This window comes from Fibrella musci (assembly GCF_041321105.1).
Lineage (GTDB): Bacteria > Bacteroidota > Bacteroidia > Cytophagales > Spirosomataceae > Fibrella > Fibrella musci.
Genome location: NZ_JBGGWD010000001.1, coordinates 980,417 through 1,066,275 on the forward strand (window position 1 = coordinate 980,417; position 85,859 = coordinate 1,066,275).

Here is an 85,859-nt window from a genome sequence, read left to right on the forward strand (position 1 = left end):
TGTCGGGCGGCGAACAACAGCGCGTATCGCTGGCCCGAGCGTTCTCCAACCGGCCGGCCATTCTGTTTGCCGATGAACCAACCGGCAACCTCGACGAAGACACGAGCGCCACTGTCGAGAACCTGCTCTTCGAGCTAAACCGCGAAGCCGGCACGACCCTCGTGGTGGTTACGCACGACCTCGAATTAGCCGCCAAAACCGGCCGAATGATCCGCATTCGCGGCGGGCACGTGGTCGAGGATACGGTACTTAATTAATAGTCATCGGCCCGGGGCGCGTAGCCTTTGGCAAATGACTACCAACTTCGTTTTTCTATGTCATTTATTCTAAACATGGCCTGGCGCGATAGTCGGCGGAGTCGGCAACGGCTGTTGCTGTTTATCTCGGCTATTGTGCTGGGGATCGCGGCGTTGGTGGCCATCAACTCGTTTGGCGATAACCTCGCCCGCAGTATCGACGAGCAGGCGCAGGAGTTGCTCGGGGCCGACCTCACGGTTACGGCCAATCAGCGACCCACACAAAAAACGCTAAATCTTTTGCAGGGCATTGGTGCCGAACGCAGCAGCGAAACCGCCTTTGCCTCGATGGTGCTGTTTCCGCGTTCGGGCGGGGTACGGCTGGCGCAGGTGAAAGCCCTCGAAGGCCGCTTCCCCTACTACGGCACTTGGGAGGTCGAACCCGCCGCCGCTGTCACGCAGTTTCGGCAGAAGAACACGCCACGCGTAGCGCTGGTCGATGATGCCCTGCTGGTGCAGTTTGGCGCCAATGTGGGTGATTCGGTCCGGGTGGGTGAGGTGTCGTTTCTGGTGGCGGGTCGTATGCTGAAAACGCCCGGTGCAACCGCCGCCACCGCCGCCGTAGCCCCTACCGTATTCGTGCCGGCAACGTACCTGAACCAGACCAACCTATTGCAGAAAGGCAGCCGGGTCAACTACAAGTTCTACTACAAATTTGCCAAAGGCACCGACGTACCTGCGCTCGTCAAGCGGCTGGAACCCACCCTCGACAAAGCGGGCCTGAACACCGACACCGTTGCCGAACGCAAACGGCAAACGGGCCGGGCCTTCACCGACCTCAACCGCTTCCTGAATCTAGTGGCCTTCATTGCCCTGCTGCTGGGCTGCGTGGGCGTTGCCAGCGCGGTGCAACTTTACGTACGGGAAAAAATTACGTCGGTGGCCGTGTTGCGCACACTCGGCGCGAGTGGTTGGCAGTCGTTTCTCATTTTCCTGACCCAAACGGCGCTGATGGGCTTATTCGGGGCTATACTAGGGGCGGCCGTCGGTTCTGTGGTGCAGTGGCTGCTACCTATGGTCTTCGGCTCGTTTCTGCCCGTCGCGGTTACCACCACTCTGTCGTGGCCAGCTATTGGGCAGGGCGTAGCCACCGGCTTGCTGATTGCGCTGCTCTTCGCTGCGCTGCCGCTACTACTGATTCGCAACGTGTCGCCACTACGTACCCTGCGCTCGTCGTACGACGCCGACATCAGCGGGCGCGATCCATTGCAGGCCGTCGTGGTAGTGTTGATCGGTCTGTTCGTAACGGGTTTTGCCTGGTGGCAAACCAACGACTGGAAACTGGCGCTTGGCTTCGCGGGTGGCATTGCCCTCAGTTTTGGCATTCTGGCGGGAATGGGTCGCCTGCTGATGGCGGTGGTGCGGCGCTTCTTCCCGACGGGCTGGAGCTTTGTCTGGCGGCAGAGTCTGGCTAACCTGTATCGGCCCCAGAACCAAACGCTGATCCTGCTCATTTCTATTGGGCTGGGTGCATTTCTGATCACGACCCTCTACCTCACCCAAACGCTGTTGCTCGGTCGGGTGCAGTTTTCGGCCAGTGGCGGGCAGGGTGGCGCGCCCCGGCCCAACATGGTGCTGTTCGATATTCAGCGCGAACAAACGGCGGGTGTCCGCAAGCTGGTGCAACAGTCGGGCCTGCCGGTAGTGCAACAGGTGCCCATCGTGACCATGCGGCTGGAAAGCATCAATGGCCGCGGGTTGGCGCAAATCCGGAAAGACACGGCCCTGCACATCCCCGAATGGGCGCTGAACCGCGAATACCGCGTTACCTACCGCGACTCGCTCATCGAGTCGGAAAAACTGAGTTCGGGCAAACCGCAGGCGATGGTGAACGGCGTCCCGGCCGTAACCTTCGAGGATGATTTCCTGAAGCGGCTGCACCTGAAACTGGGCGATAAACTGGTGTTCAACGTGCAGGGCGCACCGGTCGAAACGATCGTGGCCGGCACCCGCACCGTTGACTGGAACCGGGTACAAACCAATTTTCTGGTCGTGTTTCCCAACGGCGTGCTGGAACAGGCCCCGCAGTTCAGCGTGCTCATGACCCGCGTACCCGATACGCAAACGTCGGCGCGGTTTCAGCGGGCGTTGGTGAGTCAGTTTCCCAACGTATCGGCCATCGACCTCGGGTTGATCCTGAAAACGCTGGACGACATTCTGGACAAAATATCGTTCGTTATCCAGTTCATGGCTCTTTTCAGCATCATCACCGGCTTGGTAGTATTGGGCAGCTCGGTGGTGATCAGCAAATACCAGCGGATGCAGGAGAGTGTGCTCCTGCGAACATTGGGCGCCAACCGGCAACAGATACTTTATATCACGCTGATCGAATACGGACTACTGGGCGGGCTGGCGTCGCTGTCGGGCATCACGCTTTCGGTGCTGGGTACGTGGGGGCTGGCCAGGTACGTGTTCGAGATGCCTTACGTACCTAGCGGCTGGCCCCTGTTGATCGTAGTCGTGGTGGTCACTACCCTGACCATGCTGATCGGTCTGCTCAACAGCCGCGACGTGCTGACCCGCCCGCCACTGGAAGTGCTGCGCGCCGAGTAACGTACCTGAACAGGTCGACGAATTTCCCAACGAGGCTGTCTGGCAATATGCTGGGCAGCCTTTCGCCATTTATAGGGCCAAACGTCTACCGCTACATAACTTACTTTAATGCCAGTATTGCTTTTTCCTAAAACTATGTAACATTTAGGCCTAAAAAAAGCACAAACACATGAAGCAATTCACGCTAACCCTCCTACTTACATGTTGCCTATTCTGCCAGGTATTCGCGCAGAACGATAAAAATGAACTGGCCGAAACCATTGCCGCCAAGCACTCCTGGCTACCCAGCGTATTGGTGCAAACCTTTGTCACGACCAACCTCTCCGGCGAGTTTTGGGACAAAATGATGAAGGAAACCGACCGGCCGATGGGTATCAAAACGCTCAACCGCACGGGCATGGCCATTTCTGAATACCTGGATAACACCGCCGGTACGACGCTCAACAAGCAGTGTGGTTTCAGCGTTAACGGCACTACACTCAACAGCAATAAACCGCTCTGTGAAGACCAGATTCGGGAGAACAAAAACAAGATCAGCATCACGCTCAACTCAGGTAAAACCAGGGTCACCGAAGACAGCTACAAGCTGCTGTTTGTCATGCTGACCACCGTCAACGAGTTTCTCAACGGGTCTAAATACATGCAGAGCACCGGTAAAGGATGGAAACCAAAAGCCAAAACCCTGGCCATTACCATCAACTCAGGCACCAAAGAAGCCGACCTGGGTGCCCGGTGGAATACCGATTTCAGCGCCGTGACCATCACTACCTCGCCTTATGTGGAAGTACCCGGCTGGAGCGACAAAATCACCCGAGTGCTGCTTCAGGGTGTCACGCAATAGCTTTCCCGCAACGGCGAAAACCATACCGAGGCAACCTCATGGCGAATATTTATGATTGTGCGTTTAGCATCAGCGGTCCCCAGCCGACCATTGCTCATCTCCACGTACTGCTCGATGCCCTCAAGCCTAAAGAGGGCGTTTTCCAGGCGCTGGTGGGCGACCCGCCGCCCGCCAGCAACACAATGGCTTTTTACGGCACGCCAAAAGAGGTTACCAAACGAGCCTGCGAATACAGCCTACACTCGCCGACCGAACTGATTGGCAATTTCCAAACGCCCAAAGCACTGCCCGAAGGGTTCTTCCTGACGCTCTCGGCGCAACATGGCGTTCGGGTCGACGTGGAGTATGACTGCGAAAACGACGACGCCTGCGGAAGACTCGTTATTGACGAAGGGCGCCTCATCAGCCAGGAAGATTATACGTACCTGCACGGCAAATATGCGCTCGATACTGACCCGGAAAAGGACAACTTTTGGTACGAGCTGAGCATTCGAACCGAAGATGTCCTGCTTGACGAGTATGACAGCGACACCGCTATTATCGAACATGAGTTAGCCTTCCTGAACGACGCGGAACGAAGCCGGTTTTCGGCCCTTTACAACGACCTGACCAATGGATAAGTACACGCTCACCGCCCTCTTTTATATCATTGCTACGGTCATAACCGTAGTTGGCATGAAATTGGGACCATCGGAGAAGGATGGTGGCCCCGGCATTGGGGCGCTCATCTTGCTAGCCTTCATGTTTGTCATTCTTGTGCTGGCCGTGCTCAACCTGGTCTGGGGTTTCAGCCGCGATAACTCGTACTTCATTCTGGCGGCGGTCCATTTTTTGGTTTTCGCCATAGTACTCTACAAACTTTTCTTATGAATGGTGGCCGTGAGTAGCGCGCGGAGTAAATAGTTACCACCCGATTACAGGATAAACAGGATTTATTTAGTTTGTTCGGGGCTTGAATCCCGTTCATCCTGTAATCTGGTCACCAATGCCTTCCTATTCGTTTACCAACAAGCGGACAAACCTGTACATTTTTCTGAGTGCGGTCTTTCTGGTCAATGCCATCATTGCCGAAATCATCGGCGTCAAAATCTTTTCGGGCGAAACCACGCTGGGCCTCAAACCCGCCCAGATTCACCTGTTTGGCGACTTCATTCTTGACTTTAACCTGACTGCCGGAGCGGTTATCTGGCCATTCGTGTTCATCACGTCCGACATTATCAACGAATATTTCGGGAAAGCGGGCGTTCGGCGCATCTCTTTCCTGACGGCGGGCTTCGTGGCCTATAGCTTTCTGATCATCTACGCCGTTACGACGCTGCCGCCCGCTCAGTTCTGGCTCGACGTAAACGCCAAAGACGGTGCGGGCAATCCCATCAACATCAACAATGCCTTCCAGATGATTTTCCGGCAGGGGCTGGGCATCATCATTGGGTCGCTCACGGCGTTCCTGATCGGGCAGATTCTGGATGCTTCGGTGTTTCAATACCTGCGCCGCATTACGGGTAGCCGCAAAATCTGGTTGCGGGCGACGGGCTCAACGCTCGTGTCTCAGCTGATCGACTCGTTTGTGGTGCTGGGCATTGCCTTTTACGTGTTTGGCAACTGGTCGCTGGGGCAGGTGATTGCCGTCGGAATCATCAACTACCTCTATAAGGCCACCACCGCCATTTTATTGACGCCCCTCCTCTACCTCGCCCACACCCTGATCGACCGGTACCTGGGGAAGGAACACGCCGAAGAACTGGCCAACGAATCGGCCATGAGTTCATTCATGTAACAGCAATCCGCCGCGGCCTATGACGGAGTTAAACAACGTCGCCTACCTGAAAGAAGCCAGAAAAGCACTTCGTAACGGGGCTACAAAAGCCGAGCAGCGGTTTTGGCAGTATACCAAAGGCAGTCAGCTCGCAGGCCGGAAGTTCCGCAGACAACACAGCGTTGGGCACTTCATTCTCGATTTCTACTGCCCATCCGAACGCCTCGCCATCGAACTGGACGGCGGCATCCATTTACAGCCTGCCGTTCGGGACTACGACCTTGAGCGGCAGGATGCCATCGAAGCCCTGGGCATTCGTGTGTTACGCTTTTCCAACGACGACGTTCTGCATAACTGGCTGACCGTGCGCGCCACGATTCTGGCGCATTTTCAACCACCCCCCGGCCCCCTCCTTCAACAGGAGGGGGAGCAATAGATATGCAATCATAGATTGCACTAATCGATTTATACGGGTGGCTACACCCCCTCCTTCAAAAGGAGGGGGCTGGGGGTGGTTGAACCCGCCGCAGGTTATCCAGAATTACGGCTGTGGCAATACCTACATTAAGCGACTCGGCAGCGCCGTAGCGCGGAATCGTGATGCGCTGCGTCACGAGGGATTCAAGTTCAGGGCTGATGCCGTTGGCTTCGTTGCCCATAACCACGTACCCAGCCGATAGCTGGCTGGCTGCGAGCGCGTGCACATCATCGCCATCCAGAAAAGCACCCAATATGGGCAGACCAGTTTGCGCCAGCGTAGCCTCTTTCAGTACCGTAGCCACGTCGCCATACCACCAACGAATCCGCGTGAAAGACCCCTTGCTGGCCGAAATCACTTTAGGATTGTAAACGTCGGCAGTCGTTTCAGAGCACAAAATGGTGTCGATACCATACCAGTCGGCGATGCGGAGGATGGTGCCCAAGTTACCAGGGTCGCGTACATCGTCGAGCACAAGGATCCAGTTTGGAGGATCGGTACGCTTATTCGGGCTGGGTACGTTCGGTCGCATACGCACAACGGCGATAGCGGCGTTATTGCTTTCAAGCGTTCCCACGCGGGTCAGTTCGTCGGCAGTCGCCATTTCGACGCGGCAACGTTGGCGGTCTGCCCCCCCGGCGTTTTCTTTGTAGAAGGCCTCTGTACAAAGCAGCAGGTCGACCCGAAAATCAGAAGCCAGTACTTCCTGCACACTCTTCCCATTTTCGACTAGAAATAATTGCTCCTGCTGACGGTATTTTTTCTGATGCAGGGAACGAACCAACTGGGCGAGTGATTTGGAGAGCATAATTGACTTACGAATGTACGATGTTCGATGTACGACGGACCGATGGGTTCGGCGGGTTACCCGTCAGGGGGGCAAAGTTCACCATTTACGTCGGCGATTCATCCATCTTGTCGGGTTCATTGTGTGCTGCACCCTGCTGACGAGCTGCCTCTCGTCGCGCCGATTGCCCGACAACCAGTATCTGCTCTACACGCAGACAGTCAAAGGCAACGAAGCCATCGAAGACGACGAACTGCTAGCGCTGATTCCGCAACGACCCAACAAACGGTTTCTCCAAAGCCCCTTCACCATCAGCCTCTGGATCTATCAGGCCTTTTCGGGTAACTACCGCCCCGACTCGGCCCGGCGCGAGCTGGAGGTGCGTACGACCCGCTTCGAGCAGGAAAGCCAGAATCTGATCAACAACCCCAAGGCGTTGCGGAAGCTGAACCGGCGCTTCAGTCGGCAGGCCCGCCACCTCCAACGCTACATCGAAGGTGGTAACTGGGTAATGCGGAACTTTGGCGAGCCCCCCGTGTATTACGCCGCCGCCGATGCACAGAGCAACACGCTGAAAATGCAGCGCTATTTGCAGAGTAAAGGCTTTTTTAGGGCTAAAACCAGCTTCAGCGTCGATACATTGCTCGACCGGCGGGTGCGGGTCAATTACCTGATTTCGGAAGACATCCCGTACACCTATGCGACCGTCCGCTACCAGATTCCAGACCGCCGCATCGACTCGCTAGTGGGTTTCTCGCTGGGTAGTTCACTCTTGAAGGTGGGGGCGCGCTATGACGCCGACAAGCTCGACAACGAACGAATCCGGATCGAAGAGCTCCTTCGTAACAACGGGTATTACGGGTTCAGCCGCCAGTATATTCGCTACGAAGTAGCCCGCGATTCGGCCCTAATCGACTCGGCCTTCGTCGGCACGCAGCCCATCGATCTCACGGTGCAACTGGCCAACCCGCCGGGCCAGACTGCCCACCCGATTTACCGCATCGGCGACGTGCAGATGACCGTAGCCCGCGATCCGAAGCAGCCCCTCGATACGGTAGCCTACAACGGGATCACGTACCTGCTGGAGCGGGGCTTGTACCGCCCCCGGCTGCTCGATACGAAGATCTCACTTCGGCCCGGTAACCTGTACCAGCAAAACGCCTATAACTCCACCCAGCGGCAGCTCTTTCTGCTCAACCAGTTCCGGTTCTCCAACGTCAATTTCACCGATACCACCAACCGGCGGCTGCGCACGGTGATTACGGCCACGCCCCTCGACAAATACGATGTCACGGTAGAGGGGGGCGCCACGGGCCTCTACCAGACCCAGAGTCTGTACCCCGGCGGGTTTGGTAACCTGACACTCCGGGTACGTAACCTGTTTGGCGGGCTGGAGACCTTTGAAACATCGGTACGGTATGGTATCGAGGCACAAACGGCCTTTATTCAGATCGATAGTGTATACAGCTCCCGCGAGTTTGGCATCACCAACTCGCTTACGTTCCCGCAGATTCTGTTTCCGGGGCGGCTCCGGTTTCGGTTTAATGAACTGAATCCACGTACCCAAGTGTCGCTGGGCTACACCAGCACCGTCCGGCCCGACTACTCAAGGCAGAACCTGCGGTTGGCCATGACGTATCTGTGGCAGAAAAATCAGGCACAACAGTTCACGTTCAGCCTTGCCGATATCAACTACCTACGTGCCAGTCGGCTCGATTCGACGTTCGAGGAGTTCCTGAATCAGGAAGAAAGGAATGGCAACCCCATCCGTACCAGCTTTCGGAACGCCTTCTTCTCCAGCATTAACGCGGGTTATACCTACAATACCAACATTGTCGGGCAGAACCGACGGGCCAATTTCTTCCGCATTACGGGCGAGTCGGGAGGAACGACCCTGAATCTGCTTAGCAGTCAGGCCATTGATAAGCTCGCCACCCAGACCGGCCTCCAGTATTTCAAATACCTGCGCACCAATGTGGATTACCGTCATTATCTGCCGGTCGGCATCAATTCGGTACTGGCTTTTCGGGCCAACGGAGGTATTGTGGTGGGCTACGGCCCCGACCGAACGGCTCCGTACGAAAAACGCTTTTTTGCGGGTGGGGCCAACAGCGTGCGGGCGTGGTTGCCCCGGCGGTTGGGTTGGGGAGCCGCGTACCCACAGCTAGGTACGCAGGAAACGCCGCTCTTCCGCGACGTAGAAGGTGGCGCGTTTGACTACCGGTTTGAGCGGCCCGGCGACGTATTGCTCGAAGGGTCGGCTGAATTGCGCGGTCGCCTCCTCAAGTTTGGTAGCGCTCTAAACCTCGACGGAGCCGCGTTTGTCGACGTGGGTAACGTCTGGCTTCTACGCCGTCAGTCCAGCGGCAGCGCCAATACGAACCTCGATAAGGGTGTTTTCCAGCCAGGTACGTTCCTCGAACAGCTCGCTGTGGGCACAGGCGTGGGTATCCGGTTCGATTTTAGTTTCGTGATCCTGCGCCTAGATGCCGCCGTCAAAGTGTATGACCCGGCGCGCCGTTACATAGCCTCAGACGGGCGACTGGTGGATGAGCGGTTTATCCTGCCTCAATTCTCGTTTGGCAATCTGGCCTCGGGGCCCAACCCGGTGGTGCTCAACTTCGGCATCGGCTACCCGTTTTAATGGACAATGTATAATGTACAATGAAGGCGCTGTGGCGAGAAGGTAAAGGTCGGCTGCTGTTCTGACTAAAAGGCGTTATCCGCTTACTCTTTCTGAGGTAGAGGGATAATGAGCTTTTCGCCCCGGGCGGCGAAGTCTTTCGTTTTGTGATTGGCTTTCATAATCGCCTCTTTGCTGACGCCGTATTTCTCGGCCACCACGCGCAGCACGTCGCCCGGCCCAACCGTATGGATAGCCTTCACACGCACTTTCAGTTTCGTGACACCCGATTTGATATCGTTCTCCGACACGCCCGGATTCATCGCTTTCAGCGTCGCCACTTTCATGTTCATCCGGCTGGCCACCCCATAGAATGTCTCACCATCGCCCACCGTGTAGTTCGACGTCGGCCCTTTGGGTTTGGCTGGTTCTTCGGGCTTCTTTTCGGGTTTGGGCTCGTCGGTAGGGGCATCGCCTTCGTCGTTGTCAGGTACGTTATTGGTCGAACGGTCGGCGACGGTGCTGTCAACGGGTGCCGGTGCCTGCGACAGATCCACGGGGGCCGGGGTGTTGCTGGTGTCTGGTAGCAGGTCTTCGGGGTTATCGGTTTGACCGGCCAAGGCCACATCCGTCGTATCCAGCGGTACGTTGGTTAGTTCTTTGGCATTACCGGTATCATCGGCCAGGCTATCGTAGCCAATGTAAAGCAACGCGCCAATCAGCCCCACCAGTACCAGCAGCGTAATGAGGGGCAGCGACGTATTGGCCGTTGGGCGGGGGTTTTTCGTAGAATCCTCCATTAGGGTATTAACGCACAAGTAGGGTGTTCAATGAATGTGGGGTTGTTCGTGCCTATGCATGAACCGGGCCAATTTTTCGGGGCCTCTATTGGTGGCCTTTTTTGAGTTCGTTGCTCATAACCACCACTTTCTCTTTCAACGACTCTTTGTAGGCGTCCAGCCGGTCGGCCAGCGCGGTGTCGGCGGTGGCGGCAATCTGTGCGGCCAGGATACCCGCATTCTTGGCACCGTTCAGCGCCACCGTAGCCACGGGAACACCAGCGGGCATTTGCAGAATCGACAGGACCGAATCCCAGCCATCGATGGAGTTGCTTGATTTGACGGGGACGCCAATCACGGGCAGACTCGTCAGCGACGCCACCATACCGGGTAAGTGGGCCGCGCCGCCAGCCCCGGCAACGATGGCGCAGAGCCCCCGGCTACGGGCGGCTTTGGCGTACTCAACCATTTTTTCGGGCGTGCGGTGCGCCGACACTACATCCATCTCCCACTCGACGCCCAGTTCGGTCAGTGCGTCGGCGGCCTCCTGCATGACGGGTCGGTCAGAGAGGCTTCCCATGATAATTCCTACTTTCATTATACGCGAAATAACAGCAAAGAACGCTGAATTTAGCATGTGTAACTACGAAATAGCCCGCTGTTCGCCTAAACGGCACTTTTAGCACTACCTCCTTGGTTCACGCCCATTTGGTTAGCAACCCATTGGTCACCTTTTATTACTTTTCAACCTTCCGCCCAGTAAGCGAGTTACATGCACTATGACAACCACGGAATGGGGCTGGCTACTCTACTGCCTGCTCATCACCACCATCTCCTTCATTCACCTGCTGCGCATCGACTACTGGTGGGTACGTATCTGGGATTTCCCGCACACACAGCTCGCCGCACTGGCCGCCATCGGGCTGGGGGGCTGGCTCTTTTTCGTGCATGACTACACCTGGCCACACTGGCTGGCTCCAGCAGGGGTAACGGCGGCGATGCTCTACCAGGCGTGGTTGTTCTGGCCGTATACTCCCTTTCATCCGCGGCAGGTTGTCCGGCAGCGCTATCCCAAAGGCAGCAAGGCACCATCGGATGACCTGAACTCTTTCACGCTGATGACGGCCAATGTGCTGATGACCAACACCCATTGCCCCAAGGTGTTGGCGCTGGCCCGCAAGCACAAACCGGACCTAATTATGCTGCTGGAAACCAACGAGAACTGGAAGCGTCAGCTGGAGCCACTGGAAGCCGATTATCCCTATCGCATTCTGTGCCCGCAGGAAAACACCTACGGCATGCTGTTCTATTCCAAACTACCCTTTAAAGACCATGAATTGCGGTTTCTGGTTGAAGACGACATCCCATCGATTCGGGTCGATCTGGAAATGCGATCGGGGCAGATTCTCCATTTTTATGGCGTTCACCCGCAGCCGCCCAGCCCGACCGAGCATTACCGATCGACCGAGCGTGACGCCGAATTGGTGCTGGTGGGTCGGGAAGCCCGCAAGCAAACGGGGCCCGTACTGGTAGCGGGCGATCTGAACGACGTGGCCTGGTCACACACGACACGCCTGTTTCAGCGCATCAGTGGCCTGCTCGATCCGCGGGTGGGTCGGGGCTTATACAGTACGTTCCACGCCGACTATTTCTTCTTGCGCTGGCCCCTCGACCACGTCTTCGTATCACACCATTTTCGGCTGCGCACCCTCCGCCGTCTGCCCGCCTGTGGCTCCGACCATTTCCCCATTCTGTTAGGTCTGACGTATAACCCCGATCCTAAACGGGCCGACGATATTCCTGAACCCGAAAAAGACGATCTGGAAGAAGCCCATGAGATTGTCGAAAAAAGCCGCGAAGGGTATTGACAGTGAACAGTATACAGTTAACAGTATACAGTTCCAGTAAGCAATTGACTGATACATAGTATTCTCTGCATACTGTATACTGTCCACTGTGTACTGTTCACTGTATACTGTTCAGCGCGGCGCGGGCTTTATTGTCGACGCTGTTTTTGTATTCGTGGCGTTTGTAGCTGAGCGCCAGTTCGAACGCCTGCCGGGCATTGGGTACGTTATGCAACTGCTGGTAGACGTACCCAAGTTGCAACGCCGCCGTAGCGCCAAACGATAGCTGATCGGGCTGGCTAAGCGCAATAGCCCGTTCGAAAGCAGCAATGGCAGCGGGCAGATTGTTCTGTTTCTGGACGATGCGCCCCAGTCGGTACTGGTATTCGGCCCGTTCGGTGACGGTCTGAAAACTGGCTTCTGTATACGGTTTTAACACAGCAAGGGCCTGCTCCAGAAAACCACCGTCCGACGCCAGTCGGGCCTGCATCAGCGCACGTTGTCGGGCGTTTGGGTACGTCTTCAGGTACGTTTCGGCCATTTTTTGGGCTGCCTTATCGGCCTCTACGGTGGTGCGTCCAGTCGAGAGCACCCGCGGAAGCTCAGTTCGGGCCAGCGCATCATCACCCGATAGCCAATGACACAGAAAGCGCTTGTAGTGGGTGTCTTTGACAAAATTCTGGCCGTGATAAGCCGTTAGAAAGCGTTGGTAGTGGGTCAGCGCAGCCGGGTACTGGCCTTTTTGCAGGTAGATATCGCCCAGCAGATTTTCAATCACCGGCAGTGATACATAAGCCCCGCCGACCGGGCGCGTACTCAGCCAGATAAGCGCCTGTTCAGACTGGGCGTTTTTCATGGCCGTGGTGGCCGCAAAAAATCGCACCAGCAGGTTATCAGGCGACTCGTCCACGAAGCGGCGCAGGGCGGTTTCGTCGGCTGCTGTAAACCGTAACACATACGCCCGAATCAGCAACTCGGCCAGCCGGGCTTCGGTGCGAAACGTGGGATCCTGCTGGGCGCGCTGCAGGTCGGCCATCCCCTGTTGGATATCGCCCCGCAAGCCCAGCAGCCGCGCCACCCAGGTGTAGCTGTCGGGGACCGAGCCAATCATCACACGCAGTAAGCCCAACGATTTGTAGGTCGGCAGGAAAGCGGGAAAGCGGCGCTGATTCTCGGCCAGCAGCTTGTAGGCTTTGATCACCTGCCAGCTCGCCGCCACTTCCTTCCCGAATTTGAGCTTCACAAACGCCCAGTGCAGCCGCACTTCGGCCAGGAGCATCCGCTGATAGGGCGAACCATCGTCGAGTTCGTCGAGCTGATCAAGGCGGGTCGCTTCGTGGGGAGCCAGTTGGGCAAACAGCCGGTCGTCGTCGGAGGCAAGCAGAGTCACCATGTCGGCGTAGTCTTCCAGAAAAATGCGGATGCCGTTGGGGCGTTCGGGCTCGGCCGCCAGCAATTGCCGGGCCGGTTGGACTCGCCCTCTGGTTAGCTCCGAAAAGGCCTGTTGCAGGTTAGGCGTCCACACAAAATCCTGCGCCTGCACCGTGAACGACAGCAGGAACAACCCCGCCAGAGCACCCCATCTTGCCGTTCGGACGCACCAGCCTGACCTGGTCTGTCTATATGGGTTGCCTGTTCTGGTCATGCGATGGCAAGAAGCAATAACGGGTTGTGAATGGATTGCCGCACTGGTCTCTACTTGCGTTCGTAGGTCATGCCCAGCGTGAGGCGGGTATCGTTGTTGACGCGGCCCGGCACCACGATACTCTCGTAGGAATTGGCGAAGGTAGCCCGGAAGCTGAGGTTGGCGCTGAACTTGTATTGCACGCTGGCGCTGCCATTCCACCGAACGTTGCGGGGCGCGCCGTCGGGCTGAAAGATAGCGGGTTGATAGAAGACCGTGTGCGCGATGCTCCAGCGGTCTTTGCCAAAAGTGTATTCGCCGAACAGCCGGGCCGAGTTTCGCCAGATATTGATATCGGCCAGTTCGGCGTAGTCGGTAAACTCGCGCAGTACCACATTGGTCAGCGAGATATAGGCCCGTTTTTGATTCAGCAGCTTATACCCAAGCCCCGCTGCCGCCGTGTAGCGATTCAGAATCTGCCGCAGGTTACTCCGTTCGTAGGAACCAAAGCCGAGGTAATACAGGCGCTCTTCGTAGAACATCGTCAGGCGGGTATCGGCAAAATATTCGCGTTCGTTGAGCAGGCTATTCTGCCGCCCGTAGACAAACGACGGATTGGTCGACAGCTTGGCCAATTTACTCACGCTCACGTCGAAGGCACCGGCCATCTGCAACAACGACCGATTCACGTTCCCCGTCGTGAAGGTCCCGTCGACGGTCAGGCGGTAGCGTACTTCCGGCTTGAAATCGAATCGGCGGCGACGGGCTGTAGCCGATCCTGCCGCAGTGGAGTCGATCGTTCGTTTGGTACTGTCGGCGGCTATCTGCGCACTGTCGGGCACCGAGGGGCGTAAGGGATCTGTTTGTTCCGTAGTTTGGCTCAGTGCCGGTAACGTACCCAGCAGCAGAACCGCGAAAAGAAAGCGTTTCATGCCCAAATTTCGGCATCATTTGCGAAAACCGAGGGTAACCAGCACACCCGCGTGCAGCGTTGGCAGCGCAATGGCACCCTGTTCCAGTTGATAATCAACCGGTTTACCCCCAACGACGCCCTGTCGACTTTCGTACCAATACGTTTTGACCCGGAAGCCAACACCCAGATACGGCGAATAGGTTGCGGGTCTTGTACCAACCGACCGGCCAAACACGCCTAATACGCCCAGTAACACCTTGGCCCCGTATACGTTGATGCGCTCCGTCCGGTAAGCATCGAAACTGTAGGCAACTCGGTCGCTGTTCACGACGATACGCGTATTATCGAGCCACCAGTGCCGGAAAAAGTACTCCGCCTGAAGATACATACTTCGCTTATCGTTCAGGTAAATAACCGGCCCGGCGGCCAGCTTGATCGCCTGATGGTGCGGATTAAGCATGTACGACGATTCGTAGCTGACAGTGGCGCCCGTCCCGAGCGCCATTTCCGGGCTGGCCCGAGGGTTTCGATACCGATAGCCTACCGCTACCTGAAGGCCCATACGCTTGCCGACTGGCCATTCATACGACAAAACGGCCTCCCGTAGCAGCAGTTGCAGGGGCTGAATCCCCAGCTTTCGACTTGGTAAAGCCACTGGTTGGTTCTGCGCATTGGCAGGCAGGCAGACGATAATTGATAACAGGTACAGGTATCGCATAACAACATAGATAGGCAGACAATAATATGTTGCAAACGTCGCCATACGTCACCATAATTCAACTTTTGTATCGCTCCCTCTTCGTTCGATTTCTTTCCGCAAAACTCTGTGGCTTCCGTGACTCTGTGTTGACAAACCTTACGTTCTTTGCGAAAATCGAAACCTACAGTGAATACGACACCCCCAACCCGCTGGGCGATTCTCGGCTGTGGCCGGATTGCCCACAAATTTGCCCAGGATCTACGCACCCTTCCCAACGCCCACCTCGTCGCAGTCGCCTCGACCGACCAAACCCGCGCCGACGACTTTGCGGCCGACTACCCGCATACCGACGGTTCACTGCCCAAAGCGCTGGGTACGTATGAGGCCCTGATCGATATGGCTGATCAGATCGACGTGGTGTATATCGCCACCCGGCACGTGTACCACCGCGCCAACACGCTGCTGTGCCTGAACGGCGGGCTGGCGGTACTCTGCGAAAAACCGTTCGGGATGGACATTGGCGAGGTAAACCAGATGCTCGACGTAGCCGAAGCGCGGCAGACGTTTCTGATGGAAGCGCTGTGGAGCCGGTTTATGCCCACCGTTCGGCAGGCCAAAGCGTGGGTCGATGAAGGGGCTATCGGGCAGGTGCTCACTATCCGGGCTGACTTTGGTTTCAAAGCCGATTATGATCCCGGCAACCGGCTGTTTAATAAAGCCCTCGGCGGCGGCTCCCTGCTCGACATTGGCATTTATCCCCTGTTTATCAGCTACCTGATCAACGGCGTTCCGGCCACCGTGCAGGCGACGGCCACCCTCGCCCCTACCGGTGCCGACGAGCAGTGCGGCATGGTGCTGACGTACACCAATGGGGCTATGGCGGTTCTGAACAGCACGCTGCTGGCCGCTACCGAAAACCTGGCGCTGATCTACGGCACCGAAGGCACCATCCGCATCCATAGCCGGTTCCACGAGTCAACGGCGATTACGCTCGAAAAGGCCGGTCAGGAGCCGCAAACGATTACCTTCGACCGGCAAACGCATGGGTATGACTACGAGGCGCAGCATGTGATGGACTGCCTCAATGAGGGCCTTACCGAAAGCCCGCTCTGGAGCCACGCCGACAGCCGTAACCTGATGACCCTGCTCGACGACGTGCGCCGGGCGGCCGGTATCGTCTACGAATAACGATTTTCCTACGGTGATTGGCGAGGCACAGGGCAACCCTTGTTTGCGGGTTCAGTGTTAACTTTCTCAACGAACGGTTCTATGTCCATGCTTCGCCACTGCCTTTTGCTTAGCTGCCTGCTTATGCTGCCCGTGGGGGCTGTGGCGCAGGCCTGGGCACCGTATACGGCCCTGCCCGATCTCTATCCGTCGATGGCACTGGCTATGACTCACTTCGTCAATGACCCCGCCGAGGATCATTCGCACGACCTGGGCGACCTGAACGGCCTGCTGGGCATTTCCATACAGGTGCCCCGCCGCAACACCCGCGTGCAACTAACGCTTACCTGCACCGGTGGCCTGCCCCTGTTTGATTCCGTGACCATCGAGGTCACCGTCCCACGGGCCAAAGAAGAGTACATCATCACCCCCACCATCCCCTTCGATCAGACCCGGCTGGCCAGTATCCGGCAGGTACAGACGGTATTTATCACCTACGCCGTTACCATCGACGGCAAGGCGCAGCCGCCCCGCACCGAGCCATTGCGCGTGCAGTCCGTCAACGTTTGCCCGTTTGGCGTGCGCGACGATGATGGGCAGTACACCTCGTTCGCTTTTCTGTTTGCCGCCTACGTGAACGAAGATCACCCGCAACTCGACCGGATTTTACAGGAAGCGCTTCAGAAAAAATACGTCGATGCCTTTGTGGGCTACCAGGGCGACCCCGCCGACGTATACCGGCAGGTGCTGGCCATCTGGCGGGTGTTGCAGGACCGCGGGTTTCGCTACAGCAACAGCACCACTACGGTGGCCGATCATGAGCAGGTAGCCAGCCAGCACGTGCGGCTCGTTGGCGAAAGCCTTACTCACACGCAGGCCAACTGTACCGACGGCTCGGTCCTGCTGGCATCAGTGCTGCGCAAGATTGGTATTGAACCCATTCTGGTAACGATACCGGGGCATATGTTTGTGGGTTTCGACCTCGACGACGAAAGCAGCGAACAGACGTACCTGGAAACAACGCTGCTCAACGCCCCAGCCAGTTCGGCCACCGCTGCTCCCGATGAGCTAACCCAACTCCTACTCCCCAACGTACCCAGCCCCGCCGACCACGCGGCCGTTGACCGGTTTGTGGCGGCCGTCCAGACCGGCAACCAGCTTTTTGTCGATAACCGACTGGCTATTGAGTCGGGCAAGGCCGATTATTCAGCTACTCCTATCGTCGAAGCACGCATGGCCGGCGTGATGCCTATCCCCTCTATCGACAGGCTCCCCTCAGCGAAATAAGGGTCCGTTGAATAAGTCGCATTAAAAAGGAAACTAGCCAAGAGATTTGCTTAGCGCATTGGTAAACAACAAGTTACACATATATAACTATTCCTATAAATTTTATAGATTTTAATATCTTGGCTGCCAGCCAATTGAACCATACAAACGCCATGTAGTTTAGTTAAGCAAACCAATTTTGCTGGTTGATAACTAAGTATTAATAAACAGTCGACTATTATGAAAAAAGGGATGATGGTAGCCTTCGGGCTCATGCTGATGCTTTCGCAAGGCGCCTTTTCGCAGGCGATACAGGAAGGGAAAGCGGCCAAAAAAGAGATGAAGGCCGAGAAGAAAATGGCTAAAGCCAAGGAGAAACGCATGGAAGCCCGTACGGGTAAAGGCCTCGAGATTGCCGGTGTGTCGGACCCTAAAACGCGGATGAAAGATGCCGAACGTAAGGAGGACAAGGCCGTAAAGAAGGAACGCAAGGCGGTGGCCAAAACCATGAAAGCCAACGCCAAAGAAGTAACAAAGAAAGCGGCCAAAGTCGACTAGCTTTCCGTCGTATATCACCACCATTCACGCGCACACAGCCCTGAAAGCCCATTCGTCGTCAAGATCGAGTGGGCTTTTGGCTTATTCCCTACTTTGGTTGCCTCCTTGCAGCCCTGCGCCCTATCTTTGCGGGCATGACCGACCGTTATGCGCAACGGGGCGTTTCTGCCGATAAAGAAGACGTCCACAACGCCATTGCCCGACTCGACAAAGGGCTCTTTCCGAAAGCGTTCTGCAAAATTGTCCCCGATATACTGGCCAACGACCCCGCCTATTGCACTATCATGCATGCCGATGGGGCCGGTACCAAATCGTCGCTGGCTTACCTTTACTGGCGCGAAACCGGTGACCTGAGCGTCTGGAAAGGCATTGCACAGGACGCCGTCGTGATGAATACCGACGATCTGCTCTGCGTGGGGGCGCTGGGGCCTATGCTGCTCTCGAGCACCATAGGGCGCAACAAAAACCTCATTCCGGGTGAGGTGATCGCCGCCATCATCAACGGTACCGAAGAGGTGCTGCAACTACTGCGCGACCACGGCATCGACATCTACAGCACCGGCGGCGAAACGGCCGACGTGGGCGATCTGGTCCGCACGATTATCGTTGATAGCACCGTCATTGCCCGCATGCCCCGAGCCGATGTGATCAGCAATGATCAGATTCGGCCCGGCGACGTGATTGTAGGGTTGGCCTCCTTCGGGCGGGCTACCTACGAGACGGAGTACAACGGCGGCATGGGCAGCAACGGCCTGACCTCGGCTCGCCACGACGTGCTGTCGCATACCCTCGCCGACCGTTACCCCGAGAGCTTCGACCCCGCCGTCGACCGGACGCTGGTTTATAGCGGCAGCAAACAACTGACGGATTTGGTGGATGTCGGCAATGGCGAGCAAGTACCGGCCGGGAAGCTGATTCTGTCGCCGACACGTACCTACGCGCCCGTGGTGAAAACGCTGATTGATCAACTACGCGGCCAGATTCACGGCATGGTGCACTGCTCAGGCGGTGCGCAAACCAAGGTGTTGCATTTCATCGACAACCTGCACGTGGTAAAAGACAACCTCTTCCCTGCCCCGCCGCTGTTCCGGCTGATTCAGCAGGAAAGCCAAACGCCCTGGCAGGAGATGTACAAAGTCTTCAACATGGGGCACCGGCTGGAGGTCTACCTCGCCCCCGAACACGCGCAAACCGTTATCGACGTTAGCCGTTCGTTTGGTATTGACGCCCAGATAATTGGCCACGTCGAAGCCGCTGACACAAAACAAGTCACGGTAACAAGCGAATTCGGCACATTTACCTACTAAGGTATTTGATAAATAGTTAAAAGGTAGTAGTTTGGTGACACGTAAATCCACCGTCACACCATGAAACTACTGCTTTTTTGTGCCCTGTTGGTCGCAATGACCAATGGCGTGTTTGGTCAGTCGGTCCTGTTCCAACAGGATTTCAACGCAGGGGGCACCCCTGCCAACTACGTCAGCAGCACACCCAACACCCACCAGTTCAACGGTATCAATGGCCCCAACGGAGCGGTCTCTATCGTAAACGGAGCCCTCCAGTTTGATCGGCTGGTCAGCGGCACGACCGGGCATTTTTCGCGCACCACCGATTTTTCACCCGCACCGACTTCGCTTTATATCCAGTTCGATTTTGAGGTAGTCTCAACAACCACCGTAGCCGGTAATAGCGCGCTCTTATTCTACCTGGGAACGGCATTCAGCAACGGCGTAGGAAACCCTTCTAATGCCGAAACGTATGCCCGCTTTGGCATCAGCTTCACCGGGGCGGGTCAGGCCTTTGCCGTGCGGAACATTCCCAGCGGGGGCGGCGGGGGTAACTCGGCAACCTTTACAGGCAAACAACAGATTACGTTTGTACTGAACAATACCGGTTTTCCCATTACGTACCTGCAACCGGGCGGCGGTAGCAAACAACTGCTCAACGACCAGTACGACCTTTGGGTTGGCGGGAACCGCGTATTCAGCGATCAACCTGTGTTGACGCCAACACAGACAATGACCGACTTCAAGCTGCGCATCGACGATGATGTTTACGCCGCTGTTTTCCAGTTCGATAACTTCCTGATCCGCGACATCAGCGGCTCATTACCACTCTCGCTCACCCAGTTTTGGGGCGAAGCTCAGCACGACAAGATCCAATTGATCTGGCAAACGGCCAGCGCAGCGAATGGCAGTTTGTTTGCTGTCGAGCGCCGCACCGAATCGGGCGAGTTTGCGGAGTTGGGTACGTTGCCAGCCACCGACGTACCCAGCCAGCAACGTACCTACTCGTTCACCGACGCCCACCCCCGGCCCGGCCTCAACTATTACCGCCTGCGCCAGATCGGACCAGACAACACCGTTACTTGGAGCCGACCGATCGAGGTGCGGTACGAGCCGAATCAGCCTATGCTCACGCTGCTGGGCAATCCCACCAGTTCCGAGCGCATTCAGGTACGTACCCAGGGACTGGATGACCCCATGTACCGGCTAACTAACCTCGCGGGCCAACGAATCGACTGCCAGCAACAGCAAACGCCCGACGGCGAGGTGACGCTGTTACCGCAACATCCTCTGCCATCGGGCGTTTATCTGCTCACCGCCAGCAGCGCTACGCACTACCTCACGCGGCGACTGGTTATTCGCTAACTACCGGATCGGTTTGGTGATGAACATGTTGTTCGCACCGGGTTTGAAATCATCCGACGACCCTACCGTCAGGTCGGGGCTCGCGGCCTGCCGACCGCCCGTAAGACCGTTCATATGGTTGATTGCCGTAGCCAGCAGCGGGTCGCGGAGGTCGCCCAGCGGCACCAGTGCACCATACGGTTCGTTCACAGCTACCGTAGGCGTAAAGCCCGTCCAATAATCCGATTCATTATTCTTGTTGAACGAACGGAATATGATAGGCTGCATTCCCCATTTGTTCTCAGTATTCGTTTTATCACTGATCGTGATCGAGCCCACATTTTTGCCGTAGGATGTCGACCCAATGGTATTGACCGTCATGTAGGGGCGTAGTCCATTGATAATCAACTCGCTGGCTGAAGCGGTGCGGCGCGTGGTAATCACATACACCCGGTTGAGTTGACTGCCAATGTTATTGGCCTGAGGGGTGAAGTACTGGTTAAGCGATTCCAGTCCATTGCCCTCTTTCTTAAGTTGCGCTGTCAGTGTCGGGTTCACTTCCTGGCGGTAGTACAGCGCATTGGATTGTCCGTTAATGCCTTTTGCAATCAGGCTGGCCAACTCGATGGATGAGCTAACGTACCCACCGCCGTTGTAGCGCAAGTCGAGAATCAATTCGTTCACCCCCTGCGTCTTGAATTTGCCGAATACCGCTTTGAACTGATTGTCGTAAGTAGCTATCGATGAGCCATTAGGGCCTGGCACAAACTGATTATAGAGCAGATAGCCGATCTTACGATTCCCGACGGTATAGACCGAATCCTTGAGTATTGGATTCTCCTGAAACACAATCGGCGTCACAGTTTTGGTGGTAGTCGTGCGCGTGACGGCGCCGTTCTGTATGGCCGCAAATCCGTATGTCTGAGGCACACTCTCGTCGGCAAAAGCCTTGTTCAACGTAGCCTGATCGGTCGTCAGCACGACACCGTTGACCGAATAAAACAGGTCATTACGCTTGATACCCGCCAAATCGGCCGGTGAGCCGGGCAGCACATAGGTTACCACGCCCACCACGTCGGTCGATCCTTGCGCGGTCAGAATCAGCGTAAAATCCATGCCCGTTGTTTTGGATTCACCATTCAGCGAAGCCGTCAGCTCGGCAGCACTTTCCTGAATCCAGGAAAACCGGTCACCCTGCGGGTTCGTTGTAGCGTTGTACGTATTGAGGAGCGACGCAAAGAAGTCAGCGGGTGCTAACGTCAGGTTGGGGCTTGCCGGAATCTTGTCGTTCCAGTAATACGCATCCCGCATGTTGGTCAGAATCCAGTTATTGATATAACTGGTGCTGGCGGTACTGGTCGTCCCGGTCGGGTTAACCTCGACTGGGTCTTTTTTGCATGAACTTAGGAGAGCCGTAGTAGCCAATGCCACCACAGCTAGCGCGTGACTTGAACGCGTTTTACAGAGCATAAGTGTTTGTTGTATAGAGGTATTAGTAAAACGCAAAAAGCCCGCTCAACGTGGCAACGAGCGGGCTAAAAATAAATTAAAAGATGGTAGCTTACTAAAACCTATAAGGTTTGAAACGGGGACGCCTAGTCCTTATAGGTTTTCTGGTTTTACTCTTTTTTCCTGAACTGCCAGGCGAAGCCCAGGTACGTATAAAAAATGCCCGACTTGAAATTGGCCGCAGCCGAAGGAGAGATTTCAAACGCAACGCGCAGATTAGGCAGGCTTTCGACCGGAGCGGCCCGTACCCCCACGTGCAGCGAGTAATTTTCCAGCACCTTATCGCCATTGACGGCATTCAACGCGTTGATCCGGATACCGGGGCCTACGTAATAATTGACCCGTTCGGTGCGCTTCACATTGACCATCGGGCAAAACGTCGTGCTGAGCTGCTCAAAAATAGAGTTGGTTTGCAGGCGGGCGTCGAGCCAAACGAGGTTGTTGGGGTTGGTACTTACTGTAAACAGGCCGAAGCTGTTGAACGGATAATAAGCTACCGAAGCCTGAGCAAACACCGTGACCGGCAGGGCAAGCAAGGCAAACAGGAAGAGTTGTTTCATGTAGTATAGAAGGTGGAAGAGGTAGATGACAACTGATGGCGCTGTTGATGCGCCATCAGTTGTCATACATTCCCTTTATTTCATCATTTTCGCCAGCTTGCCCGACGCCTGCATCTGGTTCATTTTCTTCATCATCTTACGCATCTCGTCGAATTGCTTCAACAGGTTGGTTACCTGCTGCTCCGACGTACCTGAGCCCAGCGCGATACGGCGTTTTCGGCTCTTGTCAATAATGTCGGGGCGTTCGCGCTCCTTCGGCGTCATCGAGCTGATGATGGCTTCGATGGGGGCAAACGAAGCATTGTCCAGATCGAGGTCTTTCACCATCTTGCCCATGCCGGGGATCATACCGAGCAGGTCTTTGATGTTCCCCATCTTCTTGATCTGCTGCAACTGGCTCAGGAAGTCGTTGAAATCGAACTGGTTCTTGCGCATCTTGGCGTTGATGCGGCGGGCTTCGTCGTCGTCAAACGCCTGCTGTGCCCGTTCAACCAGGGAGATCACGTCGCCCATGCCCAGAATCCGGCTGGCCATCCGATCGGGGTAGAACACGTCGAGGGCTTCCATTTTCTCGCCCGTGCTCATAAACTTGATCGGCTTGCTCACCACCGCCCGGATCGAGAGCGCCGCCCCACCGCGGGCATCCCCGTCGAGCTTGGTCAGTACCACGCCATCGAAATCGAGGCGGTCGTTGAAGGTCTTGGCCGTGTTGACGGCGTCTTGCCCTGTCATCGAGTCAACGACGAACAGCGTTTCCGAGGGGTTGATGGCTTTTTTGACCTGCTCAATTTCCTGCATCATCGCCTCGTCGACAGCCAAACGACCAGCCGTATCGACGATCACAATTTTCTTGTTGGTCTTTTTTGCGTGGCTAATGGCGTTCTGCGCGATCTGCACGGCATTTTTGTTGTCTGGCTCGCTGTAGACTTCAACGCCCACCTGCTCACCCAGCACTTTCAGCTGATCGATGGCCGCCGGACGGTAAATGTCGCAGGCTACCAGCAGCACGTTACGGCCCTGTTTCTTGATGTAACTGGCCAACTTACCCGAGAATGTGGTCTTACCCGAGCCCTGTAGGCCAGCAATCAGCACCACCGCCGGATCGCCCTTGAGGTTGATTGGCTGGGCTTCGCCGCCCATCAGGTCGGTCAGTTCTTCCTGCACAATCTTGACAAACAGTTGCCCCGGTTCTACGGCAATCAGGACCTTGCGATCGAGGGCTTTTTCCTTCACCCGATCCGTCACGTCTTTGGCTACTTTATAGTTAACGTCGGCGTCGGTGAGGGCGCGGCGCACCTCTTTCACGGTAGCGGCCACGTTGATTTCGGTAATACGCCCCTGCCCTTTCAGGGTTTTAAAGGCTTTATCTAATTTACTCTGTAGGTTCTCGAACATGATGTTGTAAACGAATGGGGCAAAGATAACAGATTCACAGGGCCTAACGGATATACTGAGCTACACCGATTCGGCTGAAGAAAGGCTATCTACTCGGTAGACAAAATAATATTTTAAATTTTCCACAATTTAGATGCAAAAGCATCGTGTAATAATTATATCTTGCTCAAATGTTCGTAAGAACGCCTGACCAACTACCTTGTGACTCTGTATCCTTCTATGAGAATTTTCTGGATTTCGACGGCAACCACGGCCAGCCTCTTCGTGGTAACGCTCACAACGACGCCGACCTTAGCCGCTGCCAATCAATCGGTTGATCGAGGTGTAGCCACCAGTACTAAGCCCGCGTCGGCAACAAAAGCCAAACCTGCCGATTCGAAGCCCAGCTCAACGAAACCCGTCTCAACAACAGGAGTCACGACCACAACGGCGTCAGCAAAGAAAGATCGTCCCGGCAAACGTTTCTGGGGTCGCATCATGGATCACTTCCGGGACATTCATTCAGCCGAGAAAAAGCCGAAGCAATGAATAGTGTATAGTGTAAAATGAATAATGGGCTGGCGCAGGAAAAAGACGCGCCAGCCCATTATTCATTTTACACTATACACTATTCATTATTTCTTCGACACGCCGTTTGAGCCGAACTCTAGTTGGCGAGCCCGATCGAAGAGGGTCAACGCCTTCACATAGGTGTTATCGCTTTGGTTGGCGATGCGGTAGAACTCGTTGTTCTGTCCGCCTTTGTTGTTTCGCTGATACACGTAGCGGGCAATCAGGGCTTTCACCTGTGTGCGGATGTAATCTTTCGACCGGTTGAACTCCGCCGCGTTGAACTTCACGCCTTCGGCGCTTGCGTCGGCAGTGAGCTGTTCCAGTTGCGCGTCGGTCAGGTTAACAGCTTTGTCGAACTCGGCAAACGGCAGCTTTTCCAGTTGTTTGCGGTTGGCATTTGCGTAGGTCAGCGCGTATTCACGGATGATGTTCTTGGCGTATAATTGACCCAGGTAAGCCGTCTGCCAGCTCGAGTCGCGGGGAACGAAGTAGTCGGGCGTGATGCCACCACCACCGTATACCGTCCGTCCCTTATCGGTTTTAAACACCTTTTTGGGGTCGTTTTTGATGCTGTCGGCGATGTAATATTCACCCCGTTTTGAGCGCAGGTCGAGTTCTTTTTCGTAGTCACCCTCCTGCCCAGGTACGTAGGGTTTCTGGATGCTGCGGCCCGTAGGCGTATAATAGCGCGAGATCGTCAGCCGAAGTTCGGACCCATCGGAAAGCTGCACGGGCATCTGCACCAGCCCTTTCCCAAACGACCGCCGCCCCACAATGTAGCCCCGGTCGTGGTCCTGCAATGCGCCCGCCACAATTTCCGAAGCCGACGCGCTGCCTTCGTCGATCAGCACAATCAGGGCGCCATCTTCAAATTGTCCAGGCAGTTTGGCGTGGTATTTCCGGTCGTAGCGGTCTTCTTTCCCGTCGGTATACACCAGCAGTTTGTTGCCTTCGATAAACTCGTCGGCCATGTTGGTCGCGCGGTCGAGGTAGCCACCGGGGTTGTTGCGTAGGTCGAGCACCAATTGCTTCATGCCCTGCTGTTTCAGGCTGGCAAGGGCATTTTTGAACTCTTCGTAGGCTGAATCCGAAAACCGGTTGACTTTCAGATAACCCGTCTTCGCGTCGACCATATAAGCCGCGTCGACGGCGTAGGTTGGAATCCGATCGCGGGTGAGCGTGACCACGCGGGGCTGCTGCCCTTTCGACAGGATCGTCAACCTCACTTCGGTGCCGCGTTTGCCGCGCATGGCTTTAAACACCGCCGTGTTGTCGATGGCCTTGCCCGTCAGTTTCGTCTCGTCGACTTGCAGAATTTTATCGCCACTCTGGATACCCGCCGTTTCGGAAGGGCCACCGGCCAGCGGCGTCACCACATAGACGGTATCTTTATATATATTGAATTCAACACCGATCCCATCAAAGCCGCCTTCCAGCTGCGACCGGGCCGCTACGGCATCGGTAGGGTTCAGGTAGGCCGTATGGGGGTCCAGTTTTTCAAGCATTTTACTAATCGAAAAATCAACCAGATCGTCGGTATTCACCGAGTCAACGTAGTTGTTTTCAATCAGTTGCAAAATTTCTTTGTATTTAGAATACCCCTTACCGATGTTGTTCAGGTTTTTGGTACCGCCAAAAAACGATGCCCCGATTAGCACGCCCCCCGCCAGCGTCAGGCCGAGCAGCATGGGTAGTCGAACGATCGTGCGGTCGTTTTGTATGGGCTTCTTATCGGGCATGTGCTCCGGTCCGCCGTGGCTAGATGGGTCTTCGTTTCTCATCGTTGAGGTAATCAGATTGCTGTCTTACCTGCGTAACACTAAAATGACTGAATAATGTTTTCTATATCAAGCGAAAAGCCAATCAATTCGCAGGGATGACTGGTCTGGCCGGCAAGTATCACCGCGCCTACAGTTGACGTGCCAGTGCCTTTCCCAAGACGCCCTTGTTTGGGCGGTGTATTGGCAGATAGGAAACTGACCAATATACACCCCAAACAAGGGCGTCAACACAAGCCGTTTCGTTGCATGAAAGCTACTACGAGACCTGATAGGTCTGTCCTTCAAAGGCCGTAAGCGCGCCGGGGTTCCGCATGGTGTCGGGGCTGGCAACACGGTCGGCCTGCTGCCCCATCAGAATTTTCTTCACGGGCGTTTCCATTTTCTTACCGCTGATGGTGTACGGAATGTCGGCCACCTGATAAATGCTGTCAGGTACGTGCCGGGGGCTATACTGGGTACGTAGCGCCTGCCGAATCCGCTGCCGCAACTCGTCAGTGAGGGTATAGCCGTCACGTAGCACCACAAACAGCGGCATCTGGTAGTGGCCGCCCTCCCGTTCAATACCGACCACGAGGCTGTCGGCGATTTCGGGCAGGTTTTCGACGGCACTGTAAATTTCGGCGGTACCGATGCGCACGCCATCGCGGTTGAGCGTGGCGTCGGAGCGTCCGTAGATAATGACGCTGCCCCGGTCGGTGATTTTGATAAAGTCGCCATGCCGCCAGATGTCGGGATTTTGCTCGAAATAACTGGCCTGATAGCGTTCATGGCCGGGGTCGTTCCAGAAATAAATCGGCATGGAGGGCATCGGTTCGAGAATCATCATCTCGCCGAGGGCTTCGCGCACGGGTTCGCCCTGCTCGTCGAACGCTTCTACTTTGCAGCCCAGCAGCCGACACTGAATTTCGCCCGCTACCACGGGCAGCAGGGGATTACCGCCCACAAAACCGCTGCACACGTCGGTGCCCCCACTGAACGAGATGAGCCAGACATCGGGGCGAACGGCTTCGTAGATCCAGCGGAAGCCTTCAGGTGGCAAGGGCGAGCCGGTCGAGCCGATGCTGCGCAATGACCGCAGGCCAACCGATCGTCCGTTTTGCACACCACCCGGTTTGAGACCCGCCCGCATGCAAGCGAGGTAAAAGGCCGCGCCACCGCCAAAGTGATTGATCTGCGCCTGCTCGGCGAGTTGCCAGAGCCGATGGAGATCGGGGTAGCCGGGCGAGCCTTCGTAGATTACCAACGTGGCTCCCAGCAGCAGCGACGCCAATGAGAAATTCCACATCATCCAGCCGGTGGTCGAATACCAGAAATACCGCTCGCCCAGGTGCACATCCTGGTGCAGGGCCAGCGTTTTGAGGTGTTCGAGCAGGCAGCCGCCTACGCTGTGCGTGATGGCTTTGGGCTTCCCCGTAGTTCCCGACGAAAATAGCACCCACATGGGCGCATCGAACGGCACGGGCGTGAAGGTTAGCTCGGGATGAGGCGTATCGAGCACGTCGGCCCAGACCGTTGTGCCAGTAGGAGCCGGGGCGCCGGGGTTCAGGAAAGGCACCCAGGCGATGCTTTTCAGCGTGGGCAGGCCCTGTTGCATCAGCGCCAGCTCAGGCGTTTTGTCGATGGGTTTACCGTTGTAGGTATAGCCGTCGGCCATCAGCAAGACGGTCGGTTCGATCTGTCGGAAGCGATCGAGTACGCTGGCCGTGCCGAAATCAGGCGAGCAACTAGCCCAGACGGCCCCCAGCGACTGCGTCGCCAGAAAGCCCACGACGGCCTCAGGTACGTTGGGGAGCAGCGCCACCACACGGTCGCCGATGCCCACCCCCTGCCGACGCAACCATTCGGCCAGCGCGGCCACCTGCTGCGTCAGTTCGGGCCACGACAGCCCGCGCAGGCGATGTTGTTCGGATGCATACAGCAACGCCGGGTGCTGGTTGTTGGCGTTGCGAAAAATGTGTTCGGCGTAACTGACGGTAGCGCCGGGGAACCATTGCGTGCCAATCATGCCGTGCCGGGGCCGGTCGATCACCTCGCGGTAGGGCGTGTGAAATTGCACATCGAAATACTCAACGATGGTTTCCCAGAAATCGTCGATGTTGGTTACCGACCAGTTCCAGAGGTCGTCGTAATGGCGGAGGTAGAGGCCCTGCTTAACAAAGAGGTAGTCGATGAAGTGTTTCAACCGCGATTGGTTCTGAAACCGACCATCGGGTGTCCAGAGCGGTTGGGCGGGTTGGGTCATACTAAACTGGTTTGACGTTTGGCGTCTATCGTTTGAGGTTGTTCTGGTTCGACCAACTACATCAAACAGCAGACATCAAACGTCAAACGGTGTATCCCCCCCTGTTCGCGTACCCTTTTTTTTATTTGGTCTCGTCGGGCAGCAGGCCTTTGCGTTTCAGCAGCATCTCCACAAACCGCTGATCGCTCTCGCTGTTGAAGATCGAGAACGGCAGATACAGGAACTGCGCCCGCCCCATCTGGTTGGCTACGTACTTCATTAGCGGGTTCAGTTGCCCTATGGCAGCGGGGTCGCCGCCCGTACCGAGTTGCAGCACATAGGCTTCCTTATCTTTCACCGCCGCTTTGATCATATCCCACTTGATCATACCGCCTTCTTTGGCGTTCAGCTTCATCAGAATGTGGCGGCTGTCGATTTCATACATGTATTTGTCGAACATCGGCTTGAACTGCTCCGACTGCGATACGCCCGTAAACTGCACCGCCCAAAACAGCACATACAGCACGGTGAGTAAAATCACGACGACATAAATCCAGAAATTCGGGTAGATGCCCGTCAAGTTTAGGATGGCATTGATGAGGATGAGGGCCAGCGGTATTCCGCTCCACAGCCAGTTGTCGCGAATCCAGCGACGGAACGCCAGGCTGATGTATGTCTTTTGGTCTAAGGCGTACTTTTTAGTTTTAATGGTCATACCCGTAAAAAATGAAAAGGCAAAGATAGGGTTTGTAACTTAGGGAATGAGCGATTCTACCAGAACGCTTCATAGGTCCGTTTCAAGTCCTATCTTTACAGGTAAGCCTACGTCTTGTTCCTCTCCGTTCCTCTTCATGACAACCTCAACGTCTTCGTCGATTTCTGACGACGCACGGCAACTCCTCGATAAAGCGATTACGGCCATTGCTGCCCTGGAAGCTGTCCGTGACGAATCAGGTCAGATCATCGATTTTCGGTACACGATCGTCAACCAACAAGTTGAACTCTGGTCGGGCCTCAGCGCCAGCCAGATCGAAGGCCAACGGCTACTGACACTCTTCCCCGGCACTAAACGAAGCGGTGTGTTTGACCGTTGGGTGCGGGTGGTGGAAACTGGCGAACCCATGCGGTTTCAGGAACACTATCAGGACGGAGACACCGATGTCTGGTACGACACACAGGCCGTTCGGCAGGGCGATGGCCTGATCGAATCCTTCAGCGACATTACTTCACTGAAAACGGCCGAGCTGTCTCAGCAGCGGTATACCGAGCAACTCCAGCAGTTGATAGACACCCTACCGTCTATGCTGGCCATTTCGGAGGCCGTGCGCGACAACGAGGGTCAGGTGGTTGATTTTCGGGTGCTGAGCGCCAATCAGGCAGCGTTGGCCCTGTTCAACCGGACGCCCGATGAGGTTATCAATAAACTTGTCTCGGACGTATTTCCCTACGATAAGCACAATGGGGTATTTGCAGGTTATGTACATACGGTAACCACCGGCGAACCTCAGCAACTGGAAGTGCCGATCAATACGCCGAAAGGCCGTGAGTGGTTCGACATTCGTATCAAACTGCTGTCGCCCGAACGCCTGTCGGTATCGGCTTTAAACATCACCCAGCTTAAAGAAGCGCAGTTGGTCAACCAACATCAGGCCGACACGCTCTGGCAGGTGATGAACACGGCCCCTACGGCTATTGTGCAGCACGATGCCATCCGCGACGAGCAGGGCAACATCATCGATTTCAGGATGTCGATGATCAACCAACTCGCCGCCGACTGGCTGGGAGGTAGCCCCGACACCTACAAAAATACACCGTTATCGGCCCGGTTTCCGGGTGTGCAACAGACGAGCGTATTCAGTCGTTATTGCCAGGTTATCGAAACGGGCAAGCCTACCCGCTTCGAACGGCTGATCGACGGCATCTGGTACGATTTCTCGGTGGCTAAGTCAGGCGATGGGTGTCTGGTTGTCGTATTCGATGTCACGCAGAATCATCAGCAACGGCAGGAGCTAGCCGCGGCTAACACGGAGCTGATCCGTTCCAACGATAACCTGGCGCAGTTTGCCTACGTAGCCTCCCACGATTTGCAGGAACCCCTGCGCAAAATCCAGTCGTTTGGCGATGTCCTGAACACGCAATTTGGCCATCAGCTCAGTCATGACGGCCTCGACCTGCTCCTGCGAATGCAGGCCGCTGCCAATCGCATGTCGCTTCTGATCAGAGACTTGCTTGATTATTCGCGCATTTCGACGCACAAGGATTCGTTTGATCAGCTGTCGCTGGATAAACTTCTTCAGGAAGCCCTCGATGATCTCTATGTCGTCATTCAGGAAACCAGGGCAACCGTAGAAGCCCATCCGCTGCCAACCGTAACGGGCGATCATCGGCAACTTAAACAGTTGTTGCAGAACCTGCTCTCCAACGCGATCAAGTTCCATAAACCCGATCAGCCCCCGCATATCGTGATCAAAGCGCGGCGGGTTCCGCGCGCCAAACTACCCCACAACGCGACAGTCACCTCACAGGCAACTCATTTTCAGCAGATCACGATTCAGGATAATGGCATTGGCTTCGACAGCAAATTTGCCGACCGCATTTTTCAGGTGTTTCAGCGTCTGCACGGGCGGAGTCAGTACCCCGGCACGGGCGTTGGGCTGGCCATCTGCCGGAAAGTAGCTGAAAACCACGGCGGAACCATCGCTGTTGATAGCGAACTAAATAAAGGAAGCACGTTCCGACTATACCTGCCGGAGTCAACGGCGGCCTGATCGGTTCTACGGGTGGCGAGTCAACGAGATCGACGCCTGTGGCGCGGGCGGCAGGATGTCGAGCAGAATATCGGCGATGTAATCGCGCTTGTTCACCACAATATCGTGGCGGCTTTCGGGCAGAATAAATTCTTTGAAGCGGGCGTTGCGCAGTTGCTTTTTGGCAAAGGCGACGTTGGTTGGGTACACCAGATTGTCGCGTAGCCCGTGCAACATGGTGATACCCGCCGTAATGCGCGGCCAATCGGGCAGAATAGCTTCCAGCGCCTTGCGATGGGCCAGTTTTTCGTCGTTGGCCAGGCGTAGCAGGGGTGGCGTCAGTGACTTGATCGGCTCTTTGTCGACCAGGTAACTGATGTCGTAGGTACGTTCGAGGCCCGGCCCCAGCGCCGACGACACAAACACGACCTGATCGATCACGCCGGGGTTGTTCATGGCCAGCCGCGCCGACACCGATCCGCCATAAGACGATCCCACGATAATCAGATACGACGACGATTTATAGCGGTCGATGAGCGGTTGCAGCAATTCGGCCTGCCGCACCACCGACGGCTCGACCCGCCCAAAATCCGAATAGCCGTAGCCGGGCCGGTCAACGGCCACTAGCTGTGCCCGGTCGAGCAGGGTCGTATCTTTGAAAAATTCGTTGAAAAACGAGAGCGAGCTGGGCGCGCCGTGCACAAACACCACCGTGGGTTTACCCGGCAGGTGAGGCGTTTCCATATACCGGATGGTGCGGTCGGCAATCTGGTAATGATGGACTGTGGGTTGAATGCGTTGTCCGGCAAATTCGGCACGCAGTTCTTCATCGGTCTGGCGGAAGTCGAACACCCAGGCCAGTGCGACCAGCACCAGCGCCAGCGCGACAACTCCGGTTACACTCCAGCCAAGAATTCGGGTAACTCGTTTCATAAAGCAATTACGGGTGGTACCTCCTTTATAAACTAAAATCGAGCCAGTAGCGATTGGTGATCGCCGCGCTAGGCACCGTTTGCTTAGCCAACGGGCCAACCAGCAGGCTCGACTTATCAAACCAAGCCGTTGCGAGGTAGTTTAGTTCGTGATAAACAATCGGAATAAACCCGTACACAACGCACATGGAGAATCAACCCAACGAGGCCAGCCAAGAGCTACCCAACCTATCGAAACTAGCCAACCCCGACGAATCGGCTCTGGGTATGGACGAAAACCCGGAGGAAGAAAAGCCCGCCGGTGCCGCCGAGCTGATGACACCCGACAACGCCCCCGGCCCCGACGACAACTAGATGCCACCCCGTTTTATCAACCAGTTCGACGTCCTGCTCTTCGATCTGATGGACACGCTGATGTTTGGCGGAAATCGCTTTTCAGCCGACGAAGACTATGCGCAAACCTACCGACAACTCGGCGGTACGTACCTGAGCGATCGGGTGGTGCAACAGGTCATTCACGACACCTGGTGCCGCATGAGCGACCACTATGGCGACCCGGCTTATTACGACAATTTTCGGCCCGCCGACCAGTACATTGCCGAAACGCTGACGGCGATGAGCCTGCCACAAACCGAACTGACGCGGCTGCACGATGTGTTTGCCCGGCATGAATTGGGGCACGTACCCGATAGCCATTGCCAGGCGCTGCGCCAGCTTGCCCAGACGCACCGGCTGGGACTGGTGAGCAACCTGTGGTCGGGAAAGGCGCTGTTCGTGGAGGCTTTCGCGCAGTGCGGTATTCACGATTTGTTTGAGTACCTCGTCTTTTCGTCGGACCACAGCAGCATCAAACCCGCCCCTACACTCTTCCAGCTCATGCTGGGTACGTTGGGGGTAGCCCCGCATCAGGCGTTGTTCATCGGCGACAGCGTCGAGCGCGATATGGTTGGTGCGGCGGGTCTGGGCATGCAGGCCGTGCTGGTGGGCCCACCAAACCCGGCGTACTCAGGCCTACAGGTACGTGACGTGAGTCGGTTGGTAGCGTAGCGGTATGCTAACTGCCTCCCCTTATCAGTCAAGCAAAAAGCGTCTATTCCTACGTCGGAATAGACGCTTTTTGCTTGATTATCAACAATGTAAAACCGGCAAACGATCAGGCGGGTTGCGCCAGGGTGTCGTTCACGACCGCGCGCCAGCTTTCCAGCTCAGGTTTACCCGGTTTACGCTCGCCGAAAACCAGCGCCAGATTTTGGCCGTCTTTGTCGAAGAGCTCAAGCGCCGTGACGACGCCATCGGCCGTGGGCTTTTTCGTAAGCCAAACCTGATCAACCAGGGTTTCGTTGAGGTGCAGGTTGAACGTCGGGTCGAGCACATTGTACCACGGCCCCATCTGAACCAGCTTCATCACCGGACCGGTGTGAATCTGAATACAACCGGGATTCGACACAAATACCATGATGGGTACCGCCCGCCCGGCGGCCGTAGCAAACACCTGTTTCAGCACATCCATGGATAGTAATTGTGCGTGGCCTTCGGGAGCGAGCCGTAGCCCCTGTAGCCGCCCGACGCCGTATTGACGCAGCAGCCCAAAAAATTCGTGCGTGTCCTGCATGGCCAGCCAGCTTGCCTGAAAACCAGTCACGTCGATGTCGGCATCGGGCTGATCGACCGTTTTTTCGGCCGGTGCTTCCACAAGCAGACTATCCGACTGATCGTCGGCCCGAAATGCAGCAACGAGGGTTTCGTAGGCCTGTAGATCGGACTGTTCGGTGAGGTAAATTTTATGGATCGCCCCGCCCTGTGCGTTGAAGAATTGCAGGCACCGCCGCTCATTTTCGTTGACGGCAAAGCCCCATCGCCAGCCTTGCATGAACAGCCGGAGGTCGATGTCGGGGCCCAGCACCAGCCCTACGTGGTTGGTAAACGATACCTTTTCGTAGACGCCTTTGCGTTCGTGTACCAGCGCGTCGTTGCGGGTCAGCGCCATCACGTACCCCAGCGTGGTAACCTGTTTGAGCAGCTCGCGAAAGTCGCCCGAGAGCCGGACTACGGTTTCGCCTACGCCCGTAACGAGCAGTTCGGCTTCAGATACACCGAGTTGGTTGGCGGCATCGCGGATGCGTGTCTTTGGGTTTTGCTGGCGAAAATCAGCCCAGCGGTCTTTAAGCGAAAGTGTGTCGGTCGTCATTATGTCGGAAGCAGATTAATGGCTAAAAGTTGACTGAAAGTTGGGAATAGGAACAATCAGTGGGCACTGATGGCAGGGATTGTCGAGCAGTTGAACCGGCAGGCCAAATACCCGCTCGATCAGGGGTTCGGTGAGTACTTCACGCGGCGTACCGTAGGCCTCCCGCCGGCCTGCTTTGAGCATGAGGAGCTGATCGGCATACTGGGCGGCGATGTTCAGGTCGTGCAGCACCGCGATTACCGCGTAGCCCCGGCGGGCCATTTGCCGGGCCACGTCGAGCAGTTGATGCTGATGCAGCAGGTCGAGCCCGGTGGTGGGTTCGTCGAGCAACAACAGGCCGTTGGGTACGTCCCAGACCTGCGCCAGCACCCGCGCCAGTTGCACGCGCTGCTGCTCGCCCCCCGAGAGCGTAGGCACAATGCGGTGGCTGAACGCCCGCATCCCCACGATGTCGAGCGCGGCCTCGGCAATGGCGTGATCGGCGGCGGTGGGGTGCGCGCCATAGTGTGGCGAGCGCCCCATCAACACCAGTTCACCCACCTGAAACGGAAACGTCAGCGGATTTTGCTGGTGCAACATTCCCCGAAACCGGGCCAGCTGGGCGCTGGTGTAGGTTCGTAACGACGTACCCAGCACATCGATGGTGCCAGCATCCGGGTTCATTTCGCGGGCGCAGAGCTTGAGCAGCGTCGATTTACCCGCACCGTTTGGCCCGACGATCGCCAGTAATTCGCCCGACCGAACGCCAAACGACACATCGTTCACGAGCAGTCGGGGACCAATTTTGTAGGACAGGTGGTTGGCTTGTAGCATGGCTTAGGTTGTTGACCGTTCGTTGATGAGCATCCAGAGAAAAACGGGCGTACCCAGCAGGGCCGTCAGAATACCGATGGGCAATTCGGCGGGGGCCACGATGGTCCGGGCGAGCGCATCGGCAGCCGTCAGCACCAGGGCGCCGCCCAGCGCCGAGCCAGTCAGCACGCGTCGATGATCAGACCCGGCCACCAGCCGGATCAGGTGCGGAATGACCAGCCCGATGAACCCGATGATGCCCGCCACCGCCACCGACGTACCTACGGCCAGCGTTGCCAGCACGATAACCCGGCGTTTCAGGCCAGTGATGTGTACGCCCAACATCGCCGCCTGACTTTCGCCCAGGGCCAACAGGTTGAGTGACTTAGCCAGTCGGGGCAGGCCCAGCAGCACGACGATCGTGAATGGCAGGATGGTCAGTACGGTAGTCCAGGTGGCACCACCCAGGCTACCCAGCGCCCAGAATGTGATGGTACGTAGCTGCTCGTCGGTGGCCAGGTACGTTAGCAGGCCCGTCAGGGCGCCGGCCAGCGCGTTGATAGCAATACCCGCCAGCAGCATGGTCGTTACCACCGACCGCCCCGCCACCCGCGCCAGCCGATATACCAGCAGGGTGGTCCCGCAGGCACCGCCAAACGCCACCAGCGACAGCGCGTAGAAACCCAGCAGGCCACTCAGCTTCTGAAACAGCGTCACCTTCAGCACGATCATCCCAACCGCCGCCAACGATGCGCCCGACGAAATCCCGATCAGGCCGGGATCAGCCAGGGGGTTACGAAACAGCCCCTGCATGGCGGCGCCCGCCACGGCCAGCCCGGCCCCGATGAGCAGCCCCAGGCACACGCGCGGCAACCGGATACCAGTGAGAATCACCGTTTTCGTTTCATCGACGGCGTCCGTCAGCCCCAGCGCATGCCCGAGGATGGCCAGCACCTCGGCGGGCGAAATGGCAACGGCACCCACCCCAACCGATAGCAGGCAGGTCAGGCACAGCCCAACGGCCAGCGCGGGCATCAGCCAGGGCCGGTGGAGCGTCACCACGGGGTCAGCCGGGCGGCTTCGCGGCGGGGCGGCGAGCGTGTTTACGTCCATACCTACAGGGTGCCGCCGGGAGCGATTTTGCGGGCCAGTTCGCCAATCGCTTTGCCCAGCCGGGGCGTAAAGCCGGTTAGCAAATGGCCGTCCATCGTCACGAAGCGTTTATTTTTACCCGCGTCGGTTTGCGCAATGCCAGGTACGTTCAGCAGGCCGGCGGGTCCACCCAGGCTTTCCAGCCCACTATCGAACAACAAAATCACGTCGGGGTTAGCCCCCACCAACGCTTCAGCCGTCAGGGGTTTGAAATCGTCGAACTGGTTGGTAGCGTTCTGGCCACCCGCCAACTCGATCATCTTCTCGACGGGTGTGCCACGCCCCGCCACGAACATCGTACCGGCACCACGGGCATAGATAAACAGCACCTTTGGCCGACCAGGCGCTTTCTTCACACCGGCGACCTCGGTGTCTACCTGCCGGACCAGGCTCCGCGCCTTGCTGGGTACGCGGCAGGTCGTGGCGATGTCGGTGATCAGTTTTTTGGTACCCTCGACCGTAAATTCCTGTTTGAAGCTGACGACTTCCACGCCCGCCGAACGCAGTTGGTCGAGCATGTCGGCTTTCGTACCTGCCCTTTCGGTGGTCAGCACGAGCGTGGGTTTCTGCGCCAGCACACCTTCGGCAGAAATGGTGCGGTTGTGGCCTACTCTGGGCAGTTTTTGCAGGCTTTCCGGGTACGTGCTCGTCACGTCGACGCCTACCAGCCGGGCCTGTAAGCCCAGATCGCAGAGAATTTCGCTCACGGTTCCGTCGAGCGAAACGATGCGGGGTGGCGTTTGCGCGTGGGCAATCCCGGTGAGGGTCAGCAGGCCGAGCAGGCAGTTCAGCACGCCGAACATTCGTTTACGCAAGTAATGCATGATACAGTGTCAGGGAGTTGTGGTATTAATTCGAAGCCAATCGGCCGCGAGTCAGTAAATCCAGATCGAGGCGCAGGCACGCCAGATGCAGACCGCGCAGGAGTTGATCGCGCTCGCCTTCAGTCAGGTGCAGGCCAATCGCCTGAAAGCCCGCCCGCACCATCGTGTCGCGCACGTCGAGCAGCCCAACGAGGTAGCGTTTGGCCGTCGACAAACTATCGAGCCGACGAATCAGCGCGTACAGGTCGGTAAGGTTCAGGGCCATCGAGAACGTTTTGAAATACAACTCGATTTCGCCACAGCAGCGGCATTGGGCCAAGAGCAAACCGGGTTCGTCGACAAGGACGCGGTGCGATGCGGGCGGGTCAGTTTTCATACCAATGGGTTAGTTCAGACGTTGGCTTAGGCTCAGGATTCGCTCGGCTTCCAGCACGGGCGCGGCTTCACTCAGCAGAGCGCACAGGTTCCGCAGGTCTTCGTCGGAAAACAGCAGGAAGTAATTGGGCATGGGCGTGGCCAGCATCAACGATTTACCGTGGGTGGTGCTGACGGGACGCATAGCCAGCCGGTTGTGCATCATCACGGCAAACGCCTCGAACTGATCGAGCGTGAGGCAGAACAACGAGTTCTGAAACGCGACGTTGATGACCCGGCACCCGGCACACAGACCGACGTACCCGAATTCGGTTTCGGCAAACGTTCTAAACGTATGATTATGCTGCATCATAAGCGTGGTTAGGCGGCGGCCCGGTTCGTTGGAAAAGAGTTGGTTAAACGATTTGTGCCTGAGCGGGCGACCAGACCAGCAAACAGCCGGTCGCCACGCCAGGACTTGGGTCAACACCCCGATGGTCGGTTAGTTGAGTTTCGTAGAGCCGTCGGGCTGATAGGCGTATCGGAACGTGTAAAAGCGAGCCCGACTGGTCGATGTGGGGGCCGCGGGGGCGTTTTCGTAATAACTCAGTACCTCCAGTTTGGCGTATTTGCCGTCGCCCGTCCGGATCACCAGCACCCGGCCCGGAATGGGCGTGATGACATTCGTGGCTGAATTGTAATTGTACCAGCCGTTGCCCGATACGGCCGGAATAGCCAGCGACGACGGCGTTTGGTCCTGCGCGAAGGTGGCCGATGTGGGGATGGTGGTCAGTTCATCGAACGTACCTGTGTGTACGTAAGCCCCACCCTGCCCGCTCCGGATAGGGCCGCCGTTGACAATGACGCTCGTTCCCCGAAAGCCTACGTCCCATTTATTGGTGGCCGAATCGCTGTTGGCGACCGTTTTGTTGTCGCGCAGGTTATAGAACGTGTACTTTCCGGTGGTGCCGGTCGGTTGGCCGGTAGTGGGGTTCACGCCCGTTGTGGGGTCGGCGGGAAGGTTGCTCACGGTCTGGGCCTGAACCGGAACAACCGTTGGCGTGGTATCGTCTTTTTTGCAGGCAAACGTGGTGACAAGCAGGGTTGCTGCGAGGAGCAATTGATCCGTAGTTTTCATTGAAATCGATTGAGTTAATTAATTGGTTGTATTGGCTGTACGCGCCCAGTTCCACCGCAGGCTGGCATACCACAGCCGCCCGGCCAGTGAAGGGATATGGGCGGGATCGGTGTATCCCGTCAGGTTATCGACGCCCACCTGAAGGGTAAGGCTGTTGATGGTTTTGGAAGCCGTCAGGTGCCAGGTAACGTACCCAGGTACGTATTCGCTAGCCTCGTCGAGAATGAGGTTGCCGTTCACGTCGGCAAAGCCATACCGGCTCCGATACACGCCCCGCACCGACGCCGCCAGCCCGTGTTTGGGTAGTTCATAAAAGGCTTTCAGATTGGCCATGTGCCGCGACCGATTCAGCAGCCCGCCGTAGTCGGCCAGTTGAACGCGTTCGGTGCGCAGCGTCGTTGGGTTACGCCGAAACAGTTGCCCGTTGCGGATACTCTCGACAACGGCCTTGTCTTTCGCTTCCAGCCACTGATAGCCGCTACTGATCGTTAGTTGCCCCGTGCCCAGCATCAGCCGGTAGCTACCGTCGACTTCGGCCCCTTGCGTAAACACGCGGCTCAGGTTGGTGTAGCTGAACACATTTTGCCCATTCGTTTTGCGAGCAACCACTTGTGTTTCAATCAAATCACGGATATCGTTCCGAAAGAGGTTGATCGATAACCGGAGCGGCCGATCATATTTCTTCTGAAAGTCGGCCACGGCACCCAGGTTAACGGCCACCGAACTTTCGGCCTTGATGCTACCGAAGCGGGCCGGGTCGAGCAGGATGTCGGCGATCTGCCCCTGCTGTTGCAGCCGGGCGATGCCCGCGGCCACTTCCTGCGTGCCGAAGACGCTGTAGCCCGCTACGGCGTTGTCGAAATTGAGATAGAGTTGCCGAAAATCGGGAGCTTTGAAGCCAACACCCGCACTACCCCGCAGCGCCACCGTCTGACTCAGTTCGTACCGGGCCGACAGTTTGGGGCTGAACTGAGCTGCATATTGGCTGTGCGCATCGAAACGCCCGCCGGCAATGAGCGTAAACCGCTGCGTGGGCACCCATTCAAGCTGCGCAAAACCGTAGCGGGTGGTAAACTGCTGCCGACTCGGGTAACGGGTCGCTTCTACGCTCTCGCCAATGAAACCGGCTCCCACCGTCAGGAAATGGCGTTTCCGTAGCGTGTGTTCCGTGACAACCTCGGCCCGGTTGAAAGTTTGCCGGAAATAGCTGTCGTCGTAGGCCTCGCCCGTATCCTGGTACGCCAGCCCGGTGGTGGTCTGATAGCCCGTTCGGTAGTACCGATACGTCAGCTTCCAACTTTCCGACACCTGCTGCGTCAGCGTCGGGTTGATCGTGTATTCACGAACAGTCCCTTCGCCCGCCACTACGCGCAGATCGGTCAGGCCGAAGGCGTTGTTCTGCTGTTCAGCAAAATAACGACCCGACATGCCCAGTTTTAACCGACTCCCGATAGCCGTTGTCAGGCGGCCGCTGACGGTGTGATTAAGAAATGGCGAAACGGTGTTGCCCGCGGTTTCCGGGCTCAGGTCATACCCGCCCGACTGGTAGCGATTGCCAAACAGATAGAGGCCGGTTTTGCCCCATTTCAGCGATGCATCGCCCGTAAGGTCACTCGTTCGGTTGGCCCCATATCGCGCCGAGAGGCTCCCGCTCGTTCGGCCCGGATTGTCGGTGATGATGTTAACAACGCCGGCCAGCGCTTCGGAGCCGTATAGACTCGACGACGGGCCTTTGACGATCTCAATCTGCCGGATGTTGCCGACCGTCAGGCGGCTCAGGTCGAGCGTACCTGCCGTACGCCCCACCAGCGGCTCCCCGTCCACCAGAATCAGGGTATAATCGGGGCCGAATCCCTGCACCTGTAAGCCCTGCCCGTGATCGTTCACGATGGCGAGCCCTGTTTGCTCCCGCAGGATGTCGTTCAGGCGCAGGCTCCCCGACTGCCGAATCTGCGATTGCCCGATCACCGTGACCGGCATAGGCAGCGCGCCCATGCTTCGCTCAGTTCGCGTCGCCGTAACCACCACAGCATCAAGCTGTTTCGCACGGATCGAATCGACCTGTGGCGTGGGTTGCTGGCAAACAGACAAGGCAAGTAAAGTCAGGAACATACGCTGGCGACTGGTTGAGTTCGCTGCAAACGTAGGCCTTGTTTATATTTGATCCAAATAAAAATTCAATCTGTTTAGATTTTTTCTAAATAATTCAACTGAATGGTTCTATCTGCTTCCTTCCCCTTCAGGGCGGCAGCTTATTCTTCCCTCCAGGTACGTTAGTGGTCCGATTGGGCAGGCATCCGGGGCGAGGTGCCTATCCAAATTGACGGCTGGGTAGCGCAGTAAACCCATTTTCTGCGATCGGTTGTTATACCTTCGCAGGGGTAATTTGCTACGCTGCACGTCCTGTTGAATCTTTCTATACCTGGAATGAACCTACTCAAAGTCGCCGCCGGGGTGTTGAATCAGACGATATTGACAAAAACCTTATGTATTCCGTAGTTATACGGAATACACATGTCGCGAATTCTAAGGACCCTTACTTTAAATTTGTCCCTAGATAGTAGATTAGTGGCATGATAGTAACGGGGTACCAAACGCTGGAAGACCAAGAAAACGCAGACTACATCGAGCAATACGGTCCTTTTGTCTGCAAGCGTCCAGATGCTTGGTTGGGTGACGGTTATTATTTCTGGGACTCAAACATAGACTGGGCGCACGACTGGGGGGATTATTACAGTCAAAATGGGTACGTGATTTGTAGCTCTCAAATTCGTTTAGATGAAACTGTGTTTGATCTATTTGGCAATGTCAAGCATCAGCAATTATTCGAGCGGGCATACATAGCCTTGCGGGAACGTACTCGCTCGGAAGTAACTGTACCACAAGTGATTAACGCGATGAAAATGCTGAAAGCGTTTCCTTTTCACGCGATCCGTGCCTTTGACGAACCACGTACTGTTTCTACTATCCGCTATAACCATAAGCGGCCAGAGCAGTTAATCATTGGGCAACGGGTGCAGATTTGTCTGGTTAATAAAAACAATCTACTTTCGCAGACTTTTCGGATAGTTTTTCCGGAAAAGTATGTTATCTAGTACTATGAATTCAAGCATAATTGAACGTTTTGAGGAAGCCTTGGCTAACATGTCGGAAGCTGACTTCGATACTTTCTGGCAGGAAGTGCAACAGGAAAGCGGTACGGGCCCACTGGCGGCAGCGTTCGTTGCTGATTTCTCATGTAGTCCTGCGGCCCACCGCGCTCATATTCGTTATACGATGGCCGCCCCTGCTCTGCTTGTAGGCTCCGGCGAGTATAATTTTGCGATGGCGGCATGAACACTACCGTGCGCTCGACATTCCAGTTCATCGATTTTCTGGTTGTTGAAAGTCACTTGTCTCTCCGCCGTGCTGATGAATATGACTTTCAGTTATCGATTATACCCTCTGGTGAGATTCATAGTTCTACGGGGCAATTCGAGCTTCGATTACAAGTAGAAGCAACTGATGCGAATCAGCAGGCAGAGATAAAGGTGGTAACGCTAGCCACCTTTACTTATGCGAACATACCAGAGCCGCAGTCTTCCAAATTTCTCACTGAGAATGCCCCAGCTATTGTATTTCCTTATATCAGGGCGTATATCAGTACGCTAACTACCCAAGCAGGTATTGATCCTATTGTTTTGCCTACGATGAATCTGAGCGGCATGGCGGATCTACTACAACAACATATTGTAGTCAATTCGTAACTGGTAGGTTGCCATTTAAGTACCACCCGGCCGTAAGCCGGGTTTTTTGTTGCCTTAGGTCAACAAAATCTTTTTATGTATCACCGTCGTTATGCTTGCATAGCCATTGCACCAACGCAGAATGAACCTACTCAAAGTCGCCGCCGGGGTGTTGAATCAGACACCATTAGCCTGGGATCATAATCGCCAAAACATCATCGACGCCATTGAGGCAGCCCGGCAGCAGGGCGTCAGCCTGTTGTGTCTGCCCGAACTCTGCATCTCGGGCTACAACTGCGAAGACATGTTCTACGCGCAGAATACCATCGATCAGTCAATTGCGTCGCTGCTCGACATCGTGGGGCATACGGCCGATATTGCTGTGTCGGTGGGGTTGCCCATGCGGCACAACAACCGCACCTTCAATACGGCCTGCTTCATTGTGAACAAGCGGATTCTGGGCTTCGTAGCCAAGCAATATCTGCCCGGAAATGGTATTCATTACGAACCACGCTGGTTCCAACCCTGGACGGTAGGCGTGCGTGACGAAACCCACATTGGCGAGTTTTCTTACCCGTTCGGCGATCTGGTGTTCGACCTGTCCGGCATTCGCATCGGCTTCGAGATCTGCGAAGACGCCTGGATTGCTAACCGGCCGGGGCGGGCGCTGTATGAACGGGGCGTAGATATTATTCTGAACCCGTCGGCGAGCCACTTTGCCTTTGGCAAATCGGTTACCCGCGAGCGCCTGGTTGTCGATGCATCGCGGTCATTTGGTGTTAGCTACGTGTATACCAACCTGTTGGGCAACGAAGCCGGGCGGGCCATTTACGATGGCGATGCCATGGTGGCGTCGAACGGCGAACTGCTGGTGTCGGGGCCGCGCCTTAGCTACGAAGACATGCACATCGTGTCGGCGGTGATCGACGTAGACGTAACCCGGCTCAATCAGACGCAGAACCGGGGCAATCTGGCGTTTGCCTTGCCAAACCTGCGCGTAACCGACCGGTTCAACTGGCCCGATACCGCACCGGTCGTTCAGAAAGCCGAACTGGAGCCCTGGGAGCGTTTTGGCAGCATCAAGGAAGAAGAATTTGCCCGCGCTGTGGCCCTCGGCCTGTTCGATTACATGCGCAAAAGCCGGTCGCAGGGCTACGTGCTGAGCCTCTCGGGCGGGGCCGATTCGTCGGCGATTGCCGCCACGGTATACCTGATGGTGCGCATGGCCGTGGAGAATATCGGGCTGGAGGGCGTGAAGCGTAAACTGAACAACCTGAAAGCCATTCAGGACTGCGACTCCGCCGAAGCCATGGTTGGCAAACTGCTGACGACTATTTACCAGGGCACCCGAAACTCGTCTGATGATACGTACCTGTCGGCGAAAGAGCTGGCCGAGAGCCTGGGCGCTACGTTCATGAACATCAACATCGACGGACTGGTGGGTACATACCGGGGCCTGATCGAGGAGCAGTTGGGTCGTACGCTATCGTGGGATACCGACGATCTGGCGCTGCAAAATATTCAGGCGCGGGTACGTGCTCCGAGTGTCTGGATGCTGGCTAACATCAAGAATGCGCTGCTGTTGAGCACGTCTAACCGCTCGGAAGCGGCCGTAGGCTACGCCACGATGGACGGCGACACGGCGGGCAGCATCTCGCCCATTACGGGCATCGACAAACACTTTCTGCGTAGCTGGCTTCGCTGGCTCGAAGAAGAAGGACTGAATGTAGTCAACACCGCGTCGCCCAATGACCGCATCAAACTGGCAGGGCTGCATCGGGTCAATACGCTACAGCCTACCGCCGAACTACGCCCGCTCGACCGCAACCAGACCGATGAAGACGACCTGATGCCCTACGACGTGTTGAATGAGATCGAGAACGTAGCCATTCGCGACAAACAACACCCCATTGCTGTGCTGAAATGGCTCGAAGCCCGCTACAACGGCCAGGATGGGCAGGCGCACTACGAACGGGAGAAACTGATGATCTGGATCGAGCGCTTCTTCAAGCTGTGGAGCCGCAACCAGTGGAAACGCGAACGCTACGCACCCAGCTTCCACCTCGATGACCACAGCCTCGACCCACGTACCTGGATGCGCTTCCCGATTCTGTCGGGTGGTTTCGAGAAGGAACTCGCCGAACTCCGCGACTGGGCCAACGAGCACAACACAAAAGGCAACCGAAAAGGCAAGATTGGGTTTTAACTAAATTCATCCGGCACATGAAGAGATCTTGCCGCACCAGCGGACCGATCTCTTCATGTGCGCTAGCCTGTTGCCTTTTTCAATATCTTTATATTGAACCGTATCGCTACCGCTATGACCGATATGAAAACCTTGCTGCACCAGCAGATTGACCGTCTCGACGACCCACAGGACATTCAGGATTTACTCCTGACTGTCAGCGCCTTTGTGGGGCAGCGTACAAACGTGTTTTCAGAAACGCCCGCGTTTCTCAATCAGTTGGAAGAAGCATTGGCTACCGCCAAAACAATACACCTTACCCCACATGATACCGTAGCCAACGAGTCGAAACAATGGATTACACGGTAGTATGGACAGACGAAGCGAAAGAAAATTACCGACTTCTTGCGCTGTACCTACTCGATTCGTTTGGTTTTTCGGTCGCCGATAAATTCACAGACTCGATCAATGATAAGCTGCGCATCCTGGAAACGATGCCGTTCATCGGTCGTCAGTTGAGTCCACTGACAGCCGTGCGGAAGCTACCTATCCAACCGTATAATCTCGTTTACTACACGATCGTAGAGCGCCAGGTCATTGTTCTGAACCTGCTGGATAGCCGCCAAGACAACTTACCGCGTTAACGATCGGCTTGTCCATTCGCTCGTGTGAGCGATCACTGATGTACCTACCGCTTTTTTCGACTGAATTTCCTTACTGTGTCCCAGCCCAGCCGCACCGCCCAGTTTATTCCGGGCTTACTATTTGCCATGTTATGGGCCTCCGCATCGGTAGCCACGAAGTTTGGGGTGCAGTCGGTAGCGCCGCTGGTACTGGCCACCGTGCGGTTTCTGATTGCCGGTAGCGGCATGCTGCTGTTTGCCTATGGGGTTCAGCGCGGTAACCCGCTACCTAAGGGCATCGAATGGCGGCGGCTAACCATCTTTTCCATCCTCAACACGGCCCTGTATCTGGGGTTGTTTGTGCTGGCGCTGAAGCAGGTGTCGGCGGGGATTGGCAGTCTCTCTACGGCCACCAATCCGCTGTTTATTACACTACTGTCGGCGATCTGGCTGCGGCGGCCCCTGCGCTGGCAGGAAGGCGCAGGCCTGCTGCTCGGGCTACTCGGTGTGGTCGTGGCGACGATTCCGCTGCTGGAGCAAGCCTACGCGACCGTAGAGGGCCTGCTGATCTTGCTGGGGAGTATGATTTCGGTGTCTGCCGCAACGGTTTACTACGCCCGCTACGACTGGAAACTGCCCACGCTGGTGATCAACGGCTGGCAGGTACTGATCGCCGGTTTCATCCTGCTACCAATTACCCTGCTCACTACCGATCTGGCAACCTCGGCGTTCGACGTACGCTTCTGGGCGTCGGTAAGCTGGCTCATCGGCCCTGTCTCCGTAGTGGCGCTGCAACTCTGGTTTGGGCTGGTGCGGGTCGATGCCGTTCGGGCGTCGCTATGGCTGTTTCTCTGCCCCGTATTTGGGTTCATCTACTCCGCCCTGTTCACCGGCGAACCCATCACACCCTACACGCTGGCCGGTACGTCGCTCGTCATCGCCGGCCTCTGGATGGGGAGGAAATGAGTTTAACGTTTAAGGTCTAACGTTTAAGGTTGCTGACGCAAGCCTACCAGAGCGCCACCCAACGTTAAACGTTAGACCTTAAACGTCAAACCCGCTTCCTACTCTGTCACGATTGTTACTTCGACCCGCCGGTTCATGGGGCGGGTTTCTTCGTAATTGTTTGTCTTGGCCGGGCGGGTGCCGCCATAGCCACGGGTACGTACCCGGCTGGCCGCGATGCCCTGGCTGAGCACGTATGCCTTTACGGTTTCGGCCCGCTGCCGCGACAGCAGTACGTTCTGATCAAAATCGCCCTGATTATCGGTGTGGCCGGCCAACTCGATCGTGACAGCGGGGTTCTGGTTTAAAAACTGAATCAGCTTGTCCATGGCTCCGCGCGACTCGGGCAGGACCTCGGCAGTGCTTTGCGCAAAGAAGATAGATTCGATCTCGGCCGGGAGCGCCAACGCCGTTGGGGTGGGCTTGGGGGCCGTTTCGACCGGTGGGGCTGATGTAGCTGGTTTAGACGTACCTGGGCGGCTCGCCGTGGTTGTGGTGGCCCTGGGGCGCGTCGTGACCGTGGGGGCCTCGGTCGTAGGCCGGGCCGGCGGCGGTGGGCTGGCAACCGGGGGCGATGAATTAAGGGGAAGGGATTTGGTCAGGTATACCGTTTTACCCACCCGCGATACCACCCGCGGGTCTGAGAAATCGATCTGTTCGACGCTGTTGAGATAACCCTTGGCCTGCACAATAACCTGGTAGAGTTCCTTGGCGCTTAGGCTCAGTCGGAAGCTGCCATCCTGCACTGTCGTCTTCGAACTGGCGACTTTACCCGCCATGCTGAGGGCTTCGACCTTCGCCCCTACGATGGGTTGCCGGGTGGCTCCGTCGAGCACCAGTCCCTCCAGCGACGCTTTCTCGATCTGCCCAAAAACAGGGCCGACACTCCACCCCAAGATCCACAAAAAACTACAAAAAACGATTCGACTCATGGTATATACGCTACGGCTCAACGGCCCGCAAAGGTACGGCCTCCCGCCCGATTAATGGCACCCGAACGGCCGACCGGAGCCTAAAAAACGGGGCAAAAATTAGCCTAGAAAACCGACTCTAAAAAGGCCGAAAAATTTCTTGTAACTTATTGATTTACAATACCATATACACCGTTAAATAAAACCCAAAAATGAACGCGGGCCAGGGCACTTTTGTTAGTAGAGTATGAGAGAAATAACCCACGTGCCGATGGCTCCCATGCCCCCTCTGGTGCCCGCTTCGCCTTCGCCGGAAAGTCCGCGCGATGCCGCGACACCGGTTGCGGATGACCGCCCTGATGAGACCTGGCGGAAGTCTATTCCAGCGCAGGTATTTTTGAATCATTTCTTTGCGATGGATTACCATATCCAGCACCAGAACGATTTGTTCGACCTAGCCAAATTCCCGATCTTCCAACAGTTCGGTGGGCTGGGTGCGGCCGACAACAAGGCGCTGGAGAAGTTACTGCTCAACAGCTGGAGCGCCGAATACGCTCTTCGCATTACGCCGGTTGTCAACGACCGGTCGGCCGACTCGGAACAGTACCTGCAAAGCTCATTGCACTGGACGTTCCCGCAGGCCTATTATAGCATTCTGTTTAGTGCCCGGGCTTTTCTGGCCGTTCAGGGCATCAACGTCAGCAACGAAGAGCTGATCCGCAAACGGATTGGCAACATGGTGGTGCGCGGGCATTATCCGGCCTCCATCGGGTATTATGCGCTCGGGCCCATCAACAGCTATCGCATTCAGCGCCTGCCGATGGCCAAACGTATTGCTGAGTCGGGTCGTGATCTGACGTTGCCCTCGCGGCATTCGTCGGCGCAGATCGAACTGGCGCAGTTCCTGAAAACGACCCGCGATCAACGGATCAAGGCGCTGCGTAACATTGTCCAGAAAAATCCTAAAACGGCGATGCGCTCGTCGCGCACGGGTGAGGTATTGCAGAAATTTGGCCCCGAGCAGTACAAAGTGCTCGCCAAACAAATCGGCTACACCACTTATTTCGACATGCTCAGCCGCCTCCGCATTTCGTCGAACAATCCCGGAGGGGCGCCGCGCGAAATCGAGCGGTTCGTGGATTCGGAAATCGATGTGCGGCTCTTCCACCAGAGCCTGGTGAGCATTGTCGCGCAGGTGAACGCCGTACATGAGGCCTACGTGGCGAAAGCGCTGGGCATCGATGCGTACCGGCAGTTGGTAGCAAAACTGCCAACGTACCTGCAGGAGAGCTTTGTGCGCGACCGGCTGACCACCGTGATCGAGCCGATGCTGACCGCTGCTGTTACCCACTAATTTTTCGGAGTACCTCCCTCTTTATAGACCGGCCCCTGCCTCCTGGTAGGGGCTTTTTGTTGCCGGATGGTGGGGTTGGTTTCGCCACTTCCGGGCGGCGTGCAGGTATGCGCTCGATGCCGAATAGCCAAGGATGTAAGCGATATCCTGCGTGGCCAGGGCCTTGCCTCGTTCCAGGTGCCCCGCCAGTTGCCGTTTCAGGGCGTCGGCAATAGCCCGAAACGACGTTCCCTCGTCCGTCAGTCGACGCTGAAAAGTGCGGTGACTCATGGCAAACTGCGCCACCACCTGATCCAGTTGGGGCAACTCGGGCGCACACAGGCTGAGGGTCATCTGACGTACCTGATCGGCAAAGGGGGCGTCGGCGGCGGGTGTCGGACTGGTCAGTTGCAGAAAAACGGGGAGCAGGGCTTCGATGTTTTTTAACCGCCGCCGGTTGATCGACCCGGCAAGCTGCCGAGCCTCCAGCCTGATGCGGTAGCCATCCGACGCCACGACGGGGCTTGCAGCCAGTCGCCGGTACGCATCGAGTTGCTCATAAGGCAGCTGGATTTCGGCTACGTTGCCGTCGATCATGATCCCGATTTCGCGGGCCATCAGCACCAGCACCGAATCGAGCAGTTGGCGGGTTGCGGGGGTGTCGGGCAATGGGCTATGCAGACTGATATACACATTGGCGTCACGAATCTCAGTCAGCACCGACACGACCGGAAACGAGCTTTTGAGGTAGTCGCTCAATAACCCCATTGCCTGCTCGATGCTCGACGTCGCCAGCGAAATCTGGTAGATCAGCCCGAGCCCCTTCAGGTTCAGAAAATAGCCAAAATGCAGACCAAGGTGCGGGTCATTGCCCTGCGAAAGCAGTGCCTCCCACACGCGCATGTAATCGGCCACGCTCACGCGCCCCTGCGGATCGTGCAGGTCGGCGTCGGGCGTATCGAGCAGGCGCTGAAGACTCGACACCGATACGCCTTTACAGGCAGCAAAGTCAAACAGGTTAAGCAAATGCGAGGCTAAGAGCGTCATGTCGGGCGCGTGTGTTGATGGCGCAAAATAGGTAACATTTGGCGCAAACTATCAATCCCCCCTGCTCGCCACCCCGGACCTTTGTCGCAGTCAATCACCCAAAACCGACTGACCGATGAACCGTCAACAACGCTTCCACTGCGGGGCCATCTTCGCGCTGACAACACTGCTGACCCTGACCAATACGGCGGGGTTAGCCGCTCAGGCCGTCAACCCGCCCGCTGTTGCCATTACGCCGTCGCCAACGGCCAACGCTACTGTCGTGCTGAATTTTCTGACCGCCGTACAACGCGGTGACCGGGCGCAGGTGGCGGCGCTGCTCCACCCCAATGTGCGCTGGCAGCAGCCGGGCAACAACGCTATATCGGGCCTGAAAACCTCGCGTGAGGCGGTGTTTGCCATGTCGGCCCACATTCACGAACACACCGCCCGTAGCTACCGGATCACCGACATCTCGACCCTGAGCACCAACGGTTCGAGTGTTGCCGTTCGACTGCATTTCTCGGCCGCCAGCCCGGTTATGGTGCTCGACGTGGACAACATCGACGTGTTCACGGTGCAGGATGGGCTCATCACCGACGTGCGGGTACACTCGACCACGAAAATGCCTTCTGGGGCAACTAACGCCTTTTTCTTTATCGCTTTTCAAACACCTATAAACCAATTGATCGTATGAAATCGCTGCAAACTGTGCTGCTCGTCAACGCTGTTTCGTCGGGCACTACCAGCCTGCTACTGGCGCTCGGCGCCTCAACACTTGCGCCTTTTTTTGGCGCTGTATCCCCCGCTGTCCTGCGCGAAGTGGGCCTCTTTCTCCTGCTGTTTGCCGGGTACGTTGGGTACGTCGGTTATCAGACCCCTACCCGGCCGGGAGCGGTGCAACTCGTCATCTGGCTCGACCGGCTATGGGTCATCGCCAGCGGGATTGTGTTGTTGTTACCAAACACGGGCCTGACCGGGCTAGGTAAGCTGATCATCGCGGCCGTAGCTGCCTGGGTAGCGCTGATGGCTTATCTGCAAGCCACCAACGCCAAAAAGATGACCGCTTAACGGTGAGCTATTCCAGCACGGCCAACCCAACGCCTGAATCGGCGGCACCGTAATAAACCCACCAGCCGCCTTCGGGTCGACGTACCCAGCCGTTGCTGAAGACCACATTCGGGAAGAAGCCTTCGCGTTCCCAGGTACGTTCGGGCGTGAGCAGCGGGGCCGTCGAGCGGTCAAGCACATGGGCGGGGTTGTTCGCATCGAGCAGTGCCAGCGCAAGACTGTACTCATGGTTGGTACTGGCCCCGTGGTAGAGCACCAGCCAGCCGTCGTCGACGCGCATGGGTTCGGGACCAGCACCGATTTTCAGGTATTCCCAATCGGCGCCCGAAGCCCCAAAAATGAAGCGGTGGTTTCCCCAATGGATGCCGTCCATCGACTCAGTGAGCCAGACTGACGGCTTGCCAATGTCGGATACCATCGGGCGATGGAGCATCATCAGCTTACCATGAATGCGATCTGGAAACAGACAGACGTCTTTGTTGGGCGGCGGCAGGATCATCCCCACGCGCTCGACATGCTGGAAATCGGTGGTACGGGCCAGCCCAACGCCCGGTCCATTGGCCGAGACAGCCGTGTAGGTGATCCAGTACATGCCATCGACATGCGTGATGCGGGCGTCTTCAATGCCGAAGGCTTCGTCGGCACGGGCGGGAAACAGAAACGGTTTTTCGTCGATCTTAAAATGGACCCCATCGCGGCTGCGGGCCAGCCGCAGGTGGCTCAGCGAGGTCAGGTACGTTTGCCCGTCGATGGTCACCACGCGGGGGTCATACTCGCCCTTCGGTTCGCGAAACTGCTTCACATTCAGGGCCGGTTTTCCGTTGACCAACTCAACAATGGGTACGTGCAGCCAGCCACGTTCGGGGCGGGGAGCCTCGGCCACCCGCAGCAACAGCAAAATTTCGTCGCCAAAGCGGCAAGCGGCCGGATTGAAGGCCCCCAGCACGTCGAAGCCATCCACAGAGGGTTTTACGTCGGCAGTTTGTAGAATCGGTTGGTCGGAATACCGGGTCAGTGTGTAGTTTTTCATGCGTTACGCGAGGCCATTCCCTCAAATGATTTATTTAGTAGACAACCAATGGCTCGGCCAGAAGTTATGTAGTCCGAACCTAATCAATACAGACAACATGGCAACTGCATTCAACCAATTCGACGAACAAGACGACGTGCTGATGATGAACCCCGCACCCGGCAATGCTGAATTTGGTGACGAAGGCTCTGGAGCAACCAGTGGGTATGGCGATGCTGATGATGACGAGTTTGCCGACGACGCGATCGAAGAAGATTCGTTGGAGACCGATCTGGACGAAGACCTGCGCGGCGACGACATGGACGACGACGATCTATAAATGATTATCCGTTTATCGTTTGCTGTCTTCTATTCACGGTTTGGCTGGCACAGCCCTATTTGAACGCCAGCCAAACCGTGAATAGAAGCCAGTGAACTGTGAACACTAAATAGTATAAACCGCCTATCATGCAACCACAAACAGACAAGCCCGCCCAGCCGGAACGTGCCTCAGACGAGTCAACGGCCCCTGACAGTGAAACCCAGTCCTCGGCCGATAGCGCGCAGGGCGCTCGTAACAACCCCGAGTTGAACGAAGAAAAGACCGGCTCACGGGAAAACGAACCGGCGGAAGGGTAAGAAGAATTATGAAATAGGGATTATGAATTATGAATTGGCTGACGCGCCAGTGGTAAGCATGCGTCAGCCAATTCATAATTCATAATCCCTATTTCATATTTCATAATCCCTAACTCAACAATTTGACCCAGGCCAGGCGCAGCGCTACGACGATGAACACCACGCCGGTGATGCGGTTGAAGGCCAAGGCCACCTTGGGTGTAAACAGGCGCTTCAGTTTGTGCGCGAAAATGGCTAACGAAGCTTCGGCCACGGCCACACCGACCAGTGCAAACGCCATGAAGACTACTTGCTGATTGGCCGTGTAGCGCAACGAATGCCGCAAATAGGCGGCGATGGTCACCCACGACACAAAATTGATGGGGTTCAGCGCGTTCAGCAGAAAACCCGTCGTGAAATAATAGGCATAATTGCCAAATTTGGTTTTGGGGTAGGCGATGCGCGGGGTGCCTTTGATGATGTTGAACAGCCCGAGCACGACCAGGAAAATCACCCCGATGAGCGCCAGAATCGGTTCCAGCTCCTTCGAATGCGGAATCATCGACGTACCCAGCAACGCAAACGAGACGTAGATTAGATCGCCCAGCACGACGCCCGCCGTGATGGTTAGTCCGGCTTTGTAGCCGTTATCAACGCTATTCTGTATCAGTGCGAAGAATACCGTACCGAAGGTGAGGCACAGGGCCACGCCCGTCAGAAAGCCTAGAAGAACAGGAAGAATCATGAATGAAATGCCGTTGACCAGTCTGTTTTTAAACTGTACAGACGATATGACGTACTTATTGACTGGCAACGGCCTGTTTTTGTTTTAAACGCCGCGTAACCGTGCCACCAATAACAGGCCAGCCATGCTGATGGAATCGGTGATGCGTCCGTCGATCACCATGTTAACGGCCTCCGTCAGCGGTACTTTCTGCACCTGCAGGTCTTCAGTTTCTTCCGGCGCGTGGGGGCCGGGGGTCAGGTCTTCGGCAATGTAGATGAAGCCTTCCTCGTCGGTGGCAGAATTAGACGTGTGGATGCGGGCCAGTTTGGTCCATTTGGCAGCAATCAGGCCCGTTTCTTCCCGCAGTTCACGCTGCGCCGACTCCAGCAGATCGGTACCCACGGGCGAGCCGCCTTCGGGAATTTCCCAGGTGTATTCGTCGAGCGTGTAGCGATACTGCCCCACCAGGTACGTATTACCCTCAGCATCGATGGGAATCACGCCCACGGCTTTATTCTTGAAACTGACCACGCCATAAATGCCCGGCGTTCCGGCTGGCGTCAATACGTTTTCGTGCCTGAGGGTGAGCCAATTGTTCTCGTATCGAACGCTTGAATCGAGTGTTTTCCAGGGGTTTTCTGTTGTGTTCATACGGGCGAAAATACAACCGTTTCGGCCTGTGATGGCTATCTTTGCCCCCTTACTCGACGTTGGCCAACTGGATACCCACCCGTAGCCAGACCTGACGATCCTCGATTCGTTGTTCAGTGCCCAACGTCTTTCCCGTTGAATGACTTCCATCAAACAAACCAAATACCGCTGGATGGCCCTCTCGCTGGGGGTGAGTGTTGTGCTGCTGATCCTTAAGTTCACGGCTTTCTACCTCACCCAGTCGACCGCCATCCTGACCGACGCGCTGGAATCCATCGTCAACGTAATCGCCAGTGGTTTCGCGCTCTATAGCCTATACATCGCAGGCCTCCCCCGCGACCAGAACCACCCCTACGGCCACGGCAAGGTTGAGTATCTGTCGTCGGGATTTGAAGGCGCGCTGATTCTGTCGGCGGGGCTGGTGATCATCTATGAGGCTGTTGTTAGCTTTCTGGAACCGCACGCTCTCTCCGATCTGGGTTGGGGCGTGGGGCTAGTGGCGTTTACAACCGCTGCCAACGCGCTGCTGGGATACGCGCTGATTCAGCAGGGCCGTAAAGTAGATTCGATCGCCTTGCTGGCCGACGGCCGCCACCTGCTGGTCGACAGCGTAAGTAGTATCGTGGTGGTGATCGGCGTGGGGCTGGTTTGGTTCACCGGCTGGACCTGGCTCGACCGGGCGCTGGCGCTGGTGCTTTCGCTCTTTATCATTTACAATGGCTGGTCGCTGGTGCGGCAATCGGTGGGGCGGTTGCTCGACGAAACCGACGCCCCCACCATCGACCGCGTAGTTACCCTGCTGAATACCAATCGCCGACCTGCCTGGATCGACGTGCATAACCTGCGCGTGCAGAAATACGGGGCCGATCTGCACATCGACTGCCACCTGACCCTACCCTATTACTGGGATCTGCTTCAGACACACGAGGAAGTACATCGGTTTGAAGAAACACTACAGAATGGCTTTAGCAGCGAAGTTGAAATCTTCGTTCATGCCGACCCTTGCCTTAAGGAGTGCTGCCATTACTGCCATGTGGCCAATTGCCCCGTTCGGGCCCACGAGCTCGTCCGCGAAGTCGTCTGGACCGCCGAAAACCTGCCTCTTAATCAGAAGCATTTCGTGCCAGCGTGAGGAGTAATGTATAATGGATGATGGATAGTGTACAATGGTGGATACCGGGGTGTAACTCCGTCAGCAAAAGCACATTATATATCGCGTCTGGTCCATTGCTTATCATTCTCTATTTTTTTCTTGACATATTCACGGAAAAAATTGTATCTTTCGACTGTATCATTTGCTGATGCCACAGAAGTCGGTTCACCAACAAGATGATATTCAGGTTGTATTCTGAACTGGAAAGGCGGGTTGCGCTACAACCCGCCTTTTTTTATGCCCGAATTTCCCCGTGATTTATGCCAATCAGCCGTCGCCGCGCATGTCAACCCAGTTTCGTTCATCGTTAGAAGACAGCCGGTTATTCCTTACTGATGATGGTGGCCGTGCTGCCCACTGCGTCCAAACGACTCATTTCAACATCATGACTAACAACTCGACACGTCGCACCTTTTTGAAGGCCGCCGGTTCGCTTTCCGCCATGGCTTTCCTGCCCGCTTGGGCCGAAGCCGCTACTGCACCGCAGAAGACCTTCTTCGATATTTCGCTGGCCGAATGGTCGTTGCACAAGGCGTTATTTGCCAAAAAAATTACCAACCTCGATTTCCCCGGCATCGCCCGGAAGGAGTTCGGGATTGGCATAGTGGAATACGTCAATCAGTTCTTCAAGGACAAGGCGCAGGACACCGCCTATCTGAATGAGCTGCTGATGCGCTGCAAAGACAACGGCATCAAGAACAACCTCATCATGATCGACGGTGAAGGGGCCCTGGCCGAACTCGACGCGACCAAACGCAATCAGGCGGTTGAGAATCACAAGAAGTGGGTCGATTGCGCCAAATACCTTGGCTGCAAAACCATCCGCGTCAATGCGCAGGGCAGCGGCGAACCGGCCGAGGTAGCCAAAGCAGCCGTTGAGGGCCTAAGCAAACTGGGCGAAATTGGCAAGGCCGCAGGCATCAACATCATCGTCGAAAACCACGGCGGCCTGTCGTCAAACGGGGCGTGGCTGTCGGGCGTGATGAAAAACGTCGGGATGAAAAACGTGGGTACGTTGCCTGACTTCGGCAATTTCTGCCTCAAGCGGGGCAAAGACGGCTGCGAAGAGTCGTATGACCGTTACCTGGGTACGCAGCAACTGATGGCCTTTGCCAAAGGGGCTTCGGCCAAAACCTATGATTTCGACGCGCAGGGCAACTGCGTGGAAACCGATTACGCCCGCATCATGCAGATTCTGAAAGACGCCAAATTTAAAGGCATCGTCGGCATCGAGTATGAAGGCGACAAAGTCGACGAATACGAAGGCATCCGCAAAACGAAGGCCCTACTCGAGCGATTGGGGTGATTAATGTATAATGAATAATGCACGATGTACAATGGGCTGACGCTATCTCACACTTGCGTCAGCCCATTGTACATCGTGCATTATTCATACATTAATTACGCTTTCTCACAGAACTCTTCCAGCGCCATTTCGAGGTGCTGGGCGATCATCTGGGCTGAGCGACCTTCGATGTGGTGGCGCTCGATGAAATGCACGAGGTCACCGTCTTTGAAAATACCAATCGCTGGCGACGACGGCGGGTAAGGCAGCAGGTACTCGCGCATCCGGGCAGTCGCGTCGAGGTCAGCACCGGCAAATACCGTCACGAGTTGATCGGGCTTCACGTCGGTCGTCGACAGCGCCATTTTCACGCCGGGGCGGGCCGCACCGGCCGCACATCCACAAACTGAATTGATCACCACGAGCGTGGTGCCCTGGGCGTTGGCCATAGCCGTATCAACGTCGGCGGCGGTGGTCAATTCCTGGAACCCTACACTGGTCAGGTCTTCCCGCATGGGGGCAACTAAATGAGGAGGATACATAACTGAATTAAGTCTTGACAGTCTGTTAGTAAAAGTACGAAGTCTGAATAGTCTGTCGAGGAGTGAGCGTTGCAAAATCGTAAATCTGACTTTCCAGACTCCGCACTACCGTTAGAACGACTTTCCAGACTAGAAAGATCACATAAAGCCGAGTTCGAGCTTGGCCACTTCCGACATCATGTCGGAGGTATAGGGCGGATCGAAGGTTAGTTCGACGCTTACGTCGTTGACGCCTTCCACCTCGCGCACTTTCTGCTCGATCTCGCCCGGAATGGAACCGGCCGATGGACAAGAGGGCGAGGTCAGCGTCATCAGGATGTAGACGTTATTGACCGGAAAAATCTTGATGTCGTAAATCAGGCCAAGCTCATAGACGTCCACCGGAATCTCGGGGTCATACACGCCTTTGAGGGCCATCACGACCTGCTCTTTTAGCTCTTCTTCTGACATAATCGTAGCAACCATTTCGTTTGTTGTCTGCGGGTTAAAGTGGAGGTATTGACCGGTTTCCTTTCGACGTATAACCTTAAACGTCAGACAGCAAACTGTTTTTAGCAAAGGTTTTCATGCGCTGAATCATAGACGCCATACCGCCCGCCCGCCGCGACGTAACGAGGTTACTCAGCCCGATCCGGTCGATGAAATACAGATCGGCGGTGGCTACGGCGTCGGCTTTCTGATCAGACAGTACCCGGATCAGCAAACTGACCAGCCCCCGACTAATCTGGGCCGTCGGTTCGGCGTCGGCCTCAAAATGCACCGTATCGCCCTGTAGCTCACTGTCAAGCCACACTTTCGACTGGCAGCCCTGAATGAGTTTATCGTCGGTGTGAAACGACTCGGGCCGGGGCGGCAGCTTCTTGCCGAGGTCGATGATATATTGCGTTTTGTCGAGTTGATCGTCGAAGAGATCAAATTCCTCGATGATTTCGTCCTGCGTCTCGTTAATTGTCATACTCAAATTTTGCCCAGTGGGCGACCCATCGGCCGAATGGCCAGTACACGAATCACGTTGTCCTGATACTGGTATACCAGCCGAAACCGACGAACGAATACTTCTCTGATGAACCGGATCTGTAGCTCGGGAACAAGCCGCCCCATCTCCGGAAAATTTAGCAGCACAGCCACCTTTTTCTCCAACTCATCCGACCAGTCATCAGCCAGAGCCGGTGAATAATCATAGAGTTGTGCATAAATTAGTCTGACATCCTCTTTAGCGTCAGGCTCCCAGATCAGACTGATTATACACCACGTTCTTGCTGCGACTTCAGCTGATTTTTAAAATCGGCAAACTCGAGCATAAACGCATCGTGCGGAGTCCCCTCCGTGTGCTTCGCTTTCTCTACCCGTTCGTTGATGAGACGAATAAACAAAATTCGTTCGATCAACTCTTCAGAGGAGACTTTATCAGGCAGGTCCTGAAAGCTGTCAAGCACCTGTTTTTTATCCAGCAAAACGTCTTCGCCTATCATCTGAGCTCAGGGTTAAGGCAGGTTTACGCCATCATCGCTTTCACGCGTTGAAGGCCGTTCACCAGCCGGTCGATTTCGTCGGTCGTGTTGTAAACCGAGAACGAGGCCCGCGTGGTTCCGGCAATACCCAATCGGCGCATCAACGGCTGCGTGCAGTGGTGCCCGGTACGTACCGCAATACCCTGCTGATCCAGAATAACACCTGTGTCTTCGTGGTGGATACCGTCGAGCACGAACGAGATCACGCTCACTTTCTCTTTCGCATTGCCCACGATACGCAGCCCGTCAATGGTCTGTAAGGCCTCGGTGGCGTACGTTAACAGTTCATGCTCGTAGGCCGCAATGTTGTCTTTGCCCAGCAAGTCGACGTACTCGATTGCGCTCTTGACGGCGATGACGTCGGCAATGTTAGGCGTACCGGCTTCAAACTTATAGGGAATATCGTTGTAGGTCGTTTTCTCGAAGGTTACTTCCTTGATCATCTCGCCCCCACCCCGGAACGGCGGCATGGCTTCGAGCAACGCCCGCTTGCCATACAGCACGCCCATCCCCGTGGGACCAAACAGCTTGTGGGCCGAGAAAACGTAGAAATCGCAGTCCAGCGCCTGCACGTCGATGTCGATATGCGAAGTGGCCTGTGCCCCGTCGATCAGCACCACCGCCCCGACCGCATGGGCCTTTTCGATGATGGTTTTCACCGGATTGATCGTGCCGAGTGCGTTGGACACGTGCACCACCGACACCAGTTTGGTACGTTCGGTGAGCAGCTTGTCATATTCGTCCATCAGCAGATCGCCGTTGTCGTCGATCGGGATCACCTTCAGCACACAGCCACGCTCTTCGCAGAGCATCTGCCAGGGCACGATGTTGGAATGGTGTTCGAGAGTCGAGATGATTACTTCGTCGCCCGCGCCTAGGTACGTTCGGCCGTAGGTTTTAGCAACCAGATTGATGCCGTCGGTGGTGCCGTAGGTGAAGATGATCTCTTCGGCCTCGCGGGCATTCAGGAACGACTGCACGGCCCGGCGCGTCGCTTCAAACGAGGCCGTAGCCCGTTCGGCGAGGGCGTGAATCCCCCGGTGAATGTTGGCGTTGTCGTGTTCGTAGTAGCGAGTGAGCGCATCGAGCACGGCCCGGGGCTTCTGCGTGGTGGCGGCATTATCGAAATAAACCAGCGGCCGACCGTTGACGAGTTGGTTGAGTACCGGAAAATCGGCCCGAATCTGGGCCACCCAGGAATGGGCAATGTCGAGCGGTGTCTGCGTAATGGCTTGCATAAAGGAAGAACACCGGAACCGCCCTAAAAAGTTGGCGTTGCCAGCAGGAATCTAACGCCTGCGAATCAATCTACTAGTTATTTTTTTGATAATTTTTGTATACTTACATTATCATTTGAACGTACCTGGCAGCGGCAAATTCGCTCCTCAGGTACTCCAGCTATAACAAAACGACGGTTACACAACCGTGGCAACGTTATGCTGATTACCATGTACGTCCACCAGTTGCAATTGCTGAAACAAATAAGCTTTTAGGCCCTAAAAAAGAAAACAATGAGACATGCCTTAGTAAGACGCAAAGATGGAAAACATCAAATTGGGGGTGACGTGCCACAAGACTTTGTCATTCCAGATAATGAGTTTATTGGAGGCTTTCAATATGTAGGATTCATAGATAATTCAGACCCCTTTTTTTCCTGGTTACCCTTCAGAGTACACTTAATCCATCCAACCTATACAGACGAACGTTTTGTCTATCTTGATTACTCCAATCCAAACAGCCCGACAATAATCGAACCACAGGATACGGCGTCCTCAACAAGTGCATTTGACGAGCTTGACAAAAACTCAAAGATCATTTTTGAAGGTGTAAACGTGAGTGTTGCCGACATCGAAGAGGTAAGAGCGCATGAATACCTGGGCACCTGTGACGAAGCCGAATGGCTACAGGAAGCAGAAAGTCCAAGCTGTCCGAAAAGTGGCAAACCAATGAGATTTTTATGCCAATTGGAAAGCTTCAGGGGCGTTGAAGCGACATTCAGCAATGTAGAGCCAACGAGAGGAATGGCAGACTATTTCCAAAACTTAAACTTCTGGTGTGATGGAAGTCTGTATGTTTTCATCGAACCCGCAACAAAGACAATGTATTATACGATACAGAATACATAAAGTTGTATAGACCAAACGAAATAACGACTGAAGAAGTAAGCTTTCTGTGAATCAATTACTGCGTAAATACTAATAGAAACATAGGATTACACTTTGGAAGAAAATCATTTTTTTGCTTCTCTTTTACATTATAGAAAATAAAACTTACTCCTTTAGTTTACTCTGCCTAAAAAAAATTCATAGGAGCGCACTGAACCAATGATCCAAAATACGATTACACTGACTGAAACAGACAAAGAAGACTTAAACGTCTTTTTCACCTTTCAGCTAGATGAAGAAGCGAATCATCTGGCTGCCTTCACCGCCAAAGACCCAACCGATAAGGCGGCTTACATCGAAAAGTACACGAAGCATCTGGCAGACCCGACTATCCACTCACGAACCATACGCGTGAACGATGTCATCGTTGGCAGCATTGCGAAATTCGTGATAGACGGCGACGCGGAACTTACATACTGGATCGATAAACAGTATTGGGGTCAGGGCGTTGCTACGGCCGCCCTCAGCAAATTCTTAGCCATTGAACCGAGTCGTCCCATACAGGCGCGCACCGCTTTTGATAATTACGGTTCGCAGCGCGTATTGGAAAAATGTGGCTTCATAAAAATTGGCACGGACAGAGGCTTTGCCAACGCCCGACAAGCCGAGATTGAGGAGTTTATTTACAAACGTTCAGCTTAACTATAAAAACGAACTTCCTGATTATGGCCGATACCAACGCGACCACAGTAACACCCTTCCTGACGGTACGAGACGGCAAGAAAGCGGTAGACTTTTACCTCTCGGCTTTCGGGGCGGTAGAAACAGTACGATTCAACACGCCTGACGGGAAAATGACCGCTAAAATCAGCATCGAAGGAGCCGACTTTTGGATAGGCGATGAAGAGCCCCAATTTGGCAACCTGAGCCCGGACCCACAATCGAGCAGCCCGGTCAGGATCATTTTACAAACCAGACAGGCAGACCAACTCTTCGAACGGGCAGTAACGGTTGGAGCCACAGAGATTTGCCCCATGACAACGGAAGACGATTGGCGAATCGGAAAATTGAAAGACCCGTTTGGGCATATCTGGGAGATCGGCTACACGCTGTGACAACGAGCGCAGGCCTAACCCGCTAGCATAAGTCAGAACTTGCGTAGGTATCCAGTACGTAGTTAATGGCGTACTGCTACCGCTTGCTATAACTATGTCTTTCTCAATCGAACCGTGAATGGGCCTGCGGCAAAACGTCACGGCAGAGACTTATGTATTTATCCTCAAGCACAGCTAATTAAAACTATACAAGATCATATTTTAATGCAAAAAGGGCGAATGCAGTGAAATAAGCGCCATTTTTGACAAAATCTTTCTAGTTGATAGAGTGACCTACATACCGGTATTTAATCTAAAATTAATGTAACCTCACTCTACCCAGCACCTATTTCTGTGGATTCACGGCTAACCCAACCCAGTGACACGTTAACACACACCTACGACAAGTCCCGAAGTGTCTGCACGGTTCTGGGCGAAACGGCCGTTCGGTTTGCCACCCATACGGCCCTCCGGTTTAAAGACGATACGCTTACGTACCGGGCCTTGCAACAACAGGCCAATCAGGTAGCCCACGCCCTGTTGGCGATGGGTATCCAACGGGGCGACCGGGTGGGGCTAGCCATTGATCGCTCGTTGCCGCTGATTGTCTCGATGTTGGGCGTTCTGAAAGCCGGTGCTGCCTACGTACCTGTCGATCCGCAACACCCCACCGACCGCATCACCTACAGCCTCACCGACGCCGGCTGCGTTGTGTTGCTCACGTCGGCGGCGCATCAGGGTCGGTTTGTACTGCCGGGCGCGCGCGAGGTGGTGATCGAGGCGTTTTGGCCCACGCTGGCAACGTACCCAGCCACGCCGCCAACGCAGGAGCCCGATGGCGACGATCTGGCGTATATCCTGTACACCTCAGGCACAACGGGGCGCCCCAAAGGCGTTCCCATCCGGCACCACAGCCTTGTCAACCTGCTGCTGAGCCTGCAACAGGAACCGGGCCTGCTGCCCACCGACCGCGTTGCGCTCACCACGACCATTGCCTTCGACGTGTCGATGGCCGAAATCTTTTTGCCGCTACTGGTCGGCGCCGAAGCGCTGATGGTCGACGCGGCCAATGTGCGAAATGCGGAACTGCTAGCCTCTTTGCTGGCCGACGAAACGATTACCTGCATCAACACCACGCCCTCCACGCTGCGAATGCTACTGGCGGTGGGCTGGCCCGGCAACAAAAACCTGCGCATCATCACGGCGGGGGAAGCCCTGCCGCTCGACCTCGCCCGGCAGCTGACGGCCCGTTGCCGTGACCTCTGGAACTATTACGGCCCTACGGAAGCCACCGTTTACGTGACGGGCAAGCAGATTCTTCCCACCGACGAACGCATCACTATTGGTTTTCCTATTGCCAACACACGCATTTACATCATCGACGAGGCGGGTCAGCTGGCGACCGATGGGCAGGCGGGCGAAATCTGCATTGCCGGAGCCGGGGTGGCCGATGGCTATTACAATCGTCCCGAGCTGACGGCCGAAAAATTCATCGACAATCCCTTCAGCGACGAACCCGAACTTTTGTACCGAACGGGCGACCTGGGGCGGTATCTGCACGGCAACTCGCCCGAGGCCAGCGAGGTCTACTATATGGGGCGCCTCGATCATCAGGTGAAGATGCGGGGCTACCGTATCGAACTGGGTGAGATCGAGCATCAGCTAACGCAGTTGTCGTCGATCCGGACAGCGGCGGTGGTCGCCCACGAAGACAACCTCGGCGAGAAACAGCTGGTCGCCTACGTCGTGCCTGAGCAGGCTTACCGTCAGCCAACAGATACCGATAAAACGACCGCCGTAGCCCCCGAACTGGTGCGCAGTTGGCGGCAACAACTCGGGCAACACGTACCTGACTACATGATTCCGGGCGCCTTTGTAGTCCTGCCCGAACTGCCACTGACGCCCAACGGCAAGATCGACCGCAAAGCCCTGCCCGCCCCCACTGCCAAGCAACGTACCCACCGGCTGGCCAATAACCACACGCTCACGCCCGACGAAGCGCTGGTGGCCGACGTGTGGGAACAGGTGCTGCCCACCGAACTGCTGAGCCTCGACGACAACTTTTTTGACCTGGGCGGTAACTCGATGATTGCCGTGCAGGTGATGGCGAGGCTGGAAAAACAAACCGGCAAACGGCTCCCTCTGGCCAGTCTCTTTCAGTTTCCGACCATTCGCGCGCTGGCGAGTTTGTTGCAGGCCGACGCCGAGGGGCTTTCGTGGAAATCGCTGGTACCGATCCGGTCGGCGGGCAGCCGGGAGCCGCTTTACATTGTGCACGGCGCGGGGCTGAATGTCTTGCTGTTCAACGCCGTCGCGCAGCACCTCCACCCCGATCAGCCCGTATTTGGCCTTCAGGCGCGGGGCCTCAATGGCATCGACAAGCCGTTCAGCACCATTACTGAAATGGCCAGCGCCTACGTCGACGAGATTGTACAGCACAACCCCAACGGTCCTTACTCGCTCAGCGGATTTTCGTTTGGTGGAATTGTGGCCTACGAAATGGCCCGGCAATTACAGGAACAGGGTCGCGCAGTGAGTTTGATAGCCCTTTTCGATACCTATGCCTACGATGCGGGCGGCGACCACTCGGCCCTGCGGGTACGTGCCCAGGCGCTGGGGCTGGGTTTTCTGAAACTGCGGCATACCCTCCGGCTTTTTGCCGATCAAGGGGTTCGGCAGGCTATGCGCTACAAGGTAGAAGCCGTCGATCAGCGGTTTATCCGGCAGTACTGGCGCGTGAAAGAAAGCCACCGACTCGACCACCGGCTCCGGCGCGGGCTGATCCGCTCGTACTGGAACCTGCGCTTTGGCGAGGCCCAGCAACAGGAAGCCTTCTTCGATACCACCTTCCGGATTGAAGCCATCAACGCAGCGGCTCTGAAGCAGTTTGTACTCCTTCCCGCCAACCTCACGGTGCATCTGTTCCGGGCGGCGATCCAGACGTTTTACCTCGACGATTACGCCCACTACGGCTGGACCAACTACGCGTTGGGTGGCGTGCACGTACACGACGTACCCGGCGAGCACAGCTACATCTTTGCACCACCCAACGACAAGGTTTTCGCGGCTCAGCTACAGGCTGTGCTCGACGCTCGCCCCCACGGCAAAGCGTAGGCAGTTTTACGGCATCTGATTGGTACCGGCTACGTACCAGAGGTTCGCCAGGGCTTTCTGGTATTTGGTGCGCAGTTCTTCCAGTTTCACCCCCAGGTCGATCAGCTTGCTTTCGCGGGAGTTGACCAGAAACAGCGAGCTTTCGCCCAGACTAAACTTCTGCTGTTCGGCCTGCACGAGGCGGCGCTGATTGATAAACGTCTGCTCCTGCACCGTCACCTGCCGGGCCAGTGTCTGCAACTCGTTGCGGGCGGCCAGAATATCGTTCTGAATGTCGCGCTCCGTTTGCTGGCGTTCCAGCACCAGTTGTTGCCCTTTAAGCTGTACCTGCTTGAGTTTGCCGCGCTCTTTCCGGAGAAACAGCGGGAAAACCACATCAAGGCCAATCTTGTAATTCTCGGGCCCGAACGCGTAATATGTTGGCAGGCGATCCACCGACGTACCCAGCAGCGTGGGCGTCTGGCTCAGCAAGGCAGCACTCAGGTTGACCTGCGGCTGAATCAGCGCCCGCCGAAACCGCTCTTCAAACCGCAACTGCTCGGTTTTGGCCGTCAGTTTCAGTAGCTCGGGATGTTGCCGTAGCGCCTGATCCAGCAGGTTCTGCACGGTCTCGTTAGCCAGCGCATTGGTCGGGGCCGTCTGTGGGATCACGTTGGCTGGCAGATCGACAGGTTGCTCATTGGCCGCCCACAAAAAGGCCGAAAGCCGCAGTCGGGCATTTTGCAGATCGACCTCGGCCTGCTGCCGCTGCACCAACCGGTCCTGTAGCGTGATGAGCGCCTCGGTGGTATCGATTGTCGCTACTTCGCCGACCAGCGCCCGCAGCCGGGTGCCCTGAAAACGAACGTCGGCCAGTTGCAGGCCCTCATCGATCAGGCGATAGCTGCGGTACGACAGATACCACTCCCAATATGCCTTGGCGGCGTCGAAAAGCGTTTTGTTGATGTTTTTCAGCCGGTCGGCATCGGCCAGATTAACACCCAGCCGGGCCTGCCGAAGCGCGTTCCGCCGGGCATCGATGAGCAGCGTCTGCCCGATCGGCACATTTACGCCCACGCCCAACAGCCCCGTGGCGGGGGTAGTGGCTTCGGGGTTCAGTTTGGCGCCAAACGCCCGGTCGTAGGTCACCTTCACGTCGGTACCCAGGGGAGCAATGGGCACTGATAGCTCAGATCCCCATTTATTGTAATACACACTCGACAGCGGGTCGCCGTTGGTTTGGGGGCCAAACTGCTTGCGGTCGTACGTAGCCGACAGTTTGGGATCGAACGCTCCCCTCGCCTGCATGATGTCCGCGCGGGCTTCTTCAGGAAACAGGGCAGCCTGCCGCACAAGCGGGTGGTACTGCATCACGGCCCCGAAGAATTCGGCCGCGGTAAAAATTACGGTGTCGGCGCGCAGCGGGGCTACGGTCTGCGCCCGGCTGGGTACGTTGCTCAACAACACCATCAACAGGCCGATCACCTTGTAAAGGGCCAGCCGGCGGTATACCCCACCGGTGTGGCCAGTCCGTGGTTGTCCGTGCGTGTCTCCGCTGACCAATGGCTGACTGTTGGTGTCAATCACGACGCAAGGGATTGCCGCACCGGCGTACCGGTCTCTACTCATTTTTTGACGGTTGCTTTTTCGTTGGTTGGCTCATTTTGTAAGCTGGGCGGGAAGCCGTTCAATTGCCGCCAGATTTCGTACCAGATCGGCACATCATCGAGCATTACCCAGCCATATACACCCGACCCCACGCGGAGCTGTTCGGGCCATTTGGGATCGTGCCCGCTTACTTTGGGGCGCACCAGCAGGCGGTATTTCCCCCCTTTGCTGGCTACCGCATCGATCACGGCCACCTCACCACCAAACGTACCTACGGCTACCGTGGGCCAGCCCGAAAACTGCACCGCCGGCCAGCCATCAAATTCGAGCCGCACCGTGCGGCCGCGCTGAATCAGGGGTACGTCGTTGGGCCGTACATACAGTTCAACGGCAATCGACGGGTTGTCTGGCTGTAACGTCACGATCGATTCGCCTTCCTTGATGTTTTCGCCAATACCCGCCTTAAACGAGTTGACGACGAAGCCATCCTGCGGGGCTCGGATTACGTACAGGCCCCGCCGCACATCGACGCTGCTGATTTTGTTGACGATCTTCGATATCTCGCCACCGGCTTCGGCCAGATACGAGACCGCCGAGCTTCGATCAGACTGCGCTTTGGCGGTTTTCTCCCGATAATCGGCCTCGATGTTGGTCAGCTCGATACGGGCGTTGATCAGTTCCTGCCGGGCCACATTCACTTTGGCCTCCTGCGAAATCAGTTTGGCGTAATCTTCCTGCAACTTCAGACGGCGGCTCTCCAGGTCGGTGAGCGAGATCAGCCCGTCTTTGTACATCTTTTCCGAACGGGCGAGCCGGTCGGTGGCAATCCGGTAATTGGTCCGTTGTGCCACCAGATCGGTGCTGTCCATCGTCACCTTGAAGCGCGCCTGTTTCACCTTGTTCCGGGCCGATTCGAGTTTGGCCTGTAAGCCGGTTTCGAGGGCGGCAATTTGCCCATCGAGCGCTTTAATCTTGGTTTCGGTAGCTTCCAGACTGCCTTGTTTTGCATCGAGTTGTTCGCGCAGTCGCTGGGGCAGATTCGGGTCAAAATATTCGTCTTTGACCTCCGAAATCACCAGCAACGTATCGCCCCGGCGCACAAACTGCCCGTCGCGCACGTTCCAGTGCTCGATCCGGCCGGCAATGGCGTTCTGTACGGTTTGCGGCCGGTCTTGCGGGGTCAGGGCGGTTATTTCGCCTTCGCCATTGATGTTCTGCTGCCAGGGTAGAAACAACGTACCCAGCAACACAAACAGCATTACCAGCATCCAGCGGCCCATCGTCCGGCCCGCTTTCAGATCGGGCAGGGCGTGAAGCGTCTTTAAGGGAAAGTGATCTATAATGTCGGTTTGCACCCGACTATTTGATAAGTTGAGCATAGTGGAAGAAACTAGTTTGGGCATACTTACGCAGCGACTTCGCTGTTTTCCAGCGGCAGATCGGTTACGTGGCCGATCTTTTCAACGGCGGTCATCATGTCATATACCACATCGATGCTCATGATGAGCTTATCCACCGAGTTGGTAATCAGGACAATCACCAGCTCGGCAGCCACAAACTGCCCCAGGGTCATTTCACGACCTACCACCAGCGTCGTTCCCAGAATAAGCAGCCCGCCAATGACCAGCGTTTTGAAGGCCACGGCGCTGTAAAAAAACCGTTTCAGCACGCTGAAGTGCTGATTGCGATACAGTATGTATTGCGCCACGAGCTCATCAGTGCGGCCCATATTTTCGCGGCTGTCGTTTTCCTGTCGGATTTCGGTCAGCCGGGCGGCCATATTTTCGAGCCAGGCCACCAGCTTGTATTTATACGTCGATTCTTTCAAGCTGGTTTTCAGCGCACTACTGTTCAAAATGAGCACCAGCCCCACCACGACCAGAATCGTTACGAGGCCGAAACCGATGAAAACCGGGTGATAAAACGACAGCAGGATGATGCCGAAGATAATCTGCACCACAGCCGCCGTAAGGTCGATCAGCAGTTTGGGCAGGCCTTTCTGGATCGTAAGCACGTCGAAAAAGCGGTTCATCAGTTCGGGCGGATACGAGCCCTCCAGCGAACCCGGTTCAATGCGCGGGAGCCGGTACGTAAACTCAAAGGCTGCTTTTACAAAGACGCGCTGCTGCAAAACCTCGACCAGCACCTGCTGCCCCACCAGGATCAATCCGCTGATGACGACGCCGATGATGATAAGCCCGATGAGCACATACACCGAACTGAATACCATACCGCCCGACACCAGGTTAAACACCGCCTGAATGCCCAGCGGCAACGACAGGCTGATGAGCCCGGCGACAATCGCATATAAATAAACGTACCCAATATCGCGGCGCTCAGTGCCCAGCAGACGAATCAGGCGTTGCAGCGGTGTGGGAGCGGGTTCGTAGGGTGATGAAGGTGACCAGTTGTTAACGGTTGACATAAAAAATTTATCAGTCCAGATAGAGTAATTCCCATAGGCAACTACCCAGGAAGCCGAGGAAATAAACCCGGTTTGGGCCGCTAAGTTTCGATAGCAAGGGTTTCTAATGTGACTCTAATGACCGCTTAATCGATAGTACTCCTAACCTTTCTATGCATAAATGCTCAATCGGCAATAGTTTGACTTAACTTTGAGCAGTTTTAGTAACAGCCTCATCTCTGATTCAACGTTTATTACATGCATTACTCCGTTCAGGTACGGATGAACGAGAAGCTATTTCTTCGTGATCCCGAACAGTCTGAATTAGGTCGCCGCATCATCCGTCAGGGTATTCTGCTCATTCATGAAGTGGGCTTCGAGGATACCACGTTTCGTAAGCTGGCCGATCGTATTGGGACCAAAGAAGCCAGTATCTACCGCTATTTCGAGAACAAACATCGCCTGTTGGTTTACCTGGTTGCCTGGTACTGGCAATGGCTCGATTTTCAGGTCATCTTTGAAACCAACAACCTGACCGATACCCGCGAAAAGCTGGAGCGGGTGCTGCGTATTTTGCTTCATGACAACATCGCCAACGCCGCCACACCCGACGAAATCGACCTGCCGGCCCTGCACAGCATCGTTATTTGTGAAGCCAGTAAGGCTTATCTGACTAATCATGTGTCGGAAGACAACCGGCAGCACCTCTTTAAACCCTACAAGGATCTGACGGCCAATCTGGGCAAGCTCGTCCTCGACTATAATCCCACTTACCGCTTTGCGCACTCGATGGCCAGTTCGCTCATCGAAACGGCGCATTCCCAGTCGTTTTTTATGCGCTACCTGCCTTCCCTAACCGACTTCGGCCACAGTGAGAGCAAAGCGCCCCTGCTCGAATTCCTGCGGCATCTACTGTTTTCGAGCCTGAACGCCCACGCATAAACCGGAAAAAGGCGAGCTCACCAGCAGCCAGACATCGCTGTCGGCACGGGTAAGCACGCCTTTCGTTTTGTGGCTTTTACCTAAAATCCCAGCCTGACAATGCTGTAGGCCGTCTGATTGGGCTGGCGCTCCTGCTTGCCAATGCGCGTTTTAACGTGATCATCGTCGTGAATCACCAGCAGCGTGTTAGGATCAATGAAGGTCATATCCTCGGCTTTATGGGTGAACGTCAGCGGCTTTTTATCGGCCATGCGGACCAATTGCAAATCACCTTTTTTCAACAGCGCCGACTCGGAGATTGTCCATAGGTAAGCTCCAATCTGCCCCGGTTGTTCGTAGGAGGTCATGAGCCAGAAACAACGCCGCGCCGGGTCGTATTCCAGGCTCGACACGGCCAGGGGTTTGGGCAACACGGGGTCGACATCATCGACGCTGAACTCCCGGACGAGCGAAACCGGACCCAGCAGTAGCTTTTCACCGCCTTTCTCATCCCGCACCGCCCGGTACCTTGCCGTCAGAATCGTGATGCGGTAATCAAATTTGTCGTAGCGCTCACCCTGTTCGCGCACCCCAAACCACAGTTGCGTATTGGTAGCGGCCAGACCCTCGATTTTAAAGTAGGGCGAACCACCCAGTACGGCCTGTAGCTGCTTCCGCAGCCCAAGCGACACACCACCGGGTTTATCGGCGCCTAATACCTGCATAGCTCCCTCCTGCCCCGGCCGCCAGGCCAGCAGCATATTGTAGCCGTCGAACGACGACGTATCGGGTTTGATGCGGTCAAACGCCGTGATCAGGAACGTCCATTTGCCGTCGGGGCTTTGGGCAAACTCCTCAAACTTGTGGGCTTTCCGCAGTAGGGGTTGCTCCAGGTACGTTGGTAATTGATTGGTCGAAGCCGCCTCGTCGAGGGCGTCGAAATCGTCGTAGTAAAAAACCGACGAACGCGGGGCAGGCATGTCTTTATCATTGGCCAGATAGATCCGGCGCTGCTGATTCAGAACCGCCGAAGCTTCGCACCAGAGCTTTCCATCGGCCAGGCCCGGCTCAAAACAGGTCAGGAAACCTTCGGATGAAATCAGCGCGGTGGGCGTAGACTGGGTGGTTGGCTGGGCCGTTCGGCAATGCTGAAATACGACTACTGTGCATAGGATTACCAGTGAGTGGATTAGGCGTCTCATGCTTACAATATAGCCAAATTGTATTGAGTGGCATATACAGTTGGGTCGAAAAATGGGATAGTACAATTCGTTCGCCGTATTAGAAAAATACAATTCGTAGTGCAATTAGATGAATCTGTTGTACTCCAAAGCGTTTCGATAAACTATTCATTCACAGGCTTGTACGAAATCAAGAGATTTGATTAAGGGATTGTTAACGAGCCCCAAAACGCTTGTAAGTGAAATCCCATTGCCCCCACCTTTGTCACGGTAAAACCAAATACACTGTACGATTATGAACCAAGTTCGTTTGACAATCGCCACGCTGCTCGCAGCCTGGACACTGGGGACCGCCGAGATGGCCGTTGCCCAAACTACCGACAAACCTTCTACCGTAAATGTCCTGAAATCAGGCGTTAAGAAGGTACGCCTGTTCTCACCCGTTAACACGCCTGTTGACGTAGCCGTTATCGACCTCACCGGGAACCTGCTCTATCAGGGAACCCTTCGTAGCCTGGACAAGCGGGGTGCCCTGCTGAACCTGGTGAATCTGCCCGATGGGCGTTATTATGTGACGGCCACCAACGACGGCTTCTGGATGTCGCAGGGCCTGACCATTCGGAATGACGTGGTCAGCGTGGATGCGCAAAACATGACCGAGCTGACCAAGCCCGTTCTGACCACCTATGCGCAAAACAAATACGAACTGGTAACGCCGGGCGTAAAAGAGCTGACGGTATCGATCTACGACCGCATGAATGATCTGGTATTCAGCAAGTCGTTTGGTCAGGGTAACACCCACCGTTTCGACCTGAGCAGCCTGCCTGCCGGTGATTACACATTCGTTTACGGCCCCTCGCAGAAGCAATTCACGGAGCGGGTAGCCATCAAATGATGATTAATGGATAATGTACGATGTACAATGCACAATGAGGAGAAAGCTGGCCATGCAACATCATTGTACATCGTGCATTGTACATTATTCATTCACACAAACTCCTGCCAGGAAAGCAGGGCAATGGCCATCACAGCGAGTGTGAGGCCAATTTTGTTGATCGTCAGCAGACGTTCGCGAAAGAAAAGCGTGGCCGTAGCAGCCGCCAGCAGAATCACGCCGATGTTGTAGAGCGGGTACACAAACGCCCCGTTGCCGCCGTAGGCCGACAGTGCCAGCACCAGCGTGTAGAAACTCAGAAAATTAGGGATGCCCAGCGTTAGGGCACCCACGACGTTACGGCCCGCGAGGCGCTCGCCGCCCCGCGCGTACCGAATCAGCAGCAGGAAAAACCCGGCTGCAATAGCGCCCACAACCATCGTGAGCGTCACGACCACCGGGTGGAGGCCCGTTGTGGACGCATTAGCCGCAATGTATCGCACGTTCATGTAATTGATCATGGTGTTGGTGAAGCCGTACATCAGAAAGACGCTCAGCAGTAACAGCGCCGATTGGCCCGCCTTGCCCAACGTACCTGACCCAGCCTCGGCCGGTTCGGGTTTGCGGTAGGTACTCAGCCCCACGGCCACTACGGCCAACACCAGCCCGACGTAGTTCCAGGCGTCGAAGGCCCGCGCCCCGCCACTCCCCGACGTACCTGAGCGCGCCAGTACAAACAGACTCACACTCACCGGTATGACCAGCGACAGGTTGTTGGCCAGCGACGTGGCCGTCATGCCGTTGCGTTGGGTACTAGCCCCCGATAGCAGAAACGTGAGCACGAAAGCCACACCAATACCCAACGCAATCCAGGTCCAGGTTTGGGTCAGGTCGATCTGAAAATCGACGCCGGCGGGCAGCAGCAAGTAACCTGTAACGAAGCAAACGGGGTAGTTGAAGACAATCGCCTGAAACGTATCGACCTGATAACGGGGAAAAAGGCGAAAATTCAGCAGCAGCAGTACCGACAGCACCACGCTAGCAATGAGATAGACCATGACTGGTAAATTTTGGCGAATCTACGACCCTACTGATGAACCGGGTAATTCAGCCAGCGAAACAATCCAATTACGACAATCAGCAAGCCAACGGCCCAACCCGACAGCGGGATTAACGGCACGGTGGGCTGCTCAAGGGATGTTTTCAACGCTAGTCGTCTGAAGGGCCGATACAGGGCCATAAACGCCAGCGGCATACACAGCGGAGATAAAAGGCTAATGGGGTGCGACACGGGCAGGTGCAACAAGCCGACGAGCACATTGGCCAGCACCGGCCATAGAATCAGCAGGTTAGCCCGCTGACCGGCTGACAGCGCTAACTCCCCATAAGGGCTAAACCGAGCCGACAATTGTATGAACAGGCGCGTCAGGAGCCCCACACTCCCCACCGATAGCAGGATGATGAGCCACTCGGGCAGGCCAAGCAAGGCGAACACCTTGCCTGTGTCGCCTTCCCGAAAAAAAGGCGCGATGAACAGATAGCCCAGGAAAAGCAGCACACCGTGTAGCCCCATCCACAGCAACAGCAACGTACCCAGGCTTTTCTGCTGAACCTGCCGTTCGGCCAGTAGGCACATTACCCCAACGAGCAGCGACCCCAGTGGCCCCGCCGCCGCAATCCAGAGCAGTTGCGCGTCGGGTACGGTACGGGGGTCGATGTAAACGAAGTTATGGTGAAGCTGTGGGTGCAGGGCAAACGAAGAAGCCACCAGAAAATGACCTAGTTCGTGGAGCATCACCATACTCAGATTGGCGATCAGGGCCACCACGATACTGTTACTCACCGCCGCCGGGGATATGGCAGACGATAGCGATTGAGACGACTTGGGCATTGGTTGTACAACGAGCCTTATCGGCTCAAGATAGCCGACAAAACGGTTTAATGGGTCATCGAATTCCGCCCCCGTTCGGCTTATTTTTACCACATGAACATGGAGCAAAAAGTTATTCTGATTTCGGGGGCTTCGCGCGGTATTGGCCGGGCCACGGCGATGTTACTGGCCCAACACGGAGCAAATGTAGTAGCTACCGCCCGCAATGCCGACGAACTAACCTCGCTGGAAACCGAAGCGACCGCCCTGGGCCGGGGCAGCGTAACGGGCGTAGCCGGTGACGTAGCCAGCGAAGCCGACATGGGCGTTGTGGTGCAAACAGCGCTCGACCGGTTTGGCCGCATCGACATCGTGATCAACAACGCGGGGTTTGGTATTTTCAAGCCTGTCGATGAACTGACCGTCGACGAATGGGACGCCGTCATGGCTACTAACGTCAAAGGGACGTTTGTGCTGACTAAAGCTGCCCTCCCTACGCTGAAGGCCCAACAAAGCGGCCATGTGGTGGTCGTGGCGTCTGATGTCGCCAAGCGCACCTTCGCGGGCGGCTCGCTCTACACAGCCAGTAAATACGCGCAGGAAGCCTTCATGGGGGCGCTTCGGAAGGAGGTGCGCCCGCACGGCATCAAGGTAACCGGCGTTTATTCGGGGCTGGTCGATTCGCATTTTCACGCGAAAGGGCACGGCCACGAAACCTCGAAGCACTACCTTCAGGTGGAGGACATGGCCGAATCGATGCTGTTTATCGTGAGCCGACCGCCGCACGTTGTCATCGACGAGTTTATGGTTCACCCGCTGGAGCAGGACTATTAAACCAGCTGTATCCGTGACGATGATACGGCACCTGCTTATTTATGGCCTGGCACTGGGCAGCCTGGTGAGCCTGATGGTCTGGTCAGAATATCGGCTGCTGGTGGTCCGCCTGCAAAGCGAGGGAAAAACGATTGCCCAGATCGCCGAGGCCAAACAGAGCATGCAATCCATGTTTGCCTACTACGACACCTGGCCCGGCCTGATTGGCATCACGTTCATGGAGATTTTCCCGATTGGCCTACTCGTGGCCCTCGTCAGTGCCCTTGTGCTCAAAAAAATCAGTCCCCGCTCCGCCCGCGTTTGATCCACAGGCAGGTTTGGTGCATTCGGTTACAAGATGGTTTTATCGTAAGACAAAATCATCGCATACAGGTGAGCTAATAAATCTATTTTAGAAAAGAGGCTTGGGCTTCTTGTCATTCCGACGATAGGAGGAATCTTGAGTTGTCCTTACCTGAGAGCTAAGAAATATCAAGATCCCTCCTATCGTCGGGATGACAAGAAGCCCACTATAAACCATTGGTAATTAGTTCATCACCCTTCATGGCATTCACGGTCAAACGACAGAAGCCAAACCTGCAATAGGTTTGGCTTCTGTCGTTTCAGGTACGTCCGTCTATTGACTCCACTCGGTTGGCGTGCGGTCCCACCGGTGGCCTTTCAGTTCCTTCAGCAGGGCATCGGGTAGCGGGGTTCCGTCGCTAGCGCCGCAGTTGGCTTCCACGTTGGCGATGCGGCGCATGCCGGGAATGGTCGTAGACACATCAGGGTTGGCCAGAATGAAGCGTAACGCCATTTCGGCCATTGTCATGCCTTCGGGTACCAGCGGTTTCAGCGCATCGGCATGGTCGACGCTGCTATTCAGGTTTTCCGGCACAAAGTACGTCGACCGCCAGTCGTCGGCGGGGAAAGTCGTTTCTTTAGTCATGGTGCCCGTCAGCGTGCCTTCATCAAACGGCACCCGCGCAATCACACCGATGTTCAGGGCCCGGCAGAGCGGAAACAACTCGTCTTCGGGGTTCTGATCGAAGATGTTGTAGATCACCTGCACGGCGTCGATCAGGCCGGTACGCAGCGTGTCGAGGCAATTGGTAGGCTCCCAGCGGTTGACCGATACGCCCCACGCCTGCACTTTGCCTTGTTGCGTCAGGTCTTCGATGGTCCGTTTCCACTCATCGCGGTTGGCCCAGGCATCTTCCCACACGTGAAACTGGAGCAGGTCGATGGTCTCTACACCCAGGTTTTTCAGGCTCTTATCGGTATACTCGACAATGTAGTCGGCGGGAAAAACGTCGTCGATGGCGAAGTGCGCTTTCGACGGCCAGATGCGGTTTTTGGGTGGAATCTTCGTGGCGGCATACAGTTTCTTATCGGCATTGTTGGCTAACAACTGGCCCAGAATCTGCTCGCTGACACCTTCGGCATAGCCCCAGGCGGTATCGAAGAAATTACAGCCCAGTTCAACCGAGCGTTGAAGCGCACGGAGCACTTCGGCCTTGTCAGAGCCTGTCCAGCCGGCCAGTCCCCACATTCCATAGCCAATTTCACTAATTTGCCAGCCAATCCGGCCAAAGGTTCGGTAATTCATAAAAGTCAGTTTACAGTCTTCAGTTCACAGTTTCCAGTTAGTCACCAGTGCCCTAACTGAGAACTCAGCTGCGCAACTGAAAACTATAAACCAAAAACTGTAAACTCTATTTATGCTGATTCGTATTGTGAGAATGACGTTCCGGGCCGACGAATTAGACGCGTTTAGGGCCATTTTCGACGGCTCGCGGGCAAAGATAAGGGCGTTTCCGGGTTGCCAGCATCTTGAACTCCTGCGTGACCTCGACCACCCCAACGTGCGCCTTACGCTGAGCCACTGGGAGTCGGCCGAGGCGCTTGAAACGTACCGCCAGAGCGAGCTTTTCCGCAGCACCTGGGCCATCACGAAAGTGCTTTTTGCCGACCGACCCATCGCCTTTTCTACCGAACCTCTATGACCAAACGGGCTTTTCTTCAGACTGTGGCGGGCATGCCGCTTCTCTCGGCTAATCTGGATGCGTTGCTGGCCAGCGTGGCTAAGCAGTCGACCATCGACACCGCCAATGATGAGGTTTTCTGGGGCAAAATTAGAGAGCTATACCTGCTCAAACCCGACTACATCAACCTCGAAAACGGCTATTACTGCATTCAGCCCAAGCCGGTACTCGATGCCTTCCTGCAACACGTGCGCGACGTAAACCGCGAGGGCTCCTATTACCTGCGCACCCGCCAGTTTGACGACAAAGCCGCCGCCCGCAACCGACTCGCTCAACTGGCCGGTTGCGCCCCCGACGAGCTGATTATCACCCGCAACACCACCGAGTCGATCGACACCGTAATTGCGGGCCTGACGTGGAAAGCGGGCGACGAAGCCATTATGGCCACGCACGATTACGGTGCCATGCTCGATATGTTCCGGTTACAGGCGCGGCGCTACGGCATCGTCAACAAAGTTCTGTCGGTACCGCTGCACCCCACCTCCGACGACGAGCTTGTGGCGCTGTACGAACGGGCCATTACGCCCCGCACCCGGCTGCTGATGATTTGCCACATGGTGAACATCACGGGGCAGATTCTGCCCGTCAAAAAGATTGTCGACATGGCCCATCGCCACGGGGTCGAGATACTCGTCGATGGGGCGCATGCGTTTGCTCACCTCACGTTTTCCATTGCCGACCTGGGTTGCGATTACTACGCCAGCAGCCTGCACAAATGGTTGAACGTACCCATCGGCGCGGGGCTGCTCTACGTGAAAAAGGCCCATATCACAAAGCTGTGGCCCACGTTCGCTGATTCGGGCTTTGCCGACGACGACATCCGAAAGCTCAACCATACCGGCACGCACCCCGTCCATACCGACCTCACGATTATGGACGCGATCGATTTCCACGAAAAAATAGGCAGTGAGCGCAAAGAAGCCCGCCTCCGCTACCTGCAGCAGTACTGGACCAGCCGCGTCCGCAACGTACCTGGCATCCGGGTCAATACGCCCGCGCAACCCGAACGGGCGTGTGGCATTGCCAACGTTGGCGTAGCTAGCCTGCCCCCCGCCACCCTGGCCAAAACCCTGCTCGACCGGTACCGAATCTGGACCGTCGCCATCGACAACGAAGCGGTTCAGGGCGTCCGGATTACCCCCTGCCTGTACACGTCCACTGCCGAGTTGGATGCACTGGTGGCGGCACTGAAGCAACTCGCGGCCTAAACCTCTATCTCGCATGATCAAGCCTATACAACAAGACGATGCCCTGCTGGCCGATATAGACGCCGCCCGGAACGTACCTGAGCAGTTGCATGTCTGGTGGCTGGGCCAGAGTGGTTTCCTGCTTCAATACAACGGCACACGCCTGCTCTTCGACCCTTATTTATCGGATTCGTTGACCCTTAAGTACGCCCAAACCGACAAGCCACATACGCGTATATCGGAACGGGTAATCGACCCGGCCCGACTGACGATGATCGACGTACTGACGTCGAGCCATAACCACACTGATCACCTCGACGCCGATACGCTGCTACCGACGCTGGCGGCGTCGCCCAACGCGCAACTCGTTATTCCCGAGGCTAACCGGGCGTTTGTCTCGAATCGGCTCGGCGGCGACCCGGCCTGGCCCATTGGGCTTTCGGCCGGACAGCAAACCACGATCGGCTCGGTAACCCTTCACGGCGTACCAGCCGCACACAACGAGCTGGCTGTCGATGCCGAAGGTCGAAATCTGTACATGGGTTTTGTGGCCGAACTGGGGCCGTACCGTATCTACCACTCAGGCGACACGCTCTGGTATGATGGTATTGTTGAAACGCTCGCCCCACATGGGGTCGATCTGGCGTTTTTGCCCATCAACGGAAACAAACCCGAACGGCGCGTGGCCGGTAACTTAAACCCCGACGAAGCCGCCCTGCTGGGCCGCCGCATCGGGGCGAAACTAACGGTGCCACACCATTACGATCTCTTTTCGTTCAACACCGCCGACCCAGCCGATTTCATCAGGGCCTGCGAACGCGAACAAACGCCGTATCGGGTTATGCAGTTGGGGGAGCGACTAACGATTTAAGGAAAAAGGAAGCGGGAGGATGGAGAATGGTACGCAACTTAGTACCATTCTCCATCCTCCCGCTTCCTTTTTCCTCCTACGCTCAGGCATTGCCAATCTGGCCGCTGGCTGTTTGCAGCGCGGCAGCCAGGGCTTCGAGCCGGGTGACTATATCGCCCTCCGGTCCAGCCATGACACTCATTTCCCGCGTCTGATTGGCCAATTCGGTAAGGAGTTTCTGTACCTCACCGGCATTCGGCTGTCCAGCTTCGAGTTGCGTTTTCAGGTGTTCCAGCAAGCTGACAATTTCTTTCGTGTTTTCGGGGCCGGTCAGGGTATTAATCCATTGATCGATCATGCCCTTCCCGCTCTGTGGCGTAAGGTCGGCAACGTCCTGGGCCAGGGTGCCCATTGTGTTGTCGAGCAAGTCGGTGGCTTCTTCGTGTGATTCCATATGTGTTCTATAGTATGTCGGCAAGGTTTTGTAAAATCTTCGATAAACTTTCAAGCTTGCCCGTCCAGGTGCCTTCGGCCGATGGGGCTTCGGCGTGCCGGGCGGCTTCTGCCGCCAGATCCGCCAGCACGTCTTTGATCATCACCGGGTCGGGTTCGTCGCTTTGCAACAAGGCCTGCAACTGCGTCAGCCCGGTCGATACGGCCTCTACATTGGCGTCGCCTTCCAGCGCGTCGAGCCAGCCCTCAATGAGCGTTTGGCCCGTTTGCGCGTCGGGCACTACGCTTAGATCTCCCCGGAACGTACCCAGGGTTTCGTCGAGCATGTGCTGCTCGTTGGCGTTGGTTCCTGCCACAAGACGATTGGTTTAATGACTTCAGCTTGAGCGTTTGGCGTTTACAAGTTGGAGTCGGCTAACGCGGCGGCAACAGCCCTGCCTTAGCCGACTCCAAACGTAGAAACTTAACAACTCAGCACTTCTTTATACGGATGTTGAGAGTTGGCTGGCGAAGTTGCGCAGGGCGACTGTCAGCGTGCTCAGCCGCGACGGCAGGTCACCAGCAGCGTCCTGACCCAGTACTTCGGTCTGATCGGCCAGTTCGGTAATCAGATCGCGCAGTTTCTCGTTGCTGGGGCTTCCCCCTTTCAGCTCATCTTCAAGCTCCTTCAACGGTTTCACCAGATTGCTGGCGTTGTGGTCGCTTTTCAACGATGAATACCAGTCGGTGATCAGTGAAAGACCTTCCTGTGGCGAAGCGGATTTACCTTGGTCAAACGCTTCGATGGTAGCGTCGATCAGCGTAGTAGCCGATGAGCCGCTCGATTGTGAATGTTGATTTGCCATTATGTGAATTGATTAATTGAAAAAATAGCCAGCTTCCGTTCAGGCATCGGTCGTCATTCGTGGGGTAACGCGTTCAGTGCCCGATAAGCCCAGTGCTTACCCAACGAGCCGCCGCGCCAGCACAGTCACCAACTAAGGTCTTTATTGGCCGTAGCGATCGCCACCTACCGATTGTGAGCCGGTCGTGGGCGCGCCGCCCATATCCGAATTGTCAGAGCTGTAGGCGCCCGTGGTACCGGCATCACTGATGTCTGAACTTAACTGACCACCGTTGCTACCCGTCGGGTCGTCCATGTCGCCCTGCCGTGATTGTGCACTCTGGTTACTACCACCCGACAGGTGTTGGCCAAAACCGCGTAATGAGGAGGCCAGTTGCGCCAGCGCCTGTTGCTCATCGCCGTCTACCTGCTGAGCCGCCTGGTGTGTCTGGTCGGCCAGTTCCTGAATCAGCGATAGCACCGTGCCACTGTTGGGCGTACCTTCCTGCAACTGCATTTTCAGTTCGCTCAGCGTATGAGCCACCGGGTTAGTCGACTCATCACCAGAGTGTAAAGCGCTGATCCAGTGATCGATCAGGTTGATACCATCCGTTGGCGAAACGGTCTTTACGTCGCCGTTAAACGTCTGCACGGTCTCGTCGATGAGCGCCGTGGCAAATTGTGAGGGTTGAGCCATAAGGGTAAAGTGTCTGTTGCCAGTGCGTTATCCCCTGCGGGCAACACAGCCAGCGCCAGGCTTATTTTGAGACTTGTTCGAGAATGTTTTCGAGAGTCGCCACGAGCCGCGACAGTTCCGTTTCGTAAGGAGCCGATTCAGGCGCGTCCATAACACTCTGCGTGATGTCGATCAGGTCTTCGAAGTAGGCCTGAATTACCGACGGTTCGGGTGGGCCATCGGTCCGATTCGGGTCAAGCTCCGCTTTCAGGTCTTCGAGTACGTCGGCAATCTCGTCGGTTTCATCGTCGCCGTTCTGGTCAAGAAAGTCAATCCATTGATCGATCAATGCCAGGCCATCCTGCGGCGTTGTGCTTTGAATGCCGCTGTCGAACGTCGATACGGTGCGTTCGATAAGTCCTGTTGTTTCGGGGTCTTGTGAAGTAAGTGCCATGAGTTCGTTATAAGTCCGTATGTCGCGGGCGGCCTGGAACAAATGTGGTCCGAAACCGCCTTTGACGGTTCGTTTAGTTTGTTTGCCAGGCCGTTAGGATGTCGGCCGGATAATGTAGCGTATCCGCTTTTGGGGTGTTCACAGTCGTTTTCTACGCAGCAAAAAGTACACGTTCCGGCACCTGATTGGTTAGTATACCGAAGCGCAAGATTAAAACCCCTGCTTACCTGTATTGTTTGTAGAAAAATGACAAACGGAACCGGGAGCACCAGTGGCTGCCCTTCTTACGTGGCAATCACCAATGCTCCCGGTTCCGTTTACAACAGGCAGGAAGACCTGCTCTCGTTTATGAATGACCGACTTCGGCCGTGCTGTCCAGCAGATTCTGTAATGTTTTAGCCAGCTGACTCAGCTTCTCGGGGGCCGAGGGGCTACTGGCGTAAGTGGCATCCTGCCGGGCAAAAAAGTTGGTATACTCGGCCAACTCAAGCAACAGAGCACGTACCTGAGCCGGATCTGGGGTGTTCAGCAGCGTACGTTGCAGGTTGCTGAGTGCTTCCCGAACGGCTTCCATGCCGTCGTAATGGCTTAGTTCGTTTAGCCAGTCATCAACCAGCGCCGGGCCGGATTCGGTGGTGTGTTCGCCGTTTTCGAGGGCCTGAACCGTCGTATCAAGCAGGGTTTGGGTTGACTGAGGAACCATAAGCCAGGTTGTTTTTATAACGCTAATTTTTCGGCCACAACACCTTCCAGATACTCGCGGATCGGCTTGATCTTGATGTTGCGCACCACCTCTTCGGCAAAGGCGTATAACAGCAGCGTGCGGGCCGCTTCTTTGGGAATACCCCGCGATTGCAGGTAGAACAGCGCCTCTTCGTTGAGCTTGCCGGTGGTCGTTCCGTGCGAACACTTCACGTCGTCGGCGTAGATTTCCAGTTGCGGCTTGGTGTTCATGCTCGCTTCGGGCGAGAGCACCACGTTTTTGCACGACTGGTAGGCGTTGGTCTTCTGCGCATCGGGGCGAACGTAGATTTTCCCGTTGAAAACCCCCGTGCCTCTATCGTTCAGAATGCCTTTATACAACTCGTTGCTGTATGAGTTTGGCATCGCGTGGTCGACCAGCGTGTGGTTATCGATGTGCTGCGTGCCGTTGGGCATGTACAGGCCGTACATAAAGGCTTCGCAGTGTTCACCGTTCAGCACGATGTTCAGGTCATTGCGCACGAAACCGCCGTTCAGCGTGATCGTTGCGTTGTAATAATGGCTGTTGTCGGCCTGACTGACCTGCGTGCGGCAGATGTGGTTGGTCTGCTGCGAATCGTTCTGTACCCGGTAATGCTCAACGCGGGCGTCAGCGGCTACCACTACTTCCGTTACGATGTTAGTGAACGCAGCCTTATCACCAATTGTCCGGTACGATTCAGCAATTTTCACGTCGGCGTTGCGCCCGATCACGATCAGGTTGCGGGGCTGCACGGCTACGCTCTGGGTGCGTACATCGGTGATAAAGCGCAGAATCACCGGCTCTTCAACTACCTTGTTGTCGGGTACGCGGATAAACACGCCGTCATACGCAAAAGCCGTGTTCAACGCCGTGAAGGCGCTGTCCTGAAAATCGGCGTAGCGGCTAAAATGCAGCCCGATGGTTTCGGCGTCGGTTTGCAGCGCCTCGGCAAAACTGCGGATTTGCAGGTGCGTCGCCGGGCTCACAATCTGTGACAGATCGGGCCGGTAATGGCCGTTGACGAAGTACAGGATGTTCCCTTCCAGATTAGGTATCTGCAACGTACCCAGTTCGTCGGCCGTCAGGGCCGCGCCGTTGTCGAAGGTGTAGGTTTGCCCCACCATCGCCTTCACGTTCGAGTATTTCCACTCTTCGTGCCGGATCGTCGGGAAGCCCAGGGTTTCAAAAGTCTGCAAGGCCGACCGCCGGATCTGATGAAACGCCGATTTGCTCGCACCGTTCATGCGCTCCTCCCCCTCGCGAAACGCCGCAACAAGTTGGTCTTTGAACGAAGTATATTGTTGTGAGTTCATTATCGTATGTATGTGTAGAGACGCATTACCATGCGTCTCACCGGCGTCAGCAACACAACACGCCACTCGATATGCTCAGGCACGCCTGTTGCTGACGCGCCCGAGACGCATAGGAATGCGTCTCTACGCTGCGGCTTCGACTTCGGCTTTGATCCAGTCGTATCCTTTTTCTTCCAGTTCGTAGGCCAGCTCTTTCGGGCCTGACTTAACGATGCGGCCTTTGTAGAGGACGTGCACGAAGTCTGGAACGATGTAATCGAGCAGGCGCTGGTAGTGGGTAACGACGATGGCCGAGCGTTCGGGCGAGCGGAGTTTGTTAACCCCTTCGGCCACGATCCGGAGCGCATCGATGTCGAGGCCCGAGTCGGTTTCGTCCAGAATGGCCAGTTTCGGTTCGAGCATAGCCATCTGGAAAATTTCGTTGCGTTTCTTTTCGCCACCCGAGAAGCCTTCGTTCAACGACCGGCTCAGCAGCGACTGATCGATGTTGACGAGCTTCATCTTCTCTTTCATCAGCTTCAGGAACTGCACCGCATCCAGGGGGTCCTGCCCCCGGTATTTACGGATTTCGTTCATGGCCGTTTTCAGGAAGTTGGTCGTGCTCACACCGGGAATTTCGATGGGGTACTGAAACGCCAGAAAAATTCCCTCGGCCGCCCGCTCTTCAGCCGACAATTCGAGGAGGTCTTGGCCATCAAATTCAACGCTCCCTGCGGTCACCTCGTAGTCTTCGCGGCCCGCCAGCACAGATGCCAGCGTACTCTTCCCCGACCCGTTTGGTCCCATAATGGCGTGAACCTCACCTGGTTTAATCTCCAGGTTGATGCCTTTTAATATCTGCTTGTCCCCAATCGAGGCCTGTAAATCACTGATGGATAACATGTTACGAAATACGTACCGGCTAAAATGAAGGTGCAAAGATAACTCTTACACCTGATGTCTCTGTATGGCTAACAAACTATTCCCGCTAAAAGTTGAGCCGCTTACTGACCTCTTTTAAACCTGAAAAGCTCGCTACCAATTGGTAGCGAGCTTTTCAGGACTATGGGTAAATCGGGTGGTGTAGTGCCCTTGCGGAACACTCACTACTACGATTACCTGATCTTACGAATGCTAACCGGTACGCATTTCGGTGCCGGGCAAACGCATTCGGCCGGATCGAGCGTAACCGTTACGTCGGTGAAGCAACCGTTGGCGTTGTACAGACGCACCAGGTACGTTACGCGCTGTGCCGGGTTCGGCAGGTTGCTAAACGTGATGGTGTTGCCGTTAACAACCGTTGCGCCGCTGAAGTCAGCCACCGTGGTGCCGTCAGCCGTCGAGATCGCAGCCCGCGTCGTGTTTTGCAGGTTCGACAGGGTGATGCTGGCGTTGTTGTTGGCCGTACCACCATTGCAGGTAGCCCGTGTTGCTACAACATCCGCGCGTTGTACCGTCGGCGCCGGGTTCACCGTCACTTGCGTGGCGATGGTGGCCGAGCAGCCCGTGCTCAGCACGCAGGTCGCCGAGTACGTCGTCGTTTGCAGCGGCGACACCGTCAAGGTTGCTCCCGTGGTGCCTGTCGACCAGGTTACCGTACCGGCGCAGCCCGTCAGGCTCAATACCGCCTCCTGATCCTGGCAGATCGTCAGGCTGTTCACCGTCAGTACCGGCGTCGGGTTCACCGTGATCGTCGTTGACGTTACACCGACACACTGATCAGCGCTGGTGGCCGTTACGGTGTACACCGTCGTTGTCGTCGGTTGAACCGTAATGGTGTTGCCCACTTCGTTGGTCGACCAGCTGTACGTAGTGCCACCTGTGGCCGTCAGCGTTACCGTCGCGCCTTCGCAGATGGTGTTGCTGGGGCTCACCCCGATCACTGCCGTCACTGCCGGGTTCACCGTTACCGTGGCCGTAGTTGTCGTTGAGCAGCCGTCGCTGTTGGTCACCACTACCGAGTAGGTTGTCGTGGCCGTCGGTGCTACGGCAATCGAAGCCGTGCCTTGGCCGCCGGTGATCGAGCCAGCCGGTGTCCAGGCATAGCTGAAGCCCGTTCCGCCCGAAGCGTTAGCCGTCAGCGTGGTGCTGGTGCCGTCGCAAATCGTGGCGCTGGCTACCGTTGCTGTCACTGCCGGGTTCACTGTTACCGTGGCTGTGGCTGTGGTTGAGCAGCCGTCGCTGTTGGTCACCACTACTGAGTACGACGTCGTCGTGGTCGGTGCTACGGCGATTGAGGCCGTGCCCTGACCACTCGTGATCGAGCCGGCTGGTGTCCAGGCATAGCTGAAGCCTGTGCCGCCCGAAGCGTTGGCCGTCAGCGTCGTGCTCAGGCCATCGCAGATCGTCGCACTGGCCACTGTCGCCGTTACCGCCGGGTTGACCGTCACCGTGGCCGTAGCCGTGATCGAACAACCATCGCTGTTGGTCACCGTTACCGAGTAAGTCGTCGTGGTGCGCGGGTTGACCGTCACCGCCGAGGCCGTGGTGCTGCCACTGATCGTGCCCACCGGTGCCCAGGCGTAGCTGAAGCCGGAACCGCCCGCTGCATTGGCTGTCAGGGTCGTGCTCAGGCCGTCACAAATCGTGGCGCTGGCTACGGTAGCCGTTACTGCCGGGTTGACCGTGATGGTGGTTGAGGCCACACCGGCGCACTGATCAGCGCTGGTAGCCGTCACTGAGTAGACGGTGGTAGTGCCAGGCTGCACCGTAATGGTGTTGCCCACTTCACCCGTCGACCAGCGGTAGGCTGCCCCGCCCGTGGCCGTCAAGGTTACCGTGGTGCCATCACAGATGGTGTTGCTTGGGCTCACCCCGATCACCGCCGTCACTGCCGGATTAACCGTTACCGTGGCCGTGGTCGTCGTTGAGCAACCATCGCTATTCGTTACCACGACTGAGTAGGTGGTGGTAGCAGACGGTGCTACGGCAATCGAAGCCGTGCCTTGGCCGCCCGTGATCGAGCCGGTAGGCGTCCAGGCATATGTAAAGCCCGTACCACCCGCCGCGTTGGCTGTCAGCGTGGTGCTCAAGCCATCGCAGATGGTCGCGCTG

Annotated in this window: 92 protein-coding genes (1 of these 92 cut by a window edge); 43 read left to right on the plus strand and 49 right to left on the minus strand. The window is 56.1% G+C overall.

What is annotated here, in order from left to right; all coding sequences use genetic code 11:
* From ACAW74_RS03905 to ACAW74_RS03935, 7 genes are all read left to right on the plus strand, one after another.
* Positions 1 to 257: the end of an ABC transporter ATP-binding protein gene (locus tag ACAW74_RS03905; RefSeq protein WP_370696880.1), read on the plus strand. The gene continues 421 nt to the left of window position 1, outside the view; the window shows 257 of its 678 coding nt (coding positions 422-678); its start codon lies off the left edge, out of view; it ends in the stop codon at positions 255 to 257.
* A gap of 57 nt (positions 258 to 314) precedes the next feature.
* On the plus strand, positions 315 to 2,849 hold the full coding sequence (locus tag ACAW74_RS03910; protein ID WP_370696881.1) for an ABC transporter permease: 2,535 nt from the start codon (positions 315 to 317) through the stop codon (positions 2,847 to 2,849).
* A gap of 169 nt (positions 2,850 to 3,018) precedes the next feature.
* Entirely contained in the window at positions 3,019 to 3,690 is a 672-nt protein-coding gene (locus ACAW74_RS03915) for a hypothetical protein (RefSeq protein WP_370696882.1), read from the plus strand.
* Positions 3,691 to 3,728: 38 nt separating this feature from the next.
* Positions 3,729 to 4,310 carry a hypothetical protein gene (locus tag ACAW74_RS03920; protein WP_370696883.1) on the plus strand — a complete coding sequence of 194 codons (582 nt, stop codon included), beginning with the start codon at positions 3,729 to 3,731 and terminating at the stop codon, positions 4,308 to 4,310.
* On the plus strand, positions 4,303 to 4,560 hold the full coding sequence (locus ACAW74_RS03925; RefSeq protein WP_370696884.1) for a hypothetical protein: 258 nt from the start codon (positions 4,303 to 4,305) through the stop codon (positions 4,558 to 4,560). Before ACAW74_RS03920 ends, ACAW74_RS03925 begins: the two co-directional genes overlap by 8 nt.
* Before the next feature lie 115 nt (positions 4,561 to 4,675).
* A complete protein-coding gene (locus ACAW74_RS03930) occupies positions 4,676 to 5,467 on the plus strand; it encodes a queuosine precursor transporter (protein ID WP_370696885.1) in 792 nt (263 codons plus the stop codon).
* A 19-nt stretch (positions 5,468 to 5,486) separates the two neighbouring features.
* Positions 5,487 to 5,882 (plus strand): endonuclease domain-containing protein, encoded by a 396-nt coding sequence (locus tag ACAW74_RS03935; RefSeq protein WP_370696886.1) that lies wholly within the window; start codon positions 5,487 to 5,489, stop codon positions 5,880 to 5,882.
* A 55-nt stretch (positions 5,883 to 5,937) separates the two neighbouring features.
* Here the strand turns inward: ACAW74_RS03935 and ACAW74_RS03940 are convergent, their stop codons facing one another.
* Entirely contained in the window at positions 5,938 to 6,732 is a 795-nt protein-coding gene (locus ACAW74_RS03940) for a TrmH family RNA methyltransferase (protein ID WP_370696887.1), read from the minus strand.
* A 121-nt stretch (positions 6,733 to 6,853) separates the two neighbouring features.
* Here ACAW74_RS03940 and tamL point away from each other — a divergent pair, with 121 nt between their 5' ends.
* Positions 6,854 to 9,355, plus strand: a complete 2,502-nt coding sequence (gene tamL, locus ACAW74_RS03945; protein ID WP_370696888.1) for a translocation and assembly module lipoprotein TamL — start codon at positions 6,854 to 6,856, stop codon at positions 9,353 to 9,355.
* Positions 9,356 to 9,438: 83 nt separating this feature from the next.
* On the opposite strand, the gene ACAW74_RS03950 is transcribed toward tamL, so the two are convergent.
* Both ACAW74_RS03950 and purE read right to left on the minus strand, forming a co-directional pair.
* On the minus strand, positions 9,439 to 10,134 hold the full coding sequence (locus ACAW74_RS03950; protein WP_370696889.1) for a LysM peptidoglycan-binding domain-containing protein: 696 nt from the start codon (positions 10,132 to 10,134) through the stop codon (positions 9,439 to 9,441).
* Between the two features lie 85 nt (positions 10,135 to 10,219).
* Positions 10,220 to 10,711 carry a 5-(carboxyamino)imidazole ribonucleotide mutase gene (gene purE, locus ACAW74_RS03955; protein WP_370696890.1) on the minus strand — a complete coding sequence of 164 codons (492 nt, stop codon included), beginning with the start codon at positions 10,709 to 10,711 and terminating at the stop codon, positions 10,220 to 10,222.
* A gap of 181 nt (positions 10,712 to 10,892) precedes the next feature.
* Here purE and ACAW74_RS03960 point away from each other — a divergent pair, with 181 nt between their 5' ends.
* Positions 10,893 to 11,981, plus strand: coding sequence for an endonuclease/exonuclease/phosphatase family protein (locus tag ACAW74_RS03960; protein ID WP_370696891.1), 1,089 nt, complete (start codon positions 10,893 to 10,895; stop codon positions 11,979 to 11,981).
* Between the two features lie 97 nt (positions 11,982 to 12,078).
* Here ACAW74_RS03960 and ACAW74_RS03965 read toward each other — a convergent pair whose 3' ends face one another.
* From ACAW74_RS03965 to ACAW74_RS03975, 3 genes are read right to left on the minus strand one after another with little or no spacing between them, the layout of a single operon-like run.
* A complete protein-coding gene (locus tag ACAW74_RS03965) occupies positions 12,079 to 13,605 on the minus strand; it encodes a tetratricopeptide repeat protein (protein WP_370696892.1) in 1,527 nt (508 codons plus the stop codon).
* Between the two features lie 50 nt (positions 13,606 to 13,655).
* Positions 13,656 to 14,516 carry a DUF481 domain-containing protein gene (locus tag ACAW74_RS03970; protein WP_370696893.1) on the minus strand — a complete coding sequence of 287 codons (861 nt, stop codon included), beginning with the start codon at positions 14,514 to 14,516 and terminating at the stop codon, positions 13,656 to 13,658.
* Between the two features lie 15 nt (positions 14,517 to 14,531).
* The gene (locus ACAW74_RS03975) at positions 14,532 to 15,215 is read right to left on the minus strand and encodes a hypothetical protein (RefSeq protein ID WP_370696894.1); all 684 of its coding nucleotides are present in this window, start codon (positions 15,213 to 15,215) and stop codon (positions 14,532 to 14,534) included.
* Between the two features lie 168 nt (positions 15,216 to 15,383).
* Between ACAW74_RS03975 and ACAW74_RS03980 the strand changes: the two genes are divergently transcribed.
* The 5 genes from ACAW74_RS03980 to ACAW74_RS04000 all read left to right on the plus strand — a co-directional run bounded on the left by ACAW74_RS03980 (position 15,384) and on the right by ACAW74_RS04000 (position 20,839).
* A complete protein-coding gene (locus ACAW74_RS03980) occupies positions 15,384 to 16,385 on the plus strand; it encodes a Gfo/Idh/MocA family protein (RefSeq protein ID WP_370696895.1) in 1,002 nt (333 codons plus the stop codon).
* Between the two features lie 87 nt (positions 16,386 to 16,472).
* Entirely contained in the window at positions 16,473 to 17,651 is a 1,179-nt protein-coding gene (locus ACAW74_RS03985) for a hypothetical protein (RefSeq protein WP_370696896.1), read from the plus strand.
* Between the two features lie 219 nt (positions 17,652 to 17,870).
* Positions 17,871 to 18,188 (plus strand): hypothetical protein, encoded by a 318-nt coding sequence (locus ACAW74_RS03990; RefSeq protein WP_370696897.1) that lies wholly within the window; start codon positions 17,871 to 17,873, stop codon positions 18,186 to 18,188.
* A gap of 134 nt (positions 18,189 to 18,322) precedes the next feature.
* Positions 18,323 to 19,495: an AIR synthase-related protein gene (locus ACAW74_RS03995; RefSeq protein WP_370696898.1), complete on the plus strand. Its 1,173-nt coding sequence runs from the start codon at positions 18,323 to 18,325 to the stop codon at positions 19,493 to 19,495.
* Between the two features lie 60 nt (positions 19,496 to 19,555).
* Positions 19,556 to 20,839, plus strand: a complete 1,284-nt coding sequence (locus ACAW74_RS04000) for a T9SS type A sorting domain-containing protein (RefSeq protein WP_370696899.1) — start codon at positions 19,556 to 19,558, stop codon at positions 20,837 to 20,839.
* On the opposite strand, the gene ACAW74_RS04005 is transcribed toward ACAW74_RS04000, so the two are convergent.
* The 3 genes from ACAW74_RS04005 to ffh form a co-directional block, all read right to left on the minus strand.
* Positions 20,840 to 22,288 carry a S41 family peptidase gene (locus tag ACAW74_RS04005; protein WP_370696900.1) on the minus strand — a complete coding sequence of 483 codons (1,449 nt, stop codon included), beginning with the start codon at positions 22,286 to 22,288 and terminating at the stop codon, positions 20,840 to 20,842.
* A 149-nt stretch (positions 22,289 to 22,437) separates the two neighbouring features.
* Entirely contained in the window at positions 22,438 to 22,887 is a 450-nt protein-coding gene (locus ACAW74_RS04010; RefSeq protein ID WP_370696901.1) for a hypothetical protein, read from the minus strand.
* 75 nt (positions 22,888 to 22,962) lie between these two features.
* Positions 22,963 to 24,282 (minus strand): signal recognition particle protein, encoded by a 1,320-nt coding sequence (gene ffh, locus ACAW74_RS04015; RefSeq protein WP_370696902.1) that lies wholly within the window; start codon positions 24,280 to 24,282, stop codon positions 22,963 to 22,965.
* Positions 24,283 to 24,501: 219 nt separating this feature from the next.
* Here ffh and ACAW74_RS04020 point away from each other — a divergent pair, with 219 nt between their 5' ends.
* Entirely contained in the window at positions 24,502 to 24,810 is a 309-nt protein-coding gene (locus ACAW74_RS04020; protein WP_370696903.1) for a hypothetical protein, read from the plus strand.
* An 86-nt stretch (positions 24,811 to 24,896) separates the two neighbouring features.
* Here the strand turns inward: ACAW74_RS04020 and ACAW74_RS04025 are convergent, their stop codons facing one another.
* The 3 genes from ACAW74_RS04025 to ACAW74_RS04035 all read right to left on the minus strand — a co-directional run bounded on the left by ACAW74_RS04025 (position 24,897) and on the right by ACAW74_RS04035 (position 29,551).
* Positions 24,897 to 26,615, minus strand: a complete 1,719-nt coding sequence (locus tag ACAW74_RS04025) for a S41 family peptidase (protein WP_370696904.1) — start codon at positions 26,613 to 26,615, stop codon at positions 24,897 to 24,899.
* A 256-nt stretch (positions 26,616 to 26,871) separates the two neighbouring features.
* Positions 26,872 to 28,857 (minus strand): acetoacetate--CoA ligase, encoded by a 1,986-nt coding sequence (locus ACAW74_RS04030; RefSeq protein ID WP_370696905.1) that lies wholly within the window; start codon positions 28,855 to 28,857, stop codon positions 26,872 to 26,874.
* A gap of 121 nt (positions 28,858 to 28,978) precedes the next feature.
* Positions 28,979 to 29,551, minus strand: a complete 573-nt coding sequence (locus ACAW74_RS04035; protein WP_370696906.1) for a YcxB family protein — start codon at positions 29,549 to 29,551, stop codon at positions 28,979 to 28,981.
* Between the two features lie 136 nt (positions 29,552 to 29,687).
* Here ACAW74_RS04035 and ACAW74_RS04040 point away from each other — a divergent pair, with 136 nt between their 5' ends.
* Complete coding sequence (locus ACAW74_RS04040; protein ID WP_370696907.1) at positions 29,688 to 31,604, plus strand: ATP-binding protein; 1,917 nt, start codon at positions 29,688 to 29,690, stop codon at positions 31,602 to 31,604.
* Between the two features lie 6 nt (positions 31,605 to 31,610).
* On the opposite strand, the gene ACAW74_RS04045 is transcribed toward ACAW74_RS04040, so the two are convergent.
* Together ACAW74_RS04045 and ACAW74_RS04050 are read right to left on the minus strand one after the other, a co-directional pair.
* Positions 31,611 to 32,516: an alpha/beta fold hydrolase gene (locus ACAW74_RS04045; protein WP_370696908.1), complete on the minus strand. Its 906-nt coding sequence runs from the start codon at positions 32,514 to 32,516 to the stop codon at positions 31,611 to 31,613.
* A 25-nt stretch (positions 32,517 to 32,541) separates the two neighbouring features.
* A complete protein-coding gene (locus tag ACAW74_RS04050; RefSeq protein ID WP_370696909.1) occupies positions 32,542 to 32,703 on the minus strand; it encodes a hypothetical protein in 162 nt (53 codons plus the stop codon).
* On the opposite strand from ACAW74_RS04050, the gene ACAW74_RS04055 reads away from it, so the two are divergent.
* Entirely contained in the window at positions 32,702 to 32,869 is a 168-nt protein-coding gene (locus ACAW74_RS04055; RefSeq protein ID WP_370696910.1) for a hypothetical protein, read from the plus strand. The two genes, ACAW74_RS04050 and ACAW74_RS04055, sit on opposite strands and share 2 nt — an antisense overlap.
* Complete coding sequence (locus ACAW74_RS04060) at positions 32,870 to 33,562, plus strand: HAD family hydrolase (protein WP_370696911.1); 693 nt, start codon at positions 32,870 to 32,872, stop codon at positions 33,560 to 33,562.
* Positions 33,563 to 33,668: 106 nt separating this feature from the next.
* Here ACAW74_RS04060 and ACAW74_RS04065 read toward each other — a convergent pair whose 3' ends face one another.
* The 8 genes from ACAW74_RS04065 to ACAW74_RS04100 form a co-directional block, all read right to left on the minus strand.
* Complete coding sequence (locus ACAW74_RS04065) at positions 33,669 to 34,703, minus strand: hemin-degrading factor (RefSeq protein ID WP_370696912.1); 1,035 nt, start codon at positions 34,701 to 34,703, stop codon at positions 33,669 to 33,671.
* A gap of 15 nt (positions 34,704 to 34,718) precedes the next feature.
* A complete protein-coding gene (locus ACAW74_RS04070) occupies positions 34,719 to 35,516 on the minus strand; it encodes a heme ABC transporter ATP-binding protein (RefSeq protein ID WP_370696913.1) in 798 nt (265 codons plus the stop codon).
* A gap of 3 nt (positions 35,517 to 35,519) precedes the next feature.
* Positions 35,520 to 36,608: a FecCD family ABC transporter permease gene (locus ACAW74_RS04075; protein WP_370696914.1), complete on the minus strand. Its 1,089-nt coding sequence runs from the start codon at positions 36,606 to 36,608 to the stop codon at positions 35,520 to 35,522.
* Positions 36,609 to 36,610: 2 nt separating this feature from the next.
* Positions 36,611 to 37,471 carry a heme/hemin ABC transporter substrate-binding protein gene (locus ACAW74_RS04080; protein ID WP_370696915.1) on the minus strand — a complete coding sequence of 287 codons (861 nt, stop codon included), beginning with the start codon at positions 37,469 to 37,471 and terminating at the stop codon, positions 36,611 to 36,613.
* Between the two features lie 25 nt (positions 37,472 to 37,496).
* Positions 37,497 to 37,847 carry a hypothetical protein gene (locus ACAW74_RS04085; protein WP_370696916.1) on the minus strand — a complete coding sequence of 117 codons (351 nt, stop codon included), beginning with the start codon at positions 37,845 to 37,847 and terminating at the stop codon, positions 37,497 to 37,499.
* A gap of 9 nt (positions 37,848 to 37,856) precedes the next feature.
* Positions 37,857 to 38,198, minus strand: coding sequence for a DUF6686 family protein (locus tag ACAW74_RS04090; RefSeq protein ID WP_370696917.1), 342 nt, complete (start codon positions 38,196 to 38,198; stop codon positions 37,857 to 37,859).
* Between the two features lie 129 nt (positions 38,199 to 38,327).
* Positions 38,328 to 38,963, minus strand: a complete 636-nt coding sequence (locus ACAW74_RS04095; RefSeq protein WP_370696918.1) for an HmuY family protein — start codon at positions 38,961 to 38,963, stop codon at positions 38,328 to 38,330.
* 18 nt (positions 38,964 to 38,981) lie between these two features.
* Positions 38,982 to 41,075, minus strand: coding sequence for a TonB-dependent receptor plug domain-containing protein (locus tag ACAW74_RS04100; RefSeq protein WP_370696919.1), 2,094 nt, complete (start codon positions 41,073 to 41,075; stop codon positions 38,982 to 38,984).
* Positions 41,076 to 41,536: 461 nt separating this feature from the next.
* On the opposite strand from ACAW74_RS04100, the gene ACAW74_RS04105 reads away from it, so the two are divergent.
* The 7 genes from ACAW74_RS04105 (at position 41,537) to ACAW74_RS04135 (ending at position 46,462) form a co-directional block, all read left to right on the plus strand.
* Positions 41,537 to 42,058, plus strand: a complete 522-nt coding sequence (locus ACAW74_RS04105; protein ID WP_370696920.1) for a hypothetical protein — start codon at positions 41,537 to 41,539, stop codon at positions 42,056 to 42,058.
* Between the two features lie 4 nt (positions 42,059 to 42,062).
* Positions 42,063 to 42,299, plus strand: a complete 237-nt coding sequence (locus tag ACAW74_RS04110) for a hypothetical protein (RefSeq protein ID WP_370696921.1) — start codon at positions 42,063 to 42,065, stop codon at positions 42,297 to 42,299.
* Positions 42,296 to 42,709 (plus strand): protein-export chaperone SecB, encoded by a 414-nt coding sequence (locus ACAW74_RS04115; protein ID WP_370696922.1) that lies wholly within the window; start codon positions 42,296 to 42,298, stop codon positions 42,707 to 42,709. The genes ACAW74_RS04110 and ACAW74_RS04115 overlap by 4 nt, the downstream gene beginning before the upstream one ends.
* 121 nt (positions 42,710 to 42,830) lie before the next feature.
* On the plus strand, positions 42,831 to 44,894 hold the full coding sequence (gene nadE, locus ACAW74_RS04120) for an NAD(+) synthase (RefSeq protein ID WP_370696923.1): 2,064 nt from the start codon (positions 42,831 to 42,833) through the stop codon (positions 44,892 to 44,894).
* A 114-nt stretch (positions 44,895 to 45,008) separates the two neighbouring features.
* Positions 45,009 to 45,242, plus strand: coding sequence for a hypothetical protein (locus tag ACAW74_RS04125; RefSeq protein WP_370696924.1), 234 nt, complete (start codon positions 45,009 to 45,011; stop codon positions 45,240 to 45,242).
* Positions 45,227 to 45,517 carry a type II toxin-antitoxin system RelE/ParE family toxin gene (locus ACAW74_RS04130; protein ID WP_370696925.1) on the plus strand — a complete coding sequence of 97 codons (291 nt, stop codon included), beginning with the start codon at positions 45,227 to 45,229 and terminating at the stop codon, positions 45,515 to 45,517. Before ACAW74_RS04125 ends, ACAW74_RS04130 begins: the two co-directional genes overlap by 16 nt.
* 75 nt (positions 45,518 to 45,592) lie before the next feature.
* The gene (locus ACAW74_RS04135; protein ID WP_370696926.1) at positions 45,593 to 46,462 is read left to right on the plus strand and encodes a DMT family transporter; all 870 of its coding nucleotides are present in this window, start codon (positions 45,593 to 45,595) and stop codon (positions 46,460 to 46,462) included.
* A gap of 98 nt (positions 46,463 to 46,560) precedes the next feature.
* Here ACAW74_RS04135 and ACAW74_RS04140 read toward each other — a convergent pair whose 3' ends face one another.
* Positions 46,561 to 47,433, minus strand: a complete 873-nt coding sequence (locus tag ACAW74_RS04140) for an OmpA family protein (protein WP_370696927.1) — start codon at positions 47,431 to 47,433, stop codon at positions 46,561 to 46,563.
* Between the two features lie 394 nt (positions 47,434 to 47,827).
* Between ACAW74_RS04140 and ACAW74_RS04145 the strand changes: the two genes are divergently transcribed.
* Positions 47,828 to 48,766 (plus strand): hypothetical protein, encoded by a 939-nt coding sequence (locus ACAW74_RS04145; RefSeq protein ID WP_370697220.1) that lies wholly within the window; start codon positions 47,828 to 47,830, stop codon positions 48,764 to 48,766.
* 21 nt (positions 48,767 to 48,787) lie between these two features.
* Here the strand turns inward: ACAW74_RS04145 and ACAW74_RS04150 are convergent, their stop codons facing one another.
* The gene (locus tag ACAW74_RS04150) at positions 48,788 to 49,792 is read right to left on the minus strand and encodes an AraC family transcriptional regulator ligand-binding domain-containing protein (protein ID WP_370696928.1); all 1,005 of its coding nucleotides are present in this window, start codon (positions 49,790 to 49,792) and stop codon (positions 48,788 to 48,790) included.
* A 115-nt stretch (positions 49,793 to 49,907) separates the two neighbouring features.
* Here ACAW74_RS04150 and ACAW74_RS04155 point away from each other — a divergent pair, with 115 nt between their 5' ends.
* On the plus strand, positions 49,908 to 50,468 hold the full coding sequence (locus ACAW74_RS04155) for a nuclear transport factor 2 family protein (protein WP_370696929.1): 561 nt from the start codon (positions 49,908 to 49,910) through the stop codon (positions 50,466 to 50,468).
* Entirely contained in the window at positions 50,465 to 50,842 is a 378-nt protein-coding gene (locus tag ACAW74_RS04160) for a hypothetical protein (RefSeq protein ID WP_370696930.1), read from the plus strand. Before ACAW74_RS04155 ends, ACAW74_RS04160 begins: the two co-directional genes overlap by 4 nt.
* A gap of 7 nt (positions 50,843 to 50,849) precedes the next feature.
* Here the strand turns inward: ACAW74_RS04160 and ACAW74_RS04165 are convergent, their stop codons facing one another.
* Positions 50,850 to 51,872, minus strand: a complete 1,023-nt coding sequence (locus tag ACAW74_RS04165) for a glycoside hydrolase family 130 protein (protein ID WP_370696931.1) — start codon at positions 51,870 to 51,872, stop codon at positions 50,850 to 50,852.
* 97 nt (positions 51,873 to 51,969) lie between these two features.
* On the opposite strand from ACAW74_RS04165, the gene ACAW74_RS04170 reads away from it, so the two are divergent.
* Together ACAW74_RS04170 and ACAW74_RS04175 are read left to right on the plus strand one after the other, a co-directional pair.
* On the plus strand, positions 51,970 to 52,191 hold the full coding sequence (locus ACAW74_RS04170) for an adhesin (RefSeq protein ID WP_370696932.1): 222 nt from the start codon (positions 51,970 to 51,972) through the stop codon (positions 52,189 to 52,191).
* A gap of 128 nt (positions 52,192 to 52,319) precedes the next feature.
* The gene (locus ACAW74_RS04175) at positions 52,320 to 52,490 is read left to right on the plus strand and encodes a hypothetical protein (RefSeq protein ID WP_370696933.1); all 171 of its coding nucleotides are present in this window, start codon (positions 52,320 to 52,322) and stop codon (positions 52,488 to 52,490) included.
* A gap of 109 nt (positions 52,491 to 52,599) precedes the next feature.
* On the opposite strand, the gene ACAW74_RS04180 is transcribed toward ACAW74_RS04175, so the two are convergent.
* Together ACAW74_RS04180 and ACAW74_RS04185 are read right to left on the minus strand one after the other, a co-directional pair.
* Positions 52,600 to 53,214 carry a LysE family translocator gene (locus ACAW74_RS04180; protein ID WP_370696934.1) on the minus strand — a complete coding sequence of 205 codons (615 nt, stop codon included), beginning with the start codon at positions 53,212 to 53,214 and terminating at the stop codon, positions 52,600 to 52,602.
* Between the two features lie 84 nt (positions 53,215 to 53,298).
* Positions 53,299 to 53,847 (minus strand): NUDIX domain-containing protein, encoded by a 549-nt coding sequence (locus ACAW74_RS04185; protein WP_370696935.1) that lies wholly within the window; start codon positions 53,845 to 53,847, stop codon positions 53,299 to 53,301.
* Positions 53,848 to 53,986: 139 nt separating this feature from the next.
* On the opposite strand from ACAW74_RS04185, the gene ACAW74_RS04190 reads away from it, so the two are divergent.
* Together ACAW74_RS04190 and ACAW74_RS04195 are read left to right on the plus strand one after the other, a co-directional pair.
* Positions 53,987 to 54,979: a cation diffusion facilitator family transporter gene (locus tag ACAW74_RS04190; protein ID WP_370696936.1), complete on the plus strand. Its 993-nt coding sequence runs from the start codon at positions 53,987 to 53,989 to the stop codon at positions 54,977 to 54,979.
* Positions 54,980 to 55,385: 406 nt separating this feature from the next.
* Positions 55,386 to 56,306 carry a TIM barrel protein gene (locus tag ACAW74_RS04195; protein WP_370696937.1) on the plus strand — a complete coding sequence of 307 codons (921 nt, stop codon included), beginning with the start codon at positions 55,386 to 55,388 and terminating at the stop codon, positions 56,304 to 56,306.
* 95 nt (positions 56,307 to 56,401) lie between these two features.
* Here the strand turns inward: ACAW74_RS04195 and ACAW74_RS04200 are convergent, their stop codons facing one another.
* The 6 genes from ACAW74_RS04200 to ACAW74_RS04225 all read right to left on the minus strand — a co-directional run bounded on the left by ACAW74_RS04200 (position 56,402) and on the right by ACAW74_RS04225 (position 59,576).
* Positions 56,402 to 56,827, minus strand: a complete 426-nt coding sequence (locus ACAW74_RS04200) for a BrxA/BrxB family bacilliredoxin (protein ID WP_370696938.1) — start codon at positions 56,825 to 56,827, stop codon at positions 56,402 to 56,404.
* A 138-nt stretch (positions 56,828 to 56,965) separates the two neighbouring features.
* On the minus strand, positions 56,966 to 57,277 hold the full coding sequence (locus ACAW74_RS04205; RefSeq protein ID WP_370697221.1) for an SUF system Fe-S cluster assembly protein: 312 nt from the start codon (positions 57,275 to 57,277) through the stop codon (positions 56,966 to 56,968).
* 76 nt (positions 57,278 to 57,353) lie between these two features.
* On the minus strand, positions 57,354 to 57,782 hold the full coding sequence (locus tag ACAW74_RS04210) for a SufE family protein (protein WP_370696939.1): 429 nt from the start codon (positions 57,780 to 57,782) through the stop codon (positions 57,354 to 57,356).
* Positions 57,783 to 57,784: 2 nt separating this feature from the next.
* On the minus strand, positions 57,785 to 58,072 hold the full coding sequence (locus ACAW74_RS04215; protein WP_370697222.1) for a type II toxin-antitoxin system RelE/ParE family toxin: 288 nt from the start codon (positions 58,070 to 58,072) through the stop codon (positions 57,785 to 57,787).
* On the minus strand, positions 58,069 to 58,299 hold the full coding sequence (locus ACAW74_RS04220) for a hypothetical protein (RefSeq protein ID WP_370696940.1): 231 nt from the start codon (positions 58,297 to 58,299) through the stop codon (positions 58,069 to 58,071). The genes ACAW74_RS04215 and ACAW74_RS04220 overlap by 4 nt, the downstream gene beginning before the upstream one ends.
* Positions 58,300 to 58,322: 23 nt before the next feature.
* Positions 58,323 to 59,576, minus strand: a complete 1,254-nt coding sequence (locus tag ACAW74_RS04225) for a SufS family cysteine desulfurase (RefSeq protein WP_370696941.1) — start codon at positions 59,574 to 59,576, stop codon at positions 58,323 to 58,325.
* 273 nt (positions 59,577 to 59,849) lie between these two features.
* On the opposite strand from ACAW74_RS04225, the gene ACAW74_RS04230 reads away from it, so the two are divergent.
* The 4 genes from ACAW74_RS04230 to ACAW74_RS04245 all read left to right on the plus strand — a co-directional run bounded on the left by ACAW74_RS04230 (position 59,850) and on the right by ACAW74_RS04245 (position 64,651).
* A complete protein-coding gene (locus ACAW74_RS04230) occupies positions 59,850 to 60,464 on the plus strand; it encodes a hypothetical protein (protein WP_370696942.1) in 615 nt (204 codons plus the stop codon).
* Positions 60,465 to 60,662: 198 nt separating this feature from the next.
* Entirely contained in the window at positions 60,663 to 61,145 is a 483-nt protein-coding gene (locus ACAW74_RS04235; RefSeq protein WP_370696943.1) for a GNAT family N-acetyltransferase, read from the plus strand.
* Between the two features lie 23 nt (positions 61,146 to 61,168).
* Positions 61,169 to 61,558, plus strand: a complete 390-nt coding sequence (locus ACAW74_RS04240) for a VOC family protein (RefSeq protein ID WP_370696944.1) — start codon at positions 61,169 to 61,171, stop codon at positions 61,556 to 61,558.
* A 333-nt stretch (positions 61,559 to 61,891) separates the two neighbouring features.
* Positions 61,892 to 64,651, plus strand: a complete 2,760-nt coding sequence (locus ACAW74_RS04245; protein ID WP_370696945.1) for a non-ribosomal peptide synthetase — start codon at positions 61,892 to 61,894, stop codon at positions 64,649 to 64,651.
* Positions 64,652 to 64,657: 6 nt separating this feature from the next.
* On the opposite strand, the gene ACAW74_RS04250 is transcribed toward ACAW74_RS04245, so the two are convergent.
* The 3 genes from ACAW74_RS04250 to ACAW74_RS04260 are packed head-to-tail and all read right to left on the minus strand — an operon-like array spanning position 64,658 to position 68,663.
* Entirely contained in the window at positions 64,658 to 66,217 is a 1,560-nt protein-coding gene (locus tag ACAW74_RS04250; protein WP_370696946.1) for a TolC family protein, read from the minus strand.
* Between the two features lie 38 nt (positions 66,218 to 66,255).
* A complete protein-coding gene (locus ACAW74_RS04255; protein WP_370696947.1) occupies positions 66,256 to 67,617 on the minus strand; it encodes an HlyD family secretion protein in 1,362 nt (453 codons plus the stop codon).
* A 26-nt stretch (positions 67,618 to 67,643) separates the two neighbouring features.
* Positions 67,644 to 68,663, minus strand: coding sequence for an ABC transporter transmembrane domain-containing protein (locus tag ACAW74_RS04260; protein ID WP_370696948.1), 1,020 nt, complete (start codon positions 68,661 to 68,663; stop codon positions 67,644 to 67,646).
* A 237-nt stretch (positions 68,664 to 68,900) separates the two neighbouring features.
* Here ACAW74_RS04260 and ACAW74_RS04265 point away from each other — a divergent pair, with 237 nt between their 5' ends.
* The gene (locus tag ACAW74_RS04265; protein ID WP_370696949.1) at positions 68,901 to 69,584 is read left to right on the plus strand and encodes a TetR/AcrR family transcriptional regulator; all 684 of its coding nucleotides are present in this window, start codon (positions 68,901 to 68,903) and stop codon (positions 69,582 to 69,584) included.
* Positions 69,585 to 69,664: 80 nt separating this feature from the next.
* On the opposite strand, the gene ACAW74_RS04270 is transcribed toward ACAW74_RS04265, so the two are convergent.
* The gene (locus ACAW74_RS04270) at positions 69,665 to 70,765 is read right to left on the minus strand and encodes a hypothetical protein (RefSeq protein WP_370696950.1); all 1,101 of its coding nucleotides are present in this window, start codon (positions 70,763 to 70,765) and stop codon (positions 69,665 to 69,667) included.
* A gap of 274 nt (positions 70,766 to 71,039) precedes the next feature.
* Between ACAW74_RS04270 and ACAW74_RS04275 the strand changes: the two genes are divergently transcribed.
* Positions 71,040 to 71,639, plus strand: a complete 600-nt coding sequence (locus ACAW74_RS04275) for a T9SS C-terminal target domain-containing protein (protein ID WP_370696951.1) — start codon at positions 71,040 to 71,042, stop codon at positions 71,637 to 71,639.
* A gap of 92 nt (positions 71,640 to 71,731) precedes the next feature.
* Here the strand turns inward: ACAW74_RS04275 and ACAW74_RS04280 are convergent, their stop codons facing one another.
* The gene (locus tag ACAW74_RS04280; RefSeq protein WP_370696952.1) at positions 71,732 to 72,676 is read right to left on the minus strand and encodes an EamA/RhaT family transporter; all 945 of its coding nucleotides are present in this window, start codon (positions 72,674 to 72,676) and stop codon (positions 71,732 to 71,734) included.
* 29 nt (positions 72,677 to 72,705) lie between these two features.
* Positions 72,706 to 73,509, minus strand: coding sequence for a hypothetical protein (locus ACAW74_RS04285; protein ID WP_370696953.1), 804 nt, complete (start codon positions 73,507 to 73,509; stop codon positions 72,706 to 72,708).
* A 93-nt stretch (positions 73,510 to 73,602) separates the two neighbouring features.
* On the opposite strand from ACAW74_RS04285, the gene ACAW74_RS04290 reads away from it, so the two are divergent.
* Positions 73,603 to 74,322 (plus strand): SDR family oxidoreductase, encoded by a 720-nt coding sequence (locus ACAW74_RS04290; protein ID WP_370696954.1) that lies wholly within the window; start codon positions 73,603 to 73,605, stop codon positions 74,320 to 74,322.
* A gap of 13 nt (positions 74,323 to 74,335) precedes the next feature.
* Positions 74,336 to 74,626, plus strand: coding sequence for a hypothetical protein (locus ACAW74_RS04295; protein WP_370696955.1), 291 nt, complete (start codon positions 74,336 to 74,338; stop codon positions 74,624 to 74,626).
* 312 nt (positions 74,627 to 74,938) lie between these two features.
* On the opposite strand, the gene ACAW74_RS04300 is transcribed toward ACAW74_RS04295, so the two are convergent.
* Positions 74,939 to 75,910: an aldo/keto reductase gene (locus ACAW74_RS04300; RefSeq protein ID WP_370696956.1), complete on the minus strand. Its 972-nt coding sequence runs from the start codon at positions 75,908 to 75,910 to the stop codon at positions 74,939 to 74,941.
* Between the two features lie 112 nt (positions 75,911 to 76,022).
* Between ACAW74_RS04300 and ACAW74_RS04305 the strand changes: the two genes are divergently transcribed.
* From ACAW74_RS04305 to ACAW74_RS04315, 3 genes are read left to right on the plus strand one after another with little or no spacing between them, the layout of a single operon-like run.
* Positions 76,023 to 76,307: a putative quinol monooxygenase gene (locus ACAW74_RS04305; RefSeq protein WP_370696957.1), complete on the plus strand. Its 285-nt coding sequence runs from the start codon at positions 76,023 to 76,025 to the stop codon at positions 76,305 to 76,307.
* Entirely contained in the window at positions 76,304 to 77,554 is a 1,251-nt protein-coding gene (locus ACAW74_RS04310) for an aminotransferase class V-fold PLP-dependent enzyme (protein ID WP_370696958.1), read from the plus strand. The genes ACAW74_RS04305 and ACAW74_RS04310 overlap by 4 nt, the downstream gene beginning before the upstream one ends.
* 13 nt (positions 77,555 to 77,567) lie before the next feature.
* Positions 77,568 to 78,404: an MBL fold metallo-hydrolase gene (locus ACAW74_RS04315; RefSeq protein ID WP_370696959.1), complete on the plus strand. Its 837-nt coding sequence runs from the start codon at positions 77,568 to 77,570 to the stop codon at positions 78,402 to 78,404.
* 82 nt (positions 78,405 to 78,486) lie between these two features.
* Here ACAW74_RS04315 and ACAW74_RS04320 read toward each other — a convergent pair whose 3' ends face one another.
* The 9 genes from ACAW74_RS04320 to ACAW74_RS04360 all read right to left on the minus strand — a co-directional run.
* Complete coding sequence (locus tag ACAW74_RS04320; RefSeq protein WP_370696960.1) at positions 78,487 to 78,837, minus strand: hypothetical protein; 351 nt, start codon at positions 78,835 to 78,837, stop codon at positions 78,487 to 78,489.
* 7 nt (positions 78,838 to 78,844) lie between these two features.
* Complete coding sequence (locus ACAW74_RS04325) at positions 78,845 to 79,192, minus strand: hypothetical protein (protein WP_370696961.1); 348 nt, start codon at positions 79,190 to 79,192, stop codon at positions 78,845 to 78,847.
* A gap of 126 nt (positions 79,193 to 79,318) precedes the next feature.
* The gene (locus tag ACAW74_RS04330) at positions 79,319 to 79,681 is read right to left on the minus strand and encodes a hypothetical protein (protein WP_370696962.1); all 363 of its coding nucleotides are present in this window, start codon (positions 79,679 to 79,681) and stop codon (positions 79,319 to 79,321) included.
* 141 nt (positions 79,682 to 79,822) lie between these two features.
* Complete coding sequence (locus ACAW74_RS04335; protein ID WP_370696963.1) at positions 79,823 to 80,356, minus strand: hypothetical protein; 534 nt, start codon at positions 80,354 to 80,356, stop codon at positions 79,823 to 79,825.
* A gap of 61 nt (positions 80,357 to 80,417) precedes the next feature.
* A complete protein-coding gene (locus tag ACAW74_RS04340) occupies positions 80,418 to 80,789 on the minus strand; it encodes a hypothetical protein (RefSeq protein WP_370696964.1) in 372 nt (123 codons plus the stop codon).
* A 346-nt stretch (positions 80,790 to 81,135) separates the two neighbouring features.
* The gene (locus tag ACAW74_RS04345; RefSeq protein WP_370696965.1) at positions 81,136 to 81,492 is read right to left on the minus strand and encodes a hypothetical protein; all 357 of its coding nucleotides are present in this window, start codon (positions 81,490 to 81,492) and stop codon (positions 81,136 to 81,138) included.
* 14 nt (positions 81,493 to 81,506) lie between these two features.
* Positions 81,507 to 82,826, minus strand: coding sequence for a Fe-S cluster assembly protein SufD (gene sufD / locus ACAW74_RS04350; RefSeq protein WP_370696966.1), 1,320 nt, complete (start codon positions 82,824 to 82,826; stop codon positions 81,507 to 81,509).
* Between the two features lie 123 nt (positions 82,827 to 82,949).
* Positions 82,950 to 83,708, minus strand: coding sequence for a Fe-S cluster assembly ATPase SufC (sufC, locus tag ACAW74_RS04355; RefSeq protein WP_370696967.1), 759 nt, complete (start codon positions 83,706 to 83,708; stop codon positions 82,950 to 82,952).
* 212 nt (positions 83,709 to 83,920) lie between these two features.
* Positions 83,921 to 85,859, minus strand: a 1,939-nt coding sequence (locus ACAW74_RS04360) for a beta strand repeat-containing protein (RefSeq protein ID WP_370696968.1), incomplete at its 5' end; no start/stop codon positions are given.

Excerpts from the sequence above, each read along its gene's own strand:
- ACAW74_RS03910 (WP_370696881.1), top strand. The coding sequence starts at position 315 with ATGTCATTTATTCTAAACATGGCCTGGCGCGATAGTCGGCGGAGTCGG.
- ACAW74_RS04335 (WP_370696963.1), bottom strand. The coding sequence starts at position 80,356 with ATGGCTCAACCCTCACAATTTGCCACGGCGCTCATCGACGAGACCGTG.
- ACAW74_RS03915 (WP_370696882.1), top strand. The coding sequence starts at position 3,019 with ATGAAGCAATTCACGCTAACCCTCCTACTTACATGTTGCCTATTCTGC.
- ACAW74_RS04205 (WP_370697221.1), bottom strand. The coding sequence starts at position 57,277 with ATGTCAGAAGAAGAGCTAAAAGAGCAGGTCGTGATGGCCCTCAAAGGC.
- ACAW74_RS04100 (WP_370696919.1), bottom strand. The coding sequence starts at position 41,075 with ATGTTCCTGACTTTACTTGCCTTGTCTGTTTGCCAGCAACCCACGCCA.
- ACAW74_RS04030 (WP_370696905.1), bottom strand. The coding sequence starts at position 28,857 with ATGACCCAACCCGCCCAACCGCTCTGGACACCCGATGGTCGGTTTCAG.
- ACAW74_RS04115 (WP_370696922.1), top strand. The coding sequence starts at position 42,296 with ATGAACACTACCGTGCGCTCGACATTCCAGTTCATCGATTTTCTGGTT.
- ACAW74_RS04345 (WP_370696965.1), bottom strand. The coding sequence starts at position 81,492 with ATGGTTCCTCAGTCAACCCAAACCCTGCTTGATACGACGGTTCAGGCC.
- ACAW74_RS04060 (WP_370696911.1), top strand. The coding sequence starts at position 32,870 with ATGCCACCCCGTTTTATCAACCAGTTCGACGTCCTGCTCTTCGATCTG.
- ACAW74_RS04070 (WP_370696913.1), bottom strand. The coding sequence starts at position 35,516 with ATGCTACAAGCCAACCACCTGTCCTACAAAATTGGTCCCCGACTGCTC.
- ACAW74_RS04170 (WP_370696932.1), top strand. The coding sequence starts at position 51,970 with ATGGCAACTGCATTCAACCAATTCGACGAACAAGACGACGTGCTGATG.
- ACAW74_RS04125 (WP_370696924.1), top strand. The coding sequence starts at position 45,009 with ATGACCGATATGAAAACCTTGCTGCACCAGCAGATTGACCGTCTCGAC.
- ACAW74_RS04145 (WP_370697220.1), top strand. The coding sequence starts at position 47,828 with ATGGATTACCATATCCAGCACCAGAACGATTTGTTCGACCTAGCCAAA.
- ACAW74_RS04195 (WP_370696937.1), top strand. The coding sequence starts at position 55,386 with ATGACTAACAACTCGACACGTCGCACCTTTTTGAAGGCCGCCGGTTCG.
- ACAW74_RS04190 (WP_370696936.1), top strand. The coding sequence starts at position 53,987 with ATGACTTCCATCAAACAAACCAAATACCGCTGGATGGCCCTCTCGCTG.
- nadE (WP_370696923.1), top strand. The coding sequence starts at position 42,831 with ATGAACCTACTCAAAGTCGCCGCCGGGGTGTTGAATCAGACACCATTA.
- ACAW74_RS04165 (WP_370696931.1), bottom strand. The coding sequence starts at position 51,872 with ATGAAAAACTACACACTGACCCGGTATTCCGACCAACCGATTCTACAA.
- ACAW74_RS04160 (WP_370696930.1), top strand. The coding sequence starts at position 50,465 with ATGAAATCGCTGCAAACTGTGCTGCTCGTCAACGCTGTTTCGTCGGGC.
- ACAW74_RS04150 (WP_370696928.1), bottom strand. The coding sequence starts at position 49,792 with ATGACGCTCTTAGCCTCGCATTTGCTTAACCTGTTTGACTTTGCTGCC.
- ACAW74_RS04285 (WP_370696953.1), bottom strand. The coding sequence starts at position 73,509 with ATGCCCAAGTCGTCTCAATCGCTATCGTCTGCCATATCCCCGGCGGCG.
- ACAW74_RS03935 (WP_370696886.1), top strand. The coding sequence starts at position 5,487 with ATGACGGAGTTAAACAACGTCGCCTACCTGAAAGAAGCCAGAAAAGCA.
- ACAW74_RS03940 (WP_370696887.1), bottom strand. The coding sequence starts at position 6,732 with ATGCTCTCCAAATCACTCGCCCAGTTGGTTCGTTCCCTGCATCAGAAA.
- ACAW74_RS03920 (WP_370696883.1), top strand. The coding sequence starts at position 3,729 with ATGGCGAATATTTATGATTGTGCGTTTAGCATCAGCGGTCCCCAGCCG.
- ACAW74_RS04210 (WP_370696939.1), bottom strand. The coding sequence starts at position 57,782 with ATGACAATTAACGAGACGCAGGACGAAATCATCGAGGAATTTGATCTC.
- ACAW74_RS04045 (WP_370696908.1), bottom strand. The coding sequence starts at position 32,516 with ATGAAACGAGTTACCCGAATTCTTGGCTGGAGTGTAACCGGAGTTGTC.
- ACAW74_RS03975 (WP_370696894.1), bottom strand. The coding sequence starts at position 15,215 with ATGCGATACCTGTACCTGTTATCAATTATCGTCTGCCTGCCTGCCAAT.
- ACAW74_RS04315 (WP_370696959.1), top strand. The coding sequence starts at position 77,568 with ATGATCAAGCCTATACAACAAGACGATGCCCTGCTGGCCGATATAGAC.
- ACAW74_RS03965 (WP_370696892.1), bottom strand. The coding sequence starts at position 13,605 with ATGACCAGAACAGGCAACCCATATAGACAGACCAGGTCAGGCTGGTGC.
- ACAW74_RS04010 (WP_370696901.1), bottom strand. The coding sequence starts at position 22,887 with ATGAAACAACTCTTCCTGTTTGCCTTGCTTGCCCTGCCGGTCACGGTG.
- ACAW74_RS04260 (WP_370696948.1), bottom strand. The coding sequence starts at position 68,663 with ATGTCAACCGTTAACAACTGGTCACCTTCATCACCCTACGAACCCGCT.
- ACAW74_RS04050 (WP_370696909.1), bottom strand. The coding sequence starts at position 32,703 with ATGTGCGTTGTGTACGGGTTTATTCCGATTGTTTATCACGAACTAAAC.
- ACAW74_RS04220 (WP_370696940.1), bottom strand. The coding sequence starts at position 58,299 with ATGATAGGCGAAGACGTTTTGCTGGATAAAAAACAGGTGCTTGACAGC.
- purE (WP_370696890.1), bottom strand. The coding sequence starts at position 10,711 with ATGAAAGTAGGAATTATCATGGGAAGCCTCTCTGACCGACCCGTCATG.
- ACAW74_RS04275 (WP_370696951.1), top strand. The coding sequence starts at position 71,040 with ATGAACCAAGTTCGTTTGACAATCGCCACGCTGCTCGCAGCCTGGACA.
- ACAW74_RS03985 (WP_370696896.1), top strand. The coding sequence starts at position 16,473 with ATGCTTCGCCACTGCCTTTTGCTTAGCTGCCTGCTTATGCTGCCCGTG.
- ACAW74_RS04280 (WP_370696952.1), bottom strand. The coding sequence starts at position 72,676 with ATGGTCTATCTCATTGCTAGCGTGGTGCTGTCGGTACTGCTGCTGCTG.
- ACAW74_RS04255 (WP_370696947.1), bottom strand. The coding sequence starts at position 67,617 with ATGCTCAACTTATCAAATAGTCGGGTGCAAACCGACATTATAGATCAC.
- ACAW74_RS04055 (WP_370696910.1), top strand. The coding sequence starts at position 32,702 with ATGGAGAATCAACCCAACGAGGCCAGCCAAGAGCTACCCAACCTATCG.
- ACAW74_RS04095 (WP_370696918.1), bottom strand. The coding sequence starts at position 38,963 with ATGAAAACTACGGATCAATTGCTCCTCGCAGCAACCCTGCTTGTCACC.
- ACAW74_RS03950 (WP_370696889.1), bottom strand. The coding sequence starts at position 10,134 with ATGGAGGATTCTACGAAAAACCCCCGCCCAACGGCCAATACGTCGCTG.
- ACAW74_RS04310 (WP_370696958.1), top strand. The coding sequence starts at position 76,304 with ATGACCAAACGGGCTTTTCTTCAGACTGTGGCGGGCATGCCGCTTCTC.
- ffh (WP_370696902.1), bottom strand. The coding sequence starts at position 24,282 with ATGTTCGAGAACCTACAGAGTAAATTAGATAAAGCCTTTAAAACCCTG.
- ACAW74_RS04025 (WP_370696904.1), bottom strand. The coding sequence starts at position 26,615 with ATGAGAAACGAAGACCCATCTAGCCACGGCGGACCGGAGCACATGCCC.
- ACAW74_RS04270 (WP_370696950.1), bottom strand. The coding sequence starts at position 70,765 with ATGAGACGCCTAATCCACTCACTGGTAATCCTATGCACAGTAGTCGTA.
- ACAW74_RS04230 (WP_370696942.1), top strand. The coding sequence starts at position 59,850 with ATGAGACATGCCTTAGTAAGACGCAAAGATGGAAAACATCAAATTGGG.
- ACAW74_RS04330 (WP_370696962.1), bottom strand. The coding sequence starts at position 79,681 with ATGGCAAATCAACATTCACAATCGAGCGGCTCATCGGCTACTACGCTG.
- ACAW74_RS04320 (WP_370696960.1), bottom strand. The coding sequence starts at position 78,837 with ATGGAATCACACGAAGAAGCCACCGACTTGCTCGACAACACAATGGGC.
- ACAW74_RS04080 (WP_370696915.1), bottom strand. The coding sequence starts at position 37,471 with ATGCATTACTTGCGTAAACGAATGTTCGGCGTGCTGAACTGCCTGCTC.
- ACAW74_RS04180 (WP_370696934.1), bottom strand. The coding sequence starts at position 53,214 with ATGATTCTTCCTGTTCTTCTAGGCTTTCTGACGGGCGTGGCCCTGTGC.
- ACAW74_RS03925 (WP_370696884.1), top strand. The coding sequence starts at position 4,303 with ATGGATAAGTACACGCTCACCGCCCTCTTTTATATCATTGCTACGGTC.
- ACAW74_RS04265 (WP_370696949.1), top strand. The coding sequence starts at position 68,901 with ATGCATTACTCCGTTCAGGTACGGATGAACGAGAAGCTATTTCTTCGT.
- sufC (WP_370696967.1), bottom strand. The coding sequence starts at position 83,708 with ATGTTATCCATCAGTGATTTACAGGCCTCGATTGGGGACAAGCAGATA.
- ACAW74_RS04155 (WP_370696929.1), top strand. The coding sequence starts at position 49,908 with ATGAACCGTCAACAACGCTTCCACTGCGGGGCCATCTTCGCGCTGACA.
- ACAW74_RS04090 (WP_370696917.1), bottom strand. The coding sequence starts at position 38,198 with ATGATGCAGCATAATCATACGTTTAGAACGTTTGCCGAAACCGAATTC.
- ACAW74_RS04290 (WP_370696954.1), top strand. The coding sequence starts at position 73,603 with ATGAACATGGAGCAAAAAGTTATTCTGATTTCGGGGGCTTCGCGCGGT.
- sufD (WP_370696966.1), bottom strand. The coding sequence starts at position 82,826 with ATGAACTCACAACAATATACTTCGTTCAAAGACCAACTTGTTGCGGCG.
- ACAW74_RS04035 (WP_370696906.1), bottom strand. The coding sequence starts at position 29,551 with ATGACCATTAAAACTAAAAAGTACGCCTTAGACCAAAAGACATACATC.
- ACAW74_RS04340 (WP_370696964.1), bottom strand. The coding sequence starts at position 80,789 with ATGGCACTTACTTCACAAGACCCCGAAACAACAGGACTTATCGAACGC.
- ACAW74_RS04200 (WP_370696938.1), bottom strand. The coding sequence starts at position 56,827 with ATGTATCCTCCTCATTTAGTTGCCCCCATGCGGGAAGACCTGACCAGT.
- ACAW74_RS04040 (WP_370696907.1), top strand. The coding sequence starts at position 29,688 with ATGACAACCTCAACGTCTTCGTCGATTTCTGACGACGCACGGCAACTC.
- ACAW74_RS04175 (WP_370696933.1), top strand. The coding sequence starts at position 52,320 with ATGCAACCACAAACAGACAAGCCCGCCCAGCCGGAACGTGCCTCAGAC.
- ACAW74_RS04240 (WP_370696944.1), top strand. The coding sequence starts at position 61,169 with ATGGCCGATACCAACGCGACCACAGTAACACCCTTCCTGACGGTACGA.
- ACAW74_RS03990 (WP_370696897.1), top strand. The coding sequence starts at position 17,871 with ATGAAAAAAGGGATGATGGTAGCCTTCGGGCTCATGCTGATGCTTTCG.
- ACAW74_RS03970 (WP_370696893.1), bottom strand. The coding sequence starts at position 14,516 with ATGAAACGCTTTCTTTTCGCGGTTCTGCTGCTGGGTACGTTACCGGCA.
- ACAW74_RS04075 (WP_370696914.1), bottom strand. The coding sequence starts at position 36,608 with ATGGACGTAAACACGCTCGCCGCCCCGCCGCGAAGCCGCCCGGCTGAC.
- ACAW74_RS04105 (WP_370696920.1), top strand. The coding sequence starts at position 41,537 with ATGATAGTAACGGGGTACCAAACGCTGGAAGACCAAGAAAACGCAGAC.
- ACAW74_RS04305 (WP_370696957.1), top strand. The coding sequence starts at position 76,023 with ATGCTGATTCGTATTGTGAGAATGACGTTCCGGGCCGACGAATTAGAC.
- ACAW74_RS04085 (WP_370696916.1), bottom strand. The coding sequence starts at position 37,847 with ATGAAAACTGACCCGCCCGCATCGCACCGCGTCCTTGTCGACGAACCC.
- ACAW74_RS03960 (WP_370696891.1), top strand. The coding sequence starts at position 10,893 with ATGACAACCACGGAATGGGGCTGGCTACTCTACTGCCTGCTCATCACC.
- ACAW74_RS04140 (WP_370696927.1), bottom strand. The coding sequence starts at position 47,433 with ATGAGTCGAATCGTTTTTTGTAGTTTTTTGTGGATCTTGGGGTGGAGT.
- ACAW74_RS03930 (WP_370696885.1), top strand. The coding sequence starts at position 4,676 with ATGCCTTCCTATTCGTTTACCAACAAGCGGACAAACCTGTACATTTTT.
- ACAW74_RS04005 (WP_370696900.1), bottom strand. The coding sequence starts at position 22,288 with ATGCTCTGTAAAACGCGTTCAAGTCACGCGCTAGCTGTGGTGGCATTG.
- ACAW74_RS03995 (WP_370696898.1), top strand. The coding sequence starts at position 18,323 with ATGACCGACCGTTATGCGCAACGGGGCGTTTCTGCCGATAAAGAAGAC.
- ACAW74_RS04110 (WP_370696921.1), top strand. The coding sequence starts at position 42,063 with ATGAATTCAAGCATAATTGAACGTTTTGAGGAAGCCTTGGCTAACATG.
- ACAW74_RS04185 (WP_370696935.1), bottom strand. The coding sequence starts at position 53,847 with ATGAACACAACAGAAAACCCCTGGAAAACACTCGATTCAAGCGTTCGA.
- ACAW74_RS04235 (WP_370696943.1), top strand. The coding sequence starts at position 60,663 with ATGATCCAAAATACGATTACACTGACTGAAACAGACAAAGAAGACTTA.
- ACAW74_RS04300 (WP_370696956.1), bottom strand. The coding sequence starts at position 75,910 with ATGAATTACCGAACCTTTGGCCGGATTGGCTGGCAAATTAGTGAAATT.
- ACAW74_RS04065 (WP_370696912.1), bottom strand. The coding sequence starts at position 34,703 with ATGACGACCGACACACTTTCGCTTAAAGACCGCTGGGCTGATTTTCGC.
- ACAW74_RS04000 (WP_370696899.1), top strand. The coding sequence starts at position 19,556 with ATGAAACTACTGCTTTTTTGTGCCCTGTTGGTCGCAATGACCAATGGC.
- ACAW74_RS04225 (WP_370696941.1), bottom strand. The coding sequence starts at position 59,576 with ATGCAAGCCATTACGCAGACACCGCTCGACATTGCCCATTCCTGGGTG.
- ACAW74_RS04130 (WP_370696925.1), top strand. The coding sequence starts at position 45,227 with ATGGATTACACGGTAGTATGGACAGACGAAGCGAAAGAAAATTACCGA.
- ACAW74_RS04020 (WP_370696903.1), top strand. The coding sequence starts at position 24,502 with ATGAGAATTTTCTGGATTTCGACGGCAACCACGGCCAGCCTCTTCGTG.